The organism is Chryseobacterium sp. II3a (genome assembly GCF_057815135.1).
In genome coordinates this window covers 115343-230685 of the sequence record NZ_JBYPZJ010000008.1, presented here as the reverse complement: position 1 = coordinate 230685, position 115343 = coordinate 115343, and the positions used below count along the sequence as shown (strand labels likewise).

Genomic DNA, 115343 nt, shown 5'->3' with positions numbered 1-115343 from the left:
GGTGATAGCCCGGTATTCGAAAGGTATATTTGGATGATAAATGAGTAGGGCGGGACACGTGAAATCCTGTCTGAATATGGGGGGACCATCCTCCAAGGCTAAATACTCCTGAAAGACCGATAGTGAACAAGTACTGTGAAGGAAAGGTGAAAAGCACTTCGAATAGAAGGGTGAAATAGAACCTGAAACCGTACGCCTACAAGCGGTCGGAGCAGCATTAAGCTGTGACGGCGTGCCTTTTGCATAATGAGCCTACGAGTTAATTTTACTAGCGAGGTTAAGGTATTAAGTACCGGAGCCGGAGCGAAAGCGAGTCTGAATAGGGCGGATAGTTAGTAGGATTAGACGCGAAACCTTGTGATCTACCCATGGGCAGGTTGAAGCTCTGGTAACACAGAGTGGAGGACCGAACCGGTTGACGTTGAAAAGTCTTCGGATGACCTGTGGGTAGGGGTGAAAGGCCAATCAAACTGGGAGATAGCTCGTACTCTCCGAAATGCATTTAGGTGCAGCGTCGTATATAAGTTTATTAGAGGTAGAGCTACTGATTGGATGCGGGGGTTTCATCGCCTACCAATTCCTGACAAACTCCGAATGCTAATAAATGTTCTACGGCAGTGAGGGCATGGGTGCTAAGGTCCATGTCCGAGAGGGAAAGAACCCAGACCAACAGCTAAGGTCCCAAAATATATGTTAAGTTGAAGCAACGCGGTTGGACTGCATTGACAGCTAGGATGTTGGCTTGGAAGCAGCCATTCATTTAAAGAGTGCGTAACAGCTCACTAGTCGAGCGGTCCGGCATGGATAATAATCGGGCATAAACATATTACCGAAGCTATGGATTTGTATTTAAGATACATCTGGTAGGAGAGCATTCTATTTGCGCCGAAGCAGTACTGTGAGGTATTGTGGAGCGGATAGAAAAGAAAATGTAGGCATAAGTAACGATAAAGCAGGCGAGAAACCTGCTCACCGAAAGACCAAGGCTTCCTCAGCCATGCTAATCAGCTGAGGGTTAGTCGGGACCTAACGCGAACCCGAAAGGGGTAGTGGATGGACAATGGGTTAATATTCCCATACTTGCTCACGAATAAAGGGGACGGTTGGATGTAGCTGCTGGAGACTGACGGAATAGTCAAGGCCTAGCCTTCGGGCGAAGCTGCTGCAGTGTAATCTGATCCAAGAAAAGCCGAAGTGAAGCAACCCGTACCAAAACCGACACAGGTGGTCGAGGAGAGAATCCTAAGGTGCTCGAGTGAGTCGTGGCTAAGGAACTAGGCAAAATAGTCTCGTAACTTCGGAAGAAGAGACGCCATCAGCAATGGTGGCCGCAGTGAAGAGGCCCAGGCGACTGTTTATCAAAAACACAGGACTCTGCTAAATCGAAAGATGCTGTATAGGGTCTGACACCTGCCCGGTGCTGGAAGGTTAAGGAAGGTGCTTAGGGTTAAACCGAAGGCATTAACTGAAGCCCCAGTAAACGGCGGCCGTAACTATAACGGTCCTAAGGTAGCGAAATTCCTTGTCGGGTAAGTTCCGACCTGCACGAATGGTGTAACGATCTGGGCACTGTCTCAGCCACGAGCTCGGTGAAATTGTAGTATCGGTGAAGATGCCGATTACCCGCAATGGGACGAAAAGACCCTGTGAACCTTTACTATAACTTCGTATTGACTTTGAGTAAGTAATGTGTAGGATAGGTGGGAGGCTTTGAAGCAGGCACGCTAGTGTTTGTGGAGCCGACGTTGAAATACCACCCTTTACTTACTTGGAGCCTAACTTCTTTTAGAAGGACATTGCGTGGTGGGTAGTTTGACTGGGGTGGTCGCCTCCAAAAGAGTAACGGAGGCTTTCAAAGGTACCCTCAGCACGCTTGGTAACCGTGCGTAGAGTGTAATGGCATAAGGGTGCTTGACTGTGAGACCAACAAGTCGATCAGGTGCGAAAGCAGGACATAGTGATCCGGTGGTTCCGTATGGAAGGGCCATCGCTCATAGGATAAAAGGTACTCCGGGGATAACAGGCTAGTCTCCCCCAAGAGCTCACATCGACGGGGAGGTTCGGCACCTCGATGTCGGCTCGTCACATCCTGGGGCTGGAGAAGGTCCCAAGGGTTGGGCTGTTCGCCCATTAAAGTGGCACGCGAGCTGGGTTCAGAACGTCGTGAGACAGTTCGGTCTCTATCTATTGCGGGCGTTAGATGTTTGAGAGGGCTTGATTCTAGTACGAGAGGACCGAATTGAACAAACCTCTGGTGTATCAGTTGTACCGCCAGGTGCACCGCTGAGTAGCTACGTTTGGAAGAGATAAGCACTGAAAGCATATAAGTGCGAAACTCGCCTCAAGATGAGACATCTTTTAAGGGTCGTTGTAGATGACGACGTTGATAGGCTATAGGTGTAAAGACAGTAATGTCATAGCCAAGTAGTACTAATTACCCGTAGATTTATAGCCTATTGGTTGCTGTAATCTATAATATAATATATAAATAGACAAGTACTTTATGCGCAGTAAAGGTTTTGTCTTTGTGAAAGTTTTTATCGCTTAAAACAGGTAGCAGATGGTAGCTATCAGGTAGTAGGGAAAACCTACAATCTAATACCTATAACCTGCAACCTTATATACAACCTTTAGGGTGGTTTTAGCGGTGGGGCTCACCTGTTCCCATTCCGAACACAGAAGTTAAGCCCACCAGCGCCGATGGTACTGCTAACGCGGGAGAGTAGGCCGCCGCCAGTTTTTATTTTATTTTTAAAAGTCTCATACAGCAATGTGTGAGACTTTTTTTTGCTTTATACTTTTATACCCAGGGGAAAGAAAAGAGAAAACATCAGTAATGAGTAATCAGCAATCAGCAATGAGTAATGATACTTATATTCCAGTGTTGCTGTTACTAAATTCCTATCACTGTTTTTTTATTCGTTCTTTACTTTTTTGTTTTCTATTCTTTATTCTATAACAGATATACTCCTGGCATCATTACATCACACCAATATGTATCATTTATCAGAAATTACTCATTACTTATTATTCATTACTCATGATCAAGATGTCTATCATCTATGATTAACGCCTTTTTTCCTTCAAAAAAGCATTAGCTATATAAAACCCTAGCTTCAGAAGTATTTCGAGAAAAAATGAGCTTATTTAAAGTCCTTAAAGAAAAATTGTAATGAAATACATTTAAAATTGAAAATATAAAAGTAATGATGATGAAAATTTAGATTGAACTAGCCAATTATTGATCCACCATCTCCAATTTAATGGATCAATCTTAAAAGTTGGTGATGTATTGTCTGTATTTATTGAGTTTAATTTGACGCAAATTTTTTAGCATCTTATTTCATACTTTTAAGGGAGCAAAGAATGGAATCAATTTCATTGATACTATCTAAGCGAATGTATATTCATAAAGCTTCTTCAGCGACAAGGTCGCAATTCTTAGCTTCCTAAAATAAAATATCTGAATTATCTTTCTTTGCGATTAAAATAATTTATTTCTTCGGCGAAAGATATAGATTTTGTAATGATCCCCAAGTTTTGTGCCTGATCCAATTTAATTTATAGAATATTTGGAAATAAAAAAAGACCTACATTTCTGTAAGTCTTTTTGCTCCTCCTGCTGGGCTCGAACCAGCGACCCTCTGATTAACAGTCAGATGCTCTAACCAACTGAGCTAAGGAGGAATGTCCTTTGTTTTAAGTGGTGCAAATATAGTATGAATATCCGTACCATGCAAGTTTTTATGGCTTAATATTTAATGAAAATTGCTATTGGTTTATTTTTCAATAAATTAAATTTCAATAAAATTGTTTTGAATTAAAGTAGGATGATAAAAACTGTACTTAAAAGAGTTTTTCTTGAAGCAATATATGTTTAAACTGTGGCCAGAAACTATTAATGAATACTTGTACTGAAAGGGCAAAGATTTTTTATTTCTAAATTTATAATAATTCTTACCATCAGTAAGCCTTATTCTACTAATCTTTAAAACTCGATCTGATAAGGAAAATCAATTAAACTTATTTAGAGATGTAAAAGATATTTATCTTTTTTACTTCAACAGTTCTATCCTTTTATTCAGATCTCAGAAATTGGGTCATAATGGGCTTAATTTGACGTATTTTTCTATAAATAGGACTTACGTTTAAAAATACTTTTTAAGCTCATTTATCGATGAATAAAAGCCTTATGTGGAGAAACCGTTAAAAATACATTTTACTGCTTGAGAATTTCTTGTTCTTTTCAGCCACTTGGCTCCTGTTCAAAATTTCAAGGTATTTGAGAAAAACAAAAATCTATGACTTTAGATTTTCTTTTCTGATTTTTTCTTTAGTGATACTGTACTCGGTTCCCAATTTTTGGATCTGATCCAATAGCTTTTTTGAATTTTCAATAAAGTTGCTCAAATCTTTATGATCCGGTTTACTTATAGAAATAAAAAAAGACCTACATTTCTGTAAGTCTTTTTTGCTCCTCCTGCTGGGCTCGAACCAGCGACCCTCTGATTAACAGTCAGATGCTCTAACCAACTGAGCTAAGGAGGAATGTCCTTTGTTTTAAGTGGTGCAAATATAGGACGAATATTTATACCCTGCAAATATTTTTCAGAAAAATTTTCAAAAAATTATAAAGTTCCTGTAATGGCTTTAATAATATCACTACCAAAAATAAGAGCCATTAATCCTAAAAGGAAGATAACTCCCACCATCTGAGCGTTTTCCAATACTTTTTGTGGAACTGGTTTTCCTACGATCATCTCATAGAGGGTAAATATAACATGCCCACCATCAAGTCCTGGAATAGGAATAAGATTCAGGAATGCCAACCATACGGAGAACATTGCTGTGAAGCCCCAGAATGCTGTCCAATCAATAGAAACTCCACCTTGTGCATCTTTACTTACCGGCATATTCTTTACAATAGCAAGTGGACCGCCTACTTTCTTATATCCTTGGATTTTTTTGTTGAAGATTAACTTAAACTGTTTGATTTGATATGTTAAACTCTCAATTGTAAGCGTAAATCCTCTTTTTATAGAACCAAAGAAACTGTATTCATTGTGAACCATAAATTTCTCAGCTTCCTTGAAAGAAAGAATTCCAATAGTTCCTTCTTTAGATACCGGAATTTTAAGATCCTGAATCTGATTGTTTCTTGATACTTGGAAATCTACTACTTTACCTGCATTTGGAACTACCAAAGGCTTTACTTCATCATAATAAGAAACGGGTTTTCCATTGATGGCAACAATCTTATCACCAAGTTTTAACCCTGCATCCATTGTAGATTGAGTAACAATAGTATCAATAATAGGAGACATTCTTGGAGTAAGGAATGATCTTGGTTCCGGATCGTGAAATGCCATTACTTTTCCATCATCACTGGTTGGGAAAGTAACTTCTTTTCCGTTTCTTGAAACAGTTATTTCATCACTTAATAAGACATCTAGCGCTAGTTTTTTGAAATCTTTCTGCACTTTTCCGTCAACTTTCAATATTTTATCACCATCCTGGAAGCCCATTTTCTTGGCTGCAGCAGTATAATGAAGTGGTGTATTGATTTTATCAGCGTCAAAAATTGTTTCTCCGTTTTTCCCAACTAAAGCTGAGAATATAATCCAAGCTAAGAAAAAGTTTACGGTAACTCCGCCCAGCATGATGATCAATCTCTGCCAAGCTGGTTTAGATCTGAATTCCCAAGATTCAGCTGGTTTTTTCATTTGAGCGGTATCCATACTTTCGTCTACCATTCCGGCTATTTTTACATAACCTCCGAAAGGAAGCCATCCAATACCATACTTAGTTTGTTCCGGATATTTTCTCCAATCATCATCAGAAAGTTTTGATATATCGATAGGAACTTCTTCCTTTTTTCCGTTTACCTCTATCACTTCAGTGTCAGGTAGATTCTGTGAGAAGAATTTATATTTCCACTTTCCGTTCACTTTCTTCATAGAGAATATGGAGAAGTAAGGGTCAAAAAACAGGAAGAATTTCTCTGCTCTGGTCTTGAACCATTTTGCCGGTAAGAAGTGCCCAAGCTCATGAAGAACTACAAGTATAGAAATACTCAGAATGAACTGGAAGAGTTTGATTGCTATTTCCATTAATAGATTTTAGATTTTAATTTGCAAAGGTAACAATTATCAAAACTATGCCAAATAAAAAAGCCCCTCAAAACGAGAAGCTTTGTCATATTTCAGGACTATTTGATTATAAATTGAATGAAACTCCAAGACTTCCGTTATTACCTACCTCTGCAAACACTCCAATTCTTTCTGTAAAGAAGTAACGTGCACCGATATGAGCACCAATTCCAAAGTCTTTTCCAACAACCCCTATATCAACTCCCGGATAAATATCCAGCTTTGGCGGAAGGCTTAATGCTTCCTGTAGGTGGAAATTCAGTCTTCCGAAAACAAATACCCGATTATCCTTGTCGTTGTTTTTGTAATTACTGAAATACCCGTTAAGACCGGCTCCAACAGATATGAGTTTATTCAATCCATAATCGTAGGTTCCTGTTATTCCGGTTCCATATCCCCAGGCACTCAGACCCAGTTGAATTTTTTGATCTCCCTTTCCAGTCCACGCTTGAGCATTAGCCGTGATTCCAAAAAAGAAAATCATCACCATAAAAACCAATTTCTTCATAAATTTCACAATTTTTAATGATATTAATAAAAATAACCTGTATCAAAAATGAAACCGAAAGGTATTGAATGATACAAAAATAGAAGACTTTAATAAATATTAAGAATTATAGATCTCTTTTTCTTATTAGACTTAAAAGGCGTATTTTTATACTTCAGATATTAAAATAATTAAAAAATAGATAAAGATGAAGATTGTAGGGCTCAATTTGGATATCATCTGGAAAAATAAAACTGAAAATTTTAACATCATAAAGAATGAGCTTGAAACTCTTGAAGCAGATTTATTCCTTCTTCCTGAAATGTTTTCAACAGGTTTTTGTATGGATGCATCAGAAGTTTCCGACAGAAATGAAGAATCTCTGGAGTTTTTGAAAAAGATCTCAAAAGAAAAAAATGCAGCATTCTGTGGAAGTGCTCCTGTAGAAGAAAATGGTCATTTTTACAATAGAATGTATTTTGTACAACCCAATGGAGAGGTTACATTTTATGATAAAAGACATCTGTTTTCCTTTTCAGGAGAGGATAAAGTATATTCTCCTGGTAAAAACAGAGTCATTGTAGAATATAAAGGAATACGATTTTTACTTCAAGTCTGCTATGATCTTCGTTTTCCAGTGTTTGCAAGGAATAATGATGATTATGATGCTATTTTATATGTAGCGAACTGGCCGGAGAAAAGAGTAGGAGCCTGGGAGCATCTTTTAAAAGCAAGAGCTATTGAAAACCTCTCTTTTGTATTTGGGTTAAACCGAATTGGAACAGATGGGAATAATTTGTTTTATCAGGAAAGTTCTCACTGTTTTTTTGCTGATGGAAGAGAAATTTCTGATAAAAATGGCAATATTGTATCTGCAGAACTGGATATGAATGAATTGAACGATTTCAGGACTCACTTCCAATTTTTAAACGACAGAGATCATTTCTCAATGGATTTATAAAAGAATAAGGCTGGGTTCATCAAACTCAGCCTTATTTAATTTTAAATATATTGTTGCAGAAGTTGCGTCAATGTATTTACATCATGTACACCGCTTTCTTTCCATAGAAGTTCTCCATTTTTGAAAACGGCTAAAGTAGGAACACCTCTTACCCCGTATTGTGCTGCGAGAGCGGGGTATTGATCTACATCTACCTTGATGATTCTGGCTCCTTCACCTATATTTTCTTTTACTGTATTTAAAACCGAAGACTGAACTTTGCAAGGCTGGCACCAAGTGGCAAAAAAGTCAATAAGTACCGGTCTTTCGGATTCAATGATTTCCTGAAATTTTTGTGACATAGTTTGAGTTTTATAGTTTACTTTTTATCAGCTTCGTCCTGGATGCCTTTTACATTTTTCCAACTCGTTCCATCATAAGCTTCCACTCCGTTTTTCTTTAAAATTTCCATAGCCTGATCTGCCTGTACTCCTTTATTACAGAAAACAACTACTTTTTTGCCTTTCAGCGTTTCAATATTGTTCTGAATTTCTGCCAATGGAATATTGATGGCATTCTTAGCTGTTCCTGCTGCATATTGCTCGGGAATTCTTACATCTACTAATGTTACACCTGAGCTGGTCACCACTTCCTTAATGCTAGTCTTAGGAACATCAATATAATGAGTTGTTTTACAGCTGTTTAATGCTAAAATAGAAGCTATAGTAATTCCAAAAATCGTAACTTTCATATTGTTAGGATGTTTTGGATTGGCATACAAAGTCTGTTGTAGGAAGTTTTTCTGTTTTTTTAATGCCATTAAAACCTCCTTCTATTTCAGTGAAATTTCTGATTCCGTGTGAGTTAAGGATGCTTGCGGCAATCATGCTTCTGTATCCACCGGCGCAGTGTAGGAAGAAATGTTCAGAGTCGTCAAGATGACGGACCCAGTCACTGATAGAGTCTAAAGGTCTGTTGTAAGCATTATCAATATGTTCAGCAGAATATTCCGTCAGTTTTCTCACATCAATTATTTTGGCATCAGTTGTAAACTGCTCTGCAAATTCTGCCGGAGTAATCCTCTTCACTTCATCAATTTCTTTCCCTGCATTTTTCCAGGCTTCAAAACCTCCTTTCAGATATCCAACTACATTATCAAAACCTACACGGCTTAATCTGATGATGACTTCTTCTTCAGTTCCTTCATCTGTTATCAATAATAAAGGATGTTTAACATCTACAATTAAAGTTCCTACCCAAGGAGCAAAATCACCTTTTAATCCAATATTGACGGAGTTTGGAACAAAACCTTTATGGAAATCTGCAGCTCCTCTTGTATCAAGAATCAGAGCTCCGGTTTCTTCAGCCATTGCTTCGAAATCTTCAGGAGAAATTGGGTTTAGCCCTTTGTCCATTACTGTATCCAGGCTTTCATAACCACCTTTGTTCATGGCTACGTTCATTCCGAAATATTTTGGGGGTGCTGTCAACCCATCAAGTACCTCTCTGATGAAAGAAGCCTTATCAGGTTGATTAAGTGCATAATTTGTTCTTTTTTGATTACCTAAAATATCTACAGTCTCCTTCTGCATATTTTTTCCACATGCAGAACCAGCTCCGTGAGCAGGATAAACAGTGATGCTGTCATCCAGAGGCATAATTTTGTTCTGAAGACTATCATACAAAATCCCTGCAAGATCCTCCTGAGTAAGGTTTGTTGCTTTTTGTGCAAGATCCGGTCTTCCTACATCTCCTAAAAATAGAGTATCTCCTGTGAAGATGGCTGTTTCCTTGCCATTTTCATCAATTAAAAGATAGGTTGTACTCTCCATCGTGTGTCCTGGAGTGTGAAGTACCTTTATTTTTACTTTTCCAATTTCGAAAACCTGATGGTCTTCTGCGATAATTGCTTCAAATTCAGGTACTGCCGTAGGACCGTATACAATCGGAGCTCCGGTTTTTTTACTTAAATCTAAATGTCCTGAAACAAAATCAGCGTGGAAATGAGTTTCAAAAATATATTTTAAAGTGACATTGTCTTTTTCCAGACGATCCAGGTAAGGTTTAACCTCTCTTAAAGGATCTATAATGACAGCTTCATTTTCTGATACAATATAATAGGCCCCCTGAGCCAGACAGCCCGTATATATTTGTTCAACTTTCATTGGGTATTTTTTTAATAGTTAAAGATACAAAGTATTAGATAAATTCTAAATCAAATGTTAAATTCAATTGATAGTTTCTTTCAATACTTATGTTAAACGAATGTTTAATACGGCATGTTTTTCAGCAAAAAGGATGCCTTACATAATGGTAATCCCTAAATGCTGTTTTTTATCATGTTCTTTCTGTAAACTAGGTACATGAAATCCTATTTACTCTAGTCTGTAAAATATTTTATAGAATATTTCATTGGTGTTTTCTGAAATATCTTTGTCTATTTTGAATTGTATATAATCATCTTTTCGGGCTATACCTTCTTCATAATCGATCCTTCCATCATACTTATAATGAATATGGTCTTTGATTCTTCCATGATCAACAATTCTGGCCATTTCACTAAGATATTTTTTAGTGTCCTCATGCATTGGCCAATCTTTTTCATGAGCTTTGTAGAACTCAATCATTTTCTCAATAGCATACACTTCAGATTCAATTTTCATATCATTGAAGCCTGTTAAAAGCTCTTTCTTTTCTAAATTTTTACCAAGCCATTCTATTTTAGCATGAGCTGCAGTAAGTACGGCATTAGTCATCATAGAATCTCTTTTAATAACTGGAGACAAGATGATATTGGGTGTCTGATCAATAGGAAGAGTTTTTTTAGATGCAATCTCTAATATTCCAAAGTAATTTTCTATCTTATCTTTGAGTTCAGTCAATTGATCTCTGGTCATATCATCACTGGTTATAAGACTTCTAAAGCTCCAGCCTCCGCATTCATAAATGGAAAGAAGAGTGCTTTTATCCGCATATCTTACTCCTTTAAAAAAATCAAGAGTTCCCATTGGACGGTCAAATACTGAATAAATATAGTTGACTTTTATGCTATCATTGGATAGGTTTCCAAAGGAAGGCTTTAAATCTACACCTTTATCGGAGATCTGGTGGAAAATATAATCATAGGAAGAAAATGAATCCCTCATCATTTGATTGTCAATTGCATTTCTGGGATATAGGTATAATGTGATGGTTGTCTTCGTTTTCTTGTCTTTTTTCTGTACATAGTTAACACCTATATGTTGGTCCTGCATGTCGTAAGAATATATGGATTCTCTTTGAAATCCGGACCAGAGGATAGGGAAGATAACTGAGGTAGAAGAATGTACAAAGTCTTCTTTTATGGAAAGTTTTGTTGACTTTTTTCGGTTTTGGGCAAAAATAGTTGTAAATAAAAATATCGAAAATAGTGTGAATAAATATTTTTTAAATAGAGTCATAGGTAAGTATGGCATTATTTTTAGTGGCTAAGGTAGACATTTATTAAGGCTAAAAACAAAAATGGGCTGGTTTAGTATAGCTTTAATACCTGAATATTTTACAAAAATCTTTATATTTATAAGTTAAAAAAAGCAATCAAATGGCAGACAAAGCACAATTTATTGAAGAATTAAATGCTAGATACACTCCAAAGGGAGAACATATTATATTAGGAAAAGGAATGCTGGATGGAGAAGTAGTTCCTGAAGTGAATGTAACCATTCCTTTAAAAACAATCAACCGTCATGGTCTTATTGCCGGAGCAACCGGAACAGGAAAAACCAAAACATTGCAAGTATTTGCTGAGCAGCTTTCTCATCAGGGGATTCCGTCTCTTGTCCTGGATATCAAAGGTGACTTTTCCGGAATTGCGGAAGCAGGACAGATGAATAGTATTATAGAAGAAAGATATGCGAAAACTCAGCTTCCTTACACCCCACAGGGGTTTCCCGTAGAATTGATGAGTATTTCAGGAGGAAAAGGAATAAAGTTGAGAGCTACTGTAACAGAATTCGGACCTGTTTTATTAAGCAAAATTCTTGAACTTAATGATACCCAGCAAAGTATCATGTCTATTGTCTTTAAATATTGTGATGATAAAGGGCTTCCTCTGATTGACCTTAAAGATTTAAAGAAAGTTCTTCAGTATGTGACAGATAATGCACAAGGAAAAGCTGAGCTTGCAGCCAACTATGGATCCATAGCGCCAGCTTCTTTAGGCGCAATTCTTAGATCTATTGTGGCATTGGAGCAGCAGGGAGCTGGAGATTTCTTTGGAGAGCTAAGCTTTGATGTTCAGGATTTATTAGAAACCAGAGATGGGAAAGGAGTTGTGAATATTTTAAGGGTATCAGACATTCAGAATAAACCACAGTTGTTTTCTACCTTTATGCTTTCTCTTTTTGCAGAAATCTATATGACTTTCCCGGAAGAAGGGGATAGCGGAAAACCAAAATTGGTACTGTTTATAGATGAAGCTCACTTGCTTTTTGATGAGGCCTCAAAAACACTTCTTTCCCAAATTGAAACGATGGTGAAACTTATTCGTTCAAAAGGAGTAGGAATTTATTTTATTACCCAGATTCCCGGGGATGTTCCGGAAAGTGTTTTGTCACAATTAGGACTAAAAATACAGCATGCCCTGAGAGGTTTTACTGCAAAAGATAAAAAAGAAATTTCAAAAGCGGTTGAAAATTATCCAACGACAGAATTCTATAATGCTTCCAACCTGATCCAGAATTTAGGAATTGGTGAAGCATTTGTAACGGCTTTGGACGAAAAAGGGATTCCTACACCATTGGTTCATACTTATCTTATTTCTCCGGAATCCAGAATGGATGTTTTGAGTGAGGCCGAGATTACAGAATTAACGTCCAATTCAGCCATGGTGGCTAAATATGAGCAAGCAATAGATAGAGAATCTGCCTATGAAATGCTGACCAACAGAATGGAACAGGCTGCTCAAAATCCATTACCTAATCAAAGAACAAAACCGGTAAAAGAAGAACCGGGAATGTTTGAACAGGTTTTGCAAAGCCAGGCCGGAAGAACCTTTACCAATACGCTGATGCGTGAAGGGGCAAAAGCCATTCTGGGGATGTTTGGTCTTGGAGGAAGAAGACGATAATCTGAATGTAATAAGTATAACCTGTTCTATTTTGATATATTTTTTATTATTTTAGCAGGTTATCTTTACTGACGGAGAAGTAATATCGGATTAAAGAACTAAAATTTTTTAATAATAAACACAGCAGTTAACTGGAAAATCAATGTATTCAATTATAGACATAGAAAGTAATGGTGCAGGTTATAGAAATGAATGCATTATAGATATCGCCATCTACAGATATGATGGGCAGAAAATTACAGATCAGTTTATTTCTCTTGTCAATCCGGAAGGAGATATTACACCTTTTGTTCAGAAGCTGACCAGTATTACCCCCAAAATGGTAAAAACGGCTCCGAAATTCCATGAAATAGCCAAAAGAGTTATTGAAATTACCCAAAATACAACCTTGGTAGGGCATAATATTGATTTCGACTATAGGATGCTTCGCCAATCATTTAAAAGGTTGGGATATGATTTTAAAATCAATACTTTAGATACTATTCCTTTGGCTAAAAAACTCATTCCTGACGAAGTAAGTTATTCATTGGGTAAATTGGTAAAGTCATTGGGAATTCCGTTAACCAATCACCATAGAGCGGATGGTGATGCCAGGGCTACTCTGGAACTTTTTAAACTCTTAATATCTAAAGATACTGAAAACGAGATTATCCAAAAACAGCACGAAGAAACCAATGCCAAAACTTATATCAATAAGATTAAACAATTGACACAGGATCTTCCCAATGAAAAAGGATTCGTTTATTTCCAGGATGAATCGGGGAGAACTATTTTTTCTGATTACGTTCAGGATATTAATAAGTTTTCGAAGAAAGTATTTAATTCCAAATCAAAAAAATGGGAAGAAGTTCAAAAAAATGCTGAGCAGATTAATTTTGAACTTACCGGAACTGATATTATAGCTAAATTGATCCTGAGTTCAAAAAATAGTAAGAAAAAAGAGATCCTGCCTTTCGGACTCTATTTCAGAAATAACAAATACATTGTTGAAAAGAATACACTCAATAAAACGGAAAAGCCAATCCTGAAGTTCAGATCATTTACCCAGGGTACAAAGGCTGTTCAGTTTATTGGATCTCAGGAAGAATATAATGATGCCGCTGCATTGAAACAGAAAATAGAGTTTAGAAAAAGAAACGAGCTTTGGCTTGGAGCTGGAAGAAAATTAGGAGAAAAATTATTTTTAATCATTGAAAACGGAAAGGTACTGTCTTTTGGTTTTTATGAATTATTTACACAGATACAAACATTAAGTAAACTTGCTAAATTAAAAATCGACCTTCAGCTGTCATCAACAGATTTGAACAATGAACTGCAGCTGGCACTTCTGCGTGGTGATTTTGAAACCCTTCCGCTGCCTAAATAATAGAGAAATTGATATCTTAAAATTTGATTAAGAAGCAGATGCTTTTCAAATCAATTTTCTCAGAATAAAAAATAAATAGTATTTTTGCAAAAAATAAATAGAAGCAATGCAAATTCTTAAACAAATAAAAACTGGAAAAAAGGGAGCTATTAAGTTCTCTAAGGTTTGGAATATTTAAAAGACTTGTCTTGCATAAAAAATAATCAATGTGGCAGGCTCTTTTTGAAAAGAATCTGCCTTTTTTTATGTTAAAATGAAATTATGAATTCAAAAGAATTATTAAAGATTGCCAATGAGTTTGGCACCCCGGTGTATGTGTATGATGCTGAATCCATCAAAATCCAATACGAAAAACTTATATCTTCTTTTTTAAAACATACAAAGTTTTTCTACGCAGCAAAAGCGTTGACAAATATTAATATTCTAAAGTATGTCAAGAATCTCGGGGCCTCTCTGGATTGTGTATCTATTAATGAAGTTAAACTTGGACTAAAAGCAGGATTTCCTAAAGAGAAAATATTGTTTACCCCAAATTGTGTTGACTTAGCTGAAATAGAAGAAGCAATGACTTTTGGAGTTCATATTAACATTGATAACATTTCTATTCTTGAGCAATTCGGGAATAAATATGGAAACTCTTACCCGATTTTTGTAAGAATCAATCCACATATTTTTGCCGGAGGAAATTATAAAATTTCAACAGGCCACATCGACAGTAAGTTCGGGATCTCCATTCACCAGCTTCGTCACATTGAAAGAGTGATGAAGAGTACTAATCTTAACGTTGAAGGTCTTCACATGCACACAGGAAGTGAGATTAAAGATCCTGAGGTTTTCCTTCAGGCGCTGGATATCATGCTTGAACTTTCTGAACATTTCCCTAACCTGAAATACCTGGATATGGGAAGTGGCTTCAAAATTCCTTATCAGGACAGTGAAGAAGAAACAGACGTGAGAACGTTAGGTAAAAAAGTAGAAAAAGTAATAGGGGAATTCTCAAAAAATACCGGAAGGAAGTTCGAATTATGGTTTGAACCAGGAAAATTCTTAGTAGGGAAAAGTGGATATCTTTTAGTAAAAGCTAATGTAATCAAACAGACTACGGCTACAGTTTTCGTAGGGGTAAACTCAGGATTTAACCACCTGATCCGTCCAATGTTTTACGATTCTTACCATGTGATTGAAAACCTATCCAATCCAAAAGGGGCGGAAAGGATTTATACGGTGGTGGGAAATATCTGTGAAACGGACACTTTCGCCTGGGACAGAAAATTAAATGAAGTAAGAGAGGGGGATATCCTTGCTTTCCACAATGCGGGAGCTTATGGTTTTGAAATGAGTTCAAACTTCAATTCAAGATTAAAGCCTGCCGAAGTTCTATTCCTTGACGGGAAAGCACATCTAATCCGTAAAAGAGACGAATTTGAAGACTTGTTAAGAAACCAGATCGAAGTGGTAATGTAATAAGTTAATAGAAAATAATAGTTGAACGGCTGTCCAAAAAAGGATAGCCGTTTTTTATATCCTTACAATACTTGGACTTTGGTGATTGAAATGCCTTAGCAAACTTAAAAAAAAACAATGCCTTAACGCAAAGTCTTAGCTAAAATTGCCTTAAAATAAAATAATCATACAAAGTGCTTTGTGAAAAATTTACAATTTTTTTAATATTAAAAGCTCTCGAAAACTCCAATTAATTGGCTAAATTTGATAGAGATAGAATGCTTTTATCCTAATAAATACAAGAAAGAACAACTACCAAATCTATTAATTATGGCTAAAAATATAGCAGAGCAAATTGTTGAAATGCTCGAAAATGCTAATGTGAAAAGAATTTATGCAGTAACGGGAGATAGTCTCAATCACCTAAATATTGCGGTGAAGAAAAGCAGTATTGAGTGGATCCATGTAAGACATGAAGAAGTGGGAGCCTACGCTGCGGCTGCCGAAGCTGAGCTGGACGGGCTTGCGGTATGTGCAGGAAGCTGTGGGCCAGGGCATGTTCATCTGATTAATGGGGTGTATGAAGCGCACAGATCCCATGTTCCAATGCTGGTGATTGCTTCTACAATTCCCAGTGATGAAATGGGAATGGATTACTTCCAGGAAACCAATACAATAAAGCTATTCGACGATTGCAGCTATTATAATCAAATGATTACACGTCCTGAACAGGTACAACGAACCGTTCAAACGGCTATCCAACATGCGATTTCTAAAAAAGGAGTGGCGGTAATTGGTCTCCCGGGTGATGTCTCAGAATTGGATGCACAAGAAACAACAACCTCGACTCAGATCTTTAAAACTAATCCTGTCATAAGGCCATCAGATGATGAATTGAAAAATCTGGCAACACTGATCAATGAAAGCAAAAAAATAACCCTTTACTGTGGGATCGGAGCTTCTGAAGCCAGTACTGAAGTTATACAACTGTCCAATCTATTAAAAGCGCCTGTAGGATATTCATTCCGGGGGAAAATGGCAATTCAGCCTAATAATCCCAATGAAATCGGACTTACAGGTTTGTTAGGCTTTCCTTCTGCCTACCATGCGATGCATGAAGCCGATCTTGTGATCCTTCTAGGTACTGATTTCCCTTATCAGAAATTTATGCCGGTGAAAAATAAAATCGTTCAGATTGATGAAAGCCCGGAAAGATTAGGAAGAAGAGCAAAACTTGAATTAGGACTTACAGGAGATATTAAGCAAACAATAATGGCCTTACTTCCCATGCTAAACGAGAAAACTGATGTTGATTTTCTCAATGAACAGCTGGCTTTTTATGATAAAGTAAAAGAAAACCAGTTGGAATATGTAAAAGATCCAGGGAAAGAAGATGCTATTCAGCCGGAATATGTAGCCCATACCTTAGATAGGCTGGCTAAAAAAGATGCCATTTTCACTGTAGATACAGGAATGTGTTGTGTTTGGGGGGCAAGATTTATTACGGGAACTGGAGAACGAAAAATGCTGGGATCATTTAATCATGGATCTATGGCCAATGCAATGCCGATGGCAATCGGAGCGTCTCTTTCTCATCCCGATAAACAAGTCATTGCCATGTGTGGTGATGGTGGTTTATCTATGCTCTTAGGAGATATGGCCACCATTTTTCAATATAAACTTCCTGTAAAACTTATTGTTTTTAATAACAGAGCCCTAGGAATGGTAAAATTGGAAATGGAAGTAGGCGGAATGCCGGATAATGAAACGGATATGATTAATCCTGATTTTGCTCTAATAGCCCAGGCTATGGGATACCCTGGAAAAAATGTTCATAAACCTGAAGAGGTAGAAAATGCCATTAAAGACTGTCTGGATTATAACGGCCCTTATCTCCTTAATATCTTTACCAATCCCAATGCTTTGGCTCTTCCTCCAAAGATAGAATTGGATCAGGTTCTCGGAATGACCAAATCTATGGCTCAGCTGATGCTGGGAGGAAAAATGGATGAAGTGCTTGAAACGGTTAAAAGTAACTATAAACACATCAAAGGTTTGTTATAGCAGCTAGTAGGGCTTCTATAAACTTACTGAAAAATATTTTTGGAGAACTTCATACATTGTGTGAAGTTTTCTTTTTAGTAAGACTTTTAAATATTTACCTTTGTTTATTAATTGAATGAACAGATCAAGCTATGAAAACGATACTTTTATTTTTTGCCTTATGTTTTGCAAACTTTTCTTTTGCACAGGAGCTTGAAGACAGAGATGATTCCTTTATTGTAGAAAACAATAAAAACCTTTTTAAGATAGACATTAAAGAACCTTTTTTACAGATAGCTGCAAAATGTAATGATTTTAAGCCAGCCGCATTTGAAGGAGGAGCATCAGCGTATAAAGATATTTTGGCTAAATACATGTATACCTACCTGAATGCAGATTTCTATACCCTGAGCGGGGACTTTACATTTACTTTAATAATAGATGAGTCTGGAAAAGTGATAGATGCCCTAGGAGCTCCAAAAGTATTACACAGTGAAGCCTTCTTTGATGATATGCAATATGTAGTGAGAAGAATCAAAAAAACTTGGAAGCCTGCAACCTGCAACGGCAAGCCGGTAAAATCTGAAATGAAAGTTAAAATGAACTTCTCTTCTGTGTCAATAGATATGTAAAACTAAATCATGAATAAAAAACTACTAACCACTTTCTTACTAACTTTTTCTTTCCTTACAACATTAGCACAAAAACCGGGGATGACTGATTATCCTTCCGGGCAGGATGCTTATAGAGGAGGGAATGTTCAAATGTTTAAAGATATCCAGGACTTTTTCTTAAAAAATAAACTTTCACCATGTGAAAACAAGAAAGAATTGTACTGGGTGACGTTAAGAATCGACGAAAATGCTAAGCCTGCCTTGGTAAGAAAAAAGAATGATATTGAAAACGCAGAAAAGAATAAATGTGCGTACGGATTAATTGTAAAAGCCCTTGGAGCGCTTAAAGATTGGCAGCCTGCTAAGGTTGATGATAAAAATATGACAGCATATATCGACTTTCCTTTTATCCCTTCTGATTTTTTTGAAAATTACAAAGACAATTATGACACCCGAAACTTTATAAGCAGACCTTCTTTCCCACCCAATGGAATGCTTTCATTCAGAGATGAGGTTGGAAAAAATATAAGTGCATATTTGAATTATGACCTCTATAAAGTCAAAGGGACATTCAATGTATTCTTTACAATTGATACCGATGGCTCTACCAATGTTATTGATGTTGAACCTAAAGTTGCCAATAGCGAAAGATTGATAGAAGACATAAAGTTCGGTTTTAAAAAAGTAAAGCAAAAATGGATTCCTGCAACTAGAAATGGAGTGCCTGTAAAAGTAAATTCCAGAATAGGGCTTAAATTTTCTGAAAATCCAGACTAATTGTATTCATCAATGATATAATAACCATGAAAAAAGCAAGTATAATTTTACTCCTGTTTTTCGGGATTATGGGATATTCCCAAGAGTCACAAGCTCCAAAAGAAAATCTCACAACTTCCCAATATGCAGAATTTCCGGGTGGTGATGATGCTTTTGCTAAAGAATTTCTGCAAATGATTCATTCCTATATTGATTTGGGAAAATATGCAGTTAACGGAAAATTTGTTTTTGTTTTTGATGTGAATACGAATGGAAAGGTCGATAATCTTGATGTCCTGCCTAAAGTGAAAAATAGTGAAATGTTTATCGATGATATGAAATTTGCTATTAAAAAAGTAAAAAAGAAATGGAAGCCCGCAATGAAAGACGGGCAGCCTATAGTTTCTAAGAAAATTATTAAAATCAATTTTACATCAGATCATTTTGACCACGGAGATTAATACTCATTTTAAGTAGAGAAAAACCAGCCTTTTCATGAGTTTAACAGATCATCATAATCCTCCTGCCATTCTGTCACAATATTTTGTATCTTTGCAGACTCATTTGTTCGTAATTTAAAATTCACGGAGTAATCTCCTATGTTTTTAAATGAGAACCTTAAATAGATTATCGTGCAGGAAAAATATATAGACGAAACGAAACAGGGCGAAGCATTTGCTATTGCTGAAAGGCCTGAGAATTCTAAAAAACTGTTTTTAGAAAGCTATGGTTGTCAGATGAACTTCTCAGATTCTGAAATTGTTGCCTCCATTCTTAATGAGCAGGGATACAATACAACAATGAAAGTGGAAGAAGCCGATCTAATCCTGTTAAATACATGTTCTATCCGTGAGAAAGCAGAGCAAACGGTAAGAATGCGTCTTTCCCAGTTTAAAAATCTTAAGAAAGAAAAACCGAATATGACGGTAGGTGTTCTGGGATGTATGGCGGAGAGATTGAAAACCAAATTCTTAGAAGAAGAGCAACTGGTTGATCTTGTTGTAGGACCAGATGCCTATAGGGATTTGCCGAACTTACTGAAGGAAACGGATGATGGTAGAGATGCCATCAATGTAATCCTTTCCAAGGAAGAAACCTACGCAGATATCAATCCGGTTCGTTTGGGAGGAAACGGAGTTACCGCTTTTGTTACTATTACGAGAGGTTGTGATAATATGTGTACATTCTGTGTCGTTCCATTTACAAGAGGCAGAGAAAGAAGCCGTGATCCGCATTCCATTATTGAAGAATGCAAAGATCTTGCGAATAGTGGTTATAAAGAAATTACGCTTTTAGGACAGAATGTAGACTCTTACTTATGGTATGGAGGAGGTCCTAAAAAAGATTTCGCCAAAGCATCTGAAATGCAGAAAGCAACTGCTGTTAATTTTGCTCACTTACTTGATCTTGTTGCCAAAGCAGTTCCCGAAATGAGAATCAGATTCTCAACATCAAACCCTCAGGATATGAGCCTTGATGTATTCAGGATGATGGCAAAACATAATAACATCTGCAAATATGTACACCTTCCTGTTCAGAGCGGAAGCAATAATATGCTTGAAGCCATGAACAGACAACATACCCGTGAAGAATATCTTGAACTGATCAGAAAAGCGAAGGAAATTGTTCCTGAAGTGGCCTTTTCTCAGGATATGATTGTCGGATTCTGTAACGAAACAGAAGAAGATCACCAGGATACATTAAGCCTGATGAAAGAAGTAGAATATGACTACGGATATATGTTCGCTTATTCTGAAAGACCAGGAACACCTGCACACAAGAAAATGGAAGACAATATTCCGGCTGATGTGAAGCAGAGACGTCTTGCTGAGGTAATAGCCCTTCAGGGGGAGCTTTCCAGAAAGAGAATGCAGTCTTATGTAGGAAGAGTTCATCAGATTTTGATCGAAGGAACTTCTAAGAAGAATGAAAATCAATGGAAAGGAAGAAACTCTCAGAATGCCGTTTGTGTCTTTGATAAACTTGAAGGGCAGCAAATAGGTGACATTGTAGACGTTTTTGTATATGATAACACCCAAGGCACACTTTTAGGGAGAATCACAGAATAAATTTAAGTTTTGAAAGCGGTTTATCTTTTTACTCTATTTTCATTTGTTCTGTTTTCTTGTCAGGCAGAGAAAAAGATGAGTACATATCCGGATACCGTAGGTGATATTGCTTTTGACGATAAGCTTGATGAAGCTGGTTTTAAAAAGTGCGTAGCAGGAAAAGACAGCCCTTTTAGTTTCCAATATTATCACGGACCTAAGATGTTCGATTATAAGGGAGAAAAAATTGCGATCGTCGAAAAACTTAAAAAAGAAAATATATATTCAGAAAAGAAGATCAATGGTTATATTACCATTAGATTTTTAGTAAATTGTGAAGGAAAAACAGGCTTGTTTAGATTAAAGCATATGAATTCAGATTTGAAAGATTTTGCTTTGGATGAAGAGCTGGAAAATAAGCTGTTGACATTCACAAAATCATTAAATGGCTGGATGCCGAAAGAGATAGAAGGTTTAAAAGTAGATTACTATCAGTATTTAACCTATAAAATTGAAGATGGAAAAGTTTCAGAGGTATTACCTTAGCTTTTTGTTACTTATAGTGTACACCAATACTATTGCACAGGTCAACTGTAATGCGATAGAGGGTGAGGACTGCAAAAAAGCGTGTGAACTTTACAACACAGCCTCAGATTTACAAGGTTTACAGGTGTCGCAGGAAGGCTTTGACAGAGCGATTGAACTTTGTCCGGATTTCTCTAATGCTTACATGGAGAAAGCAGTGCCTTATCTCAAAAACGGAGATTTTGCAACCTGGAAAATTCTAATTGATAAAGCTGTGGCTTTAGATCCTAAAAGACATTTGGGATATCGGGGTTGGTGCAAATTTCAGTTTTTAAGAGATTACAAAGGGGCTGTTCTGGATCTGGAAGAGCTTAAAAAATATTATCCGGAAGACTTAGGAAGGTCGCTAAACGGAGATTATAATCTGGATGTAGTGAAAGCTATGTCCTACAGTGCTTTAGGCCAGAAAGAAAAAGCAGTCGGAATTATCGAAAGGCTTCTGGCAGCAAGAGGATACGTAAAGGGTATGTTTGACCACTACCAACTTGGTGTTACGTATTTTGAGCTGGGAAGATATGATAAAGCCCTTGAAAATTTTGAAAAACAAAGCAAAGAATACGACTTTGCCGAGAATATATACTTTAAAAGTAAAGTTTCTAAGATCAGAAACAAAGATTATTTGGATTTGAAAATGTTAGCCTTAAAAACGTACGATGAAGGAAAGACGATAAAAGATGTCTATACTCATCATTTTAACAAAATCTACAGAAAACAGATTGATGAACTGTAGAACATTAACATTGAATCAATAATCAAAAATTTACTTATGAGCAACGAGCTGCAAAACATAAAAAACCGCTTCGGAATTATCGGAAACTTTCCGGTACTCAACAGGGCTCTGGAAAAATCAATCCAGGTTGCCCCTACAGACATATCCGTCCTTGTTATCGGAGAAAGTGGGGTTGGAAAAGAATTTATTCCGAAGATCATCCATTCAGAATCCAGAAGAAAACATCAACCGTATATCGTAGTCAATTGTGGAGCGATACCGGAAGGAACCATAGATTCAGAATTGTTTGGGCACGAAAAAGGAGCCTTTACAGGAGCTACTGCCACCAGAAAAGGATATTTTGAAGTAGCAGATGGTGGAACAATCTTTTTAGATGAGGTAGGAGAACTTCCTTTACAAACACAGGTTCGTCTTCTAAGAGTGCTGGAAAGTGGTGAATTTATGAAGGTAGGGTCTTCGCAGGTCCAAAAGACTAATGTGAGAATTGTGGCGGCTACCAACGTAAACATGATGAAGGCTATTCATGACGGAAGATTCCGTGAGGATCTGTACTACCGTTTGAATACCGTTCAGATTGATATGCCTCCTTTAAGAGAAAGAAAAGGAGATATTCATTTGCTGTTCAGGAAATTCGCTATAGATTTTGCAGAAAAATACAGGATGCCTGAACTGGAATTGGAGCCGAGTGCCGTTCATTATATCGAAAATTACTCTTTCCCTGGTAACATCCGTCAATTAAGAAATCTTGTAGAGCAGATGACCGTGGTGGAAAGGAATAGAAATATTACGGCTGAAAAGCTTGCAGAATATATTCCAATGGAAACCCATCTTCCAATGGTTGTGAATAATCAAAGTGCCCCAAAATCGAATGATTTCGGAAGCGAAAGAGAAATCATGTATAAAATTCTCTTCGATATGCGAAATGATATTAATGATTTAAAATCCTTAACTTCGGAATTGATAAAGAACAGAGGAACAGGTGACCTGAGCAACCATGAGAAAAGTCTGATCAACAGAATTTATACTCCTGAGGCTCAGCCGCAGCTTAATTCCAACTCTTTACTGTATTTTGAGAATAACGATGCTCCGGCAGTACAGACTCCTACAATTATTTCAAACCCTGATGACAGCTATGAAGATATTGAGGATATTGAAGTAGAAGAAAACAGACCAGAATCACTTTCTCTTCAGAATAACGAAAAGGACTTGATTATCAAAGCATTGGAGAAGCATAAGGGGAGAAGAAACAGAGCTGCAGACGAACTTGGAATTTCACAAAGAACTTTATATAGAAAAATAAAACAGTATAATCTGGAAGATTAAAAACACAATAAGTCATGAATGTAAATTTAGCCCCTAAGCCGATCAACTTTAAATTCGGAGAATATATTAACAAAGGTTTTGAACTTCTAAAGAAAGATTTTGGAAACATTTTTATCGCATTTTTAGTATGCTTTATCATGTCGATTATTCCTTTTTGTGGATTGTTGGCAATGGGTAACCTGTATAAATATCTGCAAAAAATTAATAGAAACCAGCCTGCAAGTCCTGGAGATATTTTTGATTTTAAAGATTTCATGCCTTACTTTATACTGCAGTTAATTGTTTTTGGGGGTGTTTTAATCATTTATATTCCATTGGTTATTGTATTGGCTTTAACAGGAGCGTTGTCTAATAATGGAGAAGATGCGGGTCCGCTTGCCATGATTTTTGTAATTCCTTATGTCGTTTTCATTATGGTAGCAATCTACTATTTTGTTTTAAAAGCATTCTATATGGTCCCTTTAATCAGCCTTAAAGGAATTAAAGACTTAAAAACAGCATGGAATATTTCAAGAGTAATGACTCAGGGAAATCTTATAGCGATTCTTCTTTTTTCATTCGTTGTAGGACTTTTAGCTCAGATTGGAGTTCTTGCATGTGGGATTGGAATTTTTCTTACCCTTCCATTTGTATATACTGCTAATTATTTTGCTTATGAAGATGCTATTCAACAAATTGAGCATGACGAAATCACTGAAATTGGATCTAAAAATGAATTTTAAAATTAAAAATATCAGTCTGAAACAACCATTATTAATGATGGTACTCTTTGCTTTGCTGGGAGGAGTGTTGAATTCATGCTACAGCTTTACCGGATCATCTCTTACGGACGAAAAAACCGTTCAGATCAACGAGTTCCCAAACAACGCAACTCTTGTAAATCCGGCATTGTCACAGCAGTTTTCAACAGATATTCAGAACAGATTTTTACAGAGAACTACTCTGAAAGGAACAAAATCAAATCCTGATATTCTGATAGAAGGTGAAATTACAGACTATGCTTTTGGCTCTACAACGATCAGCTCCAATACACAGTCAAACCCATCTGGAGGAGTGGTACAACAGGCTCAGACTAAACTTACAATTACAGTAAAGGTGCATTATGAAAATAAAATACACCCAGATTCTAGTTTTGACAGAACCTATACGGATGAAGCTGCTTTCAACAGTAACTTATCACAGAATGAGATCGAAAACTCTCAGGTGAAGATTGTGACAGAAAGAATTATTAATAAGATTTTTAACGACATTGTAGCGAATTGGTAAGATGAATCCCAGAGTTTTAGAATTAATAAAAAATCCGAAAAATATTCAGTCAGAAGACCTTGGACTTCTGAAGGAAGAGATTCATGCATTTCCCTATATTCAGAATATCAGGGCGCTTCATCTGTATGGAGTACACCTGTATGAAAAAGAAAACTATCAGAAAGAGCTTTCTATAACAGCGGCTTATACCACTGATAAGAAAATTCTTTATCAACTGATAAATGGGAAAATTCAGCAGGAAGTAAAACAGGAAGAAATCGAAAATAAGGCATCTGTAATAGAAGCTGAAAAGCCCGTTAAATACAATTATAACGTTAAGGGTTTCCCGATAAAAAGAGAAGAAACAACTCCTGTTCCCGAAAGGAACGAAGCAGAAGAAAAAGAAACCTGCATATTGCCGACAACGCAAGAAGTTAAACATCTCTATGTAAATGGAGAGCGGAACAGAATCCTGTTTGAAGGTGAAGAGAATTTCCTGAATGAAGAAAATCCGGAAAAGATTGATCTTGAATCTACCTTAGAATCTGGAATTCTGGTTACCCAAAAATCTGAACCGGAAACTACAGAGGCTCTTCAAGCTGAAGAAAAAATACAAGGGGAAATAGAAGAAGCCGCTGGAGAAAACTTTACACCTGAAACAGTAATTAATGAAGATCAGATAGCTTCAGAATCTGTGGAAGAAAAAGTTGAGGAAGAAGAAAACCTAAGCTTTGAAGAAACTGATTCCTTGCTGCCGGAAACCTCTGTTGAACCAGATATTGCTGAAGTTCCTGTAGAAGATGCTGAAGCGGTTGCTGTTGAAGAAATCCCTGTTTCTGAAATTGAGCAACCTGAAGCCGAATTAAGCTTCCATGGAACAGAAGCATTCTTACCAGAGGTTAAAATTCAGGCTAACAATGAAGAGGCATCGGAAACTGTTGAGGTTCCTGTACTCAATGTGAATAAGCATGAGGAGGAAATGAGACGTCTGATTGAGGAAGTAGAGAAAAAAATGAAGGAAACCAAACCTGCTCTGCAAGAAGAACAAGCAGAGCCGGAACTTGTTGAAGATCATGAAATAAGCTTTGCGGAGACTCAAAGTTTCCATTTCTGGTCAACAGAAGAAAATCCTGAAAAACAAGAAGTCAACGAAGAATCCATACAGGAAGAAAGAATAGAGCATACAGAAACAGAGGTTGAAACTATAGAAGAAGTTTCAGAAGAAATTGTTACTGAAGTTCAAACGGCTTGGAAGCCTATGAGCCTTGAATCCAACGTGCCTGATTCATTAATTAATAAGCCAGTAGAAGCTCCTGCTTCTGTGATAAGTATTCCTGTAGCAACACAAATACCTGCGGCTGAAAAAGAAGTTGAAAAGATAGAGGTTGCTAAAGAACCTGAAATAATAGTAGAAATCCCTACAGAAGAGAATGCTGTAGAAGATAAAGAACCTGAAAATACTGAAGAAATACAGGAAGTTCCTGCGGCAGATCTTCAGAAAGAAGAAGTTCCGGTAATGAATGTTTCATTCTTTGGAACAGACATTTCGAGCTTGAAAGTCGGAGAAGGGAAAAGAGATACAGAAGAACCTGTAAAAGAAGAGCCAAAGAAGGAATCGGCAGTAGAAAGTATTCCTCAGTCTTCAATCAACAGCAACGTCCCGGGATTTATCAATACGTGGCAGAGCTGGCTGAAAATAGACAGGCCAGTAGAGGTTGAAAAAGAAAAAGAAGAGATCAAAGAAAAAGCTATCGAAGCTTTTATTGAAAATAATCCTAGGATCAGTCAGTTGAAAGAGGAAAGCACTTACGTTGTCAAAGAAAAGAATGATGATATTTCCCATCTGATGACTGAAACATTGGCCAATCTTTATTTCGAACAAAAGTTATATTCTAAAGCGATTAAAGCATTTGATATATTGATTAAAAAGCATCCGAAAAAGAAAGAATATTTCGAAACCAGGATTAAAGAGATCAAAGATTTTAGAAGTAAAAACTAAAAAAATATAAAAAGGTACAGCTTAAAGAGACTGTACCTTTTATTTTTTATTCAGTTGAAGGTGCTTTTTTACCCCGAAGTTTCCGCCATGCTTTTCGGCCGTATACAATTACCAGGACCAATAAAATAATTGCTACAACAGCTGCAATAATGGGAGCCACCATGGCAAGCACAGTCATGATACCAGCTCCTGCTGTTTCCGTAGTGCCTACTACAGAATTTCCCAGTCCTCCTGTGGTCGCAGTAGAAGCAGCCCGTATTCCTGCAAAACCGGAACTTATGGTAGCAGCCGTTCCTCCACCAGCGATTAAAGCCAATGCCCATTGCGGAAATGTTCCCAGATCAGCAAACTGGCTGGCAAATAAAACAGAACCCGCTATGGTGGCCAGCGGAACAGAAATAGTATCCAGCAAATGATCTACAAAGGGAATATAATAGGCAAGGATCTCAACAATTGTTGCTATTCCTGTAGTGATAAGTGCAGGCAGACCCGCCAGCCACTCAAAACTTTCATTCGTAGGAATCCAGTGAAAATACGAAGCAAGGCTTACGGCAAATAAGGGAAGAAACACTCTGAAGCCTGTAGCAGCAGAGAGTCCAATGCCGATGAAGGCACTGATGACATACGAAAGATAGGGAACTTGATCCAACATATTAATTTTCAGATTTATTGTTTCCTATAAAACTACAAAAAGTATGCGAGATTTGGAATTCGGGTTACGAGTTACGTGATTTAGAGGCAAATGAAAAAAGTAAAACATAAACTTATGCAAGCTTAATATACACAATCATCTGTGTAATCTGTGCCATCTGTGGGAAAAATATACAGCATATGAAAAAATAAAATCTGTGAGAGTTAACTATAAATTTTCGCCGATGTTAAAGGATATTTTATAGTTGATCTGTATCAATCCCTGGAAAAAGAATAAAAAATCAGCATAATCAGCATGATCTGTGAGAGAAAACTTCAGCAGGATCAAATGTGATCACTCATTAGTTATTTCCTCTATCAAAAATTATTTTTTCTGAGCCTCACAAAGCTTGATGAATTGTGCTTCAACATCCTGAAATTTTGGAGGCATTTCAGAAGAAACCCAAAACAACATAGCCATAGTTTTTTCTCCAAAAGCCTCTTTAAATAAATCTTTATTTAATCGATAACACTCTCTAAGCAATCTTTTGATACGGTTTCTGTGAACAGCTCTCTTAAAGTATCTTTTAGAAACAGAAACACCCAATTTCCCACTTTCAATAGGGAAAGCGGGTTTGTCTTTCAGAATAATGATCCTCAGGTTTCCGGAAGTTCTCCATTTACCTTTTTCAAAAAGTAAACTGATTTCAGTATTTTTTTTGAGCTTTTCCGCTCTTGGATAGTTGGATTTCTGCATTAATCTTGTTTCAGTAAATGATTAATTACTTCAGCAGCAGCATAAAGCCCAAAAATGGCAGGCATAAAGCTGATGGTTCCATAAAAAGATCTTTTATAATTCGTTCCGTCCGTCATTTTCAGGCTTTCTTCGTCCTGAATATCATTGGCAAAAACGCAACGCACACCCTTGTCGATTTTTACTTTTCTCAGTCTTTTTCTTATCTGTCTTGCAAGATGGCAATGCTCTGTTTTGCTGATGTCTCTTACCAATACTTTACTAGGATCAGTCTTTCCGCCGGCTCCCATTGAGCTTATCACCTTTATCTTTTTTCTTTTAGCAGCAATAATTAAGCTTAATTTTGGAGTTACACTATCGATGCAATCCAATACATAATCAAAAGGTGCCGAATCCATTACTTCCTCCATTCTTTCAGGATTCAGGAATTCATTGATTTTCGTCAATTTAAGGTCAGGATTAATATCTAGAAGTCTTTCAGCAACAACTTCTACCTTATGTTTTCCAACAGTGGATCGTAAGGCAGGGAGCTGTCTGTTAACATTAGTAATATCTACAGTATCACCATCTACAATGGTCATACTTCCAACACCTGCTCTTGCCAGGAATTCTGCTGCAAAAGAACCTACTCCGCCCAGTCCTACTACCAGAACGTTTGCTTTAATCAGCTTTTCTAATCCTTCTTCCTTCACCAAAAGTTCCGTTCTTTCCAGCCAGTATTTATCCATTTCTTATTGTGTGTAAATTTTCTAAAATTTGTTCGTTGAGGTCTTCCAAAGAAATTTCCTTTATTTCTGAAACCTTAAAGTACAATTCTTCGATCTTAAAATCTTCATTGTCAGTTTCTAGAAAGAATTGATCTAAGGGAGTGTTTTTTAAAATATCCTGCAAAGATAAATTATACAAAACAGCTTTTCCAAAACTCAGATAAAAATTATTAGCCAGAAGATCTTCTGCAACTTTTCGTTTTTTATTAAAACCATGAATAATCATGGGCTGTTCCGCCTTTTTTTTAAAGGAAATTACCTCGTAAAATTTTCTGACACAGTGAATAATCACAGGTTTTTTTACTTCATTAGAAATATGAATCTGTCTTAAAAAAACTTCCTCCTGTATTTTTTGATCAATTGGGACCAAAGAATCCAGACCGCATTCTCCTATAGCAAAACAGTTCTGAAACATCATACTTTTCATCCAGTTCAACTGACGATCTATATTATCACGATCGATATCATTGGGATGTATTCCTATTGAATACGGGGAGTCTGGCGGAATCTGCCCAATATCCAAATTGTAAATTCCGTCTTTGATGTATTTTTTATGATGATGAAAATCAAAAAATTCCATAGTCAAAAATACCACTATTTGTAATTAATATAAAATTATTAAACGATCGTTTATAAATGTGTTAAAAATTTCTTAACTTTACTCAAAGTGCACTTTATGAAAAAAAAATTTACTGAAAAACAGATCCACATACTAGACATTGCAGAAGAATTAATTGCAAAGAAAGGGTACGAAGGAACTTCTGTAAGAGATATTTGCTCCAAAGCTAATATCAACGTCGCTATGATCTCCTATTACTTCGGTTCCAAGGAGAAAATGATGTCTTATCTTTATCAATATAGAGTATTAAAGACGAGGGAAAACTTTTCAGAATTTGCAGATACCATCAAAGAAGGAAAACCGGAAATGCAAATGCGGGAAATGATAAAATATATTGTTTCGCAGCTATTCAAATATAATTACTTTCATGGGTTTGTTACCCAAGAACTCCGTCATACAGAGAATTTAAAAGATGAATTGTTGGATTTTTACCAGCTGTTTGTGAAGAAACTGGATGAAGTGATCAAAAAAGGGGTAGCCTCAGGTGTATTTACTTTTACCCCCAAGCCGGAAGATATCCTTACCATGATTATTGGTTCTACCTTATTCGTGATCCGGAATAAAAACTTTTATGAACTTTACGTACCAAGTAAAAATGAAGAAGCCTACGCAAAAGAGGCTGAGAAGAAAGTGAGAATGAATCTTTTATTAAGTGTTTTTGCAATTTTAGGATACGCTGCAGACTAAAATTACGTTAAATATTCATAAAAAAAAATCTATTGACAAAAAAGTTATATTTTTGCAAATTAGTAAATCGGCTGTATAATCCGAAAACTGTTGAATTTTTTATATGAAAAAATATATTTTAGGTCTTTTTGCTGTAGCAGTGATGGCATCATGTGTTAGCCAGCAAGAAAGAGCAATGAAGAGTGCTGATAAAGATTTTATCTTAAAAGCTGCCAATGAAAACTTCGCTAAGAAAAAGTGGAAAAATGCATTGGCTCTTTATGACAGACTTGCAAACCTTGTAGCAGGAACGGATGATTTTCCTAACGTAGGTTTCAATACAGCTTATGCCAACTACTATGATAAAAGTTATAAACTGGCAGGGCATCAGTTTAAAAACTTTGCAGTAAACTTCCCAAAAGATCCAAGAGCCGAAGAAGCAGCTTATATGTCTGCATTATGTTACTATGAAGGATCTATGGATTACAACTTGGATCAATCTAGTACAGAATTGGCAGTGAATGAGCTTCAGGACTTCCTGAACAACTATCCGAATTCAGAAAGATCAAAGAATATTAGCCAACTTATTGACGAACTAACTTATAAGCTTGAATTCAAAGCTTATGAAAACGGAAGACAATACTTTAAAATGGGTGAGTACAAAGCAGCTAATGTTGCATTGGAAAACGTATTGGAAGATTTCCCAAGTACAAAACTTCGTTCGAAAATTTATGATTATATCATGAAATCACGATATGAATTGGCAATGAAGTCTGTTTATAACCTTAAAGACGAGCGTATTGAAAGTGCTTTAACCTACGTTAAAATGGTTGAAAAAGAACTTCCAAATACCGAATACTCTAAAACAGCATCTGATCTGAGAGAAAAATTGGAAAAAGAGAAAGCTCATTTTGTAGGGGTGAAAAAAGAAACCGAAGCAAGAATTGCAGCTTTAACGGCTAGACAAAAGAAAGAGGCTGAAAAGCTTGCCAATCAGGATAAAACAGAACAGCAAGTTAAAGATCAGATTAGCAACGAAAAGCAGGCAAAGCAGATGCAGAGGGATAGTGCGGCACTTCAGACCCCTCCACCTGCAGCGACTTTCAAAATTAAAAGATAATTCGTAAATTTGCCATCTTAAAATAAAAATAATTTTCTCAAAATGAGTGTAAAAGATACAAAAGCAGAAGTAAATACTATTACTTACGACAAAGATAAGATTGAAGATAAAGTAGGTTCAATCTACGAAGCTATTGTTATCATGGGAAAGAGAGCAGAGCAAATCAATGCGGAGATCCGTACGGAACTTCACAATAAATTGGATGAGTTTGCTGTTCACAATTCTACATTAGAAGAAGTTTTCGAAAACAGAGAGCAGATTGAGATCTCTAAGCATTACGAAAAACTTCCAAAACCAACTTCAATTGCTATTGAAGAGTGGTTAAATGAAGACGTATATTTTAGAAAAACAGAAGAAAGAAAGTAATCATCTGTCTTTTTATAAACAAAGGTCATAAAGGAATTAAGTTCTTTTATGACCTTTGCTGTTTTAAACCCTGATTGTGGGAAAAAATAAGTATTTTAGTATTTCAAAAAAATTAAAGCTAAATGAGTGTTTCCGGTAAAAAGATCCTTATTGCCGTTTCTGGAGGAATTGCAGCCTATAAAGTTCACTTTCTGATCAGAGATTTTGTAAAGCAAGGAGCCGACGTACAGGTGATTATGACCCCAGATGCAGAACATTTTGTAACCAAATTAAGCTTGGCTACACTATCGAAGAAACCAGTTTATTCTGATTTTTATGATCATAACGGGACCTGGAATAGCCATGTGGAACTTGCTTTATGGGCAGATGTAATGCTTATTGCTCCCTGTACAGCCAATACTTTGTCTAAAATGATCCACGGAATATGTGATAATCTTGTGATTGCAACCTATATGTCAGCAAAATGTCCGGTATTTATTGCTCCCGCAATGGATTTGGATATGTATGCGCACCCTTCTACAAAAAGAAATATCGAACTGGCCGAAAGCTATGGACACGTTATTATCCCTGCTGAAAGTGGAGAGCTGGCGAGTGGTTTGATCGGGCAGGGAAGAATGGCTGAACCAGCAACAATACTCAGTACCATTGAAAATTATTTTGCAGATCATACTATTGAAAGAAGCCTGGAAGGAAAGACGGTTTTAATTACGGCGGGACCTACTTATGAGGCTATTGATCCGGTAAGATTTATAGGAAATCATTCCTCAGGAAAAATGGGCTTTTCTTTGGCCGAAGAAGCTTCAGAGAGAGGAGCAAAAGTTATTCTGATCTCAGGCCCAACTTCTCAAACCCTTACTGATAAAAGTATAGAGCTGCATAAAGTAACTTCTGCAAAAGAAATGCTGGCGAAGGTATTTGAATTCTATGATAAAATAGATATTGGGATTGCAAGTGCAGCTGTGGCCGATTATGCTCCCAAAGATGTTGCTAAGGAAAAGATCAAAAAAAATGATGAAAACCTTACAATCGAGTTGGTGAAAAATCCTGATATTCTTAAAACGATGGGAGAAAAGAAAACCCACCAGTTTCTGGTAGGATTTGCTTTGGAAACCCAAAATGAAGAAGAGAATGCCAAAGGAAAGCTGGAGAAGAAAAATCTCGACATGATCGTGTTGAACTCTCTTCGGGATGAAGGGGCAGGCTTTAAAAACGATACCAATAAAATTAAGATCTTCACCAAAACAGAAAAAAGAGAATTTGACCTGAAGTCGAAAGGGGAAGTGGCAAAAGATATTCTCAATTTTGTGGAATCTCAGCTTTTAAAATAATTTTAATAAATTTCCGTTCTCAATTTTTAATAGACAATGAAATCGTCAGAATTTACAAAGACAGGGATCTATGAAAATGGAACGATTACATTTCACATTAAAAAAATAAGTATCTCCATATGAAAAAAATTATCAGTTTATTTTTTCTGTTATGCATCTGTAATCTTGGTTTTTCCCAGGAGTTGCTGGCAACCGTTCAGGTCAATTCCCAGCAGATAGGAGGTAGTAACCAGCAGGCTTTTAAAGCGTTGGAAAAAAGCCTGAGAGACTTTATCAATAATACCAGCTGGACAGGGAAGAAATTACAGAATTTTGAAAAGATCAAATGTGGTTTTTCCATTGTGATTTCAGAGAGAGATGTCAATAAATTCAAAGGAGCTATTGTTGTTCAGGCGGTACGTCCGGTATATAATACCACGTATGAGTCTCCTTTATTGAACCTTCAGGATCAGAGATTCAGCTTTGAATATATTGAAAATGAAAACCTTATTTTCAACGAGAGACAGTTTTCCGGAAAAAATCTTACGGATGTTATCAGTTACTATATTTATCTTATTTTGGGGTATGATGCAGATAGCTTCCAGTCTATGGGAGGAACTCCATGGTTTACAAAAGCACAGCAGATTGCTCAAAACTCTCAAAACAGGAACTATGACGGCTGGAATACGATCAACGAACCGAGAAGCCGTACAATACTAATTAATGAAATTATGAATCCCAACTGGAGCCAGTTGAGATCTACTATGTATACCTATCACAGGTCAGGAATGGATAATCTTTTTAACCAGGATCAGACCCCGGCTAAAAAAGTGATTTTTGATGCTCTGATGCAGCTTAAGATGTATGAAAATACATTCCAACAGGGCTTTTATTTCAATCTTTTCATGGATACAAAGAGTGATGAGATCTTCAATGTTTTCAATTCGGGAACTAATGGCGGACTTGTTCTTAATGACCTGAAACAAACAATGATTGTTCTTTCTCCTAAAAACATTGATAACAAGTGGAATAAATGGAAGAACTAAAATATGAAGAAAGGAAAATTGAAGAAATTATAGACCGAACGCTTAATTTTTGGATTGAAAATAAACTCAATCAGCTTCCTGGAGATATCGAGGATAAAATGCTTGCCCCGAATCAGCCTGACGAAGAATGGAAATTCTGGCTTCCCGTTATAGGTACAATTACAGATGCTGAACTTCATGAATTTGAAGCAGAAACCGGTTTTACCTTTCCTGAAGATTTTAAAATATTCCTAAAACATAAACATTTCTACGAACTTCAGATCTCAGAAGTATCTTTTTGTTCACTTCCTGTTAGCTCATGGAGAGCTTCTCTCCGTGAAATGATGTTTGAAACCTATCCAAGAGAATTTCTTTTTGACAAGGGATATATTCCCTTTGCAATATATAGTGACTGGGGATTGTTGTGCTTTGATACCCATAACAATAATGCCATTGTCCGCTGGGATCATGAAGATGAAGATTCTTTTGAATATCAACATCAAAGCTTTTATGAACTGCTTACAGACATTTCAAAAGCGTAGGTCAGCCTATTTAATCTTGATCTGTCGTTTCTGTTTTCGCTAAAAAAACTTATTTTTACAATCAATATTAATCTTTGATAAAAACGCGGATTATCCATGCTTTCAAGAATTTACATTAAAAATTTTGCCCTGATTGATACTCTTGAAGTATCATTGAATAACGGTCTTCAGGTAATTACCGGAGAAACCGGAGCAGGAAAATCCATTATTTTGGGTGCACTGCGTCTTATCCTGGGAGAAAGAGCAGATGTAAAATCCATTTCAAAAGCAGAAGAAAAAAGTGTGGTAGAAACTGAGTTTGCAATGAACAATCAATTCAAGAAATTCTTCATTGAAAACGATCTGGATTATGAGTTGCAAACCATCATCAGAAGAGAAATATTGCCATCTGGAAAATCCAGGGCATTTATCAATGATGTTCCCGTAACTTTGGATGTACTGAAAGAACTTTCTTCACAATTAATAGACATCCACTCGCAATTTGAAACCTCTAATCTTTTTACCTCAGAATATCAGTTTAAAATTATAGACGGACTTTCGGAGAATAAAAAAATGATTGAAGATTATCAACTGGAGTTTTCAACATTCCAGAATCTGAAAACATTGCTTAGAAAGCTTAAGACTGAGCTTTCAGAAGCTAATAAAGAAAGTGATTATAAAGATTTCCTGCTCAACGAACTTGAAGAATTAAAACTGGATGATGTAGATTATGAAGATATTCAGAATCAGTTATCTATTCAGGAAAATGCAGGGATGATCTCAGAAAATGTAGGTCAGATCCTCTCAAGATTTCATCAGGAGGAAATTGGAATTCTTTCATTTTTTAATGAAGCCAAAGCTAAGCTTTCCAGAATTGCAGGTCTTTCAACGAATTTTGCAGAACTGGATCAAAGGCTTGAAACTTCATTTGTAGAGTTGAAAGATATTATTTCCGAGTTGGAGCATGAGGCCGAAAAATTGGAGACCAATCCGGAAAATCTGATCGTTCTTACCGAACTGAATAATAAAATCAATGCTTTATTTCTGAAACATAATGTTTCGGATCTTACTGAGCTGATTGAGATCAGAAATGCCCTGGCTGGAGATCAGAAAGGTGCCTCAGAATTGGAAGCGCAAATCATTGAAACTGAAGAAAATATTATTGAAAAAGAAAAGTCACTTCAGATTCTTGCAGAAAAACTATCCAAAAACAGAAAAAAGAATATCCCTGTTTTCATTAAAAAAGCAGAAGGACTTCTTAAAAAACTAGGTCTTGAAAAAGCGAGAGTGGATATAGAATTAGAGGACAGCGGGAAATTTAATCTATTTGGAAAAGAAAATATCCAGCTTTTATTCCAGGCTAATTCAGGATTTCCTTTAAAGCCAATTCAAACGGCTATTTCCGGTGGTGAAAGATCAAGGGTAATGCTGGCCGTAAAAAAGATCATTGCAGAAAGTGATGAATTGCCAACATTGATTTTAGATGAAATTGATACCGGAGTTTCAGGAAAAGTAGCCGAAGAAATCGGAAACCTTATGCGCGAGATGTCTGAAGATATGCAGCTGATTGTCATTTCCCACCTTGCACAAGTTGCAGCTAAAGGAAATGATAACTATAAAGTGGTAAAACAAGATGTTGCCGGGAAAACTCAATCTACCATTATTCCATTAAGTGATGATGAAAAACTTAATGAAATAGCTCAGTTGCTTTCAGGAAGCAAAATTACAGAAGCTGCCCTTGCTCAGGCGAAAGAACTTATTGGTTAAGAAACGTAATGCTTTTAGACTGATTGTTAATAGAAATATATTATAAAAGTTTTCGGAATAGTTGACCGTAGAAAAAGGGTAACAAAAAAGACTGCCTCAAAAGGCAGTCTCTATAAGCTTTACAAACTCATATTTTTTTGTGATCTGATTACAAATTTTCCAGGTTTTTTTCCAAAAAATACTTTTCGTACAGGAGTTCCAATTTGTAACGGATTTCCTATTTTAAAAATTTAAGACAGCCCGCACTAACGTTTTTACCATCTGGAGCAAAAGCGCCATTCACTGTGGCATCAGAGCTTACATTTGCGGGTAGATATTTGGAGCCATCATACATCTTATCGAAAATATAATAATCATACCAGACTTCTCCCTTATTGTTTTTACAGGCAATTGCTGCCATAAATGATTTTTTAATAATTTCACCGTGATCTCCTCTTACAATATATATTTTTTCGAATGGTAATAGGGCCTTGAGAGCATTGGCAGCATTTTCTTTAAAATATACTTTAGCCGCTTTCAGTACTTCGGCTTCCAATTTAGGATCACTTACTACACTTTTAGGAAAACAATCGCCTGCCGTTATTTTTATTTCCTTTGGAACAATCATATCAATTTCTCCAACAGCAATGGGTTTGTACTGAAATCCTTTTGTATCACCCATTATGACTGGCACCAATTCAACTTTTAATTTGTGAGTTCCCGGAGTTAACAATTCTTGTTTTTGAAGAAGAGTACGATATATGCTTTCACCAAAAAAGTTCTTATCGGTCCCATCATTTAATTCCATTCTATGGGTTGGTAAGCCTGTCATTTCTGAAGCTTCAAAATACTCACCATGGCTTGTTGCGTCAACAAATTTTCCGTCAACATATACCATGAAGGAAATTTTACAACGGCCAAAAATACTTTTGTCCGCATTAATTTCTTTTGGTTTTTTACCGCTTTCAGCCAATTGTATCATTGCACTGTTTGCTGGAGAATTAGCCATGAAGGCTCTGACCGATAAATTATCTCCAAGAGTGTAAGTCTTGATGTATTTAGTTTCAGGAAGTGTGCGATCAAAATCATCGTTTGAAAAACATATCTCTCCAATATGATTTTTGTATTGTGGAAAGTCAAACTTTTCTTCAGGGAAGAGCTCCAATTTATCTTTGGTGGCTAATTTATCTTTTAATTTTCCCAATAATTGAGCATGACTGTTTAATGAGAGGGCTATAAAAGCCCAAAAAAACATTTTTTTCATGGATATTAATTTTTTATAATAATACCACATTATGTGGATTAAGATTGCAAAAGTAAATAAAAAGTGGAGTTATTTCTAATAAATTTACATTTTGGTTTAAATAATTAGTAATTGATTTTATGCTATAGTCAAATGAGGAAGTAAATGGGATAGAGAACATCTCGTTAGCGGAAATAGATTATTTGACTATTCTTTATATGCTTCAGGTAATATGATTATTTACACTAGAGGCGTAGATCGATTTACTACAAAAATATCAAATAATGCATTACAGTATACGGCTGAAAGTTTTGGGTATTCGGAAGCAAAAAAATATGGAAAAAAATACACACATGATCAGGATTTACAAACCACATATTTTCTGCGGGTTGTTTTATGAATTGGCTAAAAAAACTGTAACATATTTTATATTATATTTACTAATATAAAAACTAAACTATGTTTCTAAAGTTCCTTAATCTAGAAATCAAAAGCTTCTTCCGTGGGACCTCGCTAGGGGTCAATCTTACCATGAAAATTCTGAGATTCATTGCGATTCTTTATTTCATGGGCTGTCTTGTAGGCGCGGCCTTTTTGGCCTTTATGTATGTTCAGGAAGAAATGCATCAGGATCCTCTAAAGGTTGTTTCTACCCTCTTACTCATAGGTTGGGTTGCAGATTTAGCCATCAAATATCTATGGCAGGAAATCCCCACACAGAATATCAAACCTTTCCTTACACTGAATATAAAAAAGAGAACCCTGGTCAATTATCTGTTGATAAAAACTTTTTTTTCAGCTTTCAGCTGGTTGAATTCCCTCTTTTTCATTACATTTTCAGGAATTGCATTATTTCATGGGTATAACGTTGTAGGAATTCTGTCGTGGTTGATTGGTATTTCCTCGTTATTTTATCTGAATAGCTTTGTCAATATTTTTCTGAACAGTACAGAAAAGGTTGCGATTGCGGTGGCTGTAATCATTGTAATCGTAGCCGCATTAGGTTATTATCATATTATTCCGATACTGTCTTACTCGGAAATAGCCTTCTATGGCCTTTATAAAAAGCCCTATCTTTCTCTGATTCCTGCTGCATTGTTTGTGATATTATGGGCTTTTAGTTTTAGATATATCCGCAAAGAGTTCTATCTGGATCAAGGTCTTGAAGCTAAAAAATCAATAGGAAAAACAGAAAATATAGCATTTCTGAATAAATATGGGGTCATAGGGACATTCATCAATAATGATGTTAAAATGCTGAGACGTAATAAAGTAGCCAAAGGAATTCTTTTAGGAAGCTTTATGTTTCTTTTCTATGGCTTGCTGATGTATACTTCCAAGGCATATAAAACTCCGGCAATGACTATGTTTATGGGACTTTTTGTAACCGGAGGATTTCAGTTTCTGTTTGGGCAGAGAGTTCCTGCCTTTGACAGTTCTTATTATCCGCTGATGATGACCCTTAATGTTCCTTACAAAGAATATTTAAAAGCCAAGTGGTGGCTGATGAATATTGTGACTGGAGTTTCAATCATTATAGCAGCCCTTTATAGTTATTTTGGCTGGGAAATTTATGTTACCTTTTTCGCGGCTGGGCTCTATAATATTGGCGTAAATTCACAATTTACACTTTGGTCCGGAGCGTTCAACAAAACACAGATTGATCTCAATGCAAAAGAAAAAAGATTTGGGCAGAAAAATAGTTTCAATTTAAAGTCAATGCTGTTGATGATTCCCAAAATGCTTCTTCCTATGGCCGTATTTGCCGGTGCAAAATCACTTTTTGGAATTACGGCGGGAGTGGTAAGTATTGCCATACTGGGGCTTATAGGATTTTTGTTTCGGGAAAAAATCTTTGATATCATTGTAAAGCATTATAAAAAAGAAAAATACAGCACTTTAGAAGCGTTTAAAAATAAAGACTAAGCTATGATTACTATACATAATTTATCTAAAACATACGGAACAGCAACCGTTCTGAATATTGAACATCTTGAAATTTCTAATGGTGAAACTTTCGGTTTGGTAGGAAACAACGGAGCAGGAAAAACTACTCTTTTCAGCCTTATGCTAGACCTTATTCAGGCAAGTACAGGTTTTGTAAGCATTGATGGAATAAAAGTAAATGAATCCGAAATCTGGAAAAACAAAGTTTCCGCATTTGTAGATGATTCCTTTCTTATTGGGTATCTGACTCCTGAAGAGTATTTTTATTTTATTGGTGAATTAAGAGGCCAGAATAAGGCTTCTGTAGATGAGTTTTTAAAACCTTTTCATGATCTTTTTAATGGAGAGATCCTTAAATCGGGAAAGTATATCCGGGACCTTTCGAAAGGAAATCAGAAAAAAGTAGGAATTGTAGGAGCGATTATTGGAAATCCTGAAATCATCATTTTGGACGAGCCATTTGCTAATCTGGATCCATCTACCCAGATTAAGCTTAAAAATCTGATCAAAGAATTATCAAAACAGGATGGAGTGACATTTCTTATTTCCAGCCACGACTTATCACATACTACAGAAGTTTGTAACAGAATTGTGGTAGTGAATAAGGGTCAGTTGGTAAAAGACATTCAAACAACTCCTGAAACCTTAAGAGATCTTGAACAGTATTTTTCAGATCAGGTTTCCGGAATGAATGAATTTGCCGGATCATAATTTACAAGACAGGAAAGCTTTATTTCCTGTCTTTTTTTACAACTCAATTAATTCAAAATAAAAAATATTTTTTTTGTGTAACCTTTTACAATTTTCATTGTCTTTATAGTAGAAACAGTATTAGAATGAAATTTTTGTTCGGAAATAAAAAAGATGATTTGTTGAGCCTTCTGAAGAAACAGGATCCGGCTGCACAGAAGCTTTTCTATGAACAGAATGTAAAGAGATTTCTGAGTGTGGCAAAAAGTTATGTAAGTGACTTGTACCAGGCGGAAGATTGTCTCATTAAAGCATTCTGTAAAATATTTAAGCATATAGAAAGCTTCCGGGAAGAAGCAAATCTAGAAAGCTGGGCCAGGAGAATTGTTGTGAATGAATGCCTGAACTTTATTAAAAGTCATAAAACGGTATTTTATCTCGACGAGATCAATCAGTCTTTTCAGGAAGATACCCATGAACCGAAGATTGAATTTGATTTTAATGCACAGGAATTATTGGATCAATTGCCGGATGCTTACAGAATGGTTTTCAATCTGTATGTATTAGAAGGCTATTCTCACCAGGAAATTGCTGATACTTTGCAAATTTCTCTTGCCGTGAGCAAAACACAGTTGTTCAGAGCAAAAGAAAAACTAAGAAAGATCTACTTTCAACAACAAAAAAAAATGAAAAATGAACACGTCTAAAGATAATTTTGAATGGCAAGTCAGAAAACAGATTGAAGAACGGGAAATTACTCCTTCCAGAGATCTTTGGTCTGAAATTGAAATGCAGTCCGGAAATAAAACCACTACAGGATCAAAAATAAACTGGTTTTTAGTGGCTGCATGCATCGTACTGAGTTTCAGCTTAGGAACGGTTTTATTTTTACTGAATGATTCATCATCAGCTCAACCGAGATTGGTAAAGGAAGCACCGAAACATGATGTGGAACAAATAATCGCCATACTGGAGCAGGATCAAGCTCAGTTAGCAGAGAAAACCAATACAAAGAAAGAACTGAAAAATGGTCCCATTTCAAAAGAAGCTGAAAAGATCGCAGTTTTACCTATCACAAAAGAAAGTAAAATAAGTTCCAAAGAAATTATTTCTGAAAAGGAAATTGAAGCCCTCCGTATTCAGGCTCCGAAAACTCTTGCAAAGGTAGACTCTTCAAAAGTTCAGGTGAAAAAGAAAAAATATGTGGATCCTTCTACACTCCTTTTCTCAGTAGAACATAAAGATGTGATTGAAAAAACAAAAGGTGGAAGTAATGTGGCTACTATAGAATTGAATACTAAATAATTATCTCCAAATAATAAAAAAAATAATAACATGATCAAGAAATTAATCGTAATGGGAATGGTGTGCCTTGTTTCGACATCATTTTATGCGCAAAAGAAGTTCAATATCAATTTGTCTAAAAAAGATACTGAAGTAAGCCCAATTGTGAAAGAGAAGGTTGAAGAATATGCTGCAAAAATCAATACGATCATTCAGGAAGAAAAGAAATTGATGGGAGAAGAGCTTGAAGTTTTAAAATCCAGAAATCTTGATACTGCAGATTTTAATAGAGAAAAAGCCCAGATTGCAGACCGCTATTCAGAAAAAATGGATAAAAGAATTGAAGATCTTGGGTTTGATCTGGATGATGTTATCCAAAAGCAGGTGAGATATTCACTTTTAAATACGGATGTAAATTCTAATGAGGAGCTTAAAGAAAAGCTGTTAAAGAAATTTCGCCCAACAAGAAACCTTACCGGGTATTTTTCTTACGGAGTAATGACGCTGACCAATGATCTCCCGGACAATGAGTTAGATAAAAATATCGGATATGCAAGTAATCTCGAATTTGGATTAAAACTAAATTATCAGCTGAGCCGAACAAGCCCGTGGGCTATAACTTCCGGACTAGGATTTTCCTGGAGAACCATTAGAATGGATAATAATGTGCTATTTACAAAAAGTCCGGACTATGGAGTTGCCCTTGAGCAATACAACGGAAATCTGAGCAAAAGTAAATTGAGAACAGGTTATATTATGATTCCGCTAGGAGTGCAGTATAACTTTTCAAAACTTAAAAATGCAGGAATGGACATTCAGTACCGAAATTATTACAGAGGTTTTAAAGTAGGAGCCAATGTATATGGAGGAGTGAAAATGACAACCAACAATATTGTAAAAGGAAACGAGGGTGAGATCAGAAATAAAGGAAATTATCAGGTAAATCCTTTTGTATATGGAGCTCAGCTTACGTTTTCGTACAACAGCTTCAGCGTATTTGTGAAGAAAGACTTTAGTAATTTCTTTAAAGACAGCTATTTTAAAAATGACAAAGCTCTTGTTTTCGGGATTTCCATCGGAATAGAATAATCTCTCATTGATATCAATTAAAAACACCGGAGAAAGTTCTCCGGTGTTTTATTTAAAGTCTATGAATGAAAATTGGAATTCTTATTTCAGACTCCCGACCATATCCTCAGGTTTTACCCATTCATCAAATTGTTCAGGAGTTAAAAGCCCAAGGTTTACAGCTTCTTCTTTCAGAGTTGTTCCGTTTTTATGAGCTGTTTTTGCAATTTTTGCAGCATTTTCATACCCTATATGAGTATTTAAAGCCGTTACAAGCATTAAAGACTTATCTACAAGCTCTTTAATTCTTTCGTGATTAGGTTCAATACCTACAGCACAGTGATCGTTGAATGAAATACATGCATCAGCAATAAGTTGAGCAGATTGCAGGAAGTTATAGGCCATTACCGGTTTGAAAACATTCAGCTCATAATTTCCTTGAGTTCCGGCAAAAGAAATGGTTGTGTCATTCCCTAGAACCTGAGCACAAACCATTGTTAGAGCTTCATTTTGAGTAGGGTTTACCTTTCCAGGCATGATGGATGATCCTGGTTCATTTTCCGGGATATAGATTTCCCCGATTCCTGAACGAGGTCCGGATGCCAGTAATCTGATATCCTGAGCAATTTTGTATAAAGAAACAGCAAGTTGTTTTAAAGCACCGTGGCTTTCAACAATAGCGTCATGAGCAGCTAATGCTTCAAATTTGTTCTCTGCAGTGATAAACGGATGGTTGGTAAATTTTGCAATATATTCAGCCACTTTTACATCATAACCGGCTGGTGTATTCAGTCCTGTTCCGACTGCTGTACCCCCCAAAGCCAGTTCAGAAAGATGAGGTAGAGTATTTCTCAAAGCTCTTAAGCCAAATTCCAATTGAGCAACATAACCGGAAAATTCCTGGCCCAATGTAAGTGGAGTAGCGTCCATTAAGTGCGTTCTTCCTATTTTTACTACATCTTTGAAGGCCTTGGATTTTTCAGCAAGCGTATTTTTTAATTTCTCAACTGCCGGAATGGTGACTTCCACTACTTTTTTATAGGCTGCAATATGCATTGCTGTTGGATAAGTATCGTTGGATGACTGGGATTTATTAACATCATCGTTTGGATGAATTTCAGACTTCTCACCCAAAGTTCCGCCGTTGTTCACATGAGCACGGTTGGAAACTACTTCATTCACATTCATATTAGATTGTGTTCCTGAGCCAGTTTGCCATATTACTAAAGGGAACTGATCATTTAATTTCCCTTCAAGAATTTCATCACAAACTTTAGCGATCATATCTCTCTTTTCTTCAGAAAGCACTCCTAAATCTGTATTGGTATAAGCTGCAGCCTTCTTTAAATAAGCAAAAGCTTCAATGATCTCATGAGGCATAGATCCTTCAGGACCGATTTTGAAATTGTTTCTGGAACGTTCTGTCTGTGCACCCCAAAGTTTATCTGCAGGAACCTGCACTTCTCCCATGGTGTCTTTTTCTATTCTGTAATTCATTGTGGTTGAAATTTTATAATCTTTTTAATTGTGAAGCCACTTTTTTACTTTTTTTGGACTCCATTATTTGATTAGTATAAAGGTACTTATAAACTCAAAAACTCGCAATTTATAATCATTATAAATATCAATTTTAATGACTGATTTAGCTAATGTTTTTTTAGAGGAAGCCGTATTTTTGTACAAACAAAAAATTGAATGGACTTTAGATATCAGGATCCGTATCCAATTCAGAAAGATGATACGGTGTATAAAAAGCTTACATCAGATTATGTAAAGATTGAAAAACTGGGTGACAGAGAAATTTTAACCGTTGACCCAAAGGGATTGGAATTATTGGCTGAAGAAGCTATGGCAGACGTTTCTTTCATGTTGCGTTCTTCACACTTAGAAAGCCTTAAAAGAATCATTGATGATCCTGAAGCTACCGATAATGACAGATTTGTTGCTTATAATTTATTACAAAATGCTGCTGTAGCAGCAGAAGGAGCGCTTCCTTCCTGTCAGGATACAGGAACGGCGATTGTAATGGGTAAAAAAGGAGAAAACGTTTACACAGGAGTGGATGACGGTGAATTCTTAAGCCGTGGAATCTTCAACACTTATCAAAAAAGAAACTTAAGATATTCTCAGGTTGTTCCTTTAACAATGTTTGATGAGAAAAATTCAGGATCTAACCTTCCGGCGCAGATTGATATCTATGCTAAGAAAGGAGATTATTATGAATTCTTATTCTTAACAAAAGGCGGAGGTTCAGCGAACAAAACATTTCTTTACCAAAAGACAAAATCTTTACTGAATGAGAAATCTCTTGAAGAATTCATCAAAGAAAAGATTTCCGATCTTGGTACAGCAGCTTGCCCGCCTTATCACCTCGCATTGGTAATTGGAGGAACTTCGGCTGAGGCTAACCTTGCTGCTGTGAAAAAAGCTTCTGCAAAATATTATGACAATCTTCCAACAGAAGGAAATGAAGCCGGCCAGGCATTCAGAGATCTTGAGTGGGAAGCTAAAGTTCAGAAAATCTGTCAGGAAAGTGCTATCGGAGCACAGTTTGGAGGAAAATATCTTACTCACGATGTAAGAGTAATCAGACTTCCAAGACACGCTGCCTCTTGTCCGGTAGGTATGGGAGTTTCATGTTCCGCAGATAGAAATATCAAAGGGAAAATCACAAAAGAGGGGATCTTCCTTGAACAGTTGGAACAGGATCCCAAAAGATTTTTACCAGCTACGCCACCACATCTTGAAGAAGCGGTTGAAATTAATTTGAATAAGCCAATGCCTGAAATTCTAGCAGAGCTTTCAAAATATCCGATCAAAACAAGATTAAAATTAAACGGAACATTGATCGTAGCAAGAGATATTGCTCATGCTAAGATCAAAGAAATCATCGACAGCGGAAAACCAATGCCAGAATATTTCAAAAACCACCCAATCTATTATGCAGGGCCTGCAAAGACACCGGAAGGAATGGCTTCAGGAAGCTTTGGACCTACAACGGCAGGAAGAATGGATGTGTATGTAGATGAATTCCAGAGCCACGGCGGAAGTATGATTATGCTGGCAAAAGGAAACAGAAGCCAGGATGTTGCCAATGCTTGTAACAAGTACGGAGGATTCTATCTAGGATCTATTGGTGGACCTGCAGCTATTCTTGCAAAAGATAATATTGTATCAGTAGATGTGGTAGACTTCCCAGAATTAGGAATGGAAGCAGTAAGAAAGATCGAAGTAAAAGATTTCCCGGCATTTATCATTACGGATGATAAGGGAAATGATTTCTTTGCAGATCTCGCTCATTAACCAAACTAAAAGACCTTGGGAGTAGAGGTATGAGCTGTTTACAAAAACCTCATATCTCCATTCCCACCGTCTCAAAATCTATATAGAATCAAAATAAATTAAAAAATAGAGCCGGTATCTTTTGTGTAAAAAAGAAAAAAGCTTTATTTTTGCCTAAAATCTTTAAGAGAATGATAACTATTTTATCAGCATTTTGGCCGTTCTACCAGTTCCTTTGGACTGTATTCTTCATTACTATGTTCTTAGTAGGATTCTGGTGTATTTTTATGTTCTTCGGATTAGTAATCCCAATGTGGCTAACTGAAGGTTTGAAAGAGTACTTCGGAAAAGTAAAACCTTTCGATCCTGAAGATATCAGAAGAAAAAATATATATGAACAGGAGGGAGTAGAGGTTATTTTCAACGAACCTAAAGGAAACGGACCGTTCCTTCACGATCACGGACATCATCATTAATTGATTGTCATTGCTTTTTCACCTGAATTCTGAAAAAGTAATATCAAAGCAAAACAACATATATAAACCGCTTAATTTTTTAAGCGGTTTTCTATTTATTACTCCGCAAGTGTTCCGGAGATACTCCAAACTTCTTTTTAAAAGCGCGGGTAAAATTCTGGAGATATTCATATCCACATTCAATAGCAATTTCTTTAATCATAATATCCTTGTCTGTAATAAGTTTCCGGGCTTTCAACATTCTAAGTTCCGAAATGTAGTGGCTAATCGTAATGTGATATTCTGCTTTGAACTCTTTCCTGATAAGGTTTTGATTGACACCTATCAACTTTCCGATTTCTTCTGCCTTAATATTCCGGTGATAATTTTCATCAATGAATTTTTTTACCATTTCAGGAGTTTTTGATACAATCTTCAGGGTATTCTTTTCATTAAACTGTTCAAAGATGAGAATCAGCAGTTTGATGATTTTTGCTTCAATAAACAGCTTTTGCATGACTCCTTTTTTAGAATAGGTTAAAATTTCTTTTAAAATAATATGCATTTCCACGGTCATGTTGGGAGGAGTGGTTTTTTGAAGAAAAATGAAGTTATTGTGGACCATATTTTCCAAAATTTCTGTTCCTTCTCTGTTGATTTCTGGATTGATAAGGTGAGAGATGTATTGGTAATTGAGCTGAATATGCATATATTTAAGATTCTCTTCACCTTCAGTCCATAATTCTGCCTTGTTTTTTTGTGATGAATAATGAAGGATATACTGGTTTTTCTTAAATAAGAATTGAGTATCACAATCATGAGCCTTCAGATGAATATTCGGACTTAATAAGAACAGAAGATTGAAACTTGAAGTAGGTTCAAGTAGATATGATTTTGGAGAGCCTTCAGAAGCAGATAAATTCTGCATATTAATTTCAATATTCTCTGATCTGAAAACGAGCTCTTTTTCCTGTTGATCCCCCATACAACACATTTTTACAGCAATAGTACCACATAAATCACCTTCATAGGATAACTAAAAGGTGGGAAATGATAACCCGGAATTAATTATGGAAGGTACTTTTGCGCAAAATTAAATTAAATTTAGAATAATTAAAAATAATATTTATGATTGGAGATTTATATTTTGCAGTGCGAAACCTGGGAATAGGAATATTGCTGATGGCAGGAGGTACGTTGGGAGCTCAACAAACCTGCAATAATACGAATCCGGGAAGTAATGCTGGAGATCTGGGGTGTGTGACCTTTATTTATCGCGGACAACCAGTTACTTACACTACAGTAAGGACTATGGATGGAAATATATGGCTTCAGCAAAATCTTGGCAGTGAAAGAGTAGCAGAAGCAATGAATGATGATAAAGCTTACGGAGATTTGTTTCAATGGGGAAGATGGGATGACGGGCATCAGCTGCGATCTTCGTCTACAGTTTCTTCTCCTTCTGTGAACTCTCCGAGTGGTTTACAGAATGGGTCTTTTATTACAGGATCTCCAGCATGGTGGTCTGGTAATGGACTCACTGATAAATGGGAGGGTTCAGGTTTTTCAGAAGTGGGGGAGACCGTTGGAATTGACCCTTGTAAGGCTATAGGGGCAGGCTGGAGACTACCTACTCAGGCAAATTGGGCAGATGTTATTGATATTGCCGGAATTTATACCCCTTTAAAGGCTTATGAAGGAATTTTAAAATTACCGATGGGAGGTTTCCGAGGTTCTTCAGATGGAAGTTTTACGTCTGTAGGACAAAAAGGATATTCCTGGAGTTCTACTCCTACGGGAATTGGTGGTAAATATTTGTTTATAGGAACTACAATTGCCAATCCCTCTGCAGGAGCTTCAAGAGGGCAAGGGTCTTCAGTAAGATGTATAAAAATAGAATCAGAGCTTGGAACGTCCGATATCAGTTTGAAGAAAAATGCTGTTGAGGTTTTTCCTAATCCAGTAAAGGGAATGCTTACCATAAAAAGTACGTTCTTGATTGAAGGGGTAAAGATTATTAATACGGTAGGGCAAAGTGTATTAGCTTCATTTTCTGATAACCAGATTAATATGAATAGCTTGCCTTCAGGTTTATATATGATAGAGTTAAAATTAAAGAACGGTGAATCTGTGGTAAAGAAAATTATGAAAAATTAATTTTTTTAATAGTTGAATCAATATATCTATTAGATTTCCGTTACATACGATAGTTCATTACAATTACTTTTATTGAAAGGCTCATTGAAATTTTTTCATGGGCCTTTTTTGTGCAATGTTGATACTTGTTTGATCAAAATAGAATAAGATGATCACAGCAAAGAAAAATTAATATTATATTCGATAAAAATAAAGACATGAAAAAATTATATTCTGCTGCTTTGTTATTCATTACAATGGTTGCTTTTGGACAGATCAACTATACGATTTCTCCGAATCCGTTTAATGAAACAGATGCAATTACCCTGACAATTCCCGGCGATCAGATTGATGAATCGGCCTGGGGAGTAACTAATAATTCAATTTATATCTGGTCATGGTCCTTTGATGCCAATTATCAGAACAGCCAGGATTGTCCTACCAATGGAAGCTGGAACAATTCCAATGATCTGAATAAGCTTAATTATAATGCAGCAACAGATACCTATTCTCTTACATTAACTCCAACAGCCTTTTTTGGCAGAACCGGTATCGGAAGGTTTGGGTTTTTATTAAAGGATAAAACCGGAGCACATCAAACATCCCCTGATATCTTTGTAAATGTAGGGGTTTTGAACCTGAGTTTAACTAACCCTGCGGCCAACAGCCTTACAACAGTACCGATTGGGAGTCCGATCAATATTACCGCAACAACGAATGTAAATACTACTTTCCAGCTTAAAGCTAATGGAGTAGTAGTGAATTCTACCTCTGCTCCTTCTCAATCTTATTCCTATAGCTATACTGTTTCACAAGATGCCAGTATGGAACTGATTGCCACAGAAGGAGGTAGGTCTAAAAGTGCAACGTTTATTTTGCAAGTTCCCAGAAATGTAGTTTCTGAAGCTATTCCGGATTGGATCAGACAAGGAATAAATTACAGTCCAATAAATCCTACAAAGGTTGGGCTCGCTTTGTATGCTCCTCACAAAAACTTTGTTCATGTGATCGGAAGTTTCAATAACTGGACAGTGAATGATACTTATCTGATGAAAAGGGATACCGTCAATCCGGATCTTTACTGGATTGAGCTGAATGGATTGACACCACAGCAGCTTTATACGTTCCAGTACAGAACAAACGATTTGAGAAGGGTCGCGGACCCTTATTCTCCACAGATCTTGTCTTCTTATGATGATCCATGGATTTCATCTTCCACATATCCGAATCTTCCGGTATTTCCAGCTGGGCAGAGCTTTGAGGTTTCAACATTCAAACTGGGGCAAACTCCTTATAACTGGCAGACAGGCAATTTTCAAAGACCAGCTAAGGAAGATCTTGTGGTGTACGAGTTGCTGTTAAGAGATTTTACACAGGAAAAAAACTGGCAGTCTTTAATTAATAAAATCTCTTATTTAAAAAACTTAAAAATCAATGCCATTGAATTACTTCCTATCATGGAATTTGACGGGAATCTTTCCTGGGGATATAATACTTCTTTCCATTATGCCTTAGACAAGGCGTATGGAACTCCGGAAAAATTTAAAGAATTTGTTGATCTGTGTCATCAGAATGGGATTGCTGTCATTCTGGATGTGGCTTTTAATCATGCAACAGGACGTTCTCCTTTGGTAAGACTTTGGAATATTGATCCGGATGGTGACGGTTACGGTGATGTGGCGGCTGATAACCCTTATTTCAATCAGGTTCCGAAGCATTCATACAATGTGTTCAATGATTTTAACCATAGTAGTCCTTCAACTCAATATTACGTTGAAAGATGTCTTCAGCAATGGTTGACAGAATACCGTATTGATGGCTTCCGTTGGGATCTCACGAAAGGATTTACGCAAAACTGTTCTGAAAACGATGAGAACTGCACCAACGCTTATCAACAGGACAGAGTGGATATTATGAAGCATTATGCAGACAGACAATGGGCCCTTGATCCAAACTCTTATATGATATTCGAACACCTTGGTACGGATGCAGAAGAACAGCAATGGGCTAATTACAGAATAGCAGAAGGAAAAGGAGTGATGCTTTGGAATAAACAAACAGAGCCTTACAATCAAAATACGATGGGGTATAAAGATAACAGCAATTATGATCGGATGAATCATAGTCTTCATGGCTTTACCAATATGCATGCTGTAGGATATGGAGAAAGTCATGATGAAGAAAGACTTATGTTTAAAAACCTTGCTTACGGAGCTGTTAATGGAAGTTATAGTGTGAAGAATTTGAGTACAGCTTTAGAAAGAATGAAAACATTTGGAGCCACTTTCTTTACCATTCCCGGTCCAAAAATGATCTGGCAGTTTGGAGAGCTGGGCTATGAATTCAGTATCAACCGATGTGCTGATGGAAGTATCAGCAACGGGTGCAGAACTGATGAAAAGCCTGTAGCTTTCACATTAGGATATGACAGTGATGTTAACAGAAAAGCAGTGTATGATACATGGGCAAAGATTATTGATATCAGAAATACCCATCCGGTATTCAAATCAAAAACTTATAGTATAGAATCCAATAACCTTGCAAATGATCCTGATGGATTAATCACAAGGATTTATATATATGATACTACCATCAATGGAATGAAAAACGTAGTCGTTCTGGCGAATTATTCTACAGCTGTACAAAATGTTATTCCTTATTTTCCGTATGTTGGACAGTGGAAAAATTTGATGGATGAGACTGTTTCAAATATTGTGTCAACTACTGCACCCATTACTTTGCAGCCTGGAGAATTCAGAATTTTTGGAAACAATGCCGGATCTTTATCTACGTCTGATGTGAATGCAGCAAACAAATTATCTCTTCAGATCGCTGATAATCCGATCAAAAATGGATTTGCTAAACTGATTTTCAACAAAGCCAGGAACGGAGAAATCATCATTTTCGAAATGAGTGGTAAAAAGCTTGATGCGTTCAAACTGGATAAAGAAAATGGTACTTATGAACTGAAGATCAATTATCCATCCGGAACTTATCTGGTTCATCTGAAATCAGAAACAGGAATCGCTATTCAAAAGATGATTGTAAAATAAATAGAAAGGCAAATTGGCAATTCAGCGAATTTGCCTTTTTTCTTTATAGGGGGTAATTCGCTTTTTGCATATTTGAAAAATTAGTCTACCTTTGCACTAGATTTATCAAGAAAGGTGGAGGGATTTGGCCCAATGAAACCTTAGCAACCTGCATAATTCCTGAAATGTAAAGGTGCTAATTCCAACCCGGTGGGGGAGATAAGTGAAGTCAATATTTCTATATGAATTCCATTTCTTGAAGTCTTGTGTAGCTGCAGAATCATCTGCGGAAGAATATTTATTAATTGGCAAGAACAAAGATGAAAAAACTAAGCACAGCTGTATTATTGCTGGGGACAATATGGGTCGCTGCCCAGGAGCAGGAGGAAAAAGAAAAACAAATCGAAGACATTATCATCGTAGGAAACCGTAACGTTAAAAGAACAAAACTGGAAACACCGGTTCCTGTAGATGTGATCAATATTGATAAAGTTCAAAGATCGTCTCCGCAAATGACGGCTCAGGACCTTCTGAATTATGTAATCCCTTCATTTAATTCCGTAAGACAATCTGCTTCAGACGGAACGGAACATATTGATCCTGTTACTTTAAGAGGAATGGGACCTGATCAGGTTTTAGTATTGCTTAATGGGAAAAGAAGACATACAACCTCCCTGGTAAACTATCAGAATACGGTAGGGAATGGATCTGTAGGTACAGATTTAAGCACCATTCCTGTTATTGCTATTGAAAAAATTGAAGTGTTAAGAGATGGTGCTGCTGCACAATATGGTTCTGATGCTATTGCCGGAGTGATTAATATTATTCTAAAAAAGAATGCCGGAGCTTCCGCAAGTTTAACCTATGGATTAAGTGGAAGAAATGACGGCGATACTTACCAGGCGGGAGTTAATTATGGAACATCTCTTGGGAAAAATGATGGATTTGTCAATCTTTCATTGCAATTAAGCCACAGAGGAAAAACAACGAGAACCCAAAATCACGATCTTGATATTTTCGGAAATAATTTTGCCTACGAATTTGCAGACAATCCAGATATTGCAAGACAAAATGATGATGATGAAATAAGAAGAAGGGGATTAACAAGAGACTATTTTAATTTCCAGATTGGAGACGCGCAAATCAGACAGGGGCAATTGTTTTTCAATGCAGAATATCCTTTGGGCGATAACTTTAAGTTCTATTCTTTTGGTGGATTCAGTATTAAAGAAGGGAAAGGATATGGTTTCAGAAGACTTCCCAATGAAGATTTTAATATTGTTAAAGAAATATATCCCAACGGTTTTCAGGCAGTCCTGAATTCTCAGATTTATGATATCTCTTATGCTGTAGGAGTGAAGTATAATGTCAACAATTGGCTGATTGACCTGAGCAATACCTTTGGAAATAATACTTTCAACTATAATGTAAGCAATACCAATAATGCCTCTCTTGGGATCAAGTCTCCAACACAGTTTTATGCGGGAGCTCATAGCTTTTTGCAAAATACGGTCAATCTTGATGTTTCAAAAAAAATCAAGAACTTCAATATCGCATTCGGTGGAGAGTTCAGATTCGAACAATATCAGATCAAAGCAGGAGACGAGGCATCTTATACCCAATATGATGAAAACGGAAATATAGCAACAAAAGACTCTAAAGTCATTGGTGCGGGAGGTTCACAATCTTTTATAGGTTTTTCACCAGACAATGCCTTAAAAAAAGACAGACACGCCACTGCAGTATATGCTGATATTTCTTATGATCTGGATAAAAAGCTGAATATTGATGCCGCTGCCAGATATGAAAACTATTCAGATTTTGGGAGTACCCTGAACGGAAAGTTAGCAGTAAGATATGAGTTTATAAAAAATTATGCAATAAGAGCGGCCGTAGGAACAGGATTTAGGGCACCATCATTACAGCAGCAGTATTTTAATAACTCGTTTGCAGATATTTCTACCTCTGGTGAGGGGATTGTAAGGAAAGGAATTTTTAATAATGATAGTCAGGCTGCTCAGGTTCTGGGGTTTGATAAATTAAAGCAGGAAACATCCGTTAATGGGAGTGCAGGATTTACTTTACAGCCGGTTAAAGGCTTATTTATTACTGTAGACGGATATATTATTAAAGTGAAAGACAGAATTGTTATTACCAGCAATATTACAGATTCCAGATTATCTGATCGTAATGTAGTGGGAGAAGGAAATCAGGTGGAAAGCGGCAGATTCTTTGCTAATGCCATTGATACTGAAACGAAAGGAGTGGATGTAGTTGTTTCTTATGATTGGAAACTGGCTGGCGGAAACTTAAATATCAACCTTGCCGGAAATTATACCGAAACCAAAATTACAGATTTCCATTTCCCGGAGAATTTGGAAACCCCACAAAAAGAATTCTTTGGCCCGGATCAGATTAATATCATTGAAACCCTTTCTCCTAAAACAAAAGCATCACTTGGGCTGACCTATGGAATTGGAAAATTCAATTTTCTCGTGAGAAATACCTATTTTGGTAAAGTAATTAGAGATGGTTACCCTTTCGGAGAAGTTCAGGAGTTTGCACCAAAAGTAGTAACTGATGTGAGTGTAGGCTATGATATCACAAAGAATATCAACTTTACAGTAGGGGCCAACAATGTATTTGATGTTTTCCCGGATCTTCAGATTTATAAAAATTCATATTACGGAGTATTCAAATATGCACCGGTTCAGATGGGTACATTAGGAAGCTATTTCTTTGGAAGGCTTAATTTTAATTTTTAATGAATACATGAGTACTGCTTCACATAAGATTGGCTGGAAAACAGCCGCAGCCATTGTAGTTTCCAATATGATAGGGACAGGTATTTTTACAACCCTGGGATTTCAATTATCTGATATTACCAATACCTATAGCATTTTTTTATTATGGATAATCGGAGGCATTCTGGCGTTGTTCGGAGCTTTCTGCTATGCCGAATTAGGCTCTCACTTTAAAGGAAACGGGGGTGATTTTATCTATCTTAAAGAAACATATCATCCCTTATTCGGATACCTGATAAGCTGGATTTCCCTGATTATCGGATTTTCTTCACCCGTTGCATTGGCGGCTTTAGCCATGTCAAAATATCTTACTGTGTTTGAGTATTCATTTGGAAATGGCTTTGCGATTGCCGCTATATTTTTAGTAGCCATTACTTTGTCATTCAGTTTAAAGACTTCAAGCCGGTTTCATAATTTTTTTACGTTTATCAAAATTGCCTTTATTATTGTACTGGTAATCTTGGGTGTAGGATTATCAGACTCTCCGGAGATTGGAAACAGTCTGAACTTCAGTGACAGCTGGCAGCATGAAATTATGCTTCCTGCCTTTGCGACTTCGCTGGTTTTTGTTACCTATTCTTATACCGGATGGAACTCTGCATCCTATATTGCCGGAGAAATAAAAGATGTTCAGAAGAGTCTTCCTAAATCACTGATCATAGGAACTGTTTTTGTGACAGTAAGTTATATTCTGGTAAATTATATTATGCTGAAACATGCTCCGGTAAGTCAATTAGTAGGAAAAGAAGATGTAATGGGCGAGGCTGCAGTAAATATGCTTGGGCTTTCCTTTGGAAAAATTGTGAATATTTTTATCGCATTACAGCTCATTGCAACCATCAGTGGTTATCTGTGGGTAGGATCCAGGCTTACCCAGGCTTTTGCAAAAGATACCCGGATCTGGAAACCGCTTTCTGTGGGGAATAAAAAAGGAATTCCGGTAAGAGCTATCTTTGCCCATGCGGTTATTGCTGCCATTATTATTTTGACCGGAAGTTTCAAAGAAATCTTTGTGTATACTGCTTTTATTCTTCAGCTATTTGCCAGCTTAGCGATCTCGACAGTCTATTTTCTTAAAAAGAAAGATAGAAAAATATTTAGGTCCAATGCTTTTTATATTTTTCCGACTGTTTTTTTACTATTCAGTATTTATATTTTATATTTTACTTTTATTCATAACCCTAAAGAAAGTTTGATAGGATTGGGAATTATTGCGGTAGGACTCATTTTATATTGGATAGACAGAAGACTCTCCAAAGGAGTTTAAAGAGAATATTGGAAACATAAAAAAGCAGATGAGGTAATTGGCAAATGTATCTTTTTACCGTTTTATGCCCTTGATCCCTAATGCTCAAAAATTTATACTTTAATTTTGAATTAATAATCCTTATCTTTGCACCCACAAAAATTCGACAATGTCTAAATCATTAATTCCAAAATTAGAAGCTATAAAACAAAGATATAATGAGGTTGCAGACCTTATTATACAGCCTGATGTCATTTCAGACCAAAAAAGATATTCTTCTTTGAACAAAGAATATAGTGATTTGGGAAAAATTGTAAGAGTTTACGATCAGTATAAAGGTGCTTTAGACAGCATCGAAGAATCTGACGAAATTATTGCAGATGGCTCAGATAGAGATCTTGTAGATCTTGCAAAAGAAGAAAAATTAGAAGCACAGTCTAAACTTCCAGGATTAGAAGAAGAACTTAAAGTTCTTTTGATTCCTAAAGATCCTGCCGATGACAAAAACGTTATCGTTGAATTACGTGCCGGAACTGGTGGTGATGAAGCCGCAATCTTCGTGGAAGATGTGTACAGAATGTATACCATGTATTTCAAAACAAAAGGATGGAGACATGAAGTGACAGATTCCAATGAAGCAGCAAAAGGATACAAGGAATTGATCATGAAGGTGGAAGGTGAAGGCGTATACGGAATTATGAAATTCGAATCCGGAGTTCACCGTGTACAGCGTGTTCCTGAAACAGAATCTCAGGGTAGAGTTCATACCTCTGCGATTACAATTGCTGTTTTACCGGAAGCAGAAGAAGTAGACTTCGAACTGAATCCTGCTGATATTGAAATGCAGACTTCCCGTTCAGGAGGTGCCGGAGGTCAGAACGTAAACAAGGTTGAAACTAAAGTACAGCTGACTCACAAACCTTCAGGATTAGTGGTTGTTTGTCAACAGGCTCGTTCTCAGCTGGCTAACCGTGAACTGGCAATGGAGATGCTAAGAACTAAATTATACGATATCGAATTACAGAAAGTACAGGGAGATATTGCAGCACAACGTAAATCTATGGTTTCTACAGGTGACCGTTCTGCAAAGATCAAAACGTACAACTATCCACAGGGAAGAGTAACAGATCACAGAATCAACAAATCGATGTACAATCTGGATGCTTACATGAATGGAGATATTTCTGAAATGATTGATGCCGTAATTATGGCTGAGAATGCAGAAAAAATGAAGGGAGAAGAAGAAAACTACTAAAAGTTTCAAAAAAAATATAATAAAGCCTCTGATTTTTTCAGGGGCTTTTCTTTTAAGCACAACAATTATTCAAATTATAAACTATGAAAAACTACAAAATTATTTTTTTATTATTGCTTACCATGATGGGGCAATACGTTTCTGCACAAACAGAGGTAAAGAATCCTAAAGAAGTCTTTGAGCTGTACTTCCAGACTTTAGTAAATAACGATGATGCAGCTTTAAATAAGCTTAATGATTATTTAAGACCTACAGTAGAAGGACAGGATGCTTACCAGATCAATTTCAAAGAATCTTCGCAGGAAATGATCAACAGCAGTGTAGAGAATTTTCTTTCTGCTTTTCCTAAAGCCACGGCTTCAGCATGTAAAAAAGAAGCGGAAGACTATTTCATGGCAATGATCGGGAATTTTAAAAAAGCAAAAGTAACCGTTAACGATGTAAAAATTGTTCCTAACGAATACCTTGAAGGAGAAAAAATTGCAGAGATAAGCTATACCGTAAGTTTTCAGCTGCCAACAAAATTGACCCATGGACCTGAAGGTGACACGAAGAAGGTAAAGGTTGAGGAACTGAAAAAATATTTAATTCAGGTAGTAGAAGATTTTAAAAATGCAGATAAAACAGTAACCACAGACCAGAACTTTAGTCTGTATGAACTGAAAGAAGGAGGCAAAATATACTATTGGAACGGCGGCCCGGATCAAATTGTTACCAATCTTACCGATTTCTATTTTGATAGTTTTTAATTGTTGGAGAACTGATTAATAGCTCCTTGAATAATCTAAAGTCCCGAAATTTGGGACTTTTTTTATTTCACATACTTTATGTATTTTTGATAAAAACTGTTCAGTATGAATTTTAAACCTATGTTATTAACGGCTGGAGTTCTGTTTTCAGCATCTTTTTATTCTCAAACAATGAATTATCCAAAAGCATTAAAGGGGACTCAAAGCGATACTTATTTTGGAACTGCAGTTTCTGATCCGTATAGAGATCTGGAAAATGATTCTGAAGCAACCAAAAAATGGGTGGATGAAGAAGTAGCGTATAGCCAGAATTACCTTTCAAAAATTCCATTCAGGGATAAAATTAAAAATCAGCTGAAAGATATCTGGAATTATGAAAAAATTTCTGCTCCATTCAAAGAAGGAGATTATACTTATTATTCCAAAAATGATGGGTTGCAGGCACAATCTGTTTTATACAGAACAAATAATAAGACAAAAGCTACAGAAGTATTTTTAGATCCTAATAAATTCTCTGAAAAAGGAACCACTTCAATGTCTAACCTTTCTTTCAATAAAAAAGGAAATCTGGCTGCATACTCTATTTCTGAAGGGGGAAGTGACTGGAATAAAATCATCATCATTGATGCTGTTACCAAAAAACAGATTGATGAAACTTTAGTTGATGTAAAATTCAGTGGAATTGCATGGCAGAATGACGAAGGATTCTATTATTCAAGCTATGACAAACCGAAAGAAGGAACAGTTCTTTCCGGAATGACAGATAAGCATAAAGTATATTTTCACAAGCTAGGAACAAAGCAATCTGAAGATAAACTGATCTTCGGGGGTGAAAAAACACCAAGAAGATATTTGGGAGCAAGCGTTTCAGACGATCAGAGATATTTGATCATTTCTGCAGCGAATGCTACTAATGGAAATGAGCTTTTTATCAAAGATTTGAAAAAAGGAGGCGATTTTGTACAGATTAATAAAGGATTTGATATCAATGCTCACATTGTAGATACTCAGGGTGATGAACTTTTCATTTCTACAGATAAAGATGCGCCCAATATGCGTCTTGTAAAGACTACCATCAGCAACCCGGCTCCGGAAACATGGAAAGATGTCATTCCACAAACGGAAAACGTATTGGGAATCTCTTCTGGAGGCGGATATTTCTTCGCAACGTATATGGTGGATGCCATAGATCAAGTAAAACAATACGATAAAACCGGAAAACTAATCAGAGAAATTACCCTTCCGGGTAAAGGAAATATTTCAGGTTTCGGAGGGAAAGAAAAAGAGAAAGACCTTTATTATTCTTTCAGTAACTATATCACGCCGGGAACTACTTATAAATTTAATGTAGATTCAGGAAAATCTGAGATATATCAAAAACCGAAAGTAAAATTCAATCCGGATGATTATGTTTCCGAGCAGGTATTTTACACTTCCAAAGACGGAACAAAAGTTCCGATGATGATCAATTACAAGAAAGGAACTAAGCTGGATGGTAAAAATCCAACTATTCTATACTCTTACGGAGGTTTCAATATTAGTTTACAACCCTCTTTCTCAGTCGTAAATGCAATCTGGATGGAAAATGGCGGAATCTATGCCGTTCCAAACATCCGTGGAGGTGGTGAGTATGGTAAAAAGTGGCATGATGCTGGAACAAAAATGCAGAAAAGAAACGTTTTTGAAGACTTTATTGCAGCAGGAGAATATCTACAAAGCAAAGGGTATACATCAAAAGAATATATGGCCCTTTCCGGAAGATCAAACGGAGGTTTACTGGTAGGAGCAACAATGACTTTACGCCCAGACTTAGCGAGAGTCGCATTCCCGGGAGTTGGAGTACTGGATATGTTAAGATACAACAAATTTACAGCCGGAGCAGGATGGGCTTATGATTACGGAACAGCAGAAGACAACAAAGAAATGTTTGAATATCTGAAATCATATTCTCCGGTACACAATGTAAAAACAAAAACATGTTATCCATCTACGATGATTATTACCAGTGATCATGATGACAGAGTAGTTCCGGCCCACTCTTTCAAATTTGGAGCAGAACTTCAGGAAAAGCAAGCTTGTAAGAACCCTATTTTATTAAGAATTGAGAAAAATGCAGGACACGGAGCCGGAAGATCAACAGATCAGGTCATCGGTGAAAATGCAGATTTGATATCATTTGCTTTATATGAGATGGGCGTAAAACTTAAGCCATAAAGCTAAAATCAATCTCATTAAAACGAGAAACAGATTAAAATAAACTGAATAAAGTCCGGATGTATATTCGGACTTTTTCTTTTCTAATATTCAGTAAAACTGAATATTAACAGAAGTTTCATGTTTCGTTCAAAAAAATTAACTTTACGGAGACAAAAATTATTGGAATGCGAAAAACAATTTCTGTGAAAAAGCCCGATTTTAGTGTATTACCTCAGGAAAGAGAAATTTACAACTTTGAAAAAGACGGGCTGGAACTTAAGTCATCCTATGAAAAAAAGGATGTGAAAGATGAATCATTAACACAGACTTCTCCAGGAATTGAACCTTACCTGAGAGGCCCGTATTCCACTATGTATGTTCAAAAGCCATGGACGATCCGTCAGTATGCCGGTTTCTCCACAGCAGAGGAATCTAATGCTTTTTACAGAAGAAACCTTGCAGCAGGACAGAAAGGACTTTCTGTAGCTTTTGACCTTGCTACGCACAGAGGATATGATTCTGATCACGCAAGAGTAGTAGGAGACGTGGGAAAGGCAGGAGTAGCTATCGATTCAGTGGAAGATATGAAGATCCTCTTTAACGAAATTCCGTTGGATCAAATCTCTGTTTCTATGACAATGAACGGGGCCGTACTTCCCATTTTGTCTTTCTATATTGTAGCAGCAGAAGAACAAGGGGTAAAGCAAGAATTACTTTCAGGAACTATTCAAAATGATATTCTGAAAGAGTTCATGGTAAGAAATACTTATATTTATCCGCCTGCACCGTCCATGAAGATCATTGCAGACATTTTTGAATATACTTCGCAAAACATTCCAAAATTTAACTCTATTTCCATTTCAGGCTATCACATGCAGGAAGCAGGAGCTACTCCGGTATTGGAAATGGCTTACACGCTGGCAGACGGTCTTGAATATGTAAGAACTGGGATCAAAGCAGGAATGAATGTAGATGATTTTGCCCCACGATTATCATTCTTCTGGGCAATCGGGATGAATCACTTCATGGAAATTGCTAAAATGCGTGCTGCAAGATATATTTGGGCAACACTTTTAAAGCAGTTTAATCCTCAGAATCCAAAATCCTTAGCATTAAGAACGCACTCTCAAACTTCAGGGTGGTCATTAACAGAGCAGGAACCTTTTAATAATATCACAAGAACCGCTATTGAAGCGCTATCTTCAGCACTAGGTGGAACACAGTCTCTGCATACCAATGCATTGGATGAAGCTATTGCTCTTCCTACTGATTATTCAGCGAAAATTGCAAGAAATACACAGATCATTCTCCAGCAGGAAAGCGGAATTTGCGATGTAGTAGACCCTATGGGCGGCAGCAACCTTGTAGAAAGCCTTACTCAGCAGATGATTGAAGAAGCGATGAGGTATATTGATGAGGTTGAGCAGGAAGGTGGAATGACCAAAGCCATTGAAGCGGGAATCCCAAAAATGAGAATTGAAGAAGCTGCCGCTAAAAAGCAGGCTAAGATCGATAGTGGAGAGGAATTCATCATCGGTGTAAACTCATTCAAATCCTCATTAAAGCAGGATGCCATAGAAATTCTTGATATTGATAACACAGAAGTTCGAAGAAAACAGATTGAACGGTTAAATACCATTAAAGCTGAGAGAAGTACTGAAGCTGTAACGGAAATTCTGAATGAAATCCGTGAAAGTGCAAGAACAGGAAAAGGAAACCTGTTGGCACTTTGTATTGAAGCCGCAAGAAGAAGAGTTACCCTTGGTGAAATGAGTGATGCCATGGAAGAAACCTTCGGAAGGTATAAAGCAAACATTAAAACAATCTCTGGAGTATACGCAATGAACGCCGGTAAAAATGAATACTTTGAAAAAGCCCTTCATCTGACGCAAAAGTTTGAAGAAGAAGAAGGACGCCGCCCAAGAATTATGGTCGCTAAAATGGGGCAGGATGGGCACGACAGAGGCGCAAAGGTAGTAGCAACAGCATTTGCAGATATGGGATTTGACGTTGACGTTGCTCCTCTATTCCAAACCCCGGAAGAAGTAGCAAAACAGGCAGTAGAAAACGATATTCATATTCTGGGAGTTTCTTCACTAGCCGCAGGACACAAAACATTAGTTCCTCAGGTAGTAGGAGAGTTAAAAAAACTGGGTGCAGATGATATTACCATCGTAGTTGGAGGAGTTATTCCACAACAGGATTATGAATTCCTTTATGCTAATGGAGCAGATTTCATTTTCGGTCCAGGAACCAACCTTCCAAAATGTGCTGTGGAGATCTTAGAGAGATTTTTAGAAAACTAATCCCAAAAAGATTTAATTTTCATCAGGAAATTAAAAGCATATCTATGGGTTTAAAAAATAGACTAAAGCCTACAAAGAAAAAGCTGATTTTCTTTGTGGGCTTTCTCTTTATAGCCATTGTATTGTTCGTTTCAGTAGGAAAAAAGGAGCGAACTGTACAAACTTCTCCTGTTCCAGCAGATAGTACACAGATTAAGAAACATTTGGTAGCACTTACCCAGACTCCAAAGTTCCGGAATCATAAAAATGTAGCTCAGCTGAATACTATTGCAGATTATATTCGCCAAACATTCAAAACATATAGTGACAGCACAGGCTTTCAAGAGTATAAAGTAGGTGGGCAAACTTATAAAAATGTAATCTGCTCCTTTGGAACTGAAAATAGCAAAAGAATAATAATTGGTGCCCATTATGATGTCTGTGGAGATCAGCAGGGAGCAGATGATAATGCTACAGGAGTTACGGCACTTTTAGAATTAGCCAGAATGCTCAAAGGGCAAAAGCTCAATTATCGGATAGATCTTGTGGCCTATACATTAGAAGAACCGCCATATTTCAGGACAGAGAATATGGGCAGTTATATTCATGCAAAATATTTAAAAGACAATCATATAGACGTTTATGGAATGGCCAGTGTAGAAATGATTGGTTATTTTAAAGATGAAAAAGGATCTCAGGATTTCCCTATAGACATTCTTTCCTGGATCTATGGAGACAAAGGGGATTTTATTACTCTGGTGAAAAAGTTCAGCGGAGCAGGGCCGTTCGTTGGAAACTTTATAGATCATTTTAAAAACTCAAATCAGATAAAAACAGAAACATTTCCCGCTCCGAAATTTGTAAACGGAGTCGACTTCTCAGATCATCTGAACTATTGGAAATTCGGTTTTTCTGCGCTTATGATTACTGACACTTCCTTCTTTAGAAACAAAAATTATCACAAATCCACAGACACTTTAGAAACATTGGATATCCAACGGATGACAAAAGTTATTGATGCTATTTTTCTAAGCATTATTTACCTCAAGTGAAAAAATAAAGGCTGTTTCAACGTCTGAAACAGCCTTTATTTTATTTTTTCTGAACAATTTTACCATCATCCATAATCTGATAATGAGTTTTAGTTATCCTTTGACTATTTCCATCAATCTTATGATCTGTTGTCACAGTGATTTCTCCTGATTTATTGATTTCATAGCTGCTGAATTCCTCCTTTTTATCATCTTGTCCGGGATCAAACCAAATACCTTCCACATAAGCTTCCCCAACGATGGTGTTATGCATTACGGTAAGCAGATAATATCGGTAATCAAAATCTCCGCAATCCATCGGAACAAGAATCAGTTCAAGATCCTTGTATCGTGCTAAAGGAAAATACCTGAACTTTGGTTCTCCACAGCTATATTGTTCCGAACCTTCCACTGCAAAATCTGTTTCTATAAACTTTACATCTACCTGAGGAAGACTTTCAATTGGTAAGCTATAAAGCCCTGGTTTTAATAAAGATTCCATTGCGGCAGGCTCATTTTTGCTTTTTCTCCATTGCTCAATAGAAATATATTCTCCGGATACGGGTTCTAAAATAGCTAAAGTGTTACATTGAGCACTTGAGGCATGGAAAATATGGTAGGTTTCAAAACGATCCGGTCCATTATACCCTGCAGAAATAGAATAATCCCAGCCATTATTTACTTTCGTACTGTCTACAAGAAAACCGACCCTGCCTTTCCCTTTGGTTTCTGATTCAAGAAACTTCGCCTGATCTTTTATTTCCTCTAAATTCAGAATTTTTTCTATAAAATGAGAAGAAAAGCAGCCTTTCTCCACTATTTTCACCTCTTCTTTTTTTACAGGTTCTTCTTTCTTACATCCTATGAAAAGTAATGGAAGTAAGGCCAATAAAAATCTATGCATACAATTCTTTTTCACAAAAATAAGATTTAAATAATTGAAGATTAAAAAAATAATTCTATATTTGCACCTGAAAATCAAGTTTAACCAATTAAAAACAACGAAGCAATGTTCAGAACAAATCAGAATTCTACAGTTGGATTACCCCTTATGGTGGTAAGGCTTCGCGGTTTGGTACACTCTTAGAATAATAGTACAATACAATATCAAAACCCGAAGTCGTAGAGATTTCGGGTTTTTTTATTGCGCAATATTTCAAACTCACGTTTCCCCGAAATCTTTTTAAGTGTTTTTAAGAGCAATATAGTTAAGATTTTATACCCAAAACTATACCTGTTCATCATTATTAATTCAATCAACTAGTGTTTTAGTTGAATAAGAAATGTATTAAGTGTAAATCCAGAAATTATGGGTCTTGCATTTGATATACTGTGTCTTACATGGAAAATGATAACCTTCTGTCTTATCGGCTAAGAAGCCTGAGAAGCAGAAAAAGAACAATAAAAAAAGATGTAGAAAAACAGATAAGAAAAAAGTATAAACGTAGTAAGGAAGTCTGGCATATAAGAAAAAACATTCCATTGATTCCTCTGCAAAATCCCTATCAGTTAGGATTCGTAAGATTCTTTGTCGTAAGGGATGATGTGATGCGGAGCAGTGATGGAAAATTCTTTGAAGAACTTTTGAAGAAAATCAATACGTACATATATTCCGGAAGCCGCCAGTTTTTAAAAAAGAAAAGAAAATTTGGCAGAAGAATATATGTAGAAAGAGAACAAAAGCTCAATCGCGTTTCTTCATATTCCTGGAGCAGTCCAAAATTCGGGCTTACCTCAAGAGAAAGACAGTATTTCCTGAAGAGGGAAGAATACTGCCCCTTCCGGAAATGCAATGAAACTTACTACGAATTTACGGAACCGTGGAGATTTATCCTGAGGACAAGGCCGCATATGATTACCCATCAAAAACCTATAGATGCGGAACTGGAAAAAGAACAGGCAGAACTGAATGCCTATCTGGAACAGCATAAAGTGGTAGGAATTCTTCAGAAAAAAATTTACGGAAAATCTAATCCATGGAAAATGGAATACGAAACAGATCTTATCGAAAGCAGGAAATATACTACCTGTGCAATGTCTGCAACAGAGATTGCAGAAAGTTTTTTGGACGATGAGTCCTTCATTTAAAACAAAAACAATGGGAAATTTAAAACTAAAAGGAAAAGATATATTAAAACTGGGCTATCCAAATAATCAAAGTGTAAACGTAGCCTTGGAAGTCATGAAGAGAAATTTTGCCACAAAAAATATTCATTATGTAAAATCTCTTCTCAAGGAAATTCTGATGCATCCGGAGCAATTCGAAAAAGATTTAACCTTTGGACAAATTGCAGAAACCTTGCTTTCATCTAAAAAAACAGAAAAAAGGATGTTGAATGCACAGCGTGCTGGCTTTCAGATCTTCGGGAATAATATTTCAGAAGAAGCAAAAAACCAACTGTATACGGCATTGAAACTTCCGGTATCTGTTCAGGGCGCATTGATGCCTGATGCTCATAGCGGCTATGGCCTTCCGATCGGAGGCGTTTTGGCAGTAGAAAATGCAGTAATTCCTTATGGAGTAGGAATGGATATCGGCTGCAGAATGAGCCTTAGTATTTTGGATACCCCCGTTTCATATCTGAATGGAGCAAGGGATAAATATGAAAAAGCCCTTGCCGAACATACAAAATTTGGAATGTATGAGACTCACAAATCTCATGTAGACCATGAAATCTTTGACAGAGATACCTTTGATATGATCCCTATTTTAAGAAGATTGAAAGGAAAAGCGATCAAACAGATGGGATCTTCCGGAGGAGGAAATCACTTTGTGGAATTCGGAGAAGTGGACATCACAGAAGAAGATGAACAAATAGGCCTACCCAAAGGAAAATATCTGGGAATCCTTTCGCACAGCGGTTCTCGGGGATTAGGTGCTGAAATAGCTCAATATTATTCAAGAGTAGCCGTAGAACAATGTCCGCTGCCTAAAGAGGCTCAACAATTTGCCTGGCTGGATCTAAGCACACACCTCGGTTTAGAATATTGGACGGCTATGAACCTTGCAGGAGATTATGCTTCTGCCTGTCATGATGATATCCACAGAAGGCTGGTAAAAGCAGTGGGTGGAAGAGTAAAAGCAAGAATTGAGAACCATCACAATTTCGCATGGAAAGAAATCCATCATGGAAAAGAGGTAATCGTTCACAGAAAAGGAGCTACTCCAGCCAATGAAAATGAATTGGGAATGATTCCGGGCTCTATGACTGCCAAAGGGTTTATCGTCCGTGGAAAAGGGAATCCAGCTTCTCTGAACTCAGCTTCACATGGAGCAGGAAGAGCTCACTCAAGAGGAGAATGCAGAAGTCTTTTTACTCAGAATGACATCAAAAAAGAACTAAAACTTAAAGATGTTACCCTCATGGGCGGAAATACAGAAGAAGCACCAATGGCTTATAAAGATATTCATGAAGTCATGAATGCTCAAAGCGAATTGGTAGACATTCTGGGAACATTCCAGCCAAGAATTGTGAGAATGGATAGATAACTTTAGTGTAAATCAAACCTTATAGACTTCAAAAATCTATAAGGTTTAATACTATGACAGATCAAATAACTGTCAATTATTAACCCTCAACGAAAAAAGAAATGGGAGCACCTCATAATATAAAGAGATATGGAGAAGTCTGGCCTGAATATAGAATCCTGCTAGGCCTCGAAATTTTAAAAAAACTAAAGAATAAAGTGATCATATCAGGTGGCTGGGCATGGCATTTTATGTCTGAAACAGGGCATACAGAATACAAGCATGCCCATGACCACAAGGATATTGATGTCTTTGTAAAGAAAGAAAACGTTGCTGAAGTGGTTATCATTCTTCAGCAAGATGGGTTTCAGAAAGTCTGGACCCGCTATGATCAATTGCCAAGTGAAGAAAACTTTAGGCGCTATGAAAAAACAGTAGAATTAGAAAACGAAAAGTACTATAGAATTACCATCGATTTTTTTGAAAGAAATGATATTGAAACTGTTGAAACCAATGGGTTTACAGTGGTAAAACCCGATGTTTTACTTTCGTTCTACAGAAATATTCATTCCAGCGATAAATGCTGGGCCGTAATCGCGGCAAAGGAATTATTACAAAAGGGAATAGATCCTGTTGGGCATCCCTTATTAAGCAAAATGCCAAAATAACAAAATAACAATGGAAAAATTAATACAGATCACTTCAGGAAGAGGTCCTTTAGAATGCCAATGGGTAGTCTCTAAAGTATTAAAGACCTTTCTGGAAGAAGTAAAAGAAAATAATATAGGCTACGAAATTATTCATCGTGAAAATGGCGATGTAAATATGACCGTGAAGTCCGTAACAGTGCTTTTAAAAGGACAAAATATCAAAGAATTTTTAAAGACATGGCTAGGGAGTGTCTGCTGGGAAGGGAAGAGTACCTTCAGGAAACTGCATAAAAGAAATAAATGGTTCATCGGTATCTTCGAACTGGAAAATCTGGAAACTATTAATTTCAACGAAAGAGAAATAAAATTTCAGACAGCCAGAAGTCAGGGAAGTGGCGGACAGAATGTTAATAAAGTGAATACAGCAGTTCGGGCCATCCATATTCCAACCAATGAATCTGTATTTGTGCAAGATACACGATCGCAGCTGAATAATAAAAAACTATCTGTTATCAGATTAAAAGAAAAGGTAATGGGACTTTATATTCAACAGTTGGAACAGAGAATGAAAGAAACCTGGAATCTTCATCTTCAGGTAGAGCGTGGAAATCCGGTCCGTACCTTTTCCGGAACAGATTTTAAAAATACATATCAGGATAAAGCTTTTAAAAAGCAAAGGAATATCCTTAAACAGGAATTAAAAAACTACAGTAATGACCTTAACTAAGAATAAATACTATTTTGAAGCATTGGACTATTTTCCATACAATCTGGCAGATTGCCTGGATGCTCTGAACTATGCCCTATCCTATGAACCTGAAGATGCAGACAGCCTGTGCCTGATGGGAAGAGTATATTCAGAAGTTTTGAAAGACTATGAAACAGGTAAAAAATATTTTGAAGAAGCCATGCAGAGCAATATAGGGAATGTGAACACACCTAAATACTATATTGAATGCCTTTTGAGTAATGAAGATTATGAGGAAGCAGAGAAGCTTATCAAATATGCTTTAAAAATGAAGGGAGTAGATAAAGCTGAAATTCTGAATTGTGCGTCTCTTTTATTGGAAAGAAAAGGAGAATATAAACAAGCTCTGGAGCAACTTAAAGAAGCGAAAAAATTCAGCTTTTGCAAAAGTACGCTTGAAATTTTGGAAGAGAGAGAAAAGACGGTTCAGAATAAAATGCCTAAAACAAGGACAAGGAAAAAGGCAGAGTAATCATTTGGAGTAATATCAATATATCTAATAATAGATCTACCAAAGAATTACAAAAAGAGGTTTATTGGTGAACATCCAGCAGGGTAATAAAACCCAGACAGAAAAGCTTATTGTAATATAAAATTATTGAAATATATTAAGATGGCATAATAGAAAATCCGGAGAGAAGAAATATTTCTTCGGATTTTTTTTGGGCTAAAAAATGAAATTTTATAGTAGAATATCTGTAAAATCGCAGAAGATTGAATAAAAAAAACTATAATTCAACAATGTTGGAATAAATTTTATAATTTCTTAGGGTTTTCTATTGATAATCTTTATTTTAGAGATACCAAAAAACAAAACCATGAATAAGAATCTTTTTTTATTGCCCATTTCCGTGGCGTTATTTCTAACTTACAACCAAACAAGTGCCCAGAATTCCAAAAAACTGATTGAGGATTATTATCAGAAAAGTGGACAATTAGCCCAAAAGAATAACAGAAATGATCATGTTGGGATTATTATCCTGAACGAAGATGTCTCTAAAAGTTTAGGAGCCAATATCGTGAATATACAGCAGACTTACAATGGGTTTCGTGTTTATAAAGCACTTGGTAAAGTGATTATTAAAGAAGATAAGATTATTTCAGAAAGAAATGATTTTAGCAGAAATCTGGTAGTGGTTCATCAGAAAAAAGTACAGGAAAGATTTTCAGAAGAATCATTGAAAGAAAAATTAGGGTTACAGAATATTTCCAAGGTAAAATACTTACCAGATGTTTATTTTGAAAAAAACAAACAATATGTCCCTGCTAAAGAATTATTTGTCTCAGATAAAAACTCTTCAGATATATGGCATGTGATTGCTGATGCCAGTACAGGTGAAATATTAAGTAAAAATAATAGTACAATTTATTGCCGTTCCGGAGAAGACTTTCAGGAGCATGCAAAGTCTGAAATAAAACAAGGTCCTCATTTTTCTGTGAATAGAAATTCTGAGTATGCTCATCCTGCCCATTTTTTGATTCCTACTAATGCATCATATAATGTTTTCCCTCTTCCTGTTGAGTCGCCTACATTTGGTTCCAGGTCAGTTGTAAATAATCCGTGGGATTTAACCGCGTCTCCAGAAGGATGGCATTCCGATGGAACAAATAATTATACGAATACAAGAGGGAACAACGTGTATGCTTATTCTGATATAGATAATCTGGATATGCCGGGACATTCTCCTGATGGCGGAAGTGCTCTTAATTTTAACTTCACTTTTGATGAGGGCAGATACATAAATCCGCTTACCCATCAGGATGCGGCTATCACCAATTTATTTTATATGAATAATAAGATGCATGATATATTCTATAAATTTGGATTTACAGAACCAGCAAGAAATTTTCAAATAAATAATTTCGGAAAAGGAGGTATAGAAGGTGATGCTCTGAAGGCAGAAGCTTTTGACGGAAGTGCATTAAATAATGCGGCTTTTTATTCAGGGTATGAATTGGAAACAAATGGGGTAAAAGAATTTGACTCACCCATCATGCAAATGTATCTTTGGACCAGAGCACAGACACCTGCAGATCCTATTGTAAGATATAAATATAATTCTCCGGCAATAATGGTTAATCGGCCTATCGTGCTATCATCAGGAGCATCTTTCGGTAATAAATTGGCAACTGGGCAAGCGGTAACAGGAGACTTAGCGCTTCCTACACCTATTGATGCTTGTGCAAATGTTGCAGCAGGAAGCTTAACAGGAAAAATAGCAGTGGTACAAGCCAGTACAGCATGTCCAAACTTAATTAAGTTGAAAAACGTACAAGATGCAGGGGCTATCGGAGCTATTTATTATCACCTTACATCTGATACCCCTCCTACTATGGGAGGTGGAAATAACCAAGAATTAACAATTCCGGCGATTATAGTTGGTAAAACAGAAGGAGATTTCCTTGTTAATGAGCTTACAGTAGGAACAGTAATTAATACAACATTGAAATATGATTTCAACGGCTTTAAACATTCAGGATGGGATAATGGAATCGTTGCACACGAATATGGACATGGGATCTCTAATAGGTTAACAGCAGACGGCTATGACTGTCTTTATTATCCTGAGCAGATGGGAGAGGGATGGTCTGATTTTTTTGCTTTAATGCTTACAACCAGACCAGGAGATACTTCTTCTTTGGCAAGAAGTATGGGAACATATACTATGAATCAATTACCAACAGATCTAGGAATCAGGCCGGCTAAATATTCTCCCGATTTTGGAATCAATAATTACACCTATGGAAGTACTAATTCGGCTATAGGTGCACATGCTGTAGGTTTTATCTGGGCTACCATGTTGTGGGACCTTGCCTGGAAATATATTGAGAAGTATGGATATAATAGTGATGTACTGGCCAGCACAACATCAGGGAATGCAAAAGTGTTACAAATTGTGATGGACGGACTGAAGCTGCAAACCTGTAATCCTACATTTATAGATGGTAGAAATGCAATCTTACAGGCTGATGCTATTGGAAACGTAAGTGCTGATAAATGTTTGATATGGAAAGCATTTGCTAAAAGAGGGCTGGGGGTAAACGCGAGTTATGGAAATATATTTAGCATGAAGGATCAGGTAGAGGATTTTACAATTCCGGCTGAATGTAATGCTACATTGGCTACTGGTGAAGCTAAAGTAATAAACAATAAATTTATAGTTTTCCCTAATCCTACTTATGATGAATTTTTTGTAGGCAATATTGATCAATCTTCGAAGGAAGTTAAGATCAAAGTATTTGATATGGCTGGGAAACTGATATTCTCAGATTCCAGAGACTCAGGATCTAAAAAAGCAATTTCTACTAAAGACTTACAGAAAGGGGTTTATATGGTGAACATCCAGCAGGGAAATAAAACCCAGACAGAAAAATTGATAGTTAAATAGGGGATGTTTTCTATAATAATAAAAAATAAGCTTTCAAGTGAAAGCTTATTTTTTATTTACAGAGATCAGATAATCATAGACCATTTGATGTTGGTCATCACTAAGCTTGGCTTTAGGAGCCATTCTACTTAACGTATTAATCCAGCCCTGATTATCATGTTTGGTAGGTTCTGGCAGTTTATGGCATTTCGAGCAGGAATTTTCAAAAATAGTTTTCCCTTGGGCCAGCTGTTCAGATGAGGTATATTTAGGACCCGTTACTGCCGTACTTTTAGGTCCACAGGATATCAGAAATACTGATGCTGCAATACCGCTTAAGATTAACTTTTTCATACCTTTTTATTTTGTTTGATGATTACTTTTTCACAGAAACGATATAGTCATATACCCATTTATGCTGCTCATCCGTTAGTTTAGCTTTAGGAGCCATTGCGTTCATAATTCCTACCCATTGTATAGAATTGTGTGAAGTAGGATCCGGCAGTTTATGGCACTTTCCACACGAATTTTCAAAGATCGTTTTTCCCTGGGCAATCTCTTCAGCCGTAGAAGTTGAAGTACCTGCTGTAGTGGCAGACGTAGATGCTTTAGGAGTACAGGAAACTAAAAGAATAGCAGTGAATGATGCCGCAGCAATGAGTTTTTTCATGTTTCTTATTTTGATATATAACAAATGTAATAAATTCCGAAACCCTTTGATACAGTGTGTTGTAGTTTTAATTTAGAAGAAATAAAATTTGAATTATTGTGAATACTATAATATAAAATCAACTACTCAGCGTTTTTTATTTGTCTTTAATGATGAACTATTGACCGTTAGCTTTTTAATTATTAATTTTGAATCAATGAAATTTTCTACAGAAGAACTTATTGAGGGAATACAGTCAGGCAACAAGCGTCTGATTGGAAAGGCTATTACTTTAGTTGAAAGTAAAAAAGCTGAGCATAGAGTACAGGCGGAAGATCTTCTGAAAAAAATTATGCCTTTAACAGGGAAATCTATTAGAGTAGGAGTAACTGGAGTACCCGGTGCAGGGAAATCTACTTTTATTGAAAGTTTCGGTAGATTAGCTATTGCTCAAGGCAAAAAAGTGGCTGTCCTTGCTATTGACCCCAGTTCATCAATCAATAAAGGGAGTATTTTGGGAGATAAAACCCGTATGGAAGAACTCGCAAAAGAAGAAAATGCATTTATACGCCCTTCCCCAAGCTCAGGATTTTTGGGTGGAGTAGCCAATACCACCTTTGAGACAATGATGATCTGTGAAGCTGCTGGGTATGATTATATTTTAATTGAAACCGTTGGAGTAGGGCAGTCTGAAGTTTTAGTCGCTGATATTACCGATGTTTTTTTATTCCTTAAAATCATTGGTGGTGGCGATGAGCTCCAGGGAATAAAACGTGGAATCATGGAAATGGTAGACGTTATTTTCATCAATAAAGTAGATCATGATAACCTTCAAAAAGCAAAAAATACCAGACTTGAATTAAAAAGAGCCCTGGATTTTATTCCACCAAAAGAAAAAGAATGGAAGATCCCTGTGCTATTAGGCTCTGCTTTGCACAATGAAGGACTGCAGGAAATATATGATAAAATCTCTGAGTTTATTGATTTGAAAAAGAAAACCGGACGTTTTGAAGAAATCCGTATCCAACAAGCCGAGAAACGGTTCGAATATTGGGTTCAGGAATATATTCTGTCTCTTCTGAAAAAGAGTAATGGAGTAGAGGAAGCCTATCAAATGCACAAAAAAAATGCTTCAGAGATGGTTTCAAATCCAAGCACTGAAGCCAAATTATTTGTTGAAAAATTTTTATCGGGTGAAAATAGAGATTAAGGTTTTTCCTTTTCTTGTTTTACTTCACTTTTAGAAACATAACCGTCATACGTGATCGGTTGTCTGTCATTACTTTTTATTGAAACGAATGCTTTTCCGTTTTTAAAGATCTCAATATTAATCTCTTCAGCAGTGCTTACATCTTTAGGCTGAATTTTCACAGTCCAGGTTCCCTTTTTATTCTGAGATTTGTTAATGGTAAAATCTTTTGAAGTAAATCTGTAGCCATTTTTATCAGTATTTCCAAACGAAGGATTGAATAATCTTCCAAAATAGGGAAGTACTACATCCACACTATTTTTACTTACATCAATAGTATAATCTCCCGTGTTCAGATTCAGCATTCTGGTTGAAGTAGAATTGGGCATAGAGTTCATTACATTGATGACATCATAATTGGTAGGGTTAGCTTTCTGTGCGTAGAAAGTAAATTCCTGGGAATCTACTAACGCATTTACTATTGTTGGATCTGATGAACCTTGTGATGCACAGCTCTGAAAGCTAAATAAAAATCCAAAGATCGTCAGAATATAAATATACTTTTTCATGATAGAGATAATTATTCAATTTAAACAGCAAAATGTATGCAAAAATTCGATATCAAAAATATTTTGGAATAAAAATTGTTAAGGTTGAATTATTAACACTCAAACTATGAAAGTTACACATCTATTAGGAATGGGAGCATTCGCTCTGTTGGTTGCTGCCTGTACTACAAATCCAATTACAGGAAGATCATCTTTACAGCTGGCCAATAATTCAGAAATTTTAACAATGTCGGCACAGGAATATAAAACGACATTGTCTAAAGGTAAACTTATTACCGGAACAGCAGATGCAAAGAGAGTGGTAAATGTAGGAAACAGAATTAAAAATGCAGCAGAGAGATATTATCAGAGTATAGGAAGATCTGCAGATCTAGCCAATTATAGCTGGGAGTTTGCTCTTTTGCAAAGCAATGAATTGAATGCATGGTGTATGCCAGGAGGTAAAGTAGCTGTTTATACAGGGATATTACCAGTTACTAAGGATGATAATGGACTTGCCGTAGTAATGGGACATGAAGTTTCTCACGCATTGGCTGGTCATGGAAATGAAAGAATTTCTCAGGCTATGATGGCTCAGTATGGTGGAGCTATCCTTGGTGGAGCTATTTCTAATGCACAATGGGCAAGTGTTTTCCAGAAAGTATATCCTATTGGATCACAAGTTGCATTATTAAAGTATGGTAGAGGCCAGGAATCGGAAGCTGATGAAATGGGACTTTATCTGATGTCTATGGCAGGATATGATCCAAGAGCTGCTATCCCTTTCTGGAACAGAATGGAAGCTTCTTCTTCAGGAGCAAGACAACCGGAATTCTTATCTACTCACCCGAGCCCGGATACAAGAATTTCTGATATCAATAAAGACTTACCAAAAGCTTTAGAGTATTACAAAGCGGCGGGAGGAAAACTATAATCTAATAGCTTATTATAAAAAAGACGGACTGATTTTTAAAATGAGTCCGTTTTTATTTGATAATATTTCTCTTTTTCACATAATTTGGAATAATAATGGTTGTATCTATTATTGAAAGCACCATTAAAATATGATTCCTGTATAAAGGCTTATTAATTTTTTAGTAAATTTGGTTTAGCTTTTATAACATAATTACTTAAACACAATATTATGAAGAGTTTATCAATTACCGGTCTTATCCTCTTAGCGGTTTCTGCTTTATTATTTTATCTTACCACTGACTTTGCTGTAGAGCAGATTAAAATTTCTCACATCATGGGTATCATGGCTGGAGTAGGAATTGGGCTTATCATTGGCGGAATGGTAGGATATCTGAGTAAAGGAAGTGCTATAAAGGCTGAACAAAAGAAAAAAGAATTCAAGCAGCTTCAGAAAGAAAAAGAAGAATTGGAAAAACAGGCGGCAGATATTGCAAAACGCCAGGCTGAGCTTGAAGAGCAAAATAAAAATCCTCAAATATAAAATTTGAGGATTTAAAGTTGTTATTTTCGATTGTTGATTAAAATTTATATCCCAAACCAACCATAAAAAGGTTAGGTCTGTTATCATATCTGATTTCCGAACCGGAAACTCTATTGATGAAGTTTCTTTCATCTTTACTGAAAGCTCCTTCATATCTTGCATTTACAATAAGTTTCTTAATTTCAAGCTGAGCTCCGAACTGATAACCTACGGTAAAGTTATTTTTTGCATTTTCTTTAAAATCGTTATAAGTATTGTCTTTGCTTAGATTAAAGCTTCCTACCGGCCCTACAAAAACACCTAACATATTTCCTAAAAGATTATATCCTAAAAGAACCGGAACATCAATACGGTTGCTTTTTACATCAAAGGTGGTGTTCTCTGTAGTAAACTCATTCTTAAAGTGAGTATAATATACCTCGGGCATTAAGAATAATGAAGTAGGTAATCCTACTTTCATGGAAAGTCCTACATTGAAACCTACATTGTTTTTTCCTGTTCCTTCAATAGCATCATTCACGGTTCCTTTAATGTTGGACCATGATGGTGAGCCTGTAGGGAATATTATATTGGCCTTACCTGCCAGTGAGATCTGTGCAGAAGCCCACATTGAAAACCCTATTAACGCTATACTAAATACCTTTTTCATTATCGTCTAATTTTGTATTCTCAATTGTTTTATTATTCTCAAGTAAATATTCTCTGAGCTCTTTAAATAGTTCTGAAGAATAAACGAAGTCTATCAGGTTTTTATTGCCTGCAGTAATCAGGATGTCTTTATTCCCTTCCCATTCCTTGATACCAAGTCTTAGGTATACAATTTTCTCGCCAATCGTCATTACAGAATTCATATCATGGGTATTGATAATCGTCGTCGTATTATATTCTTTGGTAATTTCATAAAGAAGATCATCAATGACTTTTGAAGTATAGGGATCCAGTCCTGAGTTAGGCTCATCGCAGAATAAATACTTTGGATTGTTTACAATAGCTCTTGCTATGGCCACCCTTTTCTGCATTCCCCCTGAAATTTCAGAAGGATATTTTCTTTCTGCTTTATCAAGATGTACTCTTCCTATTACTTCGAATACTCTTTTCTTTTTCTCTCTGTAAGTAAGGTTGGTAAACATGTCAAGAGGGAACATAATATTTTCCTCCACAGTTAAAGAGTCAAAAAGGGCACTCCCCTGGAATACCGTTCCGATTTCTGAACGAAGATGCTGCTTTTCATCACGGTTCATCGTGTTAATATCTTTACCATCAAACAGAATTTCTCCTGATGAAGGATCATATACATTTAGTAAACTTTTAAGAAAAACTGTTTTTCCTGAACCACTCTGCCCAATAATAAGATTTACCTTACCTTTATCAAATGTGGTTGAAATTCCCTTAAGTACTTCAACATCACCAAAACTTTTCTTAAGATCTTTTACCTCAATCATTAGCTTAATATTAATTGGGTTAGAATTAATTCGGAAATGATAATAAATACCATTGTCCAAACCACCGCCTGGGTACTTGCTCTACCTACTTCAAGAGATCCTCCTTTTACAAAATATCCGAAATAAGAAGGAACTGTAGCGATGATGAAGGCAAAAACAGCTGTTTTTGTAAATGCATAATAGACAAATAAATTAGGCATGTACATTTGAATCCCAGTGATATAATCGTTTTCTGTCCAGTTTCCTGTTAAGATACCAGCAATATAACCTCCGGCAATACCAAAGACAATACTGATAGCAATCAAAAGAGGATTAAAAATCATACAGGCAATGATTTTTGGGAATACCAGAAAGTTGGGTGAATTAACTCCCATGATATCCAAAGCATCAATTTGTTCAGATACTCTCATTGTTCCAATACTGGAAGCAATATAAGATCCTACTTTACCCGCTAAAATTAAACTGATGATGGTAGGCGCGAACTCTAATACAAGTACTGCTTTTGTTGCATATCCTACAAATGAAGGAGGGATTGGAAACGAAGAAGCATCAAAGTTGTTGAACATCTGAATAGCCACTACCGCCCCCACGAAGATCGAAGTGAAGACTACAAGTCCGAAAGAATTTACTCCCAAATCATTAATTTCCCTCATGAGCAGCTTCCAAAAAACCCTCATTTTCTGGGGCTTCTGCAGGGATTTTCCCAAAAGAATAATATATTCCCCTACTGCTGTGAAAAACTTTTTTAACATACCGCTAAATTAGACTTTTTTATTGAATTAGGCTAAGGTTGAAGTGAAGACTGATGTCCAGATAATGTTAAAATTATCCTAACCCTAGCATAGCTTTATTTTGCATTTTTATCTCCGCCTATTACCAGTAAAACGGTTTTTAATATAATCACCAGATCCAGAACAAAACTCCAGTTCCTTACATAGAAAGCATCAGCAAGTACTCTTTTCTTCATTTCTACCTCCACATCTCCAAAGTCACCACGCAATCCGCTTACCTGTGCAAGCCCTGTAATTCCAGGACTTACCATACTCCTTAAGCTATATCTTCCGATTTTTGGTTTGTAGTAATTATCAACGGCCAACATATGAGGACGAGGTCCTACCACAGACATTTGGCCTCTTAGAACATTGATGAATTGCGGAAGCTCATCAAGGCTGGTTTTTCTTAAAAATTTACCGACCTTGGTGATCCTTGTATCATTTTCTTTGGTAGTACTGGTTGTAGATTCGTCATTCACCACCATGGTTCTGAATTTGATACAGTTGAATACTTCTTCGTGGAATCCATATCTTTTTTGTAAGAAAAAAATAGGTCCTTTAGAGCTTACCCTGATTAAAACAGCAATGACCGGGAATAGCCAGGTACAAATAAAAACCAGCACAAATATGGAAAAGAAAATATCAAATGTTCTTTTCATCAGGAAGTTGGAATAATAATCCAGTGGATATCTTGCCTGATTAAGAACGGGCTGAGTTTGGATATAGGCTAAATCGTACAGGAAGAAATCACTATGGGTGATACTTGGAACTAATGAGATATGAACTTTATTTTCCTCTGCCAGCTTGAATATTTCAGATTCAGTACTTTCACTATAAGAATTTTCTGAAGATAAAAACAGGGTATGGATTCCGTTTTTCTTCCAGAAACTGACCAGTTCGGCTGTATTGGCATCTGCGTTTTCATGTTCAAATATTCTATAGCCATAATCTTTACGTTCCTTAAAAATATTTTTCAGGATTTCTGTAGAATCACCATTTCCTAAAAACATGATATTTCGATAATTAGCACCTAAAGAGCGTAGATACTTAATAGAAAAATAGATGAATGATTTTGCTAAAAAGATAAATATAAACAGATAAAGAGACAGCCAATAAATGTCTGAATTAAAGAATACATTATTACTGACCTTTCCAATAAGCAAAACTCCTAGTATAAAGGATATGAAGTGAATCAATAGCCTTTCCAGAAAGAGTGTATATGTAAGGTTCCTTGGAATATTATATATTTTTGTTCTACCGCTGAGAAGCACCCAGAACAAAAACACTAAAACCAGAGAAAAAGCATTCTGATACCAGGTTTCCCTATGATATTTCAGATTTTCGTTTCTGCTTATAAAAAAGAATATGAAGATAGATGCAATAACCATGAGGTCAAGCAAAATAATGATTGATTTCAGGTATCTAGAGTATCGAATTCTCTGCATCTATCGGTTATTATTACAGGAACGGCCAGCTAATGTACGTAATTTTACGGTATATTCAGATATTTATGGGTTTGAACTGAAGCCTGCCATTCCGGATGTTCCAGAATAAAGTCTGTAATCTTAGGATACATGTCATTTCTTTTGCTCCATTCACTCTGAAGGTAAAGCTTGCAGTTTTCAGAAACTTTGGCAGCCTGCTCTTCAGCAAATGCAAAGTCATGATTATTAAAAACGATTACTTTAAGCTCGTGTGCCTTTTGATAAATCTCTTCTTTCGGTAATCCTGTTTTCTTTGGGGAAAGGGTAATCCAGTCCAGATGTCCGCTCATAGGATATGCTCCTGAAGTTTCAATATGGATAGTACACCCAAGTTCTTTTAATTTTGAAGTTAGGACCTCCAGATTCCATGTAAGAGGTTCACCTCCTGTAAGAACGATGGTTTTACAATGTTTAGCTGCTGTTTCGGCAATTTCTACAGCGTCCATCAATGGATGAAGCTCCGGATCCCAGCTTTCTTTTACATCACACCAGTGGCAGCCCACATCACAGCCTCCTAATCTGATAAAATAGGCGGCTTTTCCTGTGTGTGCTCCTTCTCCTTGTAAAGTGTAAAAATGCTCCATTACAGGGAGCATTTTACCTTCTTTTAATAAAATATCTTGTTCTTTATTCATTTTAAAATTAGTCGTTATAGACCGAAGTTTTATAAGCAATGATGGTGTTTTTCATCAACATCGCTCTTGTCATTGGGCCTACTCCTCCAGGAACCGGTGTAATCCAGCTGGCTTTTGCTGCACAGCTGTCAAAATCTACATCACCGGCAAGGTAATATCCTTTTGGAGAATCATCGTCTACTCTGGTGATACCCACGTCAACGATAACAGCACCCTCTTTAATCATTTCTCCTTTTAAAAAATGAGGATCTCCCAAAGCTGTAATAACGATGTCTGCCTTTTTTGTATATTCTTCAATGTCTTTTGTGTATGAGTGTGTAAGAGTAACAGTTGAATTTCCAGGGAAATCTTTTCTTCCCATTAAGATACTCATTGGTCTTCCTACAATTTTACTTCTTCCGATAATTACGCAGTCTTTTCCTTTAGTTTCAATATTATACCTTTCCAATAATGTTAAAATACCGAAAGGAGTGGCTGGTAAGAAAGTATCCATTTCAAGGGCCATTTTCCCGAAGTTTTCAGGATGGAACCCGTCTACATCTTTTCTAGGATCAATAGCATTGATAATTTTTTCCTGGTCAACCTGATCTGGTAAAGGAAGCTGAACAATGAATCCATCCACTGCTTTAGATTTATTCAGTTCATCAATTTTTTCCAATAATTCAGATTCCGAAACGGTGCTAGGGAATTTGATTAAGCTGGATTGAAATCCTACCTCTTCGCAGTCTTTTACTTTAGCATTTACATACGCCTTACTTGCTCCGTTGTTTCCTACAAGAATGGCTACCAAATGAGGTGCTCTTCTTTTGCTTGCAAGGATTTTTTCCACTTCAACTTTGATCTCTGCTTTGATTTCCTTGGATACTTTAAGTCCGTCTAGAATTTCTGCCATTTTTACTTTTTACTTTTATTTAGATTTAGATTTTTTCAAATACTACAATATCCTGAAATTCATCGGCGCCTTCCTTTTCTACATCATATCTCCAGAATCCTCCTTGTATTGTTTTCACTTTCAGTCCTGCTTCATGAGCCATTTGAGTCAATAATGGAACGCTTACGGCGATATTGGCTGCCGTTACTTTATCATCCATGAGTCGGTATCCTTCATATTGATGAGGGAAATGCATACTGCCGCCTTCTTTTTTAGATTCATCATACAGAAAGAAAGTTGCCAGACATTGCCCGCCGCTTTTTAAAACCCTGCTGATCTCATTCAGGTATTGTTTAATCTCAGGGATCTGCATATGAGTGAATACCGAAAACAGAAATGCCTTGTCAAACTGAGCATCATCATAAGGAAATGTAAAATTTTCCGCTTTCTGGCTGAAAGTATTATACAGATCATTATAAATCGGCGTAAACTTAAAGTTGAAATTCGGATATTTTTTATGGATGTGTTTGTCGCACCATTTAATTCCTTTTTCTACAGCGTCAAAACCGTCATAAGTCCCTTGGTCTATAAATCCGGAGAGAGCAACAGCAGTTCTTCCGATTCCACAGCCTATATCCAATACATGGTCTGTATTTTTGAGTGCGATATATTTCTTCAGGACATCCATCTGGCGGATTCCATGGGGAATAAAATCACTGCTCCCCACATAAATGTCTCCTTTTTTAGGCTCGTTTTTAGCTCTTTTTCCGGTGATTCCTTCATAAAGGTCTATAGGAAAATAGTAAAGTTTTCTTCCTAAAAGTCTAAAGCCGGGAGGCAGTTTATAATAATATGATCGTAATGCAGACATCTGCTATTTATTTCCTTTATAATAATTAATCAATCCATTGGTAGAGCTGTCATGTGAGGTGATCGTCTCATTGCTTTCAAGCTCAGGTAATATCTTGTTAGCAAGTACTTTACCTAATTCTACTCCAAACTGATCAAAGCTGAAAATATTCCAGATAACCCCTTGAACGAAGATTTTATGCTCATACAGGGCAATTAACTGTCCTAATGAAAAAGGAGTTAATTCTTTGAATAATATAGAGTTAGTAGGGGTGTTTCCATGGAAAACCTTATAGTTTAATACCTGATCTATTTCTTCATCAGACTTTCCTGCACTTCTAAGTTCCTCTTCTACCTCTTCTTCTGTTTTTCCGAAAGCAAGGGCTTCTGTTTGAGCGAAGAAGTTGGCTAATAATTTATCCTGGTGGTCAGAAACTTTATTGGAGCTTTTAGCATAGGCAATAAAGTCTGCTGGAATCAATTCTGTACCTTGGTGAATCAATTGATAAAATGCATGCTGGCCATTTGTTCCGGGTTCTCCCCAAATGATTGGTCCTGTTTCATATTCTACAAATTCACCATTTCTGTCTACACATTTTCCGTTACTTTCCATATCTCCTTGCTGAAGATAAGCTGCAAACCTGTCCAGATATTGTGAATAAGGAAGGATGGCATAGGTAGTTGCTGCGTAGAAATTACGATACCAGATTCCTAAAAGTCCCATTAATACAGGAACGTTTTCAGAGAAATCTTCAGTCTGGAAATGCTGGTCTGTATCAAAAGCTCCCTTTAAAAGCTGCTCAAAGTTTTCATAACCTACAGCCAATACAATGCTTAATCCGATGGCGCTCCAAAGTGAATATCTTCCGCCTACCCAATCCCAGAATTCGAAAATATTTTCTTCTGCGATTCCGAATTGTTTAACCGCTTCAATATTAGTAGATAAAGCTACAAAGTGCTTGGCTACATCTTCATGTTTTCCTGCTTTCAGGAACCAGTCTTTTGCTGAATTGGCATTCGTCATCGTTTCCTGAGTGGTAAACGTTTTAGAAGCAATAATGAATAGAGTAGTTTCAGGGTTTAGGTTTTTAACAACCTCTGCAATATGATTTCCGTCCACATTAGAAACAAAGTGAACATCTAATCTTGTTTTAAAATGTTTTAAAGCTGAACAAACCATCACAGGTCCCAGGTCTGACCCTCCGATTCCGATGTTGACTACATCCGTAATTTCTTTTCCGCTGAAACCTTTATGTTCTCCTGAAATGATTTTTTCAGAAAAAGCTTTCATGTGGTTCAATACTCTTTTGATCTGTGGCTTAATATTTTCGCCATCTACAAGAATTTCACGGTCAGAAAAATCTCTCAAAGCAGTATGCAATACAGCTCTTCCTTCTGTCTCATTGATTTTATCACCAGAGAACATTTTAGAAATAGCATCTTTTAATTGGCATTCTTCTGCCAACTGTAATAAAAGTTCTTTGGTTTTTGAATCAATTAGGTTTTTAGAATAATCGAAAAGGTAGTTATCCTTTTGTAAAGAGAATTCTTCAAAACGGTTCGGGTTATACTGGAAAAGACTTCTTAGTTCAAGGTCATTGGATGCAAAATGTTCATCAAGGGCTTTCCAGCTGTTGGTTTGTATAGGATTTATTTTTGATAGCATGTTGTTGAGAATTTATGGTTCAGAAAATAAAGTGCTGGATTAAATCTTTAAAAACCCATAACGATTTATTTCTGATTTGCAAATTTAAGGAAAAATAAAACCTCAAATAAATTTGAAGATGATAAATAACAATTTTTTAAAAAACAAACCCCCAGAAATGATCTGAGGTTTGCTTTTTATATGTTTAAATACGTTTTTTTTAATATTATTCGTCTATTTCATTCAGAATGTTTTCCAATTGCTTAGCTGAACGGCCGTAAAAATATTTTGTCCATAGAACAATACTTGTTACGAGAAAAAGGGTACCTACTAAAACAATTAAAATCAAAGAATACTGGTGACTATTGGTGAGTTCGGATAGCATTTTTCCTTTTTCTGCTAAAGTATTATAGATTACTAACCCAATAGTGAGCAGGAAGTGGGGGAGAAGTAAAAACCCAAATGAATGATATCTTTCCATATTTAGTTTGAGTTCATGGAAAATTTTCCAAAGGCTGTTCTTCGTATTTCCTGTATAGAGTTCAGTTTGTTTGTAAAATTTATAAAATCCGTAAAGATAATAGGACGATATTACGACCATCAACACATAGGAAATATAATAAATAATATACTGAGAAGAAGGAAATTTAAACTGAAGTGGAAAGAATCCAATAAGAATGATCGCCAGAATCTGTGCTGGAAATTCTTTTTTCATGCTCTTTTGGATTTTTTCGATAGGGTGCTTACTTTCTTTTAATTGTTCTATAGTTTCCGGAATATGAACATTGCTGTCTTCATTATTCCACTGTTCTTTTAGTTGATCAAAATTCATAACCTGATTTTTTTATGATTTGCTGTATTTTTTCTTTTGTTCTGTTAAGTTTTACACGGGCATTGCCTTCGCTGAGCCCGAGGTTGTTTCCAATATCCTTGTGTGACATTCCTTCCATGAAATAAAAGATGATGGCCTTCTCCAGAGGATTCAGTTCCTGAACGGCATGGTAAAAAATTTCCAGCTGTTTATCTTTTGTTGGGTTGTAATCTTCCTGCTGTACTTCGAAATGATGAGAAGAGTCTGTATGGGTTTTTGTTCTTTGCTTCTCCTTCTTTAGATAAGTAATAGCAGTATTGATAGCAACGCGATACATCCATGTAGAAAATTCACTATTTCCCTTAAAGTTTTGATAAGATTTCCACAGCTGGATTAGAATTTCCTGCTGAAGATCTTCCTGGTCTTCTATGGAGTCTGCATAGATCCGGGAAGCTTTATATAGAATACCTTTGTGCTGATTAACGAGCTTTAAAAAGGTTGTTTCGGTTGGAGTACTCACAATAGTTTCATGGTTGGGTTATTGTTATAAGTTAGATACTGGTTTTACGGTGTATCCTTTGGCTTTAAGGAGGTTGATAAGTCCATTGTCGCCCCAAAGATGTCCGCTTCCAACGGCGAAGAAAGAGCTTTGCTTTTTCATGATTTCAGGCATTTTTTCTACCCATTTTGTATTTCGGTCAGTTAGCATGAACTTTTCCTGTTTTTTATTCATGAATTTTGGGTTCTTAATCAGTTGATCCAAGCTTTTTAAATTTTCATTTTTAAAGGCTTCTGTCATTTTTTGTGAAGCAATGGTATATTCGTTACTTAATTTCAGCTGAGAGATCACTTCTTTCAGATTGTAAGATTGACCAATTGAATACATTTGATCATCAACCTTTTCCAGTCCGTTTACACTTTTTTTGTTTTTCAAAGCTGTTTTCAGAAGTTCTATTTCATACATTTTTACTTCATTTGGAGGACATGGGATTGCTTTTGTTGCAATAAGTGCGTAAAGGGCCTGTGGGCTTTGGTTGTCAACATTTTTCAGGTTTGTTCCATAATCAGCAAGTATTTTATCAAGTTCTTTAGCTTCTTCAAGCGTCAGTTGTTCAGATATTTTTTTATCTGCGGCCATCATTTTCTGCATAGCGGCCATTTCATTCTGATCCGTGTAATTGATTTCCATTACAAAATTTTCAGCCTGATTAAGAGCATTCCATGTTTTAGGCTTGATCTCAAAATCTTTACTGCATAAGATATGAAATGTTCCGGCAATATAGGAAGGTTTAGAAAGTCCGTTTCCAGATACTTCCCATAGCAGACTGTTTTCATTTTCCATGTTCTTAGTCTGTGCAGCTACCATTGTGAAATTTGCTGATAATAAAGCTGCAAACCCAAGTTTTATTAAATTTTTCATAGTATTTATTTTTTTTATTTTCTGTTCTTTTTAAATAGTAGGTAAGAGGTGCTTTGCAATCGTTACATTTTTTTTTCAAAAAAATAAAAACCTCCTGAAAACAGGAGGCTGTAAAATCTAAAATTATGATGATAACCTATAGGTTAGGAGTTTTGTTCTGAAGGGTTAGGCTTTTCAGCTGTTTTTACTTTTCTTTTTCTTAAGAAATAAATGACCCCGCCAGCGATTAATACGATTGGCCAAATGTTGATCAGTCCTACGATAATTCTTTGGATCAGATAAAATCCATAGATAAAACCGTCTTTTGCATCATGAATGAAGTTGTATTTGTATTTATTATCAATGCTGTCTGTATTGGTAACGGCAATTTCAGCGATGCGTAATTTGGGTTCCTGGATGTAGATGTCAACGGTGCTGTACTTGAGATTGTCAGCCATGCTCATAGTATTCAGCTTTTGAAGATTTCCTTCAGCCATATTGTTGTCATCTAGTGTTACTTTGTCTTTATTAGTTTTTATTTTATCAATATTTTCTGAGGTCTGCTGGTTTCTTTTTGCCTCCAATTCAGAATATTTGATGTTGGCTGTAACATCTTCCGCATTGATAGTTCTTGAATTTAAAAATAATTTGCTGGTATTAATAGCAGTTAGAAATTCTCCCAGTTTTTCAGTAGGAACTCTTACCTGCATTGTGTTTTCAGTCTTATATTTTTTGATGAGCATGGCTTCAGTATCAGAAGTATTGTAGGTATCTTCATAAGTCACATTGCTCTGCAGGTTGCTTTTAGTAACAAAACCTCCAAGGTCCTGAACAGACTTTTCAATAGCAATAGTAGCATTATACACATCTTTCACTTCCATATTAACATCTGCTGTTTTGATGAACTTTTTATCCTTTACTTCCATACTGGCAACAGATGAAATACTGTCTTCAGAAACTGCTGTAGAATCTGTTGTGGCTTCATAGCTTTTAAGTTCACTGCTATTGGTAGCGTCACTTTTTTTACATGAATAAATTCCCAATAAAAGGACGGCTGATAATGATAGTCTAATGTAATTCGTTTTCATAGCGTAATATTTTTTGAGGTTTTGCTTGAGTCAAAGTTCAGGCAGAATCTTTTGTATTGCTTGAAAATGAAAAGTAAAAAACTTGTAAAGATATTTTTCTATTTTAACATGTTGAATATTAGTGTTTTGTAAAATATGTTGAAAGGTGGGGAGTTGCTTTCGGAGTAATTTTTGCTTATCTTTTTACAAACCAAAATCACAATATATCATTATGTCAAATACCTTTTCTAAAATCAGAAATGCAATAGGACTATTCACATCCATAGATTTTGATCAGCTAAGTGCTATTTCTCAAAAAGTAGATTTGCCCAAACTAATGCATAATTTTTCAAAACTGGATGATAAACAGCTTGCCGGGCTTATGAAAATGCTTGATCCCAATAAGAAAAAGAAAGAGCTTCCACCCATTGATGGAGATTTTTACGATATCTACCATACTTTGAGCCCTGAACAGAGGGAAATTCAGCTTAAAGTAAGAGCTTTTATGGAAAAAGAGGTCAAGCCTTTGGTTAATCATTACTGGCTCAGGGATGAATTTCCTTTCGAATTGATTCCAAAATTCCAGAAACTAGATATTTGTGGTGTCACTTATGAAGGATACGGCTGTCCGGGAATGCCTTTTCTGATGGAAGGTGTTATTGCTATGGAAATGGCAAGAATTGATGCTTCTATTGCTACATTCTTTGGCGTACAGTCAGGACTGGCAATGGGTTCTATTTATATTTGTGGTTCGGAAGAACAAAAACAAAAATGGCTTCCGCAGATGCAGAAGTTTGAAAAAATAGGAGCCTTTGGATTGACAGAACCGGAAGTGGGCTCTGGAGCTGCGGGTGGCCTTACTGTTACCTGTAAAAAAACAGAAGATGGCTGGATTTTGAATGGTCAGAAAAAATGGATCGGAAATGCAACCTTTGCTGATCTTGTGATTATCTGGGCAAAAGATTTAGATAGTGGAGAAGTGAAAGGATTTATTGTTGAAAAAGATAATCCAGGATATTCTGTAGAAAAAATAAAGGGTAAAATGGCCTTGCGAATCGTTCAGAACGGATTAATTACGCTTAAAGATTGTTTGATCACAGAGGAAAACCGTTTACAGAATGCCAATTCGTTTAAAGATACCGGGAAAGTGCTGAGAATGACAAGAGCAGGAGTAGCTTGGATGGCGACAGGATGTGCAAGAGGAGCCTATGAAAGCGCTTTAGCTTATACCCGAACAAGAGAGCAATTTGGAAAACCAATTGCTTCATTTCAGATGATTCAAGGGCATTTGGTAGAAATGTTATCCAATCTTACCGCCATGCAGACCATGGTTTTCAGATTGTCTGAGATGCAGGATGAAGGAATTCTTAAAGATGAACATGCTTCATTAGCCAAGGTCTTCTGTACATTAAGAACGCGCGATATCGTTTCCAGAGCAAGAGAAGTAATGGGTGGAAATGGTATTCTTCTGGAATATGATGTAGCCCGTTTCGTAGCAGATGCTGAAGCAATTTACTCTTATGAAGGCACAAAAGAAATTAACTCGCTCATCGTAGGACGATCGATCACAGGATTTAGTGCTTTTATATAATTAAAACTAGCAGATGAAATTCAATATTATCTGCTAGTGTAAGTTTTAATGGCTATCCAACCAGGTTTTTATATTTCTCTTTATTGTCAATCAAGATCCAGATATTGATCAGAAATAAGATCCCGGAGATGCAGATTCCGGTAGTTGAAGGATCTCTGTAAACGTTGTGGATCACAATTCCTGTCAGAACAGGGAAGATAATAATGGCTCCCAGTGCTCGTGTTTTTGGGAAGATGAATAGTAGCCCTCCTATTACTTCTACAGTCCCTACAAGCGGTAATAACCAACCTATTTCTCCAAATGCTGCATATAGTTTCATTTGGGCTTCAGTGAGTGGTGGAACTGGATTGTAATGAAAGAACTTGTCTAATCCTGCATTAATAAACATAACTCCAAATAAGATGCAGATGATGAGTTTAATGATTTTCATAATAAATATTTTATATCAAATGTAAAATAAAAAATACAACTATTTTATGATTTTTTTAACAAAACATGAGATTGTTTGTGTTAATGATTGGTTAATGTTGTATTTTATCTTATTTTATTATTTATATTTGAGTACAAACTAAACTAATAATTATGTTGAAAAATCTTAAAAAACTAAATCGAACAAACTTAAGAGAAATTCAGGGAGGTATAGGTATTGGAAAATGCGATATCGGCCCAATTGGATGCCCATGTAAAATTCCTCCTGGAGACCCTTGTTTAGGAGGTCCTGGTGGAGGTGGGGGACCAGATTACGGATACTGTCCGGATATACAGGCTAATATTCTTTGTACAGAAACCTGTCCAAATGGAATGCATCCCTATTGTGCTGCAAGTGTATAAGGGGTATACAAATAAAAATAAGGCTGCTTTTTAAGCAGCCTTATTTATTACTCATTATTTATCACTTATTGATAATATTTAGTCCATTTCTTTCAAAGTAATATTTTTTGAAATTTTATAGCTTTTCTTCTTTTTGTTTGGTCTTTCTTCCTCTCCAAGCAGTTTTCCCCAAGGTTTTAAATCGTCAACTTTTTCGCAAATGATTTTAATAATAGCAATTGCAGGAATACAAAGAAACATCCCAGCAATTCCCCAAAGGTGTTCCCCTAAAAGAATTCCTATAAAAGAAAATAATGCATTGATCTTCACTCGGGAACCTACAACAAATGGAAGCACAATATTTCCATCTATAGCATGAATGCCAATATATCCGATCGCAACATAAATACATGTTGAAGGGCTGCCGGTTGCAAACGCAATAAAGCAGGATATAACAAGCGAGATGAAAATACCCAGATATGGAATTACATTTAATAATCCTGTTAAAACTGCTAAAAGAATAGCATATTTTACGCCTAAAACAGTAAGTACGATAGACGTCAAGATAGATACAATAATAACCTGAAGACAAAGTCCGAAGATATACTTCTTGGTCATTACACGAATTTCATTCACCGCAGCCTGAACACTTGACTTATGTCTTTCTTTAAAAACAGTAACAATAAAGTTATTCAAGAGCCTTCTGTAATTTAAAATAAAGATAAAAAACAGGGTAAAGAATATGATAAACCCAAATCCGGTTGAAAAAATGCCAAATGTAAAGCCTAAAATAGCACCGGAGGAAGATAGAAGTTTATTAAGTCCCTGGTTGATATAATCTACCTGTTCATCTACCTTCACATTGAAAGTTTTGGAAACCCAATGCTGAGCATTATTAAAAACGGTAGTAAGCTGTTCTCTTAAATGTGGGAGATCTTTACTAAAGTCAGATAACTGATTGGTGAAAAAATAAATAATCCCCGCTAATATAATCAACATAATAAAAACGGAGGTCATTGTTGACATAGATCTCGGAAATCTTAGCTTTCTTTCCATAAATGTAGCTGCTGGTAAAAACAGCATTGCCATCAGGAATGCAAAGAAGAAGGGAGCTAAAATAGTTTGTCCCAATGCTAAAAGATACCCGATTCCAATAATCGATATAACGACAAGGGTCAGCTTGACAAGGAAAGGAAGTCTAAGAAAATTCATAATCTAAAAATCTGCAGTGTGGAATAAAAATAAGAAAAACCCGTCGATCTGAAGAATTTTTTATTCAAACAGTATGGATTTTTCTATCTCCAGATCAAAATTCATTCCTAAATCCCTTTATAAAAGCAGAAACACGCTCTGAAATTCAGAGCGTGTTTCTTATTGAGAAGTTAATATGTAAATGAATTGTTTTTATTTTTCAATGGCGATATCAATGACCTCTTCCATTCTGTTGACATAATGTACTTTCAGATTCTTTAAATAATCTTTCTTGATTTCTTCTACATCTTTTCGGTTAGCCTCACAAAGAATCACATCTTTTATCCCGGCTCTGGTTGCTGCAAGAAGTTTTTCTTTAATTCCACCTACAGGAAGTACCTTTCCTCTTAGCGTAATTTCTCCTGTCATGGCAAGGTGTGGTTTTATCTTTTTGTTTTTGAAAGAAGAAACCATTGATGTCAGCATGGCAATACCAGCAGAAGGTCCGTCTTTAGGAGTTGCACCCTCAGGAACATGCACGTGGATGTTTTTCTTATCCAGGTCTTCCTGAGCAATTCCAAGTTCGTCGTGTTTAGCTTTAATATATTCAAGAGCAATAGTAGCAGATTCTTTCATCACAGTTCCCAGGTTTCCGGTCATGGTTAAAGCTCCTTTTCCATTGCTTAGAATGCTTTCAATGTATAAAATGTCTCCACCTACACTCGTCCAGGCAAGACCTGTAACTACACCAGGTACACCCGTAATTTCAGATAAGCTCTTTGGTCTTGGAACTCCAAGAATTTCATCTACTTTTTCCAATGAGATTTTAGGATCGTATTCTTTTACTAAAGCCGTTTGTAATGCTACCCATCTTGCCACAGAGGCAATTCTTTTCTCTAAGGTTCTTACCCCGCTTTCGGATGTGTGAGCCTCAATGATATGTTTAAGTTCAGGATTTCCAAGCTTGAATGATTTGATGTCCAAACCATTCTCTTCCTGTTGTTTTTTGATTAAATGTCTTTTAGCAATCTCAATCTTTTCCTCCAGAGTATATCCGGCAATCTGGATAATTTCTGTTCTGTCCAGAAGCGGAGTCTGAATGGTAGAAAGAGAGTTGGCTGTTGCGATAAACATTACTTTCGATAAGTCATATCCCATTTCTAAGAAGTTGTCATAGAAAGATTTATTTTGTTCAGGGTCAAGTACTTCTAAGAGTGCAGAGCTTGGGTCCCCGTGAAGTCCCTGTCCGATTTTATCGATCTCATCCAATACAATTACCGGATTTGAAGTTCCGGACTTTTTGATGGATTGCAGGATTCTTCCGGCCATTGCCCCAATATAAGTTTTTCTATGTCCGCGGATTTCACTTTCGTCATGAAGCCCCCCTAAAGATAATCTTACATATTTTCTTCCTAAAGCATCTGCAATAGATTTACCTAATGAAGTCTTACCTACTCCCGGAGGTCCTACCAATAATAGGATAGGAGATTTCATGTTGTTTTTTAGTTTTAAAACAGCCATGTGTTCCAGGATTCTTTTCTTAATGTCTTCAAGTCCGAAATGGGCTTTGTCTAAAACTTTTTCAGCCTTAGCAATGTCAAAAATATCTTTGGTGTAAGTTTCCCATGGAAGATCTGTGAAGAAATCCAGATAATTTCTCTGTACATTATAGTCCGGAGAATTAGGATTCTGCCTTTGTAATCTGCCGATTTCCTTCTGGAAATGTTCTTCAACTTCCTGGTTCCATTTTTTTGTTTTCGCCTTTGCAATAAGATCTGCCACATCACTTTCAGGTCCGCCACCAAGTTCTTCCTGGATTGTTCTGATCTGTTGGTTCAGGAAATACTCTCTTTGCTGTTTATCAAGATCTTTTGAAGTTTTCTGATGGATCTGATTTCTCAATTCCAGCTTTCTGAAATCCTCATGCATCATTTCATAGCATTTATTGGCTCTTTCCATCATACTTTTTTCCTCCAGTAATCTTTGTTTCTCCAAAGATGGGAAGCTGGCATTGGTACAAATGAAATTCAGCAAATCATCATTGTTGTTGATGTTTTTGATAGCAAAGTTAGCCGCATTCGGAATATTAGGATCAAGCTCAATGATTTTTAAAGCAAGATCTTTTACATTTTCCAGTAAAGCTTCATATTCCTCCTGATTTTTAGGCCTTGCATCCTTTAGTTTTGTAATTTCAGCTTTGAAATAAGGTTGGTTGTCAACAATCTTCTTGATTTTAAACCTGTGAAAACCTTTAGTAATAGCTGTAATATTACCTTCAGGAAGTTTTATAATCTTAATGATCTTCGCTAATGTACCGGTTGTGTAAATATCTTTTTCGGTAGGTTGCTCAAGATCAGAATTCTTCTGGCTTACAATTCCAATGAAATCTCCATTTTTCTGTGCTTCCTCAAGGAGCTGTATAGAGGTTTTTCTTCCTGCAGTGATAGGAATTACCACATTAGGGAACATCACCATGTTTCTTACGGGAAGTATTGGGAATATTTTCTGTTCGGAATTCTTTTCAGTCTCACCAAAGTCGGAAAGATTGATTTCCTCAGTGACAATATCAAAACCGTCGCCGATCATTTCTTCTAAACTTATATCTTCAAATTCTGTCATAATGGATCTAATGACAAATTGTCATTTTCGTTTTTAATCGTTATATTGATTTTTTATAATATGCTCTGAAAACGTGTGCTATATTATAATGTACTAGAATGCACAATACTTATGCCATTTGTTTTTTGCTTAAAAATATGGTCAAAATTTCCTTTTTTAGATAATCTTTAGGAATTAAAATTAAAATAAAGAACTTCTGCTTCTCTAATTTCTTAAAAATGTGTATTTTCGCAAACTGATAAAAAACTATAATTTATAAAATGGCAATTTTAGGACAGATTAGGAGTAAGCCTTGGCTTTTAATGGGAGTAATAGCCTTAGCGCTTTTGGCGTTCTTGGTGAACCCAGATAGTATCGACAAGGTTTTTGGTAAGAATCCTGACGTTTTAGGAAAAGTAAACGGTGAGAAAATCACCCGCGAAGAGTTCAATGATCAGCTTTTCGTGCTGCAGCAACAGGCTGAGCAGCAAGGTCGTCCAAAGAACGGTCTTGAAGAGCAGGCTTGGCAGTTACTGGTTCAATCTAAGCTTATCAAGCAGCAGTTTGAGAAATTGGGCTTTGAAATGACAGACGATTATTTCTGGAATCAAATCCAGTATGATCAGATGTTCGCTCAAAATCAACAGTTTTTTGATGAGAAAGGGAACTTTAAAACTCAAGAGCTTAAAAAAGAAATTGAAACATTACAAAACACTAACCCTCAGGGATATGCTCAATGGTTGAAAACTAGAAAATCAATCGAGTACAGACTGATGGCAAGACAGGTGTTTACCAATATCTCAGCAGGGATTACTACTGGTAAGAAAGAAGCTGAAGAATTGATGAAAGAAAGAGATCAGCTTGCTGACATCGACTTTGTAAAGGTAGACTATGCTGCTTACCTTCAGAAAACAAAGATCAATGTTACTACAGCAGATCTTGCTGACTATATCAAACAGCATCCTGTAATGTTCAAAGCTGAGCCTAGCAGAAACCTAGGTATTGTATTTTTTCCTTCTAAGCCAAGTGCCGCAGATGATGCAGCTGCTTTAAAGGAGATTACTAAATTATACTCAGGAGGTACTGATGCTAGTGGGGGTACTGAAAACTTCCAAAATACAAAGAATGACTCTATGTTTGTTATGGCAAACTCAGATTCACCTTTCAATCCTCAGTATGTGAAGCCTACACAATTGCCAGCTACTATACAAGGTCAGATCGCAACAGCTGCGGTAGGACAGACTTTTGGTCCATACAAAGAACAAAATTTCTATGTAGTTTCTAAGCTTGTAGGTAAAAAGACTTCAGATTCTACATTGTCAAGACATATTCTGATCGCTTTCAAAGGAAGCCCTGCAGGAGAAGGAGTGACGAGATCTAAAGAGCAGGCTAAGAAATTGGCAGACTCTATTGGAGCGATTGTAAAGTCAACACCTGCTAAATTTACAGAATTCCTTAAGCTGTCAAATGATCCAAATTCTGCTGCACAAGGTGGTAGTCTTGGTTGGACAACTCCAGAAACACCTTTCGTTCCCGAGTTTCTTACTTATTTGGCAAACAACCCTAAAGGAGCAACAGGAGTTGTGGAAACTCAGTTTGGGTACCACATCATCAATATCGAAGATAAAAAGTCTGGATCGATGGGGTATAAGGTGGCAAATCTTGTAAAGGAGATCAAACCTTCAGATGCAACAGAAGCTGAGACAGATAAAAACTCTAGAAAATTCATTCAGCAGGTTCAAGGAAAATCTTTCAACGATTTCGTGAACATTGCTAAAAAAGGAAATTTCCAGTTTACTAATCCTAAAGCGGCGAAGAGATTCGAAGGTCAACTTCAGGGATTAGGTACTGAAAAAGATAGCGATATCCTTACTTGGGCTTTTGATAAGAAAAGATCTAAAGGAGATACAGAGCTATTCAATGTAGACGGAACAGGAGATAAAATTGTAGTATATCTTAACGGAAAACAGGAAGCAGGTCTTGCTGATCCTGAATCGGTAAGAGATCAGATTGAGATAATTGTTAAAAACAAATTGGCAGCAAAACAGATTTCTGAGAAAATCGCAGCTGCAAAAGCTTCAGGTTTAGATCAGATTGCTACGATGTTTGCTACAACAAAACAAACAGCTCAGGTGAATATGCTGAACCCTTCAGTAGCTGGAGCTATGGAACCTAAAGTTGCCGGTGCAGCGTTCGGTGTTGCAAAAGGTAAGCTTTCTAAGCCGGTTGAAGGAGGAACAGGAGTTTATGTATTGATTAAAAAATCAGAAACAGTAAACAAACAACCTGGTGACCTTAAACAATTCACTGAGTCTATTTCTCAGAGAAATGCAGGAATGTTCGGACAAGCTTGGTTGAAGAGTCTTCAGGATAATGCAGATATCCAAGACTACAGAATTGAGATCTGGAACAAGCTGGGAAATCAGCAGCAATAAGAGATTAATATCTATCAATATAAAAGCGACAATTTTTTTGTCGCTTTTTTTTGTATTTAACGCAGAATAATAAAGGAAAAGATTTATTTAAAATGTATTATATTTGCTTATTAGAAAAAAATTAGCAAGTGAAGTTCAGTAAAGAATTAAAAGCTGGTGTGATTGCACTTCTAGCTATCGTAGGCTTTGTGGTGTTGTTTCAATTTATGAAAGGGAAAAGCCTTTTTACTACCGACAATATCTTTTACGCAAAATATGACAATGTAGAAGGCCTCGCGCAATCTTCAGCAGTGTCTATTAATGGTCTTAAAGTAGGCCAGGTTGATAAGATCATTCCTCAAACAGCAAAGGATGGTAAAATCAGTTTTGTTGTAAAAATTACGGTTGATAACAAATTTGAATTTTCAAAAAATTCAACACTGGAAATTTTTGAACCAGGATTAATGTCTGGTAAAGAAATGAGAGTAAACCTAATGTATGGCGGTGTAACTGCCAAGGATGGTGATACGTTGAAAGGGGCTTTCAAACTAGGGACACTGGGAAGTCTTTCTTCTCAGGTAGGTCCGGTAAAAGATCAATTGCAGGTAGTTCTCCACAGGGTAGACTCTTTAATGGCAAATGCTAATCTGCTGGTTGATGCACAAAACAGAGCTGAAATAAAAGCTCTATTATCCAACCTTAACAAAACAGTAGGAGCACTTCAGACCACTGCAGGAAACGTAAACAGTCTGGTAGGTCATAACGATCCAAAACTTCAAAAAGTATTGGATGATGCAAGCCTTACCATGCAAAGTGGAAAAGTAACTCTGGATAAATACGGAAATCTTGCACAGAGTATTGATACCAAGCAATTAAACGCAACGATTGCTAATCTTGATGCTACGGTAGGAAAACTGAATCAGGTAATTGGCGGAATAGACAAAGGAGAGGGAAGCTTAGGAAAGCTGATGAAGGATGACAAACTGTACAATAATCTGAATTCAGCGTCTTCTAATTTGAATTCATTAATTGAAGATATGAAAGCGAACCCTAAGAGATATATCAATTTCTCAGTTTTCGGTAAAAACAATAAAGACTAATATGCCTTATGCAGTACATCGATAACATTATTTTCCTGATTTTATTAGTGGCAGGATTTGGACTGTTTGCCAAAAGCCTGCTGAAGATCTATAGAAATATCAGACTTGGTCATGAGATCAATAGAACCGACAGAAGATCTGAACGCTGGAGTACGATGGCTAGAGTAGCTATGGGACAAAGCAAGATGGTGAAGCGTCCTATTGCTGGAGTTTTACACCTTTTCGTATATGTAGGTTTTGTGATTATTAATATAGAGCTTATTGAAATTATTGTTGATGGACTGTTTGGAACACACCGTTTCCTGGCTTCAGTTTTCGGAAACGGATTTTATAGCTTCTTTACTGCGACATTAGAAATTCTTGCACTTCTTGTAGTAATAGGAGTTGTCGTATTTTTCATCAGAAGAAACTTTTATGGAGTAAAGAGATTAACCATGAAAGAACTTTTCGGATGGCCAAAACAGGATGCTAATTGGATTCTTATCATTGAATTTGCCTTAATGATGGCTTTCTTTAAAATGAATGCTGCTGATTGGGTATTACAGCAAAGAGGGGTATTGCCTGCACTGGGAAGCTTCCCGATTAGTTCTGCTATTTTAGGGCCTGTTTTCAGTAGTTTTGGTGACGGATTCTTACATTTTACAGAAAAAGGAGCTTGGTGGTTCCATTTTGTAGGGATACTTTTCTTCATGAATTATCTTTACTATTCAAAACATTTGCATATTATTTTAGCATTCCCAAGCACTTGGTATGCGAATCTTGATAAAAAAGGAAAATTCAACAATCTTGATTCTGTAACCAAAGAGATCAAATTGATGATGGATCCTAACGCTGACCCTTATGCTGCACCGGCAGAAGGTACTGAAGCTGATGTACCCTCTAAATTTGGTGCTGAAGATATTTTTGACCTTAATCAGGTACAATTATTAAACGCTTATTCTTGTACAGAATGTGGACGTTGTACTTCTGTTTGTCCTGCTAATATTACAGGAAAAAAACTATCTCCGAGATTAATCTTAATGAAAACAAGAGACAGATTGGAAGAAGTTGGCAGAAATATTGATAAAAATGGAAAATTTGTAGATGACGGCAAAAAGCTGCTGAATGACTATATCACCAAGGAAGAACTTTGGGCTTGTACTACATGTAATGCCTGTACAGATGCTTGTCCTGTATTGCTAGACCCACTTTCTATTATCTTTGAAATGAGAAGATTCCTGGTTATGGAACAGTCTGCAGCTCCACAGGAATTGAATCTGATGATGACGAACGTGGAAAATAATGCAGCCCCTTGGCAATATAATCAGGCAGACCGTCTGAACTGGGCTAATGAAAACTAAATAATTAATCAATTTGAAAATTTGAAAATTGATTAAAGTCAATTCATTTTCAAATTTCCAAATTCTCACATTTTCAAATTGGAAAAGAAATGGATTTCAATATAAAAACAATGGCAGAATATGCTGCCGAAGGAAAAGCACCGGAAGTTTTATTTTGGGTTGGTTGTGCAGGAAGTTTTGATGACCGTGCTAAAAAAATTACAAAAGCATTTTGCAAAATATTGAATAAGATAGGGGTAGAATTTGCTGTTTTGGGACAGGAAGAAAGCTGCACCGGAGATCCTGCGAAAAGAGCTGGTAATGAGTTCGTTTTTCAGATGATGGCTCTTACCAATATTGAGGTTCTGAATGCTTACGAAGTGAAGAAAATTGTAACAGCATGTCCACACTGTTTCAATACCCTTAAAAATGAATATCCGAGTCTTGGAGGCCATTTTGAAGTAGTTCATCATACTCAATTCCTTAAAACCTTAATGGAAGAAGGGAGATTGAAAATTGAAGGTGGGGCGTTCAAAGGGAAAAAAATCACTTTCCATGATCCATGTTACCTGGGACGAGCCAATGATGAATATGAAGCTCCAAGAATGCTTCTTGAAAAATTGGATGCTGAGCTTGTAGAAATGAAGCGCTGCAAAACAAACGGGCTTTGTTGTGGAGCCGGTGGTGCACAGATGTTTAAAGAACCTGAAAAAGGGAATAAAGACATCAATATTGAAAGAACAGAAGAAGCTTTATCTTTTGAACCAAAGGTGATTGCAACAGGATGCCCATTCTGTAATACTATGATGACAGATGGAGTAAAGCATTTCAATAAAAATACAGAGGTTGCAGTAAAAGATATCGTTGAGCTTCTTGCTGAAGCAGAGGATTTATAATTGTAATCTTATACAGGTTTATGAAGGTAGAATTGAAACTCTCCTTTTTGTTTATCATTTCGATACTTGTTGCTCTTACATACTGGAATTACCTAAACAGAGTATATAACTGGGATATGCCGGGATATTTAGGAAGTATGTATACTTCTGAGTTCCCGAATTCACAGGATAAAGTTCGAAAGATAACTTACGATGAAATAAAAAAAGAAGCACCTGCAGACCAGTATACAGATATCATCGGGATAAAGCAGTGGGACATTCCAAGGCAGTATTTCGCAAAAAATACACAATCTTTTACAGAACAATTACCCTATTTTCAAATCAAAGTAGGGTATATTCTTGTAATAACTCTCTTTTATAAGCTGGGGCTTTCCTCTCCAATGGCAGTCTTGTTTACCAGTCTTATTTCTTATTTTTTTTCAGGGTTATTATTATTTTATATTATAAAACTCCTATTTCCTAAGAAATATTGGTTTGCAATAGGATTAACGGTTGCAGTTATGCTTTTGCCGCCCATGACGGATATGTCGAGAGTTTCGTCTCCGGATATGTTTATTTTCCAGTTTATCCTGATTTTTACCATTGGTTTGATCAAAAAATGGAGTAAATGGGAGATGTTTGTACTTCTTTTTGCAATCGCCCTTATACGTCCGGACTATATTACATTTGCCCTGACTTATATTATTGCTGTTTTCTTCTTTTACTATTTTAGAGAAAAAAAGATTGATTTTTCCCTTATTGTTCAGGGTGCAGTACTTCTGCTGATGTTTCTTGCAATTATTAAATTTTACCATTATCCTGGTTGGAAAGACCTTTTTTATGATACTTTTATCTACAGAAGGCCTATTATTTCCACACACCCTATTGAAATAAGCCTAAAAGACTATCTGAATATTATGTATATCAAACTGATCTACTTTAAAAAAGTGACTCTGTCTGTAAGTATCATGATCGCAATAGTATTTTGGTGTTCCAAAGATGCATGGGTAAGAATGATTTCAGTACTTTTCCTGGTGAATGTGTACATCAAATTCTTTTTCTTTCCGCATACGGCAGGATTGAGATTCTTCTTCCCGTTTATTTTTCCGCTTTTTCTTATGATGCTCCATGTATTGAGCCAAAAATATTATACTATTAAAAATTAAATGATTGTATGTATTAAAAGATGGATATAAAATTGCTGTCGCTAGACATTTCAAGAACGTAAACTGTCTTTAATTGGAAAGAATATCTTTACAGGATATAAGTCACATTCTGTCTGAAGAAAAAATCGTAATTTTATACTTTAAAATTGATTAGATATGAAAATTGAAGAATCAAACGTTGTAGAAACAAACGACTACAGAGTTATTATATATCCGGCATCAAGGCCATTTGAAACCAAAGAAGCAAAGATAATCACAGAAAAACTGTTTGATTTTCTGGCAACCTGGGCAGCCCATGGAAAACCCCTTTCGTCATCATTTAAAATTGAAAAAAATCAATTTATTATCGTATGTGTGGATGAAGAGAAGGAAGCGGCTTCAGGGTGCAGTATTGATGCTTTGGGTAAGATCATGAGAGAGATTGATGAAGAGTATCAATTAGGCTTGTTTGACAGAATGAAAGCGAGCTTCGTAGAAAACGGAGAAGTAAAAACATTGAAACTTCTTGACTTTAAGAACAAGCTAAGAAACGGTGAATTATCAAAAGATATTCAGGTTTTTGATTTTTCTAAAAATACTTATCTTGATTTTCTAAGCCATTTTCTATTGCCATTTGAAAAAAGCTGGGCTTCTTCTATAAAATAATCTCTCTTGAAAATTCTTTTTATATCCTCCTGGTTTCCGAATAGGCAAGAACCTACGAACGGTAATTTTGTACAGCGTCACGCAGAAGCAGTGGCGTTGTTGCATGAGGTAGAAATATTACATGCTATAGGAGATCCTAATCAAGAAGAAGAGCTTATTTTTGAAGATCAGATAATTAACGGAATAAGAACACTTATTGTATATTATAGAGGTTCCAGAAACCCGGTTCTGAATTTCAGGAATAGGATGAATGCATATCAGAAAGGCTTTTCGGAGCTTAAAAAGCCTGACCTGGTACATGCAAATATACTGCACAATTCTATGTTTTTTGCAGTGTATTTAAAGGAGAAATTCAGAATTCCTTTTGTCGTATCAGAACACTGGTCTGGCTTCCTTCCTGTCAATAGGTCCAAACTATCTGTAATAAATATTCTTACGGCTAGGTATATTGGAAGTAGGGCATCTTATCTTTTCCCTGTAAGCAAAGTTCTGATGAACAATTTAAAAGACCTTAAAATAGGGAAGAATTCTAAGGTTGTAGGAAATGTTGTGGATACTGAACTTTTTGTACCACAAAAACTTAAAAATAATATCTTTACTTTTCTTCATATTTCTAATCTTATTGCTCTTAAAAATCCAGATGCCATAATTAATGCAGCTGTTAGGCTTAGAAAAGAATTTGAAAATTTTGAACTTCATATTGGAGGTGATGGAGATGTAGAAAGGTTAGATAATCTGATCGGGAAGTACAATGCAAAGGAATATATTAAAACTTTTGCTGAAATAGCCTATCAGGAAGTTGCTGAAAAAATGAGACAAAGCGATTGTTTTGTTCTTTTCAGTGATTATGAAAGCTTTTCATGTGTTCTTCTGGAATCCCTTTCTTCCGGTGTTCCTGTAATTGCTACCAGAGTAGGCGCTATCCCCGAAATTATTAATGAAAATCAGGGGATCATTATTGATAAATCTGAAGAAGAGCTCTATATGGCAATGAAAGAGATGTTATGTGGAAATCATAAAACAGATTCTCCCGAAGCACTTCACCAATATGTTGTAGATAATTTTTCTATACCAGCCATTGCAAAGCAATTTAGTGAAGTTTATAAAAGCATTGTTTAAAGCAGTAAATTTGATGTTTCTTTATTTCCTGTTGACTATACTGAAATGAAAAGCTTAAAAGATTTTATTAATGCATTTCTTGCTAACAAAGGACAGCATGTGTTCTTGTCCTTGCTTATAACGAAAATATGTGCATTTTCAGGATCTCTATTTATGATCAGAATATTGTCGGAAAAAGATTTTGGACTGCTAAGCATTGTAGCTTCTGTTTTTGCTATTTTTGCCCCATTTAGTGGTTTTGGAAGCCCTCAGAGCCTTGTTAGATTAGGATCTCTCAGTAACTCGGAAAAAGATAAAAAAGAATTATCAGCCTATTTATTCAAAAAAGGATTTTATTATCAGCTGATTTTAAGTCTTATATTTTTTTTATTGGCTTTTTTTTATGTAACTCATTACGACTACATATTTTATATTTTCTTTTTCTTTACGGTTCGACTCATTGGAGTTTACTTTCTTAGCCATATTCAGGCTGAACGCCGCGTATATCTTGACAACAGACAATTTGCAATGATAAGTAATGTTGTCAATATCTCAGGACTATTGATGATGATTGTATTCTCAACCCGCTGGGGATTGTATGGCTATTTAATTGCGAACGCTATAACTCCGTTTCTTGCTCTTTTTTGGTTTAAAAAATCATCATGGAAAACTCATAATTCGTACCTGAAGCTTAATAAAAAAGAGATATGGAGTTTTGCAGTACATGCTTCTATAACTGCTCTTTTATCCGATGCTTTTTTCTCTGCAGATATTCTATTGCTCAATTTTTTTAAGGATGAGAGTGTGGTTGCTAATTACAAAGTAGCTTTGCTGATTCCAGCCAATATTACTTTTTTAGCACTTTCTTTTATGCAGAGTGATTACCCAACAATTGCTAAAAATCATCTTGATAAATCTTTTCTCACGAGTTATATTATCAATTATTATAAACTCTTCATCCCAATTTGTATTTTAATATGGATAGGCGGAAGTCTTTTGAGTCATTATATTATCAGCTTATTTTTTGGAGAGCAATATACAGATAATGCCTTTGCATTTTCTGTTTTGTTAGGCGTTTTTTGTGGAAGCATGCTGTTGAGAAATCTATATGGAAATTTATTGGCAGCCGTTGGATTGATGAAAAGAAATACCTTTTTTTCAATTCTTTCATTGGTTGTATTAAGTATTTTTTCTTACTTTTTAGTTCCATCTTCAGGAGTACTGGGGATGGCTGCTTCATTGGGGTTAACAATGACGCTTGTAGGGTTTTTAATGATGTTTTCATTCTACTCTTATCTTAGAAAGTTGAAATAAATTATCTTTGCGTTATGAGAAACATTGTTTTTGGAATCATGGTCATTCTTTTTGCCCTGACAAGTTGTAGTCAGGATGAAGAATCTTTGCAGAGAATTGATCAAATTATGAATATCTATATGAGATCTGATACCAACCCGGATTTATTGAATGCTAAAAAGAGCGGATCTTTTACAAGCTTTTCAGTGAATGATATGTTGGGAGACAAAGACAATTCTCCAGTAACCACAATCCCTCTTAGAATGAGGCAGGATTCTGTTTTTTATATAGAATATTTGGCAGGAGCCAAAAGGAAAAAGTTTGATTCTTCGGGAGTTAATTACTATTCCAAGATGTTAGTTACCCTAAACAAGACTGTTAATAATGCTACTGAGTCGGATACTGATACTCTTGAAATTCATTACCGAAATACGCCGGAATTATTTCAGGTTTCAGAGGTTTTATACAATTCAGAATCCGTATTTTCAAAAGAATCGGGTGCACCTAATTCGATAAATAAGGTAACTATCACAAAATAGTTTTAAATTTGTAAAATTGTTAGCTTATATTAGGCTAAATTTAATATTTAACATCTAAATAAAATGTTACAAGTCAATTTTTTACGCGACAACAAGGAACGCGTTTTAGAAGGTCTTCAAAAAAGACAATTCAAGAATCTTGAGTTGGTAGACGATGCTATTGCTACTGACGACGAAAGAAAAAGAATCCAATTTGAATTAGATTCCCAGCTTTCCGAGATCAATAAAATTTCCAAGGAAATTGGACTTTTAATGAAGGAAGGAAAGAAAGAAGAGGCAGAATCAGCAAAATCTAAAACAGCGCAGTACAAAGAGTCGAGTTCAGAATTGAAATCTCAACTGGAAGTAAAAGAAACAGAATTATTAAACATTTTGTACCAACTTCCAAACATTCCAAATGAATTGGTAAAAAGCGGTGCTTCTGCAGATGACAACGAAATTATTTTCCAGTCTCATAATGTAGAAGGTCTTGGTGAAGGAGCGATTCCTCATTGGGAACTCGCTAAAAAATATAACCTTATTGATTTTGAATTAGGAGTAAAAATCGCTGGAGCAGGATTCCCTGTTTATTTAGGAAAAGGAGCAAGATTACAAAGAGCCTTGGTTCAGTATTTTCTAGACAAGAACGTAGAGAAGGGATATACAGAAGTTAACCCACCTCACGTTGTGAACGAAGCTTCAGGTTATGGAACCGGACAGTTGCCTGATAAAGAAGGACAGATGTATTATATCAATGAAGATAATTTATATCTGATCCCTACAGCAGAAGTTCCGGTAACAAATCTTTACCGTGATGTATTATTGGATGAAAGAGATCTTCCTATTAAAAATACAGCTTTCTCTCAATGTTACAGAAGAGAAGCAGGTAGCTATGGTGCTCACGTAAGAGGGCTTAACCGTCTTCACCAGTTCGAAAAAGTAGAAATTGTAAGAATTGAAAAGCCTGAAAACTCTTATGCTGTTTTAGAGGAAATGGTAGAGCACATCAAGGAAATCCTTACAGATCTTGAATTACCATTCAGAGTATTAAGACTTTGTGGTGGTGATACAGGATTTGCTGCTGCAATGACGTATGACTTCGAAGTATGGAGTGCTGCACAGGAAATGTGGCTGGAAGTAAGTTCTGTTTCGAACTTTGAAACATTCCAGGCTAATAGGCTGAAATGCCGTTATAAAGCAGATGGTAAATCCCAATTGGTACATACACTGAATGGTTCCGCAATGGCATTACCAAGAATTATGGCAGCTTTGTTGGAGAATAATCAGACTTTAGAAGGAATTAAACTTCCTAAAAAAATTGCTGAATACGCAAGATTCGAGGTAATTAACTAAACTATGATAATAATAAAAATCCCCTTTCAATTTTTGAAAGGGGATTTTGTATTTCTTTATCTCTGTAAATTAGAAACCTAATAAAGGCTTTTCAAGTCGTGATATAGGTAAAAAACCTTTAAAGGTCAGTTCTTTAGAAATATAATCATCCTTTATCGGTTCTTCTTTCATCAAATCAGTGCTTAAATATTTTTTATTATCATCAGGAAGCAACGTTACAACAGTAGCATCATCTCCCATTTGTTCTTTTAATTTTATTGCCCCAATAATATTGGCTCCTGAGGAAATTCCTACAGCTAATCCAAGTTGTTTTGCCAGCTTTTGAGCTATAATGATAGAGTCACCATCTGCTGCACATATAACATGATCCAATTCATTCAATTTTACAATCGCAGGGATAAACTCATCTGAGATCCCTTGTATACGATGCGATCCTATTTTGTATCCGGTCGTTAAGGTAGGACTTTCCAATGGCTCTAAAGGATGAATTTTAATATTTGGATGGTGATTTCTTAAATGTTTTCCTATTCCCATTACTGTTCCTCCTGTACCCACTCCAGCGACGAACGCATCAGGCGTCAGCCCTTTAGAAGAAAGCTGTAGTAGAATTTCTTTTCCTGTTGTCATCTCATGAGCTTCGGCATTATATTGATTTTCAAATTGACGAGGCAAAAATACACCTCCTTTAGATGCCAGTTTTTCACTTAATTGAATACTCCCTAAAAAGCCTCCTTCTTCCTTGGATATGAGTTCAATCTCAGCTCCCATGCTTTTTATAATATCTATACGCTCTTTGCTTAGCCAATTAGGCATAATAATTTTGACCTGATGACCTAAAGCTTTTCCGATAGCAGAAAAGGCAATCCCTGTATTGCCACTGGTGGCTTCAATGATTGTATCTTCGGGACGGATCTGACAGTTCATATAAGCCTTGTATAAAATATATAAGGCCATCCGGTCTTTAATACTACCTGTAAGATTATAGTTTTCGCATTTTACATATATTTTTCCAGGCTTACCTTTATAAATATATTGTAATTCGAGCATGGGAGTGTTTCCGATTAGGTGCCATAAGTGTTTGAATCTGCTGTCTAATTCAGGAGACAGACATTTTTTGTTAAACTCGTTTTTTTCAATTTTTGACATCATGTGTTTGATATTAATTATGATGCAAAACTAGTAGTACTCCATCTTTTATTCAAAAGGGTGTAAGAAATTCAAGAAATTTTCTGGTATATAATGTGAAAACCAAAAAAAATACGATTTTTTTAATAAATTAGTGTAACCACCAAAATAAATTCAAAATGAAATTGGATGCTATTGACATAAAACTGCTAAGGCTGTTGCAGGAAGATGCTACTTTAAATAATAAACAACTTTCACTAGAGTTGCATTTATCAATTGCCGCTATACATGAACGTGTTAAAAAACTCAGAGCTAACGAATTTATTAAAAAGACAGTAGTACTCTTAGATAGACATAAATTGGGACTAGGATTAATCTCTTTTTCCCAGGTTTTTTTGAAAGCCCATACTTTTGATGTTCTTCAGGAATTTGAAAAAGAAGTTGTTAAGCTTCCTGAAGTCATGGAATGCTACCAGATTGCAGGTTCGTATGATTTTTTACTTCGCATTGTTACAGAAGATATGGACGCTTATAATTTGTTCCTGCGGTATAAACTATCCTTACTTCCGCATGTGAATACAGTTCATACATATTTTGCCTTATCTGAGGTGAAAAGTGTTACAGCGTTTCCTCTGGAACCATAATCTTTTATTTTTCAAAAGAGAAATTCAGTTTTTGATAATTTATAAACTATGGCTATTCTGGTATTTTGTTTATTCTGTTACAATGATAATCTTTTGATCTGAATTTTTAAATGCTGCTTCCTGTTCATATAAGGCTTTAAGATCATAAGTGATCTTTAACGTATAATCATCAATCTGTTTCAGCCAGTCATGCTTTCCTGTAATTGATTTCACTTTATTCTCAAACTTCAGGGTAGTACTGATATTATTAAAGTACATCATCATCATTCCTTCTATTTTTTGAGGATCATCTTTGGTACGACTTGATGTTATTGATGCTTGAATATTTTTTAGATTAAAATTTTCTGTATTGATGGTGAGCACTTTTCCATCCCAGGGATTAAAAATATTCTGTTCAACAGGTAATTTTTCTGTTTTGAGATAGTTGCTGAGAATAATATAATCATCCTGGTTAAAATGTTCTGTTTTTAAGGAAACACCTGTAGGGACCTCATTTTCCCTGTTGGTCTTCATGAAGATCTTTTTCATGATTCTGATGTGTTCCGGATTGGTGTCTTTTACCTCTCTGCTCTTTTGTTCCAGTTCCTGAAGGTTTGTCCAGGCAGCGGGATATTTATTTAGGTCACTGTATTCATCTTTATCTTTCAAAGAATCCGGTGTGGCGGCTCTTACTTCTGCCAAAAATCTTCTCATATCAATATCAGTTACGGAAGTGGAAGTGGCATCCTTATGATAGATAATTTCGGAACTTACATTGCATGATTGTAATATAAAAAGACCTATTGGTAATAAAAAAAATATTTTCTTCATGAAAATGGAATAAACGGAAAATCTGCTTTTAATGACAGTTAGTAGAGGAGTGGTCATGTCCCTCAATGTGGCAATTGGCTCCATTGTGATCTTTAGAGATTGTCATGGCTTCAGCTCTTGGTGAAACATAAGGAATACCCAGTTCTAAACCTCTAAGGATGAAAAGTCCCCCCAAAATAATCATAATGACAGGTACAGCCTTTAAAACCTTTGTTCTGAAAGCCTGATTCATGAGGTTTCCAGCCAGAACAATGGCGAACATGAACGGAAGGGTCCCCAAACCAAATAAAGCCATATATAAAGCTCCCTGCCATATTCCCCCTCCAGCAAGACTTGCTGTAAGTGCCATATAAACCATTCCACATGGTAAGAAACCATTAAGAATCCCAGTTGTAAATCTTGAACGGTAGTCTGCTTTTTGTAGTACCCGCCCTAGATTTGACTTTACAGAGTATAAAAATTTGGACAGAAAAGGAATCTTTGAAGCAAAGTCTTTTCCACCAAATGAAAATAAAGCCATAATAATAAGCAGAATACCAGCCGTGATGGTCAGGTATTTCTGAAATCCTGCCATTTCAAATCCTTGCCCTATAATGCCGAGAAGTGCACCTAATAATGAATAAGTGAAAATTCTTCCGAATTGATAGGTAAGATTTTGGAGATAAAAATTGGCTGCTTGTTTTTTTGTTAATCCCATCGATAAAGCAATAGGGCCACACATTCCGATACAGTGAAAACCGGAAGCAAAGCCTAAAGCAATAGCCGATATGACAAGTCCTATTTCCATATCACATCATAGTCCATTCGGTAGTCTGTTTTGTCTTTTGTCCAGCTCAGTCTTAAGGTATAATTCCCCATTTTCAATACCTGTGCAGGTATTATGAATGACTGGTTGCCATCAAGCTCTACAGATTTTTTGATATCTAAATTCTGATCGTCGGTTCTGTTTAAAACAAATTTTACCGTAGTGTTTGTAGAAGTATAATCTTTTGGAAAAACGATTTTAATTCCATTAGCATCTTGGCTGTATACTGGTTTTTCCTGTAGTTCATCAGCCCTTTTTTTGGCATCAATTACATCCTGGTATTGTAATTCTTCCTCATAATAATTATCAGTAACCATTTCAGAGTTTTTTTGCCCATTCGGGAAAAGAAACATCATGGATAATATAAAAATAATAAATGCTAATAATGCAATTACAACACCGTGTCCCCAACTAAAGTTCTTCATTTTGTCTAATTAAAATTGTAATTTAAATGGTCCTTCAAAATAAGTTTGATAAGAATCGATAAGTTTACCCTTCATGTCATAAACTCCGATTGTAATATTCTGTTTGGAAAGTTTCATTTCATCTTCTGGGAAACTGATATTGATGGTCCCCTTAGAAATTTTATCTCTATCTACAGGAATTTTACTTGATGCACTATAAGTGATTTCACCATGTGCAGGATCTATTACCTTGATGGTAACGATTTTTTTCTCATTGGTCTTATTCAGGAAAGTATAATTATAAGTATTGATAATTTTTCCTTCTTTCACAAAGAATGTACTTCCTGCTGGTTTAATGAATTTAGCTTCCATTTCTCCACGGCTGTACAATAGATATCCTAAGAATCCTACCAAAATGAACAAGAAGATACTGAATCCTTTCATTCTTCCCGTAAACTTGAATGGCGTTTCTTTCTCAATCTCGTTTTCAGAAGCATATCTGATAAGTCCCTTTGGAAGACCTACTTTTTCCATCACTTCATCACAGGCATCAATACAGGCTGTACAGTTGATACATTCCAGCTGTTGTCCGTCTCTGATGTCAATTCCGGTAGGACATACTACTACACACTGGTGACAATCAATACAATCTCCTTTTCCAGCTGCTTTTCGATCTTCCCCTTTTCTCCATTTTGATCTGTTCTCACCTCTTTTGAAGTCGTAGAAAACGTTGATTGTATCTTTATCAATCAATACTCCCTGTAGTCGGCCATATGGGCAAACCAATGTACATACCTGTTCTCTGAACCATGCAAATACAAAGTAAAAGGCAGCGGTAAGGAGAATCATTACGATAAAGTTGGTAGGATGGGCAAACGGCCCTTCAGAAACAATTTTGAATACCTCTTCATATCCCACAATATACATAAACATAAAGTGGGTGATGATGAGTGAAATAATGATATAAACAGACCATTTCAAAGTTCTTTTCCAGATCTTTTCACTGTCCCACTCCTGTCTGTCCAGCTTCATTTGCTTGTTTCGGTCACCTTCAATCAGATACTCGATTTTACGGAAGATAGATTCCATAAAAATTGTCTGAGGGCAAATCCACCCGCAGAAAATTCTTCCGAATGCAATCGTAAAAACGATAATAAAAATTAAAGATGCGATGGCACCTAAAGTAAGGATAAAAAAGTCTTGTGGATAGAAAGGCTGTCCAAAGATGAAAAACTCTCTGTCTATCACATTGAACATCAACAATGGGTTACCATTGATTTTGATGAACGGTAATGAAAAATAAATGATTAATAATAGATAGCTTACAATGTTTCTATAGTTGGTGTATTTCCCTTTTGGTTTCCTTGGAAAAACCCATCTTCTTTTACCGGATTGCTCCATTGTCCCGATAGAATCTCTGTAAGTTTCAGGGTCCAGAACCTGTCCCTGTCCGCCTCGTACTTCTATTTCTTCTATGTCTGACATATTGTAATGTGTTTAAAAAAGAAAAAACATAATTCGTTACTATTTTTAAGGTAATAACAAATTATGTTTTTTTCATATGTTTCTAATTTTTCTAAATTATTCTTTTTCCCAATGTGCTTCAGTTCCTTGAGGAGCTGCTCCTCCTTGAGCCTGAGTCACTGGTGGTAATTCCTGGTTGATGTGATATACATAGGCTGCAATCTTTTCAATTTCAGCTCCAGAAACTTCTCCATTTTTACCGAATGCTCTCATCGCTGGGTTAGTAGGAGAACCATTCCAGTCCATGTGGAATACGTTTTTGAATAACGTCTTCTCAGGCTGGTTGATCCAGAAGTTATCAGTCAGGTTTGGACCAATACCTCCACTACCGTCTTCTTTGTGACAAGATGCACAGTTTGTTTTGAATAATTCTTTACCTTCTGCGATATTATCAGCTGAATATTTAGCTGTTTCAATCGTTACAGGAGGCTGAGATTTTTGATATTCTTCAATGCTTGCTAATTGCTCTTTGTATTCTTTTTCATATTCGCTTAACGGGTGAGCGAAATCTGTGAAAGAATAAGCTGCAATATATACAATACAAAAAGCAGTCCCAAAATAGAATAAACCTACCCACCATTTTGGTAATTGGTTATCCAACTCCATGATTCCATCGAAACCATGGTCAATAAGGATATCTTTTTCTTCTGTATCAGATTGCTTTTTAAAGGCAGCTGCATACATTCTTTTGAAGAAAGGAATTTTCTTTTCAGCTAAATAAGCCGCTTTCTCTTCCGGAGATAATTTTTTGAATTTGTTATTTTCAACTAAATCTCCAATAGCACTGTGGATAAAGGCAAGGATACCAGCTATCACAACAGTTCCCCAGAAGTAAGGCGAAGCTAGGAACGCATAACTCTGTACAAACAAATAATAAAAAACTATTAAAAGTCCGATTATTATCAAGATGTTTACAACAACAGGTGTTCTTTGTTTCATAAAAAATAGTTTAATTTTTTAAATTAAAATCGTCGTCTTCATCCTCTCCTAGGGGAGCTTCTTCTTCCTCTTTGTAATATTTCTTAGGCTTGCTAAAAACATAGATTACCAGAGCTACGAAGAACAGCATAAAGAAAATCAGAGCCAGTGTCTGGTAGAAGCCAGCATTTTCTGTATTGGATAATATATCTTTAAAGTTCTGAGGAATCATACTAACCTTTTAATGTTTTTAGTTATTACTTGCTGTTTTAATTTCAGTTGTTTTAATATCTGTTCCTAATCTTTGAAGATAAGAAATAAGAGCAATAATTTCTTTTTTCTCTAATTCTCCCTGAGGTCTCTTAGCATAAGCTTCTTTCAAGTCATTTGCTTCAGAGAAGATATCTTTTACAATTTTTGCCGATTGGTTGTTTGCCCACTTATCTGCAGAATCAATTTCAGCTTTTGTATAAGGAACATCAAATGTGTTCTTCATAAGCTTCATTTTATCTACCATTTTAGATCTGTCTAAGTTAGTAGCAATTAACCAAGGGTAACGAGGCATGATAGAACCTGCAGAAGTAGATCTTGGGTTATACATGTGCTTATAGTGCCAAGAGCTTGGGTTTTTACCACCTTCTCTATGTAAATCTGGTCCTGTTCTCTTAGATCCCCAAAGGAATGGTCTGTCATAGATGAACTCTCCAGCTTTAGAGTACTGTCCGTTTTTACCGTTGAATCTTGTAATCTCATCTCTGAACGGTCTGATCATCTGAGAGTGACAAGCGTTACATCCTTCACGGATATAAATATCTCTACCTTCAAGCTCAAGCGGTGAATAAGGTTTTACCGCAGAAATTGTAGGGACACTTTTCTTAAGAGTAAGAGTAGGAATAATTTCTACCATACTTCCGATGGAAATAGTAAATAATGATAATACTGTTAAAAGTAATGGCATTCTTTCCAACCAAAGGTGGAATCCTTCTCCTTCTTTACGTTTGTTACCAATATTTGCTAATGCTGGTGCTTCAGCAGGAACTTCTTTCTGGAATGATCCTTTTCTTACGGTAGCAATTACGTTAACAATCATTAGGATAGCTCCAGAAATATAGAATAGCCCTCCTAAGAATCTCATTTTGAAGTAAGGAATAATTGCAGTTACTGTATCCAACCAGTTTTTCCATAATAATGTTCCATCCGGGTTGAATTGCTTCCACATTAATCCTTGTGTGAATCCAGAAATATACATTGGTACTGCATAGAAAATGATTCCTAAAGTACCTAACCAGAAATGCCAGTTAGCTAATTTTACAGACCAAAGTTTTGTTCTCCACATAATTGGTACCAGGTAATAGATAACCCCGAATGCCATGAAACCATTCCATCCAAGAGCTCCTAAGTGTACGTGACCGATAACCCAGTCTGTAAAGTGGCCAATTTTGTTGATGTTTTTAGTTGCTAAAAGCGGACCTTCAAACGTCGCCATACCATAACAAGTAACAGCTACTACGAAGAACTTAAGAATAGGATTTTCTCTTACTTTATCCCAAGCTCCTCTCAAAGTAAGAAGACCATTTAACATTCCTCCCCAAGATGGTGCGATAAGCATAATAGAGAAACCAGTTCCTACTGCCTGTGCCCATGCTGGAAGAGCGGTATACTGAAGGTGGTGAGGACCAGCCCAGATATATACGAAGATTAGTGACCAAAAGTGAATAATAGACAGTTTGTATGAGAATACAGGTCTGTCTGCAGCTTTTGGTAAGAAGTAATACATTAAACCTAGAACCGGAGTTGTCAATACGAATGCTACTGCATTGTGACCATACCACCATTGTACGATGGCATCTTTTGCTCCTGCATATGCAGAATAAGACTTCCAGCCAGAGAAAGATAATGGAACCTCAAGGTTGTTGAAAATGTGAAGCATTGCTACTGCTACCCAAGTTCCAAGATAGAACCAAATAGCAACATAAAGGTGTCTTACTCTTCTCTTTGAAATAGTGAGAATCATATTAGCCCCGAAAATGATCCATGAGAATGCAATCAGGATGTCGATCGGCCACTCATGTTCAGCATATTCTTTAGAAGTGTTAATACCCATAAAGAAGGTAATGAACGTAGCAACAATCATAAACTGCCATGTCCAGAAGTGAATCCAAGATAATGTATCACTATACATTCTTGTCTTCAATAATCTTTGCGTAGAGTAGTATACCCCTACATAAACAATATTACACACGAACGCAAAGATCACGGTATTGGTGTGCAACATTCTGATTCTACCAAAACCAAACGCTCCATGAGTGTTTATTAACCCTTGAATATTACCCGATGCCAAACTTTTAATGGTTGTATCATCTGTACCGAATAAGAATTCAGGTAATTCAGGGTAGAAAAGCATTAATGCCGCCGTAAGCCCGAACGTAAATCCTATGAAACCAAAGATAATGGTCGCATAGAGGAACGCACGGACAATACTATTGTCATAACTAAACTTTTGTGTTTCCATATCAACTATTCACTATTTTTCTCAATTTTTATTATTTTCTCCTATTTCTTTCTCGTCTTTATTTTTGTCGCCAGTTTCATCTTTTTCCTTGACTTCGTCATCGAAAAGGATCCTGACAGCAGGAGATTCATCATCTTCAAACTGCCCTTTTCTGGCATACACTATAAATACGACCAGGAAGATCGCAGCTAAAGAAACACTGCAGACGATCATTAAATATAGAATATCCATTGGACAACAAAATTAACCTATTTTCGGGGTTCAAATTTAGTGAAAAATAATGACATTCATCACGAAATGCCGATTTCAGCTAATTTAAAATCAGTCTAAATAAGCGGGTTTAAGCCCGGTTTTTGAAGTATTTTCGACCTAGTATCCAAGTTGAAACTGTAGTAAAAGTAACTACTGTAATGGAACTTACAGGCATGATAATTGCAGCAAAAAGCGGATGCATGTGGCCTGTAACAGCGTAACTTAACCCAACGATGTTATAAAGAAAACTGATTATAAATGTCATTTTCACAATAGTAATCGAGCCTTTACAAACGTTCAGGTAGTTGTCTAAAGTAACTACTTTTTCACCATTCATAATGACGTCAGAAGAGGGGGTGAAGCTGTTAGTATCATCAGCGATGGCAATCCCTACATTACTCTGTTTTAATGCTCCTGCATCATTCAGTCCATCTCCTAGCATAGCCACTTTCATGTGCTGATCCTGAAGGTTTTTGATATAATTCAGTTTGTCTTCCGGGCTCTGGTTGAAAGCCATTCCTTTGTAGTTTGGAATGAGTTCTTTAAGCTGGTTTTCTTCTGAGGAATTATCCCCGCTCAAAATAAATATTTTGTAGTTGGTGAGTTTATTAAATAAGTCTTTAAGCTTTGGTCTGTATTCGTTCTTAAAGATAAATTTTCCTAAAAATTCGTCATTTTTGCTAATGTAAACCGCGGTTTCAAGATTCTTGGGTTCCTGATTGTTGTAGCGGGCAGAACCGATTTTATAATCATTTCCTCTTATGCTTGCTACATAGCCTTTTCCTGAAATTTCCTGGAAGTTTTCAACCGGGAAATAGTTGTCATTAAGCTCTATAAATTCATAAAGAGACTTTGAAAGAGGGTGATTGGAGTTCTTTAATAATGTTTTGATATTCAGTTGGTCAAATTCATTAATCTCTGAACCTTCGTACCTGATGTTGGATTTTTTTCTGTGGGTAATGGTTCCTGTTTTATCAAAGACGATAGTGTCTAATTTGGCGATTTTTTCAATCGTTAAAGTATCTTTTACATAAAACTTATTTCGACCTAAAATCCTCATAATGTGCCCAAAAGTGAATGGGGCAGACAATGCAAGCGCACAAGGGCATGCAATGATGAGAATTGCTGAAATAACCTGGAACATTTTCTCTAAATCGATGAATGCCCAATAAATTCCTGAAATTAAAGCGATGCCTAAAATGATGAAGGTGAAATATTTACTGATATTGTTAGTCAGGGTATCTAGGCCGGTCTCGTGTTTCTTGAAAGCTTCTTTGTTCCAAAGCTGAGTAAGATAACTCTGATCCACATCTTTAATCACTTCCAGTTCCAGTGATGATCCTACCTGCTTACCTCCTGCAAAAATTTTGTCACCAGGCTGTTTGCTGATGCTTTCACTTTCTCCTGTGATAAAACTGTTGTCAATATTTCCTTCTCCGTTGATCAGAATAGCATCTACCGGGATGATTTCCTGGTTTCTAACTAGAATTCTGTCACCTACTTTTATTTCAGAAAGAAGGATGTTTTCCTGTTTTCCTTCAAAGTCTACCTTGGTTACGGCAATAGGATAAAATGATTTGTAATCTCTATCATAAGAAAGAGCGCTATACGTTCTTTTCTGGAACAGTTTTCCCATCAACATGAAGAAAAGAAGACCACATAGGGTATCAAAATATCCTGGGCCATAATCTGTTGCCACTTCATAAATACTTCTTCCGAAGAGAACGAATATTCCTAATACAATTGGGACATCAATGTTAACGATTTTATTTTTTAAACCATACCAGGCGGATTTATAATAATCGGAAGCAGAATAAAATACGACCGGACATGCCAGTAAGAACATCAGAACTCTGAAAAGTCCTTTATAATGTTCCATCCAGTAATCTTCACCTCCTACATATTCCGGGAATGCTAAAAACATTCCATTTCCGAAAGCAAAACCTGCAATCGCAAATTTTACAAGAAGTGATTTATCAAGATGGTCGACATTTTTTTCTGCAGTTTCAAGACTGATAACAGGTTTGTATCCTAAATTGGTTAAGAAATTAGCTAGTTCGCTTAATTTTAGATCATTATGGTTGAATGAGATCTGTAAGGTCTTTCTGGTAAAGTTAACCTGTGAATACTTAATATAAGGATTTAGGGTATGAAGGCTTTCTAGTAACCAGATACAGGAAGAACAGTGAATTACAGGGATTTTAAAGGTAACAAGGCTGGTGTTTCCTTCAGAAAAATCTGTGATCTTTTCAAAAATTTCCGGAGT

Annotated in this window: 102 protein-coding genes, 2 tRNA genes, 2 rRNA genes and 1 riboswitch (2 of these 107 running past the window's edge); of the genes, 62 read left to right on the top strand and 44 right to left on the bottom strand. The window is 36.2% G+C overall.

The genetic code is table 11. The annotated features are described in order from the left end of the window. Positions 1-2454, top strand: a 23S ribosomal RNA gene (locus AC3HD6_RS18520); it begins 303 nt to the left of the window's first position. A 177-nt stretch (positions 2455-2631) separates the two neighbouring features. Next, a 5S ribosomal RNA gene (rrf, locus tag AC3HD6_RS18515) occupies positions 2632-2739 on the top strand. 874 nt (positions 2740-3613) lie between these two features. Here the strand turns inward: rrf and AC3HD6_RS18510 are convergent. From AC3HD6_RS18510 to AC3HD6_RS18495, 4 genes are all read right to left on the bottom strand, one after another. Beyond that, positions 3614-3687, bottom strand: a tRNA-Asn gene (locus AC3HD6_RS18510). Positions 3688-4474: 787 nt separating this feature from the next. Further along, positions 4475-4548: transfer RNA gene (locus AC3HD6_RS18505), tRNA-Asn, on the bottom strand. Positions 4549-4628: 80 nt separating this feature from the next. Beyond that, positions 4629-6110, bottom strand: a complete 1482-nt coding sequence (rseP, locus tag AC3HD6_RS18500) for an RIP metalloprotease RseP (protein WP_068938997.1) — start codon at positions 6108-6110, stop codon at positions 4629-4631. A gap of 106 nt (positions 6111-6216) precedes the next feature. Continuing rightward, on the bottom strand, positions 6217-6657 hold the full coding sequence (locus AC3HD6_RS18495) for a DUF6646 family protein (protein WP_488897675.1): 441 nt from the start codon (positions 6655-6657) through the stop codon (positions 6217-6219). A 187-nt stretch (positions 6658-6844) separates the two neighbouring features. Between AC3HD6_RS18495 and AC3HD6_RS18490 the strand changes: the two genes are divergently transcribed. After that, a complete protein-coding gene (locus AC3HD6_RS18490; protein WP_488897674.1) occupies positions 6845-7597 on the top strand; it encodes a nitrilase-related carbon-nitrogen hydrolase in 753 nt (250 codons plus the stop codon). Between the two features lie 41 nt (positions 7598-7638). On the opposite strand, the gene AC3HD6_RS18485 is transcribed toward AC3HD6_RS18490, so the two are convergent. From AC3HD6_RS18485 to AC3HD6_RS18470, 4 genes are all read right to left on the bottom strand, one after another. Then, a complete protein-coding gene (locus AC3HD6_RS18485) occupies positions 7639-7938 on the bottom strand; it encodes a thioredoxin family protein (RefSeq protein WP_488897673.1) in 300 nt (99 codons plus the stop codon). Positions 7939-7955: 17 nt separating this feature from the next. Further along, positions 7956-8327, bottom strand: a complete 372-nt coding sequence (locus AC3HD6_RS18480; protein WP_488897672.1) for a rhodanese-like domain-containing protein — start codon at positions 8325-8327, stop codon at positions 7956-7958. A gap of 4 nt (positions 8328-8331) precedes the next feature. Further along, complete coding sequence (locus tag AC3HD6_RS18475; RefSeq protein WP_488897671.1) at positions 8332-9741, bottom strand: MBL fold metallo-hydrolase; 1410 nt, start codon at positions 9739-9741, stop codon at positions 8332-8334. A 210-nt stretch (positions 9742-9951) separates the two neighbouring features. Continuing rightward, entirely contained in the window at positions 9952-11031 is a 1080-nt protein-coding gene (locus tag AC3HD6_RS18470; RefSeq protein WP_488897670.1) for a hypothetical protein, read from the bottom strand. Between the two features lie 125 nt (positions 11032-11156). Between AC3HD6_RS18470 and AC3HD6_RS18465 the strand changes: the two genes are divergently transcribed. From AC3HD6_RS18465 to AC3HD6_RS18400, 14 genes are all read left to right on the top strand, one after another. Next, positions 11157-12683: a helicase HerA-like domain-containing protein gene (locus AC3HD6_RS18465; protein ID WP_488897669.1), complete on the top strand. Its 1527-nt coding sequence runs from the start codon at positions 11157-11159 to the stop codon at positions 12681-12683. 142 nt (positions 12684-12825) lie between these two features. Further along, positions 12826-14049, top strand: coding sequence for a 3'-5' exonuclease (locus AC3HD6_RS18460; protein ID WP_488897668.1), 1224 nt, complete (start codon positions 12826-12828; stop codon positions 14047-14049). A gap of 261 nt (positions 14050-14310) precedes the next feature. After that, a complete protein-coding gene (gene lysA, locus AC3HD6_RS18455; RefSeq protein WP_488897667.1) occupies positions 14311-15513 on the top strand; it encodes a diaminopimelate decarboxylase in 1203 nt (400 codons plus the stop codon). A 309-nt stretch (positions 15514-15822) separates the two neighbouring features. After that, on the top strand, positions 15823-17556 hold the full coding sequence (locus tag AC3HD6_RS18450) for a thiamine pyrophosphate-dependent enzyme (RefSeq protein WP_488897666.1): 1734 nt from the start codon (positions 15823-15825) through the stop codon (positions 17554-17556). 131 nt (positions 17557-17687) lie between these two features. After that, on the top strand, positions 17688-18167 hold the full coding sequence (locus tag AC3HD6_RS18445; protein WP_488897665.1) for an energy transducer TonB: 480 nt from the start codon (positions 17688-17690) through the stop codon (positions 18165-18167). Positions 18168-18176: 9 nt separating this feature from the next. Next, positions 18177-18926 (top strand): hypothetical protein, encoded by a 750-nt coding sequence (locus AC3HD6_RS18440; RefSeq protein WP_488897664.1) that lies wholly within the window; start codon positions 18177-18179, stop codon positions 18924-18926. A 26-nt stretch (positions 18927-18952) separates the two neighbouring features. After that, positions 18953-19366, top strand: coding sequence for an energy transducer TonB (locus AC3HD6_RS18435; RefSeq protein ID WP_488897663.1), 414 nt, complete (start codon positions 18953-18955; stop codon positions 19364-19366). 171 nt (positions 19367-19537) lie between these two features. Next, positions 19538-20974 (top strand): tRNA (N6-isopentenyl adenosine(37)-C2)-methylthiotransferase MiaB, encoded by a 1437-nt coding sequence (gene miaB, locus AC3HD6_RS18430; RefSeq protein ID WP_488897662.1) that lies wholly within the window; start codon positions 19538-19540, stop codon positions 20972-20974. A 75-nt stretch (positions 20975-21049) separates the two neighbouring features. Further along, positions 21050-21499, top strand: a complete 450-nt coding sequence (locus tag AC3HD6_RS18425) for a hypothetical protein (protein WP_488897661.1) — start codon at positions 21050-21052, stop codon at positions 21497-21499. Beyond that, positions 21471-22268 carry a tetratricopeptide repeat protein gene (locus AC3HD6_RS18420; protein WP_488897660.1) on the top strand — a complete coding sequence of 266 codons (798 nt, stop codon included), beginning with the start codon at positions 21471-21473 and terminating at the stop codon, positions 22266-22268. The genes AC3HD6_RS18425 and AC3HD6_RS18420 overlap by 29 nt, the downstream gene beginning before the upstream one ends. Before the next feature lie 36 nt (positions 22269-22304). Beyond that, positions 22305-23591 carry a sigma-54 interaction domain-containing protein gene (locus AC3HD6_RS18415; protein ID WP_068939023.1) on the top strand — a complete coding sequence of 429 codons (1287 nt, stop codon included), beginning with the start codon at positions 22305-22307 and terminating at the stop codon, positions 23589-23591. Between the two features lie 14 nt (positions 23592-23605). Beyond that, positions 23606-24313 (top strand): hypothetical protein, encoded by a 708-nt coding sequence (locus AC3HD6_RS18410; protein ID WP_068939025.1) that lies wholly within the window; start codon positions 23606-23608, stop codon positions 24311-24313. Then, positions 24303-24857 carry an LPS assembly lipoprotein LptE gene (lptE, locus tag AC3HD6_RS18405; protein WP_488897659.1) on the top strand — a complete coding sequence of 185 codons (555 nt, stop codon included), beginning with the start codon at positions 24303-24305 and terminating at the stop codon, positions 24855-24857. Before AC3HD6_RS18410 ends, lptE begins: the two co-directional genes overlap by 11 nt. A gap of 1 nt (position 24858) precedes the next feature. Continuing rightward, positions 24859-26835 (top strand): DUF8458 domain-containing protein, encoded by a 1977-nt coding sequence (locus tag AC3HD6_RS18400; protein WP_488897658.1) that lies wholly within the window; start codon positions 24859-24861, stop codon positions 26833-26835. A 46-nt stretch (positions 26836-26881) separates the two neighbouring features. Here AC3HD6_RS18400 and AC3HD6_RS18395 read toward each other — a convergent pair whose 3' ends face one another. The 4 genes from AC3HD6_RS18395 to AC3HD6_RS18380 form a co-directional block, all read right to left on the bottom strand. Continuing rightward, the gene (locus tag AC3HD6_RS18395; protein WP_488897657.1) at positions 26882-27487 is read right to left on the bottom strand and encodes a DUF4126 domain-containing protein; all 606 of its coding nucleotides are present in this window, start codon (positions 27485-27487) and stop codon (positions 26882-26884) included. A 363-nt stretch (positions 27488-27850) separates the two neighbouring features. Further along, positions 27851-28222, bottom strand: a complete 372-nt coding sequence (gene rnpA / locus AC3HD6_RS18390) for a ribonuclease P protein component (protein ID WP_488897656.1) — start codon at positions 28220-28222, stop codon at positions 27851-27853. Next, positions 28222-28947, bottom strand: coding sequence for a tRNA threonylcarbamoyladenosine dehydratase (locus AC3HD6_RS18385; protein WP_488897655.1), 726 nt, complete (start codon positions 28945-28947; stop codon positions 28222-28224). The genes rnpA and AC3HD6_RS18385 overlap by 1 nt, the downstream gene beginning before the upstream one ends. Further along, positions 28940-29566 carry a TatD family hydrolase gene (locus AC3HD6_RS18380; RefSeq protein WP_488897654.1) on the bottom strand — a complete coding sequence of 209 codons (627 nt, stop codon included), beginning with the start codon at positions 29564-29566 and terminating at the stop codon, positions 28940-28942. Before AC3HD6_RS18380 ends, AC3HD6_RS18385 begins: the two co-directional genes overlap by 8 nt. Before the next feature lie 96 nt (positions 29567-29662). Here AC3HD6_RS18380 and AC3HD6_RS18375 point away from each other — a divergent pair, with 96 nt between their 5' ends. From AC3HD6_RS18375 to AC3HD6_RS18345, 7 genes are all read left to right on the top strand, one after another. After that, positions 29663-30292 carry a TetR/AcrR family transcriptional regulator gene (locus tag AC3HD6_RS18375; protein ID WP_066693165.1) on the top strand — a complete coding sequence of 210 codons (630 nt, stop codon included), beginning with the start codon at positions 29663-29665 and terminating at the stop codon, positions 30290-30292. A 103-nt stretch (positions 30293-30395) separates the two neighbouring features. Continuing rightward, positions 30396-31391, top strand: coding sequence for an outer membrane protein assembly factor BamD (locus tag AC3HD6_RS18370; RefSeq protein ID WP_488897653.1), 996 nt, complete (start codon positions 30396-30398; stop codon positions 31389-31391). 42 nt (positions 31392-31433) lie between these two features. After that, positions 31434-31757, top strand: coding sequence for a DNA-directed RNA polymerase subunit omega (locus AC3HD6_RS18365; protein ID WP_034681463.1), 324 nt, complete (start codon positions 31434-31436; stop codon positions 31755-31757). 122 nt (positions 31758-31879) lie between these two features. After that, on the top strand, positions 31880-33085 hold the full coding sequence (coaBC, locus tag AC3HD6_RS18360) for a bifunctional phosphopantothenoylcysteine decarboxylase/phosphopantothenate--cysteine ligase CoaBC (protein ID WP_488897652.1): 1206 nt from the start codon (positions 31880-31882) through the stop codon (positions 33083-33085). A gap of 119 nt (positions 33086-33204) precedes the next feature. Beyond that, positions 33205-34110 carry a type IX secretion system protein PorD gene (gene porD, locus AC3HD6_RS18355; protein WP_488897651.1) on the top strand — a complete coding sequence of 302 codons (906 nt, stop codon included), beginning with the start codon at positions 33205-33207 and terminating at the stop codon, positions 34108-34110. Then, a complete protein-coding gene (locus tag AC3HD6_RS18350; protein ID WP_488897650.1) occupies positions 34098-34631 on the top strand; it encodes an SMI1/KNR4 family protein in 534 nt (177 codons plus the stop codon). The genes porD and AC3HD6_RS18350 overlap by 13 nt, the downstream gene beginning before the upstream one ends. A 96-nt stretch (positions 34632-34727) precedes the next feature. Next, positions 34728-36377, top strand: coding sequence for a DNA repair protein RecN (locus AC3HD6_RS18345; RefSeq protein ID WP_488897649.1), 1650 nt, complete (start codon positions 34728-34730; stop codon positions 36375-36377). 217 nt (positions 36378-36594) lie between these two features. Here AC3HD6_RS18345 and AC3HD6_RS18340 read toward each other — a convergent pair whose 3' ends face one another. Beyond that, a complete protein-coding gene (locus AC3HD6_RS18340; RefSeq protein WP_488897648.1) occupies positions 36595-37620 on the bottom strand; it encodes a hypothetical protein in 1026 nt (341 codons plus the stop codon). A 438-nt stretch (positions 37621-38058) separates the two neighbouring features. Between AC3HD6_RS18340 and AC3HD6_RS18335 the strand changes: the two genes are divergently transcribed. The 5 genes from AC3HD6_RS18335 to AC3HD6_RS18315 all read left to right on the top strand — a co-directional run bounded on the left by AC3HD6_RS18335 (position 38059) and on the right by AC3HD6_RS18315 (position 42609). Continuing rightward, the gene (locus tag AC3HD6_RS18335) at positions 38059-39525 is read left to right on the top strand and encodes a DUF5687 family protein (protein ID WP_488897647.1); all 1467 of its coding nucleotides are present in this window, start codon (positions 38059-38061) and stop codon (positions 39523-39525) included. A gap of 3 nt (positions 39526-39528) precedes the next feature. Next, positions 39529-40257, top strand: a complete 729-nt coding sequence (locus tag AC3HD6_RS18330; protein ID WP_488897646.1) for an ABC transporter ATP-binding protein — start codon at positions 39529-39531, stop codon at positions 40255-40257. 125 nt (positions 40258-40382) lie between these two features. After that, a complete protein-coding gene (locus AC3HD6_RS18325) occupies positions 40383-40943 on the top strand; it encodes an RNA polymerase sigma factor (RefSeq protein ID WP_488897645.1) in 561 nt (186 codons plus the stop codon). Continuing rightward, the gene (locus AC3HD6_RS18320; RefSeq protein WP_488897644.1) at positions 40930-41541 is read left to right on the top strand and encodes a hypothetical protein; all 612 of its coding nucleotides are present in this window, start codon (positions 40930-40932) and stop codon (positions 41539-41541) included. Before AC3HD6_RS18325 ends, AC3HD6_RS18320 begins: the two co-directional genes overlap by 14 nt. A 30-nt stretch (positions 41542-41571) precedes the next feature. Beyond that, entirely contained in the window at positions 41572-42609 is a 1038-nt protein-coding gene (locus AC3HD6_RS18315) for an outer membrane beta-barrel protein (protein WP_488897643.1), read from the top strand. Positions 42610-42690: 81 nt separating this feature from the next. On the opposite strand, the gene fumC is transcribed toward AC3HD6_RS18315, so the two are convergent. Next, positions 42691-44085, bottom strand: coding sequence for a class II fumarate hydratase (gene fumC / locus AC3HD6_RS18310; protein ID WP_488897642.1), 1395 nt, complete (start codon positions 44083-44085; stop codon positions 42691-42693). 198 nt (positions 44086-44283) lie between these two features. On the opposite strand from fumC, the gene AC3HD6_RS18305 reads away from it, so the two are divergent. Continuing rightward, complete coding sequence (locus AC3HD6_RS18305) at positions 44284-45891, top strand: fumarate hydratase (RefSeq protein WP_488897641.1); 1608 nt, start codon at positions 44284-44286, stop codon at positions 45889-45891. Between the two features lie 170 nt (positions 45892-46061). After that, the gene (locus AC3HD6_RS18300) at positions 46062-46346 is read left to right on the top strand and encodes a hypothetical protein (RefSeq protein ID WP_185124639.1); all 285 of its coding nucleotides are present in this window, start codon (positions 46062-46064) and stop codon (positions 46344-46346) included. A 91-nt stretch (positions 46347-46437) separates the two neighbouring features. Here AC3HD6_RS18300 and AC3HD6_RS18295 read toward each other — a convergent pair whose 3' ends face one another. Further along, positions 46438-47310: a helix-turn-helix transcriptional regulator gene (locus tag AC3HD6_RS18295; RefSeq protein ID WP_488897640.1), complete on the bottom strand. Its 873-nt coding sequence runs from the start codon at positions 47308-47310 to the stop codon at positions 46438-46440. Positions 47311-47453: 143 nt separating this feature from the next. Between AC3HD6_RS18295 and AC3HD6_RS18290 the strand changes: the two genes are divergently transcribed. The 9 genes from AC3HD6_RS18290 to AC3HD6_RS18250 all read left to right on the top strand — a co-directional run bounded on the left by AC3HD6_RS18290 (position 47454) and on the right by AC3HD6_RS18250 (position 63080). Continuing rightward, positions 47454-48482 (top strand): T9SS type A sorting domain-containing protein, encoded by a 1029-nt coding sequence (locus AC3HD6_RS18290; RefSeq protein WP_488897639.1) that lies wholly within the window; start codon positions 47454-47456, stop codon positions 48480-48482. 197 nt (positions 48483-48679) lie between these two features. Further along, a complete protein-coding gene (locus AC3HD6_RS18285; protein WP_488897638.1) occupies positions 48680-51514 on the top strand; it encodes an alpha-amylase family glycosyl hydrolase in 2835 nt (944 codons plus the stop codon). A gap of 99 nt (positions 51515-51613) precedes the next feature. Next, a riboswitch (SAM riboswitch) is annotated at positions 51614-51719 on the top strand. 94 nt (positions 51720-51813) lie between these two features. After that, positions 51814-54258: a TonB-dependent receptor plug domain-containing protein gene (locus tag AC3HD6_RS18280; protein ID WP_488897637.1), complete on the top strand. Its 2445-nt coding sequence runs from the start codon at positions 51814-51816 to the stop codon at positions 54256-54258. A gap of 7 nt (positions 54259-54265) precedes the next feature. Next, complete coding sequence (locus AC3HD6_RS18275) at positions 54266-55564, top strand: APC family permease (RefSeq protein WP_488897636.1); 1299 nt, start codon at positions 54266-54268, stop codon at positions 55562-55564. A 148-nt stretch (positions 55565-55712) separates the two neighbouring features. After that, complete coding sequence (prfA, locus tag AC3HD6_RS18270; protein WP_488897635.1) at positions 55713-56798, top strand: peptide chain release factor 1; 1086 nt, start codon at positions 55713-55715, stop codon at positions 56796-56798. Between the two features lie 83 nt (positions 56799-56881). Beyond that, the gene (locus AC3HD6_RS18265; RefSeq protein ID WP_488897634.1) at positions 56882-57547 is read left to right on the top strand and encodes a hypothetical protein; all 666 of its coding nucleotides are present in this window, start codon (positions 56882-56884) and stop codon (positions 57545-57547) included. A 105-nt stretch (positions 57548-57652) separates the two neighbouring features. Beyond that, on the top strand, positions 57653-59761 hold the full coding sequence (locus AC3HD6_RS18260; RefSeq protein WP_488897633.1) for a prolyl oligopeptidase family serine peptidase: 2109 nt from the start codon (positions 57653-57655) through the stop codon (positions 59759-59761). Between the two features lie 167 nt (positions 59762-59928). Beyond that, positions 59929-62049, top strand: a complete 2121-nt coding sequence (gene scpA, locus AC3HD6_RS18255; protein WP_488897632.1) for a methylmalonyl-CoA mutase — start codon at positions 59929-59931, stop codon at positions 62047-62049. A 44-nt stretch (positions 62050-62093) separates the two neighbouring features. Beyond that, complete coding sequence (locus AC3HD6_RS18250) at positions 62094-63080, top strand: M28 family peptidase (protein WP_488897631.1); 987 nt, start codon at positions 62094-62096, stop codon at positions 63078-63080. Positions 63081-63120: 40 nt separating this feature from the next. Here the strand turns inward: AC3HD6_RS18250 and AC3HD6_RS18245 are convergent, their stop codons facing one another. Then, positions 63121-63963 (bottom strand): hypothetical protein, encoded by an 843-nt coding sequence (locus tag AC3HD6_RS18245; RefSeq protein ID WP_488897630.1) that lies wholly within the window; start codon positions 63961-63963, stop codon positions 63121-63123. Between the two features lie 437 nt (positions 63964-64400). Here AC3HD6_RS18245 and AC3HD6_RS18240 point away from each other — a divergent pair, with 437 nt between their 5' ends. The 6 genes from AC3HD6_RS18240 (at position 64401) to AC3HD6_RS18215 (ending at position 71315) form a co-directional block, all read left to right on the top strand. Continuing rightward, positions 64401-65147, top strand: a complete 747-nt coding sequence (locus AC3HD6_RS18240; RefSeq protein WP_488897629.1) for a hypothetical protein — start codon at positions 64401-64403, stop codon at positions 65145-65147. Between the two features lie 10 nt (positions 65148-65157). Continuing rightward, on the top strand, positions 65158-66549 hold the full coding sequence (locus tag AC3HD6_RS18235) for an RtcB family protein (RefSeq protein ID WP_488897628.1): 1392 nt from the start codon (positions 65158-65160) through the stop codon (positions 66547-66549). 101 nt (positions 66550-66650) lie between these two features. After that, positions 66651-67196 (top strand): hypothetical protein, encoded by a 546-nt coding sequence (locus tag AC3HD6_RS18230; RefSeq protein WP_488897627.1) that lies wholly within the window; start codon positions 66651-66653, stop codon positions 67194-67196. Between the two features lie 10 nt (positions 67197-67206). Beyond that, positions 67207-67905 (top strand): peptide chain release factor H, encoded by a 699-nt coding sequence (gene prfH / locus AC3HD6_RS18225; protein ID WP_488897626.1) that lies wholly within the window; start codon positions 67207-67209, stop codon positions 67903-67905. Continuing rightward, complete coding sequence (locus AC3HD6_RS18220; RefSeq protein WP_488897625.1) at positions 67892-68398, top strand: tetratricopeptide repeat protein; 507 nt, start codon at positions 67892-67894, stop codon at positions 68396-68398. Before prfH ends, AC3HD6_RS18220 begins: the two co-directional genes overlap by 14 nt. Before the next feature lie 346 nt (positions 68399-68744). Then, positions 68745-71315 (top strand): T9SS-dependent M36 family metallopeptidase, encoded by a 2571-nt coding sequence (locus AC3HD6_RS18215; RefSeq protein WP_488897624.1) that lies wholly within the window; start codon positions 68745-68747, stop codon positions 71313-71315. Positions 71316-71360: 45 nt separating this feature from the next. Here AC3HD6_RS18215 and AC3HD6_RS18210 read toward each other — a convergent pair whose 3' ends face one another. Beyond that, positions 71361-71648 carry a cytochrome C gene (locus AC3HD6_RS18210; RefSeq protein WP_488897623.1) on the bottom strand — a complete coding sequence of 96 codons (288 nt, stop codon included), beginning with the start codon at positions 71646-71648 and terminating at the stop codon, positions 71361-71363. Between the two features lie 22 nt (positions 71649-71670). Next, positions 71671-71964 (bottom strand): c-type cytochrome, encoded by a 294-nt coding sequence (locus tag AC3HD6_RS18205; RefSeq protein ID WP_488897622.1) that lies wholly within the window; start codon positions 71962-71964, stop codon positions 71671-71673. A gap of 196 nt (positions 71965-72160) precedes the next feature. On the opposite strand from AC3HD6_RS18205, the gene meaB reads away from it, so the two are divergent. Then, entirely contained in the window at positions 72161-73153 is a 993-nt protein-coding gene (gene meaB, locus AC3HD6_RS18200; RefSeq protein WP_488897621.1) for a methylmalonyl Co-A mutase-associated GTPase MeaB, read from the top strand. On the opposite strand, the gene AC3HD6_RS18195 is transcribed toward meaB, so the two are convergent. Beyond that, complete coding sequence (locus AC3HD6_RS18195; RefSeq protein WP_068939092.1) at positions 73150-73701, bottom strand: DUF4251 domain-containing protein; 552 nt, start codon at positions 73699-73701, stop codon at positions 73150-73152. The two genes, meaB and AC3HD6_RS18195, sit on opposite strands and share 4 nt — an antisense overlap. 106 nt (positions 73702-73807) lie before the next feature. On the opposite strand from AC3HD6_RS18195, the gene AC3HD6_RS18190 reads away from it, so the two are divergent. Beyond that, on the top strand, positions 73808-74614 hold the full coding sequence (locus AC3HD6_RS18190) for a M48 family metallopeptidase (protein WP_488897620.1): 807 nt from the start codon (positions 73808-73810) through the stop codon (positions 74612-74614). A 210-nt stretch (positions 74615-74824) separates the two neighbouring features. Beyond that, positions 74825-75136 carry a DUF1049 domain-containing protein gene (locus tag AC3HD6_RS18185; RefSeq protein WP_068939096.1) on the top strand — a complete coding sequence of 104 codons (312 nt, stop codon included), beginning with the start codon at positions 74825-74827 and terminating at the stop codon, positions 75134-75136. Positions 75137-75173: 37 nt separating this feature from the next. On the opposite strand, the gene AC3HD6_RS18180 is transcribed toward AC3HD6_RS18185, so the two are convergent. From AC3HD6_RS18180 to AC3HD6_RS18125, 12 genes are all read right to left on the bottom strand, one after another. Then, a complete protein-coding gene (locus tag AC3HD6_RS18180; protein WP_488897619.1) occupies positions 75174-75785 on the bottom strand; it encodes an outer membrane beta-barrel protein in 612 nt (203 codons plus the stop codon). Then, complete coding sequence (locus AC3HD6_RS18175; protein WP_488897618.1) at positions 75769-76578, bottom strand: ABC transporter ATP-binding protein; 810 nt, start codon at positions 76576-76578, stop codon at positions 75769-75771. Before AC3HD6_RS18175 ends, AC3HD6_RS18180 begins: the two co-directional genes overlap by 17 nt. Then, positions 76578-77330: an MlaE family ABC transporter permease gene (locus tag AC3HD6_RS18170; RefSeq protein WP_488897617.1), complete on the bottom strand. Its 753-nt coding sequence runs from the start codon at positions 77328-77330 to the stop codon at positions 76578-76580. Before AC3HD6_RS18170 ends, AC3HD6_RS18175 begins: the two co-directional genes overlap by 1 nt. Before the next feature lie 95 nt (positions 77331-77425). Further along, a complete protein-coding gene (locus tag AC3HD6_RS18165) occupies positions 77426-78796 on the bottom strand; it encodes an exopolysaccharide biosynthesis polyprenyl glycosylphosphotransferase (protein ID WP_488897616.1) in 1371 nt (456 codons plus the stop codon). A gap of 44 nt (positions 78797-78840) precedes the next feature. Further along, entirely contained in the window at positions 78841-79470 is a 630-nt protein-coding gene (locus AC3HD6_RS18160) for a 7-carboxy-7-deazaguanine synthase QueE (RefSeq protein WP_488897615.1), read from the bottom strand. Positions 79471-79477: 7 nt separating this feature from the next. Continuing rightward, positions 79478-80362: a bifunctional 5,10-methylenetetrahydrofolate dehydrogenase/5,10-methenyltetrahydrofolate cyclohydrolase gene (locus tag AC3HD6_RS18155; RefSeq protein ID WP_068939107.1), complete on the bottom strand. Its 885-nt coding sequence runs from the start codon at positions 80360-80362 to the stop codon at positions 79478-79480. A gap of 25 nt (positions 80363-80387) precedes the next feature. After that, positions 80388-81212, bottom strand: a complete 825-nt coding sequence (locus AC3HD6_RS18150) for a class I SAM-dependent methyltransferase (protein WP_488897614.1) — start codon at positions 81210-81212, stop codon at positions 80388-80390. Positions 81213-81215: 3 nt separating this feature from the next. Next, complete coding sequence (gene pgi, locus AC3HD6_RS18145) at positions 81216-82856, bottom strand: glucose-6-phosphate isomerase (RefSeq protein WP_488897613.1); 1641 nt, start codon at positions 82854-82856, stop codon at positions 81216-81218. A 205-nt stretch (positions 82857-83061) separates the two neighbouring features. After that, positions 83062-83667 (bottom strand): hypothetical protein, encoded by a 606-nt coding sequence (locus AC3HD6_RS18140; RefSeq protein ID WP_488897612.1) that lies wholly within the window; start codon positions 83665-83667, stop codon positions 83062-83064. Continuing rightward, positions 83657-84166: an RNA polymerase sigma factor gene (locus AC3HD6_RS18135; protein ID WP_488897611.1), complete on the bottom strand. Its 510-nt coding sequence runs from the start codon at positions 84164-84166 to the stop codon at positions 83657-83659. Before AC3HD6_RS18135 ends, AC3HD6_RS18140 begins: the two co-directional genes overlap by 11 nt. A gap of 24 nt (positions 84167-84190) precedes the next feature. Continuing rightward, positions 84191-85066 (bottom strand): TraB/GumN family protein, encoded by an 876-nt coding sequence (locus AC3HD6_RS18130; protein ID WP_488897610.1) that lies wholly within the window; start codon positions 85064-85066, stop codon positions 84191-84193. 143 nt (positions 85067-85209) lie between these two features. After that, entirely contained in the window at positions 85210-86133 is a 924-nt protein-coding gene (locus AC3HD6_RS18125; protein ID WP_488897609.1) for a DUF4349 domain-containing protein, read from the bottom strand. 211 nt (positions 86134-86344) lie between these two features. Between AC3HD6_RS18125 and AC3HD6_RS18120 the strand changes: the two genes are divergently transcribed. Beyond that, positions 86345-87703 (top strand): acyl-CoA dehydrogenase family protein, encoded by a 1359-nt coding sequence (locus tag AC3HD6_RS18120; protein ID WP_488897608.1) that lies wholly within the window; start codon positions 86345-86347, stop codon positions 87701-87703. A 52-nt stretch (positions 87704-87755) separates the two neighbouring features. Here AC3HD6_RS18120 and AC3HD6_RS18115 read toward each other — a convergent pair whose 3' ends face one another. Further along, positions 87756-88133, bottom strand: a complete 378-nt coding sequence (locus tag AC3HD6_RS18115) for a MauE/DoxX family redox-associated membrane protein (RefSeq protein ID WP_488897607.1) — start codon at positions 88131-88133, stop codon at positions 87756-87758. 152 nt (positions 88134-88285) lie between these two features. Between AC3HD6_RS18115 and AC3HD6_RS18110 the strand changes: the two genes are divergently transcribed. Next, positions 88286-88534, top strand: a complete 249-nt coding sequence (locus AC3HD6_RS18110; RefSeq protein WP_488897606.1) for a bacteriocin-like protein — start codon at positions 88286-88288, stop codon at positions 88532-88534. 78 nt (positions 88535-88612) lie between these two features. On the opposite strand, the gene AC3HD6_RS18105 is transcribed toward AC3HD6_RS18110, so the two are convergent. Both AC3HD6_RS18105 and lon read right to left on the bottom strand, forming a co-directional pair. Next, positions 88613-89725, bottom strand: coding sequence for an AI-2E family transporter (locus tag AC3HD6_RS18105; protein WP_488897605.1), 1113 nt, complete (start codon positions 89723-89725; stop codon positions 88613-88615). 192 nt (positions 89726-89917) lie between these two features. Then, positions 89918-92323 carry an endopeptidase La gene (gene lon, locus AC3HD6_RS18100; RefSeq protein ID WP_488897604.1) on the bottom strand — a complete coding sequence of 802 codons (2406 nt, stop codon included), beginning with the start codon at positions 92321-92323 and terminating at the stop codon, positions 89918-89920. Positions 92324-92583: 260 nt separating this feature from the next. On the opposite strand from lon, the gene AC3HD6_RS18095 reads away from it, so the two are divergent. The 10 genes from AC3HD6_RS18095 to serS all read left to right on the top strand — a co-directional run bounded on the left by AC3HD6_RS18095 (position 92584) and on the right by serS (position 104083). After that, the gene (locus tag AC3HD6_RS18095; RefSeq protein WP_068939129.1) at positions 92584-94737 is read left to right on the top strand and encodes a peptidylprolyl isomerase; all 2154 of its coding nucleotides are present in this window, start codon (positions 92584-92586) and stop codon (positions 94735-94737) included. 128 nt (positions 94738-94865) lie between these two features. Further along, on the top strand, positions 94866-95816 hold the full coding sequence (locus AC3HD6_RS18090; protein WP_488897603.1) for an MlaD family protein: 951 nt from the start codon (positions 94866-94868) through the stop codon (positions 95814-95816). An 8-nt stretch (positions 95817-95824) separates the two neighbouring features. Continuing rightward, a complete protein-coding gene (locus AC3HD6_RS18085) occupies positions 95825-97156 on the top strand; it encodes a 4Fe-4S dicluster domain-containing protein (protein WP_488897602.1) in 1332 nt (443 codons plus the stop codon). An 89-nt stretch (positions 97157-97245) separates the two neighbouring features. Beyond that, positions 97246-98031: a (Fe-S)-binding protein gene (locus AC3HD6_RS18080; protein ID WP_047097183.1), complete on the top strand. Its 786-nt coding sequence runs from the start codon at positions 97246-97248 to the stop codon at positions 98029-98031. A 20-nt stretch (positions 98032-98051) separates the two neighbouring features. Further along, on the top strand, positions 98052-99176 hold the full coding sequence (locus AC3HD6_RS18075) for a hypothetical protein (RefSeq protein ID WP_488897601.1): 1125 nt from the start codon (positions 98052-98054) through the stop codon (positions 99174-99176). A 156-nt stretch (positions 99177-99332) separates the two neighbouring features. Further along, the gene (locus tag AC3HD6_RS18070) at positions 99333-99821 is read left to right on the top strand and encodes a hypothetical protein (protein ID WP_068939137.1); all 489 of its coding nucleotides are present in this window, start codon (positions 99333-99335) and stop codon (positions 99819-99821) included. Between the two features lie 6 nt (positions 99822-99827). Beyond that, positions 99828-100940, top strand: a complete 1113-nt coding sequence (locus tag AC3HD6_RS18065) for a glycosyltransferase (RefSeq protein WP_488897600.1) — start codon at positions 99828-99830, stop codon at positions 100938-100940. A gap of 45 nt (positions 100941-100985) precedes the next feature. Further along, the gene (locus AC3HD6_RS18060) at positions 100986-102233 is read left to right on the top strand and encodes an oligosaccharide flippase family protein (RefSeq protein WP_488897599.1); all 1248 of its coding nucleotides are present in this window, start codon (positions 100986-100988) and stop codon (positions 102231-102233) included. Positions 102234-102247: 14 nt separating this feature from the next. Then, positions 102248-102751 (top strand): hypothetical protein, encoded by a 504-nt coding sequence (locus AC3HD6_RS18055; RefSeq protein WP_488897598.1) that lies wholly within the window; start codon positions 102248-102250, stop codon positions 102749-102751. Positions 102752-102814: 63 nt separating this feature from the next. Then, positions 102815-104083 carry a serine--tRNA ligase gene (serS, locus tag AC3HD6_RS18050; RefSeq protein WP_488897597.1) on the top strand — a complete coding sequence of 423 codons (1269 nt, stop codon included), beginning with the start codon at positions 102815-102817 and terminating at the stop codon, positions 104081-104083. Positions 104084-104152: 69 nt separating this feature from the next. On the opposite strand, the gene AC3HD6_RS18045 is transcribed toward serS, so the two are convergent. Continuing rightward, entirely contained in the window at positions 104153-105232 is a 1080-nt protein-coding gene (locus tag AC3HD6_RS18045) for a PLP-dependent cysteine synthase family protein (RefSeq protein ID WP_488897596.1), read from the bottom strand. Between the two features lie 155 nt (positions 105233-105387). Here AC3HD6_RS18045 and AC3HD6_RS18040 point away from each other — a divergent pair, with 155 nt between their 5' ends. After that, on the top strand, positions 105388-105852 hold the full coding sequence (locus AC3HD6_RS18040) for an Lrp/AsnC family transcriptional regulator (protein ID WP_488897595.1): 465 nt from the start codon (positions 105388-105390) through the stop codon (positions 105850-105852). Between the two features lie 69 nt (positions 105853-105921). Here AC3HD6_RS18040 and AC3HD6_RS18035 read toward each other — a convergent pair whose 3' ends face one another. The 9 genes from AC3HD6_RS18035 to AC3HD6_RS17995 all read right to left on the bottom strand — a co-directional run. Further along, positions 105922-106662 (bottom strand): hypothetical protein, encoded by a 741-nt coding sequence (locus AC3HD6_RS18035; RefSeq protein ID WP_488897594.1) that lies wholly within the window; start codon positions 106660-106662, stop codon positions 105922-105924. Between the two features lie 28 nt (positions 106663-106690). Then, the gene (locus AC3HD6_RS18030; protein WP_488897593.1) at positions 106691-107449 is read right to left on the bottom strand and encodes a sulfite exporter TauE/SafE family protein; all 759 of its coding nucleotides are present in this window, start codon (positions 107447-107449) and stop codon (positions 106691-106693) included. Then, positions 107440-107892 (bottom strand): FixH family protein, encoded by a 453-nt coding sequence (locus tag AC3HD6_RS18025; protein ID WP_488897592.1) that lies wholly within the window; start codon positions 107890-107892, stop codon positions 107440-107442. The genes AC3HD6_RS18030 and AC3HD6_RS18025 overlap by 10 nt, the downstream gene beginning before the upstream one ends. 9 nt (positions 107893-107901) lie before the next feature. After that, positions 107902-109356 carry a cytochrome c oxidase accessory protein CcoG gene (gene ccoG, locus AC3HD6_RS18020; RefSeq protein ID WP_488897591.1) on the bottom strand — a complete coding sequence of 485 codons (1455 nt, stop codon included), beginning with the start codon at positions 109354-109356 and terminating at the stop codon, positions 107902-107904. Between the two features lie 96 nt (positions 109357-109452). Then, positions 109453-110334 carry a cbb3-type cytochrome c oxidase N-terminal domain-containing protein gene (locus AC3HD6_RS18015; RefSeq protein WP_488897590.1) on the bottom strand — a complete coding sequence of 294 codons (882 nt, stop codon included), beginning with the start codon at positions 110332-110334 and terminating at the stop codon, positions 109453-109455. Between the two features lie 10 nt (positions 110335-110344). Next, complete coding sequence (locus tag AC3HD6_RS18010; protein ID WP_045501410.1) at positions 110345-110545, bottom strand: cbb3-type cytochrome oxidase subunit 3; 201 nt, start codon at positions 110543-110545, stop codon at positions 110345-110347. An 18-nt stretch (positions 110546-110563) separates the two neighbouring features. Next, entirely contained in the window at positions 110564-112825 is a 2262-nt protein-coding gene (gene ccoN, locus AC3HD6_RS18005; RefSeq protein WP_488897589.1) for a cytochrome-c oxidase, cbb3-type subunit I, read from the bottom strand. 21 nt (positions 112826-112846) lie between these two features. Next, positions 112847-113038: a cbb3-type cytochrome oxidase assembly protein CcoS gene (gene ccoS / locus AC3HD6_RS18000; RefSeq protein WP_488897588.1), complete on the bottom strand. Its 192-nt coding sequence runs from the start codon at positions 113036-113038 to the stop codon at positions 112847-112849. Positions 113039-113165: 127 nt separating this feature from the next. After that, positions 113166-115343 carry the 3' portion of a heavy metal translocating P-type ATPase gene (locus AC3HD6_RS17995; RefSeq protein WP_488897587.1) on the bottom strand. The gene runs 201 nt beyond the window's last position, so the window shows 2178 of its 2379 coding nt (coding positions 202-2379); its start codon lies off the right edge, out of view — the gene reads right to left on this strand; its stop codon occupies positions 113166-113168.

Excerpts from the sequence above, each read along its gene's own strand:
- rseP (WP_068938997.1), bottom strand. The coding sequence starts at position 6,110 with ATGGAAATAGCAATCAAACTCTTCCAGTTCATTCTGAGTATTTCTATA.
- AC3HD6_RS18495 (WP_488897675.1), bottom strand. The coding sequence starts at position 6,657 with ATGAAGAAATTGGTTTTTATGGTGATGATTTTCTTTTTTGGAATCACG.
- AC3HD6_RS18490 (WP_488897674.1), top strand. The coding sequence starts at position 6,845 with ATGAAGATTGTAGGGCTCAATTTGGATATCATCTGGAAAAATAAAACT.
- AC3HD6_RS18485 (WP_488897673.1), bottom strand. The coding sequence starts at position 7,938 with ATGTCACAAAAATTTCAGGAAATCATTGAATCCGAAAGACCGGTACTT.
- AC3HD6_RS18480 (WP_488897672.1), bottom strand. The coding sequence starts at position 8,327 with ATGAAAGTTACGATTTTTGGAATTACTATAGCTTCTATTTTAGCATTA.
- AC3HD6_RS18475 (WP_488897671.1), bottom strand. The coding sequence starts at position 9,741 with ATGAAAGTTGAACAAATATATACGGGCTGTCTGGCTCAGGGGGCCTAT.
- AC3HD6_RS18470 (WP_488897670.1), bottom strand. The coding sequence starts at position 11,031 with ATGCCATACTTACCTATGACTCTATTTAAAAAATATTTATTCACACTA.
- AC3HD6_RS18465 (WP_488897669.1), top strand. The coding sequence starts at position 11,157 with ATGGCAGACAAAGCACAATTTATTGAAGAATTAAATGCTAGATACACT.
- AC3HD6_RS18460 (WP_488897668.1), top strand. The coding sequence starts at position 12,826 with ATGTATTCAATTATAGACATAGAAAGTAATGGTGCAGGTTATAGAAAT.
- lysA (WP_488897667.1), top strand. The coding sequence starts at position 14,311 with ATGAATTCAAAAGAATTATTAAAGATTGCCAATGAGTTTGGCACCCCG.
- AC3HD6_RS18450 (WP_488897666.1), top strand. The coding sequence starts at position 15,823 with ATGGCTAAAAATATAGCAGAGCAAATTGTTGAAATGCTCGAAAATGCT.
- AC3HD6_RS18445 (WP_488897665.1), top strand. The coding sequence starts at position 17,688 with ATGAAAACGATACTTTTATTTTTTGCCTTATGTTTTGCAAACTTTTCT.
- AC3HD6_RS18440 (WP_488897664.1), top strand. The coding sequence starts at position 18,177 with ATGAATAAAAAACTACTAACCACTTTCTTACTAACTTTTTCTTTCCTT.
- AC3HD6_RS18435 (WP_488897663.1), top strand. The coding sequence starts at position 18,953 with ATGAAAAAAGCAAGTATAATTTTACTCCTGTTTTTCGGGATTATGGGA.
- AC3HD6_RS18425 (WP_488897661.1), top strand. The coding sequence starts at position 21,050 with ATGAGTACATATCCGGATACCGTAGGTGATATTGCTTTTGACGATAAG.
- AC3HD6_RS18420 (WP_488897660.1), top strand. The coding sequence starts at position 21,471 with ATGGAAAAGTTTCAGAGGTATTACCTTAGCTTTTTGTTACTTATAGTG.
- AC3HD6_RS18415 (WP_068939023.1), top strand. The coding sequence starts at position 22,305 with ATGAGCAACGAGCTGCAAAACATAAAAAACCGCTTCGGAATTATCGGA.
- AC3HD6_RS18410 (WP_068939025.1), top strand. The coding sequence starts at position 23,606 with ATGAATGTAAATTTAGCCCCTAAGCCGATCAACTTTAAATTCGGAGAA.
- lptE (WP_488897659.1), top strand. The coding sequence starts at position 24,303 with ATGAATTTTAAAATTAAAAATATCAGTCTGAAACAACCATTATTAATG.
- AC3HD6_RS18400 (WP_488897658.1), top strand. The coding sequence starts at position 24,859 with ATGAATCCCAGAGTTTTAGAATTAATAAAAAATCCGAAAAATATTCAG.
- AC3HD6_RS18395 (WP_488897657.1), bottom strand. The coding sequence starts at position 27,487 with ATGTTGGATCAAGTTCCCTATCTTTCGTATGTCATCAGTGCCTTCATC.
- rnpA (WP_488897656.1), bottom strand. The coding sequence starts at position 28,222 with ATGCAGAAATCCAACTATCCAAGAGCGGAAAAGCTCAAAAAAAATACT.
- AC3HD6_RS18385 (WP_488897655.1), bottom strand. The coding sequence starts at position 28,947 with ATGGATAAATACTGGCTGGAAAGAACGGAACTTTTGGTGAAGGAAGAA.
- AC3HD6_RS18380 (WP_488897654.1), bottom strand. The coding sequence starts at position 29,566 with ATGGAATTTTTTGATTTTCATCATCATAAAAAATACATCAAAGACGGA.
- AC3HD6_RS18375 (WP_066693165.1), top strand. The coding sequence starts at position 29,663 with ATGAAAAAAAAATTTACTGAAAAACAGATCCACATACTAGACATTGCA.
- AC3HD6_RS18370 (WP_488897653.1), top strand. The coding sequence starts at position 30,396 with ATGAAAAAATATATTTTAGGTCTTTTTGCTGTAGCAGTGATGGCATCA.
- AC3HD6_RS18365 (WP_034681463.1), top strand. The coding sequence starts at position 31,434 with ATGAGTGTAAAAGATACAAAAGCAGAAGTAAATACTATTACTTACGAC.
- coaBC (WP_488897652.1), top strand. The coding sequence starts at position 31,880 with ATGAGTGTTTCCGGTAAAAAGATCCTTATTGCCGTTTCTGGAGGAATT.
- porD (WP_488897651.1), top strand. The coding sequence starts at position 33,205 with ATGAAAAAAATTATCAGTTTATTTTTTCTGTTATGCATCTGTAATCTT.
- AC3HD6_RS18350 (WP_488897650.1), top strand. The coding sequence starts at position 34,098 with ATGGAAGAACTAAAATATGAAGAAAGGAAAATTGAAGAAATTATAGAC.
- AC3HD6_RS18345 (WP_488897649.1), top strand. The coding sequence starts at position 34,728 with ATGCTTTCAAGAATTTACATTAAAAATTTTGCCCTGATTGATACTCTT.
- AC3HD6_RS18340 (WP_488897648.1), bottom strand. The coding sequence starts at position 37,620 with ATGAAAAAAATGTTTTTTTGGGCTTTTATAGCCCTCTCATTAAACAGT.
- AC3HD6_RS18335 (WP_488897647.1), top strand. The coding sequence starts at position 38,059 with ATGTTTCTAAAGTTCCTTAATCTAGAAATCAAAAGCTTCTTCCGTGGG.
- AC3HD6_RS18330 (WP_488897646.1), top strand. The coding sequence starts at position 39,529 with ATGATTACTATACATAATTTATCTAAAACATACGGAACAGCAACCGTT.
- AC3HD6_RS18325 (WP_488897645.1), top strand. The coding sequence starts at position 40,383 with ATGAAATTTTTGTTCGGAAATAAAAAAGATGATTTGTTGAGCCTTCTG.
- AC3HD6_RS18320 (WP_488897644.1), top strand. The coding sequence starts at position 40,930 with ATGAACACGTCTAAAGATAATTTTGAATGGCAAGTCAGAAAACAGATT.
- AC3HD6_RS18315 (WP_488897643.1), top strand. The coding sequence starts at position 41,572 with ATGATCAAGAAATTAATCGTAATGGGAATGGTGTGCCTTGTTTCGACA.
- fumC (WP_488897642.1), bottom strand. The coding sequence starts at position 44,085 with ATGAATTACAGAATAGAAAAAGACACCATGGGAGAAGTGCAGGTTCCT.
- AC3HD6_RS18305 (WP_488897641.1), top strand. The coding sequence starts at position 44,284 with ATGGACTTTAGATATCAGGATCCGTATCCAATTCAGAAAGATGATACG.
- AC3HD6_RS18300 (WP_185124639.1), top strand. The coding sequence starts at position 46,062 with ATGATAACTATTTTATCAGCATTTTGGCCGTTCTACCAGTTCCTTTGG.
- AC3HD6_RS18295 (WP_488897640.1), bottom strand. The coding sequence starts at position 47,310 with ATGGGGGATCAACAGGAAAAAGAGCTCGTTTTCAGATCAGAGAATATT.
- AC3HD6_RS18290 (WP_488897639.1), top strand. The coding sequence starts at position 47,454 with ATGATTGGAGATTTATATTTTGCAGTGCGAAACCTGGGAATAGGAATA.
- AC3HD6_RS18285 (WP_488897638.1), top strand. The coding sequence starts at position 48,680 with ATGAAAAAATTATATTCTGCTGCTTTGTTATTCATTACAATGGTTGCT.
- AC3HD6_RS18280 (WP_488897637.1), top strand. The coding sequence starts at position 51,814 with ATGAAAAAACTAAGCACAGCTGTATTATTGCTGGGGACAATATGGGTC.
- AC3HD6_RS18275 (WP_488897636.1), top strand. The coding sequence starts at position 54,266 with ATGAGTACTGCTTCACATAAGATTGGCTGGAAAACAGCCGCAGCCATT.
- prfA (WP_488897635.1), top strand. The coding sequence starts at position 55,713 with ATGTCTAAATCATTAATTCCAAAATTAGAAGCTATAAAACAAAGATAT.
- AC3HD6_RS18265 (WP_488897634.1), top strand. The coding sequence starts at position 56,882 with ATGAAAAACTACAAAATTATTTTTTTATTATTGCTTACCATGATGGGG.
- AC3HD6_RS18260 (WP_488897633.1), top strand. The coding sequence starts at position 57,653 with ATGAATTTTAAACCTATGTTATTAACGGCTGGAGTTCTGTTTTCAGCA.
- scpA (WP_488897632.1), top strand. The coding sequence starts at position 59,929 with ATGCGAAAAACAATTTCTGTGAAAAAGCCCGATTTTAGTGTATTACCT.
- AC3HD6_RS18250 (WP_488897631.1), top strand. The coding sequence starts at position 62,094 with ATGGGTTTAAAAAATAGACTAAAGCCTACAAAGAAAAAGCTGATTTTC.
- AC3HD6_RS18245 (WP_488897630.1), bottom strand. The coding sequence starts at position 63,963 with ATGCATAGATTTTTATTGGCCTTACTTCCATTACTTTTCATAGGATGT.
- AC3HD6_RS18240 (WP_488897629.1), top strand. The coding sequence starts at position 64,401 with ATGGAAAATGATAACCTTCTGTCTTATCGGCTAAGAAGCCTGAGAAGC.
- AC3HD6_RS18235 (WP_488897628.1), top strand. The coding sequence starts at position 65,158 with ATGGGAAATTTAAAACTAAAAGGAAAAGATATATTAAAACTGGGCTAT.
- AC3HD6_RS18230 (WP_488897627.1), top strand. The coding sequence starts at position 66,651 with ATGGGAGCACCTCATAATATAAAGAGATATGGAGAAGTCTGGCCTGAA.
- prfH (WP_488897626.1), top strand. The coding sequence starts at position 67,207 with ATGGAAAAATTAATACAGATCACTTCAGGAAGAGGTCCTTTAGAATGC.
- AC3HD6_RS18220 (WP_488897625.1), top strand. The coding sequence starts at position 67,892 with ATGACCTTAACTAAGAATAAATACTATTTTGAAGCATTGGACTATTTT.
- AC3HD6_RS18215 (WP_488897624.1), top strand. The coding sequence starts at position 68,745 with ATGAATAAGAATCTTTTTTTATTGCCCATTTCCGTGGCGTTATTTCTA.
- AC3HD6_RS18210 (WP_488897623.1), bottom strand. The coding sequence starts at position 71,648 with ATGAAAAAGTTAATCTTAAGCGGTATTGCAGCATCAGTATTTCTGATA.
- AC3HD6_RS18205 (WP_488897622.1), bottom strand. The coding sequence starts at position 71,964 with ATGAAAAAACTCATTGCTGCGGCATCATTCACTGCTATTCTTTTAGTT.
- meaB (WP_488897621.1), top strand. The coding sequence starts at position 72,161 with ATGAAATTTTCTACAGAAGAACTTATTGAGGGAATACAGTCAGGCAAC.
- AC3HD6_RS18195 (WP_068939092.1), bottom strand. The coding sequence starts at position 73,701 with ATGAAAAAGTATATTTATATTCTGACGATCTTTGGATTTTTATTTAGC.
- AC3HD6_RS18190 (WP_488897620.1), top strand. The coding sequence starts at position 73,808 with ATGAAAGTTACACATCTATTAGGAATGGGAGCATTCGCTCTGTTGGTT.
- AC3HD6_RS18185 (WP_068939096.1), top strand. The coding sequence starts at position 74,825 with ATGAAGAGTTTATCAATTACCGGTCTTATCCTCTTAGCGGTTTCTGCT.
- AC3HD6_RS18180 (WP_488897619.1), bottom strand. The coding sequence starts at position 75,785 with ATGAAAAAGGTATTTAGTATAGCGTTAATAGGGTTTTCAATGTGGGCT.
- AC3HD6_RS18175 (WP_488897618.1), bottom strand. The coding sequence starts at position 76,578 with ATGATTGAGGTAAAAGATCTTAAGAAAAGTTTTGGTGATGTTGAAGTA.
- AC3HD6_RS18170 (WP_488897617.1), bottom strand. The coding sequence starts at position 77,330 with ATGTTAAAAAAGTTTTTCACAGCAGTAGGGGAATATATTATTCTTTTG.
- AC3HD6_RS18165 (WP_488897616.1), bottom strand. The coding sequence starts at position 78,796 with ATGCAGAGAATTCGATACTCTAGATACCTGAAATCAATCATTATTTTG.
- AC3HD6_RS18160 (WP_488897615.1), bottom strand. The coding sequence starts at position 79,470 with ATGAATAAAGAACAAGATATTTTATTAAAAGAAGGTAAAATGCTCCCT.
- AC3HD6_RS18155 (WP_068939107.1), bottom strand. The coding sequence starts at position 80,362 with ATGGCAGAAATTCTAGACGGACTTAAAGTATCCAAGGAAATCAAAGCA.
- AC3HD6_RS18150 (WP_488897614.1), bottom strand. The coding sequence starts at position 81,212 with ATGTCTGCATTACGATCATATTATTATAAACTGCCTCCCGGCTTTAGA.
- pgi (WP_488897613.1), bottom strand. The coding sequence starts at position 82,856 with ATGCTATCAAAAATAAATCCTATACAAACCAACAGCTGGAAAGCCCTT.
- AC3HD6_RS18140 (WP_488897612.1), bottom strand. The coding sequence starts at position 83,667 with ATGAATTTTGATCAACTAAAAGAACAGTGGAATAATGAAGACAGCAAT.
- AC3HD6_RS18130 (WP_488897610.1), bottom strand. The coding sequence starts at position 85,066 with ATGAAAAATTTAATAAAACTTGGGTTTGCAGCTTTATTATCAGCAAAT.
- AC3HD6_RS18125 (WP_488897609.1), bottom strand. The coding sequence starts at position 86,133 with ATGAAAACGAATTACATTAGACTATCATTATCAGCCGTCCTTTTATTG.
- AC3HD6_RS18120 (WP_488897608.1), top strand. The coding sequence starts at position 86,345 with ATGTCAAATACCTTTTCTAAAATCAGAAATGCAATAGGACTATTCACA.
- AC3HD6_RS18115 (WP_488897607.1), bottom strand. The coding sequence starts at position 88,133 with ATGAAAATCATTAAACTCATCATCTGCATCTTATTTGGAGTTATGTTT.
- AC3HD6_RS18110 (WP_488897606.1), top strand. The coding sequence starts at position 88,286 with ATGTTGAAAAATCTTAAAAAACTAAATCGAACAAACTTAAGAGAAATT.
- AC3HD6_RS18105 (WP_488897605.1), bottom strand. The coding sequence starts at position 89,725 with ATGAATTTTCTTAGACTTCCTTTCCTTGTCAAGCTGACCCTTGTCGTT.
- lon (WP_488897604.1), bottom strand. The coding sequence starts at position 92,323 with ATGACAGAATTTGAAGATATAAGTTTAGAAGAAATGATCGGCGACGGT.
- AC3HD6_RS18095 (WP_068939129.1), top strand. The coding sequence starts at position 92,584 with ATGGCAATTTTAGGACAGATTAGGAGTAAGCCTTGGCTTTTAATGGGA.
- AC3HD6_RS18085 (WP_488897602.1), top strand. The coding sequence starts at position 95,825 with ATGCAGTACATCGATAACATTATTTTCCTGATTTTATTAGTGGCAGGA.
- AC3HD6_RS18080 (WP_047097183.1), top strand. The coding sequence starts at position 97,246 with ATGGATTTCAATATAAAAACAATGGCAGAATATGCTGCCGAAGGAAAA.
- AC3HD6_RS18075 (WP_488897601.1), top strand. The coding sequence starts at position 98,052 with ATGAAGGTAGAATTGAAACTCTCCTTTTTGTTTATCATTTCGATACTT.
- AC3HD6_RS18070 (WP_068939137.1), top strand. The coding sequence starts at position 99,333 with ATGAAAATTGAAGAATCAAACGTTGTAGAAACAAACGACTACAGAGTT.
- AC3HD6_RS18060 (WP_488897599.1), top strand. The coding sequence starts at position 100,986 with ATGAAAAGCTTAAAAGATTTTATTAATGCATTTCTTGCTAACAAAGGA.
- AC3HD6_RS18055 (WP_488897598.1), top strand. The coding sequence starts at position 102,248 with ATGAGAAACATTGTTTTTGGAATCATGGTCATTCTTTTTGCCCTGACA.
- serS (WP_488897597.1), top strand. The coding sequence starts at position 102,815 with ATGTTACAAGTCAATTTTTTACGCGACAACAAGGAACGCGTTTTAGAA.
- AC3HD6_RS18045 (WP_488897596.1), bottom strand. The coding sequence starts at position 105,232 with ATGATGTCAAAAATTGAAAAAAACGAGTTTAACAAAAAATGTCTGTCT.
- AC3HD6_RS18040 (WP_488897595.1), top strand. The coding sequence starts at position 105,388 with ATGAAATTGGATGCTATTGACATAAAACTGCTAAGGCTGTTGCAGGAA.
- AC3HD6_RS18035 (WP_488897594.1), bottom strand. The coding sequence starts at position 106,662 with ATGAAGAAAATATTTTTTTTATTACCAATAGGTCTTTTTATATTACAA.
- AC3HD6_RS18030 (WP_488897593.1), bottom strand. The coding sequence starts at position 107,449 with ATGGAAATAGGACTTGTCATATCGGCTATTGCTTTAGGCTTTGCTTCC.
- AC3HD6_RS18025 (WP_488897592.1), bottom strand. The coding sequence starts at position 107,892 with ATGAAGAACTTTAGTTGGGGACACGGTGTTGTAATTGCATTATTAGCA.
- ccoG (WP_488897591.1), bottom strand. The coding sequence starts at position 109,356 with ATGTCAGACATAGAAGAAATAGAAGTACGAGGCGGACAGGGACAGGTT.
- AC3HD6_RS18015 (WP_488897590.1), bottom strand. The coding sequence starts at position 110,334 with ATGAAACAAAGAACACCTGTTGTTGTAAACATCTTGATAATAATCGGA.
- AC3HD6_RS18010 (WP_045501410.1), bottom strand. The coding sequence starts at position 110,545 with ATGATTCCTCAGAACTTTAAAGATATATTATCCAATACAGAAAATGCT.
- ccoN (WP_488897589.1), bottom strand. The coding sequence starts at position 112,825 with ATGGAAACACAAAAGTTTAGTTATGACAATAGTATTGTCCGTGCGTTC.
- ccoS (WP_488897588.1), bottom strand. The coding sequence starts at position 113,038 with ATGATCGTCTGCAGTGTTTCTTTAGCTGCGATCTTCCTGGTCGTATTT.